The sequence below is a fragment of the Streptomyces mangrovisoli genome, assembly GCF_000974985.2.
GTDB classification, from domain to species: Bacteria; Actinomycetota; Actinomycetes; order Streptomycetales; family Streptomycetaceae; genus Streptomyces; species Streptomyces mangrovisoli.
In genome coordinates this window covers 1-106,440 of record NZ_LAVA02000035.1, presented here as the reverse complement: position 1 = coordinate 106,440, position 106,440 = coordinate 1, and the positions used below count along the sequence as shown (strand labels likewise).

Genomic DNA, 106,440 nt, shown 5'->3' with positions numbered 1-106,440 from the left:
CCGCCGCCGCCCACCCCGGCACCGCCCTGGTGGAGATCTACCAGAACTGCAACATCTTCAACGACGGCGCCTTCGACGCCCTCAAGGACCGCCACCAGGCCGAGAACACCCTCATCCGCCTGCACCACGGCGAACCCATCCGCTTCGGCACCGACAAAAACCGCGGCGTGGTCCGCGACCATGCCACCGGCGACCTGCGCGTGGTCACCGTCACCGACGACAACGAAGCCGACCTCGTCGTCCACGACGCCCACGCCGCATCCCCGACCACCGCGTTCGCACTCTCCCGGCTCGCCGACCCCGACACCCTGCACCACACCCCCATCGGCGTCTTCCGCGCCGTCGAACGCCCCGTCTACGACACCCAGATGTCCGACCAACTGGACGCGGCCATCGAGCAGAACGGCAAGGGCGACCTGGCCACACTCCTCGCGGGCGCAGACACCTGGACGGTCGTCGGCTAGGACGTACGAGGCCCCGGGCGCGTCCCGCCCGGGGCCTTTCCCGTGAGTGCCGCCGCGCTCCCCAGGGCCCGTCGTCGCGTGGCGGACGGGAAGGGGACGACAGGCCCTAGGCCCGGCCGCGGGCGGTGTCGTAGACCTCCCGCGCCTTCTCCACGTCGGCCATGCGCTCCTTCGTCCACAGCGCGAGCCCGCGCACCTGCTCCGCCGCCTCGCGGCCGAGGTCGGTGAGGGAGTAGTCGACGCGGGGCGGGATGACCGGCTTGGCGTCGCGGTGGACCAGGCCGTCGCGCTCCAGCGTCTGGAGGGTCTGGGTGAGCATCTTCTCGCTGACCCTGCCGATCGCGCGGCGCAGCTCGCTGAAGCGGTAGGGGCGGTCGAGCAGCTCGATGAGCACGAGCACGCCCCAGCGGCTGGTGACGTGCTCCAGCACCAGCCGGTACGGGCACATCGCCTCGCGGGTGTCGTACAGCGCGCTCCCGGTGGAGGGAGCGGCGGAGCGGGCGGCGCTCTCGGCGGCGGGCTGGGGGGCACTCTCGGTGGCGGACTCGGTGGCGGACTCCGTTGCGCTTACGGCCATGGTGGTACCTTACCTCAGGACCAGTACCTTACTTCAAAGTGGGTACTTTCGTTTGGTTAGTGCAACTCCTAGGGTAAGTGTCATCGCCACCCCACAAGGAGATTCCGAATCATGAGCATCGTCGTCACCGGAGCCACCGGCCACCTGGGCCGCCACGTCGTGGAGCAGCTGCTGGAGAAGGTGCCCGCGGAGCAGATCACCGCGGTCGTACGCACCCCGGAGAAGGCCGCCGGCCTCGCCGCGCGCGGCGTGCGCGTCGCGGTCGCCGACTACAACGCGCCCGAGACCCTCGACGGGCTGTTCGCGGCCGGGGACAAGGTGCTGCTGATCTCCGGCAACGAGTTCGACAAGGGCAGGGTCGGGCAGCACACGGCCGTCCTCGAAGCCGCGAAGGCGGCCGGGGTCGCCCTGTTCGCCTACACCAGCGCGCCCGGCAGCCTCACCGCCGCGCTCGCCGACGACCACCGCGGCACCGAGGCGGCGATCCTCGCCTCCGGCGTGCCGTACTCGCTGCTGCGCAACGGCTGGTACCACGAGAACTACACCGAGAACCTGGCCCCGGTGCTGGCGCACGGCGCGGTCGTCCAGGCGGCCGGCGAGGGCCGGATCTCCTCCGCGGCCCGCGCGGACTACGCGGCCGCCGCGGTCGCCGTGCTCACCGGCGAGGGCCACGAGAACACGACGTACGAGCTCGGCGGCGACGAGGCGTGGAGCTTCGCCGAGTACGCGGCCGAGCTGAGCCGGCAGACCGGCCGGGAGATCGCCTACAACTCCGTCTCCGTCGAGGCGCTCCAGGGCATCCTGGCCGGGGCCGGACTGCCCGCGCCGCTCGCGGCGATCCTCGCGGGCGTGGACGCGTCCATCGAGCAGGGCGAGCTGGTGGTGGAGAGCGGCGACCTCTCCCGGCTGGCGGGCCGCCCGACGACCCCGCTCTCGGAGGCCGTCGCCGCGGCGCTCAAGGGCTGACACGCCCCCGCCCCCGTCTGTCATGACCGTATGGCGATACGGACATGACAGGCGGGGGCCTCCGGCGCTACCTTCATGCTGCAGACACAGGTGTGCGCACGAGGGTGTGCGGGGTGAAGGGGAGGGACCGGGTGGCCGGGAAGTCGAGGGGTGAGCGGCAGACAGGACTGCTGAACGGCTTCGCGGCGTACGGGATGTGGGGCCTCGTGCCCCTGTTCTGGCCCCTGCTGAAGCCGGCCGGGGCGGTGGAGATCCTGGCCCACCGGATGGCGTGGTCGGCCGTCTTCGTCGCGGCCGCGCTGCTCTTCGTACGGCGCTGGGCCTGGGCCGGTGAGCTGCTGCGGCAGCCGCGCAGGCTCGCCCTGGTCGCGGTCGCCGCGGCCGTGATCACCGTCAACTGGGGCGTCTACATCTGGTCCGTGAACAGCGGCCATGTCGTCGAGGCGTCGCTCGGCTACTTCATCAACCCGCTGGTCACCATAGCCATGGGCGTGCTGCTGCTGAAGGAGCGGCTGCGGCCCGTGCAGTGGCTGGCGGTCGGCGTCGGCTTCGCCGCGGTCGTCGTGCTCACCATCGGCTACGGCCGCCCGCCGTGGATCTCGCTCTGCCTCGCCTTCTCCTTCGCCACGTACGGGCTGGTGAAGAAGAAGGTCAACCTGGGCGGCATCGAATCGCTGGCCGCCGAGACCGCGATCCAGTTCGTGCCCGCGGTCGCCTACCTGATCTGGCTCACCGCGCACGGCGACTCGACCTTCACCACCGGTACGCCGGGGCACGCGGCCCTGCTCGCCTCGACCGGTGTCGTCACCGCGCTGCCGCTGGTGTGCTTCGGCGCGGCGGCGATCCGGGTGCCGCTGTCGACGCTGGGCCTGCTCCAGTACCTCGCGCCGGTCTTCCAGTTCCTGCTCGGCATCCTCTACTTCCACGAGGCGATGCCGGCGGAGCGCTGGGCGGGCTTCGCGCTGGTGTGGCTCGCGCTGACGCTGCTCACCGCGGACGCGTGGCGGACGGCGCACCGGGCGCGCGCCGCGGCCGTGCCGACGGCCGTCGCGCCGCAGCCCGCTCCGGCCGCGACCACCGCCGCCGTCGCGACCGCCCATGCGGCCGACGCCGCCGAGGCCGCCGCGAACACCGAGGCCGCCGAGGCTGTCTGAGACATCCCGGCGTTTCGCCTTCCCGCCCGTCGCCGCGGCGCATATGAGTGGTCGTATGAGCGACTCTCCCCTGCCGCGGCCCGTGCACTGGAAGCTCGTCGTGGACGCCGCCGATCCGCACACCCAGGCCGACTTCTGGGCCGCCGCGCTGCACTACGAGACCGAGGACAACAGCGCCTTCGTCGAACGGCTGCTGGCGGCGGGCGCGCTGCCCGGGGCGGCCACCGTCGAGTACCACGGCCGCCCGGCCTTCCGGGACCTGATCGCCGTACGGCACCCCGACGACCCCTACGACCAGGAGCGCGGCACCGGGCTGGGGCGGCGGGTGCTGTTCCAGCGGGTGCCGGAACCCAAGACCGGCAAGAACCGGCTCCACCTCGACCTGCACCCGGGTGAGGGGCGGCGGGACGACGAGGTGGCGCGGCTGGTGGCGCTGGGCGCGAGCGTGCTGCGGCGGGTGGACGAGCCGGCCGGGCAGTGGGTGGTCATGGCGGACCCGGAGGGCAACGAGTTCTGCGTCAGCTGACGCCCGCCCGGTCCGCCCTCCCTGGCCTCTCTCCCCCGCCGGTCGCCCCCGTCAGCCGCGACGGCCGCGGGCGCGTTCGGTGAGGCGGCCCATGCGGGCGCGGGCGGACTCCAGCTGCTCGATGTCGTCGGCGGCCGGTCCGTCCTCGGCGGTCAGCTCCGTCCACAGCCCGATCAGTTCGCGGCCGAGCGCGAGGCCCTGCTCGGGGTCGCGCACCGCGCGCCAGGCGGCCGCGGCGCTCTGGATGTTGCCGTACGCCGCCTCCCCGTCCCCGGCGCGGCGGCGCAGGCCGGCGAGGTCGAGGGAGAGCCGGAAGGAGCGGACCGGGTCACCGGCGAGGTAGGCGATGTAGGCGGTGAGCTCGCGCAGCCGCAGCACCTCGGGGTGCCCGGCGCCCAGCGCCCGCGACGCCTCGGTGACCGTGCGCGCGGCCAGTTCCGCCGCCGCGTCGATACGGCCGCCCTTGACGGCCTCGTTGATCTGCTCCAGCGGCCCGTTCAGCAGGGCGGCGCCCTCGACGGTGATGGTCGGCGGGGTGTCCCCGAGCACCGCCTCGGCGACGGCGTCGAACCCGCGGGCCGGGGTCGGCTTGGGATCCGGCTCGGGCTCACGCGCGGCGATGTCGACGGGGGGCGCCAGGGACACGCCCTTCGATCGGCGCGGCGCGTCCTCGGGCCGGGGCGGGGCGTCCGCCGCCGGGGAGGGCGTGGCGGGCACCGGGGAGGACGTTCCGGGCGCCCGGGAAGGCGAGCCGAAGGCCTGGGAGGGAGTGGCGGGCGCCCGGGAGGGCGTGGCGGTCGCCGGGGACGGTTCGGCCCGTACCGGGGACGGTTCGGGCAGGGCCGGGGACGGTTCGGCCGGAGCCGGGGACGCCGTCCGTGCGGGGGACGGTTCCGTCCGTGCGGGGGCGGGCGCGTCCATCGCCGGAGGCGGTCCGAACGCCCCGGTCGGGGCGGCGACCGTGCCGGGCGGGGGCGCGTCTGCGGGCTCCGGTACGGCGCGCAGCGGGAAGGTGGGCGCGGTCTCGTGGTGCGGTACGGCCCCGCCGAGCGGCGTGGGCTCGGGGACGGACCGCAGCGGGAACGTCGGGGTGGCGTCCCGGACGGGCTCGCCGACCTGGCGGAGGTGATGGGTGGGCTTGTCGCGCCGGGGCGCGGGGGCGGCCTCGCCCGGACCTGCCACGCCGTCGTCGCCGCTCGCGCCGCTGCCGCCGTCCACGGGCCGGCCGTTCCCGGCCGACCCCGCGTGCGGGTCACGGACCTGGCCCGGCTGCGCGCCCGGAGCACCGCTTCGAGCCTGAGCCGACGGGACCGGCCCGTCCGCCGACACGGGCGCAGCCCCCTGCTCCGGCGCGGACGGCACCGCCGCCGACGGGACCGGCCCCGCCGGACCCTGGCCGGACGAGACCTGACCGGGCGAGACCTGACCGGACGAAACCTGGCCGGCCGAGACCTGACCAGGCGAAACCTGACCGGACGAGGCCTGACCGGACTGGCCCTGGGTCGGCAGGAGCTGAGGGGGCGCCACGTGAGCGGGCGCGGGCGCGGGCGGGAGCAGCGGACCCTGCGCGGGCGCGACCGGCGTCGACGGACCCTGCGAACCCGGCGGAGCCGTGGGTACCGGGTCTGCCGTGAAGCGGCTCGCGCCGTCCGGGTCGACCTGGAGCGGGACGACGTAGCCGATGCGGTCGTCGCGGACCGTCGCGAACACCGGGCGGCCGGTGGAGAGCGCGATCCGGTGCAGATGGTCCAGGATCGTGTGCTGGATCTCCTCGCCCGGCGCCGCCGCGACCGGGACCCCGCCGACGGTGGCGACGCCCGCGCCGGGCCGCCCCACCCCCGGCTCCGCGGGCACCCGGATGTCGATCGGCGGACCGGCCGGAGCGACGGCGTGCCGGGTGTCCCGCTTCTTCTCACGGCTGAGTCGGGTCATCGGTTCCCTCACTCGGATACGTCGGGAAGTCGGCGGGCGGCGCGTGCGGGTTCCATGGTGCTCCTCCGGCCGTCGTGCAGGTGCTCCCCCGCCGTCACGATCGCATCCTCCGGGCGCAGTTGGCTCGTACGCTTACTGTTGAGTCTCTCCGCTCGCACCCCGTACTCAGGTCACCGTGGCGTCACAGGCTCGTCCCAGGAGCCCGGCACCCTGCCGTGACGAGGCGTGGAACGGTGGCGGGCGGCGCGGGAGGAGGGGGCAATGCAGACAGGTGTGCGACCGGGTCCCGAGATATGGCTGCGTGGACCGGCCGGCGGCGCGCGACCGGTTCCGCCCGGCGGAGGGCCGTCGAGCCCGCCGGTGCCGTCCCCCGGGTCCGGGCGGCCGGCCGCCGGGCCGCCGGGCGCGGTGACCCCCCGGCGGTTCTCGTGGCTGGCCACGCACGGCGGGGCGGGCGCCACCACGCTCGCGGCCGTCTACGGCGGTCAGGACTGCGGCCGGGAGTGGCCGCGCCCCGCCGACCCCTCCTCGGTGCTGCTGGTCGCCCGTACCCATGCGTCCGGGCTGGACGCCACCGTCCAGGTCCTCGAGCTGTTCCGGCGGGGCGAGACGCCGGGCGGCCTCGACCTCGACGCGGTCGTGCTGGTCGCCGACGCGCCGGGCCGTCTGCCCCGCCCACTGGACCGGCGCATCCGCCTGATCGAGTCCGTGATCGACGTGTACCGGGTGCCGTGGGTGCCCGCCTGGCGCCTCGGCGACCTCGCCGGCGGGCCGCCGCGCGAGGCGGAGGCGCTGGCGCGGCTGACGGGCGCCGCGGGGCGGATCCGCTGACCCCGCCGCCTCCCGGTGCACAGGCCGGCGGCCCGTGGTCCGCGCGGCGGACGGCCGCCGCCGTGCGCGCCGGTGAGCTGCGCGCCGTCGACGTCGTGGCCGCCGCGCTGGACCGGATCGAGCGGGCCGAGCCCGTGCTGTGCGCGTTCGCCGAGGTGTGGGGCGAGGCGGCGCTGCGCCGGGCCGGGGAGGTGGACGCGCGGATCGCGGACGGCGAGCGGCCGCCGCTGGCCGGGGTGCCGATCGGGGTGAAGGGGCGGCACGGTCTGCGGTCGGCGGGGGCGCTGCTCGCGGCCGGCTGCGTCCCGGTCGGCGCGACCTCCGTGCCCGGACCCGGCACCCCGTGGCAGACCTGGGGGCTCGGCGCGGGCGGCCGTACGGTCAACCCGTGGCGGGCCGACCGGACGCCGGGCGGTTCCTCGGCGGGCTCCGCGGCGGCGGTCGCCGCGGGTCTGGTCCCGTTGGCGACCGGCAGCGACGGCGCCGGTTCGGTGCGGATCCCCGCCGCGTGGTGCGGGGTGCTCGGCCTGAAGACCACGAACGGGCTCCTGCCCGCGCGGGACCGGACGGGGCTGGCCGCCGCGGGGTTCGTGGCCCGGTACGCGGCGGACGCCGAGCTGTGCCTGCGGGCGCTCGGCGCCGGACGGCCGGGCGCTCGTGGCCCTTCGGCCGCGGCGCCGCCCGTACCCGCCGTCTGGTCGGCCGACCTCGGTTTCGCGGACTGCGACGCCGGGACGGTCGCGGTCGCCCGGGACGCGGTACGGCGGCTCGTGGACGCCGGTGTCGTACGGCTGGTGCATCCCGCCGCGCCGCTCCGGCTGCGCGACCCGGCCCCCGCGTGGTGCGCCCTCCGCTCCCCCGCCGCCGGGGCGCCCGACCGTGCCGCGCTGCGCGTCCGCGCCGTGAACGACCGCGTCCTGGCCGCCCTGTTCGGCCGCGCCGCGCTCCTGCTCACCCCCGCGACCCCGCGGCAGCCGCACGGCCACGACGGACCAGGGGAGCGCTACTCCACGGCGCTGACCTGGGCGTTCAACCTGAGCGGCCATCCGGCGCTCAGCCTGCCGGCCGGGTTCGGCGCGGACGGCTGCCCGGTCGGGCTCCAGGTGGTGGCCGCGCATGGACAGGAGGCGCTGCTGCTGCGGACGGCCCGCGCCGGCGAGGAGCGGGCGGGACTGGGGGCGGGGGTGTGGACGGGGCTGAGAGCCGGCCCGGGGGCGGGGGTTCCGGGTGACGCCCTGGACAGATAATTGCGTACGCATATAATGCAAGCGCATGTTATTGTCGTGCGCCTACTACGTTGGCCACGTCGATCACGCCGACTCCCTGGGGGAACCGATGACCCGCCGTTTCCTGTTCGTGCTGGGCAGCAGCCGCGCCGAGGGCAACACCGAGCTGCTGGCCCGCCGGGCGGCCGAGCAGCTGCCCGCGGACGTCGAGCAGCAGTGGATCAGCCTGGCCGAGCATCCGCTGCCCGACTTCGTGGACCTGCGCCGCGACTCCGACCACGTGCGCCCGCCCGCCGGCGGCGCGGTCGGGCTGCTGCTGGACGCCACGCTCGCCGCGACCGACATCGTGATCGCCTCGCCGGTGTACTGGTACTCGGTGTCCGGGCTCACCAAGCGCTACCTGGACCACTGGTCGGGCTGGCTGCGCACCGACGGCCTCGACTTCAAGGCCGCCATGGCCGGGCGGACGCTGTGGGGCGTCAGCGCGCTCGCCGACGACGAGCCCAGCGTCGCCGACCCGCTGGTGGGCACGCTCAACAACTCGGCGGCGTATCTGAAGATGCGCTTCGGCGGGGTGCTGACGGGCAACGGGAGCCGGCGGGGGGACGTGCTGAGCGACGCGGGGGCGCTGGCGCGGGCCAAGACGTTCTTCGCGCGCGAGGCGCCACCGGCCCGCTTCCCCCACGAGCGGCCTGCGGCCGAGCGCTCGGCATAGTCACCCCGCGCGGCCCCGTCGTGGCTTGTCGCGCAGTTCCCCGCGCCCCTGACGGGGCTGGCGCCCGCGCTCCCCAGGGGCGCGGGGAACTGCGCGAGCAACCCCCACCGGCCCGCGGCCGCGTCTCGGCACCGTGCCGCGCGCACAGGCGCGTCGTCGTCCGGCCCCGGCGGAGCCGCTACGTGGTGATGTCCTTCGATGTGAAGCGGGCCCAGGCCGCCGAGCCGAAGACCGCCGCGTACAGGGCCTGGAGCTCCAGGTTCTTCAGGAGGTCGGGCCAGTACACGGGGTCGCGCATCAGGTCCGCGAAGGACAGCCAGTAGTGGGAGAAGAAGTACGGGCGGATCGCGTGCAGCTGCGGGATCTGGTCGAGGATCTGGACCGTGATCAGCAGACCCACCGTCGTGGCCATCGCCGCGATGCCACTGCCGGTCAGCGTGGAGACGAACAGGCCGAGCGCCGCCAGCCCGATCAGTGACGCGGCCACCACGAGGGCGATCAGCAGAGCCCGGCCCAGGCCGTCGCCGAAGCTGATCCGGGTGCCGGAGATGGTCGTCAGGTCGCCGACCGGGAACAGCAGCGCCCCGACGGCCAGCGCGGTGACCGCGACGACGAGCGTGGCCACCAGGCAGAAGGCCATCGTGGTCGCGTACTTGACGCACAGCAGCCGCGTGCGGCCCGCCGGGGCGACCAGCAGATAGCGCAGTGTGCCCGCGTCCGCCTCCCCGGCCAGCGCGTCGCCCGCGACCACCCCCACCGTCATCGGCAGGAAGAACGGCAGCGTCGCGGCGAGCGCCGTGAACACCAGGAACAGCCCGTTGTTGGTCACCTGCGCGATGAAGGCGGGCCCCGCCCCGGCGTCGCCGCCGGCCGAGCCGCCGCCCCGGGTCTCGATCTTCACCGCGATGCCCACCAGGACCGGCACGGCGGCCAGCACGCCGAGCAGCGCGAGGGTCCGCCAGCGCCGGAAGGTGGTCAGCAGCTCGTTGCGCAGCAGGCCGAGGGTCCACAGGGGGCTCGGCGCGCGCACGGTCACGGCGTGCGCCGCAGCGCCCTCCGCCATGGCCGCCCCCGGTGCCCCCGGCGCGTCCGCCTCAGCCCGCGACATCGAACCCCTCCCCCGTCAGCGCCACGAACGCGTCCTCCAGGGACGCCCGTTCCACCCCGAAGCCGCGCACACGGACCCCCGCCGCGACCAACGCCGCGTTCAGCTCGGCCGGTTCACCGTCCGGCGGCTCGCCGGTGACCCGGTCGCCGGCCACCACCACGTCGGCGACGCCGTGTTCCTTCAGGACGCGGGCCGCGTCCGCCGTGTCCGGGGTGGTGACGGCGAGCCGTCCCCGGGTGGCCGCCGCCAGTTCGGCGACCGTGCCCTGGGTGACCAGCCGGCCCCGGGCCATCACGGCGGCGTGGGTGCAGACCTGCTCGATCTCGTCGAGGAGGTGGGAGGAGAGGAAGACGGTCGTGCCGTCGGAGGCCAGCTCCCGCACCAGGGAGCGGATCTCCCGCATCCCCTGCGGGTCGAGGCCGTTGGTCGGCTCGTCCAGGACCAGCAGCCGGCGCGGCCGGAGCAGCGCGGCGGCGAGGCCGAGCCGCTGTTTCATGCCCAGGGAGTACGCCTTCGCCCGCTTGCCCGCCGCGGCAGTCAGGCCCACCCGGTCCAGGGCGGCGGCGACGCGCGCGGCCCGGGTGCGCGGGTCGGCGGTCGGGTCGGCGGCGTCGTAGCGCAGGAGGTTGTCCCGGCCGTTCAGGAAGCCGTACAGGGCCGGGCCCTCGATGAGCGCGCCGACCTGCGGGAGGACGGTGGGAGCGGAGCGGGGCATGGGACGGCCGAGGACCCGGGCGGTGCCGGAGGTGGGTTCGATCAGGCCCATCAGCATGCGGATGGTGGTGGTCTTGCCGGAGCCGTTCGGGCCGAGGAAGCCGAAGACGCTGCCCGCCGGAACGGTCAGGTCGAGACCGTCCACGGCGAGCTGTCCGCCGCGGTACCGCTTGGTCAGCCCGCGGGTGCGGATGACACCGCCGTCCACACCGTCCCCACCGTCCGCGGCGGGCGGTTCGTGCATCGGCTCCCCCGTTTCGTCATGCCCGTACGGCGCCAGCCCGGGTACCCCGTGGGTGGCTACCGATGCGTCTCGGCGGCCTTGACGAGGGCGTCCTTCGTGACGGCGCCGACGTAGATCTTGCCGTCGTCGGTGACCAGCGCGTTGACCAGGCGGGTCGAGAAGACCGTGCCCTTGCCGAACGTCCCCGACACCTGGTCGCCGTAGGAGCCGATCAGACCGCCGAGGTCGCCGCCGGTGTCGCCGCCCGACGTGAGGGCGCCGCCGCTGCCGGAGTCGAAGGTGGCCACGGAGTTCCAGCCCTTGCCCAGCACGGTCAGCCCGTCGAGCCCCTCGGCCAGGTCGCCGGAGCCCGGGGCGCCGTCGGTGCCCTTCGTCCCCTTGCCGTCCTTGCCGTCCTTGTCGCTCTTGCCGGACCCGGACGCGCTGTCGTCGCCCTCGGTGACCTTCGCGCCCTTGGGCGGGGTGAAGGAGAACGTGGAGGCGGCCGGCTCGGCGTAGGAGATCTTCACGAAGCCCGCGTCGACGACGGCCGCGCCGCCGCTCGCCGGGGTCAGCGTGAACTTCAGCGGCTGGCCCGTCTTCGCGTCCACCGCGACGCTGATCGCGCCGACCGTGGTGCCGGACTGCTTGGGCTTGATCACCAGTTTGTACGCGTCCCGGCCCGCGACCCGCTCGGTGCCGTCGACGGTGACGGAGGTGGTGTCGTCGACCGACTTCAGGGCCTCGTCCGTGAGGTCCTTCGGGGTCGCGGGCACCTCGTCCTTCGCGCCGCCGGAACCGTCGGCCGCCGTCGAGTGGTACACCTCGTCGGACTTGCTGTCGTAGGCCCAGACGTCCTTGCCGTGGTGGATGACGCTGTACTCGGCGGCGTTCTCCAGCAGCGACACCTTCTGCTTGTCGGGCCCGTCGGCGGCCACGCGCAGGGTGTGCGTGCCGGAGGCCAGTTCGGTCAGCCTGGACGAGGGGTCGGCGGACGCGCCGCCGCCGGAGGCCGCGCCCGAGGTGAGGGAGTCCGCCAGGCCGCCGAGGTCCGGCAGGCCGAGGTCGGTGCTGATCCTGACGGTGCCGGACAGCTGCTGCACGTCCGACGCCGCGATCTTGTCGATGAGCTGCTGGGCGGTGATCTTCGGCAGGTCGGGGTCGCCGGAGTCGGCGAGCGCGGGGACCAGTCCGATGGTCGCCGCGGCCACCCCCACCACCGCGACCGGGACGACGTACCGGGCGGCCTTGCGGCGGCCGGCGCGCAGGTCGTCGGTCTCCTCGGCGTCCCTGCTGTCGTCGGATGCGTACGGTGCCATGTGTGCCCTACCTCCGTCGTCGGCGGCGGCTTCCGGCCATGTGGACCTGTCCACGCTGAGCCGCCATTCTCACCCGAATCGGTGAGGAGTGGTGATTTCCGTGATGTCCATCTGACCAAATACGCCGTGAAGAAGCGTCAGACCGCGGAATCAACTCCGCGTACGCCTGCGGTATGACACCCCGTAAGGGTTCCCCGGCCCCGGTGGGGGCTGAACGCGCAGTTCCCCGCGCCCCTCAGGGGCGCGGGGAACTGCGCGAAGAACCACGACGCGCCCGCAGGGAGCCGGTACCCGCGAGGTGAGGCCCCCCGCAGGGAGCCCGCGGTCAGCCGGCCCGGTGCACGACCGCGTCGCACAACTCCAGCAGCGCGGCCTTCGCGTAGCACTCGCGCAGCGGCGCCAGCGCCGACCGGGCGTCCTCCGCGTAGCGCACGGTGTCGCGGCGGGCCTGCTCCAGCGCGGGGTGGGCGCGCAGCGCGGTGAGGGCCTCTTCGAGGCGGGCGTCGTCGCCGAGGTCGGAGTCGAGCAGCTCGCACAGGGCGACGTCCTCCGCGAGGCCGAGCCGCGCGGCGCGCTCGCGCAGCCGCAGCACGGGCAGCGTGGGGATGCCCTCCCGCAGGTCCGTGCCGGGGGTCTTGCCGGACTCGTGCGAGTCGGAGGCGATGTCGAGCACGTCGTCGGCGAGCTGGAACGCCACGCCGAGCCGCTCGCCGTACTGGGTGAGGACGTCGACGATCGTCTCGTCGGCGCCGGACATCATCGCGCCGAACCGGCACGAGACCGCCACCAGCGAGCCGGTCTTGCCGGCCAGCACGTCGAGGTAGTGCTCCACCGGGTCGCGGCCGTCGGCCGGCCCCGCCGTCTCCAGGATCTGGCCGGTGACCAGGCGCTCGAACGCCTCGGCCTGCACCCGCACCGCCTCCGGGCCGAGGTCGGCCAGGATGTGCGAGGCGCGGGCGAACAGGAAGTCGCCGGTCAGCACGGCGACGGCGTTGCCCCAGCGGGTGTTCGCGCTGGCCACGCCGCGGCGCACCGCGGCCTCGTCCATGACGTCGTCGTGATAGAGCGTGGCCAGGTGGGTCAGCTCGACGACCACGGCGGACGGCACGACACCCGGCGCGTAGGGGTCGCCGAACTGCGCCGCCAGCATCACGAGCAGCGGACGGAACCGCTTCCCGCCCGCGCGCACCAGGTGCTGGGCGGCCTCCGTGATGAAGGGGACCTCACTCTTGGTGGCCTCGAGCAAGCCCGCTTCGACAGCCGTCAATCCGGCCTGGACATCGGCTTCCAGAGCCTGGTCCCGCACGCTCAGCCCGAACGGCCCGACGACGGTCACGGGGGATCTCCTGTCTGCTGGTGTCTGCTGGCGATTACACGGTTTGTCGATAGGTCGTTGCCATCACTCAAGTCAGCGTATCCGGTCAGCTTTCGATCACCGAGAGCGCCCACCGTTACAGGACAGGCGCTATTGGATCACGACCGCTATGTTTTTGATCAGCTGATAAGGATGGATATTCATCGACTTAACGGCATGTAGCCCTCCGCATCCGGAATGGAACCACCGGGGAGGCGGCGCGGGACCGACACGGGACCGACGCCGGACCGACGCCGGACCGACGCCGGACCGACTCGACCCCGGCGCGACCCCGGCGCGATACCGGGACGAAACCGGCGCGAGACCGACGCGAGACCGGCCGGGGCCGACATGGGGCCGACACGGGACCGACCCGCATCCGGCGCCGACTCCGGCCGGCAGGGAGAGCGGACCGAGGCGGGGCTCACCGGTCGAGCATCCCGCCCACGGATCGGCCATCTCCAGGAGGCGCGCCCTCCGTCAGCCCTCCGAGCGCCCACGCGGGGTCAGTTGACTACGACTTGGGTCTAATGCCCGATTCGCCGGTCTTGCTCCCACCCGTGAGTTGACTCACCCGCGGCCCCCGGCGCACCCCGACACCCCCCGGCCCCCCTCCGGCCGATCCCCCGTGCGACACAAGCCAGTTGATGCTTTCCAGACGCAAAGGATCAAGCACACCATATCGGCGTGATCATGGTCAACCAGCGCGATACGTGATCCACCGGCTTGTTCCGGACATGTGCTCTCGCATACGTTCCTGACCCGTCGAGCGGACGCCTAATCCTGCCGCCGCCTCGACACCCACTCAACGAACAAACACCCAGCGGCAGGAGCGGGGGACCCAGGTAAGTCGCCGGGCCCGGACACCACGTCCGGACCGGCTTGGGGTGAAGTCGTGCCGCATCCGTGCGGGACGGCCGGGCAGCTTCGGCCCGAACCCGACAGCTCACCTCGTAGGCGACGGAGAGGAACGCTTCATGTCTGCTCAGGGTCAGCTCGGTCGTACCCGCACCCGTCTCTTCCGCACGATCACCGTCGCCGGCGCCGGCGCCGCGGTGCTCGCGCTCCCGCTGATCGGTGCCACCACCGCATCCGCGGCCACCACCACGTCGACGTCGTCCAGCACCGTCGCCGGCTACTCCAACAACCTGGACGGCTGGATCCGCGAGTCCCTCGCGATCATGGCCGAGAAGGGCATTCCGGGCACGTACAACGGCATCTACCGCAACGTGATCCGCGAGTCCTCCGGCAACCCGAACGCCATCAACAACTGGGACTCCAACGCGGCCAAGGGCACCCCGTCCAAGGGCCTGCTCCAGGTCATCGACCCGACCTTCCAGGCGTACCACGTGGCCGGCACCTCGTTCGACATCTACGACCCGGTCGCCAACATCACCGCCGCGTGCAACTACGCGTACCACGTGTACGGCTCGATCGACAACGTGAACGGCGCGTACTGACAGACGCCTCCGCCGCAGGCGGTCCGGTCCCTCGAGTGCGGCGGCGCTCGGGACCGGACGCCGTACGGCGGCAGCTCTCCCGCCAGGCTCTAGGCCGCGGACCGGATCCGGTCCGCGGCCAGCAGTCGTTCCAGGACCACCGCGATGCCGTCGTCCTCGTTCGACAGGGTGACCTCGTCGGCCACCGCCTTCAGCTCGGGGTGGGCGTTGGCCATCGCCACGCCGTACGCCGCCCAGTCGAACATCGGGATGTCGTTGGGCATGTCGCCGAACGCGAGGGTCCCGGCCGGGCTCAGCCCGAGATGCTCGGCGGCGAGCGCGAGGCCGGTGGCCTTGGTGATCCCGCATGGCTGAAGTTCGACGGTGCCGGGTCCCGACATGGTGACGGTGGCCAGGGAGCCGACGACTCCGCGCGCGGTCGCGGCCAACTCGTCGTCGGACAGCGTGCAGTGGCGCAGCAGCACCTTGCTGATCGGCTCGCACCACAGGTCGTCCCGCCGCTCCACCCGCACCGCGGGCAGGGTCGGGTGGGGCATGAGATACCCCGGCTCGATGAGCGTCAGCCCGTCGACGCCGTCCTGGTCCACGGCCGCGTAGACCTGGCCCACCTCGGCCTCGATCTTGCCGAGGGCGGTTTCGGCCAGCTCCCGGTCCAGGGTGACCGACCAGAGCAGGCGGTCCGCGGCGGCGTCGTAGAGCTGCGCGCCCTGCCCGCAGACCGCGAGCCCGGTGCCGCCGAGGTCGTCCAGGAGCGGCCGCACTCTCGGCGCCGGGCGCCCTGTCACCACCAGATGCCGGGCCCCCGCCCGCCCCGCGCGCGCGAGCGCGTCGAGCGAGCGGTCGGACAGGGTGTCGTCGCCGCGCAGCAGCGTCCCGTCCAGATCGGTGGCGATGAGGGAGTAGCTGGTTCGAGCGGCATATGCGGTGGGTGCGGCCATGATCAGAGAATACGGATACCCCGGCCCTCGCGACTCGACCGGAACCGGACTACCCAGACGTCCCTCAACTCCCTTCCCGCGCGGGCCCGGTGGGGCTGTTCGCGCAGTTCCCCGCGCCCCTTGAAGGGGCGCCTGCGCAACCGTGCCCCGACAGCGGCGCGGGGAACTGCGCGACCGGCCACGACGAGACCCGCGGCCGAACGCGCCGCCGACGCCCGGGCCGCAGGACCTACCGCCCCGGGGCCCGCCCGACCCGCTCTCCGCCGAGAGGCAGCTGCCTACTTCGTCGACGTGCTGCTGCCCCGGCGGTTGGTCCGCCAGAGTTGGTACAGGTGCTTCGCCCCAGGCCGCACGAACCGCGCCAGCATCGTGACGAACGGACGCAGGTCGTCACCCGCGAGCCAGGCCAGCTCGGTGCCGCTCGGCCGGGCCGGGGCGTGCGGCGTGGTGTAGCCGCTGCGCCGGTAGGCGAGCAGGGCGGGCAGGTCGATGTTCTCCACGATGTAGCGGTGCCCGGCCCGCTGTTCCCCCTCCGGCACGCTCCGGCCGGTGAGGTCGAGGTGCATGGCGCGGACGACGTCCACCCCCGACTCGTTCTCGAAGAGCCGGAACTGGGCGCCCATGCGGGGGTTGAAGTCGAGCAGCTTGTACTGCCCGTCGCGCCGGTCGAAGCGCAGGTCCAGGTCGACGATCCCGGTGAAGCCGATCTCCTTGATGAAACGCGCGGCGAGATCGGCGAGTTCCGGGTTGTCGACGACGTACGCGTTGGCCGTCATCCCCGCGTGCGGCGGCCACGAGCGCACCTTGACGCCCGTGAACATCGCGAGCGGCGTCGAGTCCTGGTCGAAGTACGCGTGCACGATCCAGTCCTCGGCCTCCTCCCGCGGCAGGTACTCCTGGAGGATCACCCCCGGCTGCTCGCCCCAGTCGCGGGCGAGCGTGAGCAGGCCCTCGCGCGTGGCGATCTTCGTGGTCCCGTTCACCGCGGGCGTCTTGCGCCGGACGAACGCCTCCCTGTTCTTCGCCACCAGCGGGAAGCGGGCCTTCTCGGCGAAGGCCACGATGTCGTCGTACGACTGCGGGAAGGCGGCCGCCGGACTCGGTATGCCGTGCTCCACGCAGAGTTCGTGCAGGCCCTGCTTGCTGGCCAGGCGGCGCGGCAGCGACGGCTCGACGCGCGGGAAGAGGAAGTGGTCGGCGAGCGGCTCCTGATGCTCGGCGATCAGGACGGCCGCCTCCTCGTCGGTCGGCACGAGGACGGTGGGCCGGCCGATCCGCCGGCCGATCCGCACCAACCCCTCGACCAGGCGCTCCGGTTCCTCGGTGCCCGTCGTCGGCCAGACGATCGGGCGCTCCAGATACCGGGACGCGGCGGCCGGCGTCCAGCGGTCCTCGGTGATCGCGTACATGGGCACGCCGAGGCGGCCCAGACTTCTGATCGCTCCCACTCCTCCGTGATGTAACGGATAGTCGCCGAACTTGACGATCAGACCTGGCACGTCGCGATCCGCGTCGAACGGCACGCCGACGGCATTCCTGGCCACGGGTCCCCCCACGTGTCCCCCCTACGGAGCGGACCCACCCCGTCCGCGTCCCCCAAAGGACGCTAAGCCGGAATTGCCCCCTCCGACAAGACCAATTCGGACATTGCAAACTCTTTAGACACTGCCCAAGACACTGACCTCGGCCGTAACGTGTGGCGCGACCACACGGATCGATCACAGGTATCGAGCGCATCCGAGCGATCACGACGGAACGACCACAAAGGAACGTACGGCACCCGCGTGCCCGGCGTGTACGAAAGCGAGGCAGAAACCCCATGCCCCCCTTCGAGGTCCCCGAGGGCGACCCCTTCGGCCCGCACAACCTTCCCTACGGCGTCTTCTCCCTCCCCTCCGGCGGTGCGGGCGCCCCCGGCGACGACGGCTCCGACAGCGACGGCTCCGGCTCCGGCTCCGGCGGGAGTGAGCGCAGGATCGGCGTCCGGCTCGGCGACCACGTCCTCGACGCCGGCGCGGCCGCCCGCGCCCTCGGCTCCCCCTACGCCGCCCTGCTCGCGCAGCCGACGCTCAACCCGCTGCTGGCCGCGGGCCGCACCGCGTGGTCCGACGTGCGCCGGGCGCTGACCGCGTGGGTGACCGTGCCGAGCCACCGCGAGACGATCGAGCCGCTGTTCCACCCGCTGTCCGCGGTCACCCTGCACCTGCCCTTCGAGGTCGCGGACTACGTCGACTTCTACGCCTCGGAGAACCACGCGCGGAACGTCGGCAAGATCTTCCGCCCCGACGCCGCCGACTCGCTGACCCCCAACTGGAAGCATCTGCCGATCGGTTACCACGGCCGCTCCGGCACCGTCGTGGTCTCCGGCACGGACGTCGTACGGCCCTCGGGGCAGCGCAAGGGCCCCGCAGACCCCGCGCCGGTCTTCGGCCCGTCGGTCCGCCTCGACATCGAGGCCGAGGTCGGCTTCGTCGTCGGCGTGCCCTCCGCGCTCGGCACGCCCGTCGCGCTCGCCGACTTCCGCGAGCACGTCTTCGGCCTGTGCCTGCTCAACGACTGGTCCGCGCGGGACATCCAGGCCTGGGAGTACGTCCCCCTCGGCCCGTTCCTCGGCAAGTCCTTCGCCACCTCGGTGTCGGCGTGGATCACCCCGCTGGAGGCCCTGGACGCGGCCCGGGTGGCCCCGCCGGAGCGCACCCACCCGCTGCTGCCGTACCTGGACGACGCCACGGGCGCCGACGGTCCGGGCGGCTACGACCTGCGGATCTCCGTCGCCGTCAACGGCCACGTCGTCTCCGAGCCGCCCTTCTCCACCATGTACTGGACCGCGGCCCAGCAGCTCGCCCAGATGACCGTCAACGGCGCCTCCCTGCGCACCGGCGACCTCTACGGCTCCGGCACCGTCAGCGGCGCCGAGCCCGGTCAGCGCGGGTCCCTGCTGGAACTCACCTGGAACGGCCAGGAGCCGCTGGAACTCCCCGACGGCAAGCGGGCGTTCCTGGAGGACGGCGACGTGGTCACCCTCTCCGCCTGGGCCCCGGGACCGGACGGCACCCGGGTGGGCCTCGGGGACGTCACGGGCCGCGTGGTGACGGGCTGAGCCCTGCCCGATCCCGGCCGGCTCCCTGCCGATCCGATCCCTGTCGATCCCTGCTCGGCTCGGCGGGAGCCGGGCCGCACGGCTGGGCGCTTCCGGCGCCCGGCGCGCCCCGCCGCGCGCCGGGACGCGGGAACCCGCGACCGGTCGCGACCGGTCCCGTCGGCCACCGCCGCGCGCCGGTGAGCGGGATCGCGCGACGGGGCGCTCCCGGGACCCACGCGCCTCTCCACGCGCCTCTCCACGCCCCTCGCCGCACGCCTCCCCGCACGCCTCGCCAACGCGCCGAGCGCGGAACAGCACGACGGGCCGCCTCCCCTCCCCCTCTCCTGCTCGCCCGGTCCGGAGTGACGGAACCGGTCGGTTCCAGATCCTGACGCCCGCCCCCGCCCGCCGTCATACTGGCGGCGGGCGGCGCGCGTTGGTCCGTGGGATCCGGTCGCGCCCGGCGCCCCTCGCAGTCGTATCCGCGTCCGCACCCCGATCCGACCAGGAACCGGAGCCATCGGCATGACCGTCTGCCTGCTCCTGCTGAGCGTCGTCGCCTTCACCGCGGCGGTACCGGCTCCGCGCGCGCTGACCCGGGCCGCCTGGACCGAGCGGGAGCCCGTGGTCGCGCTGTGGGTGTGGCAGTGCCTGGTGGCCGCCGTCCTGCTGTGCTGCCTCGCGGCGCTCGTCCTCGGCGCGGCGGCCGTCTTCCACACCGTGCGCGACCAGGTGTTCGCCCCGGCGCCGCCCGCCGTCGCCGCCGCGTACGACCTGTCCGCCGCCCCGCCCTGGGCGGCCGCGCTGACCCTGCTGCTGGCCTGCGGGGCCGGCTGGACGACCGCGATGCTCGCGCGCGAGCTGGTCGAGGCGCGGCGGCGGCGCGGCGTGACGCGGGCGCACCTGCGCGAGCGCGCCCCCGACCTGCCCGCCGGGCTCCCGGCCGCGCGGGGGCCCGTGCTGGTCCTGGAGGACGAGTACCCCGACGCCTGGTGGATGCCGGGCCACCCGTCCCAGCTGGTCGTCACCACCGGCGCCCTGCACCGCCTGACCGACCACCAGCTGGACGCCGTCCTCACCCATGAGCGCGACCACGCCCGCGCCCACCACGACTGGCTGCTCCACCTCTCCGGCGCCCTGGCCACCGGCTTCCCGCGGGTGCCGCTGTTCGCCCACTTCCGCGACCAGACGCACCGGCTGGTCGAGCTGGCCGCCGACGACGCGGCCTCCCGCCGCTGCGGGCACCTCACCACCGCGCTGGCCCTCATCGAGCTGAACCAGCACCGCGGCGTCCTGTCCTGCGCCTCCAGCCAGCGGCTGCTCGGCGAACGCGTCGACCGCCTGCTCCAGCCGCCGCCCCGGCTGGGCCGCCGGGACCGCGCCCTGACCACCACGGTGGCCGCGCTGGTCCCCCTGATCCCCCTCCTGATCACCTTCGCGCCGGGGCTGACGGCGCTCAGCTGAGGACCAGGGCGCTGCAACCAGTCGTTACATCCAGCCGCTACATCCAGTCCTCCGGCTCCGGCTCGGGTTCGTCGTCCGGCCAGTCGTGCGGGTTGTCCTGACCGCCCGGACCGTCCGCCGCCCGGGCCGGTCCACCGCCACCCGGTGCCGCCCCCTCCCCCAGGGCCGCGAGCGCCGCGATCACACCCTCCCCGTAGGTCGCGAGCTTCTTCTCGCCGACGCCGCTGATGCCGCCCAGGTCGGCCACGGACGTCGGGCGGACCGTCACGATCTCGCGGAGTGTCGCGTCGTGGAAGATGACGTACGCCGGGACGCCCTGTTCGCGGGCCTGCTCGGCGCGCCAGGCGCGCAGCGCCTCGAAGGCGGGCTGCAGGTCCGCGGGCAGCTCGGCGGCCGTCGTCCTCGCCTTGCGTTCGCCGCGCCCGGAGGAGGACCCGCGGGCGGCGGCCGGCTTCTTCGGCTCCTTGCGCAGCGGCACCTCCCGCTCGCGCCGCAGCACCGAGCCGCTCTCCTCGGTCAGCACCAGCGTGCCGTACTCGCCCTCGACCGCGAGCAGCCCCTGGGCCAGCAGCTGCCGGACGACGCCCCGCCACTCGCCCTCGGACACGTCCTCCCCGATGCCGAACACGGACAGCTGGTCGTGGTCGAACTGGATCACCTTGGCGGTGCGCTTGCCCGTGAGGATGTCGATGATCTGGACCGCGCCGAACTTCTGCCCGCGCTCACGCTGGAGCCGGACCACCGTCGAGAGGACCTTCTGCGCGGCGACCGTGCCGTCCCAGGTCTCCGGCGGGGTCAGGCAGGTGTCGCAGTTGCCGCAGCCCGCCGGGGCGGGTTCCTGGCCGAAGTAGGCGAGCAGCTGGCCGCGGCGGCAGCGGGCCGTCTCGCACAGGGCCAGCATCGAGTCCAGGTGGGCGGCGGCGCGGCGGCGGAACGCCTCGTCGCCCTCGCCGGTCTGGATCAGCTTGCGCTGCTGCACCACGTCGTTGAGGCCGTACGCCATCCACGCCGTGGAGGGCAGCCCGTCACGGCCGGCGCGGCCGGTCTCCTGGTAGTAGCCCTCGACGGACTTGGGCAGGTCGAGGTGGGCGACGAAGCGGACGTCCGGCTTGTCGATGCCCATGCCGAAGGCGATGGTCGCCACCACGACGAGGCCGTCCTCGCGCAGGAACCGGGACTGGTGCGCGGCACGGGTCCCCGCGTCCAGGCCCGCGTGGTACGGCACCGCCTCGACGCCGTTCTTGCAGAGGAACTCGGCGGTCCTCTCCACCGAGTTGCGCGAGAGGCAGTAGACGATGCCCGCGTCCCCGGCGTGCTCCTCGCGCAGGAACGACAGCAGCTGCTTCTTGGGGTCGGCCTTGGGGATGATCCGGTACTGGATGTTGGGCCGGTCGAAGCTCGCCTCGAAGTGGCGGGCGGCCGGCATGTGCAGCCGCTCGGTGATCTCCCGGTGGGTCGCGCGGGTGGCGGTGGCGGTGAGCGCGATCCGGGGGACGTCGGGCCAGCGCTCGCCGAGCACCGCCAGGGAGAGGTAGTCGGGGCGGAAGTCGTGGCCCCACTGGGAGACGCAGTGCGCCTCGTCGATGGCGAAGACGGAGATCTTGCCGCGTGAGAGGAGCTCGCGGGTGGTCTCCAGGCGCAGCCGCTCCGGTGCCAGGTAGAGCAGGTCCAGCTCGCCCGCGAGGAACTCCGCCTCCACCGTGCGGCGCTCGTCGAAATCCTGCGTGGAGTTGACGAACCCGGCGCGCACGCCGAGCGCGCGCAGCGCGTCGACCTGGTCCTGCATGAGGGCGATCAGCGGGGAGACCACGACGCCGGTGCCGGGTCTGACCAGGGCCGGGATCTGGTAGCAGAGCGACTTGCCGCCGCCGGTGGGCATGAGCACGACCGCGTCGCCGCCCGCGACGACGTGCTCGATGATCGCTCCCTGCTCGCCGCGGAAGCTGTCGTACCCGAAGACCCGGTGCAGCGTGGCGAGCGCCTCGCTCTCCGTCGCTCCGTGCGCCCCGGCGGCTCCCGGCACCTCCGACACCCCTGTCATCTCCTCGATACCGCCTGTCGCGCCCATCACCGTGCCCCCGTACGTCGTCCCTCGACCACTGCCTCCACCATAGGGGCCCGCACCGACAGCCTCGGAGTTATCCACAGGTCCGCTCCGGATACCTGGGTCAACACACGACACCCGTTCACACGTGCGATGGAGACCCGCCCGTTTCCCGCCGATACGCTGAAAGCACCGGCGAGACTCCGTCCCATGGGAGCACTGATGAGCGTCGCACCGAAGGCGTCCGCGTCCAGCTGGCCGATCCCGCCCGAGGGCGGCTGGACCGCCGACGACCTCGACCGGCTTCCGGATCTTCCCCCTCACACGGAACTGATCGACGGGAGTCTTGTCTTCGTGAGTCCGCAGACTCTTTTCCACTCACGTGCTGTGAGCTTCTTCGAATGGCAGCTCCAGTCGCTGGCGCCCGAGGAATTCGAGGTCGTCCGGGAATTCACCATCGACATCGACCGGCAGAACCGGCCCGAGCCGGACGTGATCGTCGTACGGGCGGACGTGGTGGACGATCCGGAGCAGACGCGTTACCCGGCCACCGCGGTCACCCTGGCCATCGAGGTCGTCTCGGTGGAGTCCGTCTCGCGCGACCGTGAGACCAAGCACGTCAAGTACGCGCGCGCGGGCATCGCGCACTACTGGCGGGTGGAGAACGAGAAGGGACGGGCCGTGGTCCACGCCTTCGAACTGGAACCGGCCACCGGCGCCTACGTGAGTGTGGGCATCTTCCGTGAGCGGATGAAGGTGGGCGCGCCCTTCCCCGTGGATCTCGACCTGACGGGCATCAAGTCACGCCGCGGCCGCGACTGACCCCCGACGCGCGGCGGCCCGGCACCCTCCGAGGGTGCCGGGCCGCCGTCCTGCCGACGCGGATCGCGTCAGCGCACGAAGACTCCCGCCTGGCTCGCCAGGTTCAGGAAGTACTGCGGTGCCACACCGAGGACCAGCGTGACCACGACGCCCATGGCGATCGCCGTCGTCGTCAGCGGGGACGGCACGGCGACCGTCGGGCCCTCGGGCCGGGGCTCGCTGAAGAACATGAGCACGATCACGCGGATGTAGAAGAACGCGGCGATCGCCGAGGAGATCACACCGATCACCACCAGCGGGACCGCGCCGCCCTCGGCCGCCGCCTTGAACACGGCGAACTTCCCCGCGAAACCGGAGGTCAGCGGGATGCCGGCGAAGGCCAGCAGGAACACCGCGAACACCGCCGCCACCAGCGGCGAGCGGCGTCCGAGCCCCGCCCACTTCGACAGGTGCGTCGCCTCGCCGCCCGCGTCGCGCACCAGCGTGACGACGGCGAAGGCGCCGAGCGTCACGAAGGAGTACGCGGCCAGGTAGAACAGGACCGACGAGACGCCGTCCTTCGACGTGGCGATGACACCCGCGAGGATGAAGCCCGCGTGCGCGATCGACGAGTACGCCAGCAGGCGCTTGATGTCGGTCTGGGTGATCGCGACGATCGCGCCGCCCAGCATGGTGATGATCGCCACGCCCCACATCACCGGCCGCCAGTCCCAGCGCAGGCCCGGCAGGACGACGTACAGCAGGCGCAGCAGGGCGCCGAACGCCGCGACCTTCGTGGCGGCCGCCATGAAGCCGGTCACGGGCGTCGGGGCGCCCTGGTAGACGTCCGGCGTCCACATGTGGAACGGGACGGCGCCGACCTTGAACAGCAGGCCCATGACGAGCATCGCGGTGCCGATGAGCAGCAGCGCGTCGTTGCCCATCGTGTCGGCGAGGGCCGGGTCGACGCTGGTGACCGTGCCGTCGACGACCTGCGAGATCGTCGCGTACGACACCGAGCCCGCGTAGCCGTACAGCAGCGCGATGCCGAACAGGGTGAACGCGGAGGCGAAGGCTCCCAGCAGGAAGTACTTGACCGCGGCCTCCTGCGACATGAGCCGCTTGCGGCGGGCCAGGGCGCACAGCAGGTACAGCGGCAGGGAGAAGACCTCCAGGGCCACGAACAGCGTCAGCAGGTCGTTGGCCGAGGGGAAGATCAGCATGCCCGCGACGGCGAACAGCAGCAGCGGGAAGACCTCGGTGGTGGTGAACCCGGCCTTGACGGCGGCCTGTTCGCTCTCGCTGCCGGGCACGGCGGCGGCCTGGGCGGCGAAGGAGTCGACCCGGTTGCCGTGGGCCTCGGGGTCGAGGCGGCGCTCGCCGAAGGTGAACAGGGCGATCAGGCCGACCAGGAGAATGGTTCCCTGGAGGAACAGCGACGGGCCGTCGACCGCGATGGCGCCCATCGCCGCGATGTGCGCCTTGGTGGTGCCGTAGCCGTCCGCCGCGAGCGCGACGACCGCGGCGAAGGCGGCGGCGAGCGCGACGGCGGACAGCAGCATCTGGGCGTAGTACCGCGACCTGCGCGGGACGAACGCCTCGATCAGTACCCCGACGAGCGCCGCTCCCACGACGATCAGGCTCGGGGAGAGCTGGCCGTACTCGATCTTCGGCGCGTCGATCTTGGCGATCGGCGCCGCGGTTGCCGCGGTTGTCCACAGGCTGTGGACGGCTGCTGCGCTCACTTGACCGCCTCCACGTCGGGCTTCGGGTCGGACTTGTGTACGTCGGAGAGGGTCTGCTTGACCGCCGGGTTGACGATGTCCGCGATCGGCTTCGGATAGACGCCGAGGAAGATCAGCAGGACGATCAGCGGGGCCACGACCGCCACCTCACGCACCCTCAGGTCGGGCATCGCGGAGACCTCGGGCTTCACCGGGCCGGTCATCGTGCGCTGGTAGAGCACCAGCGTGTAGAGCGCGGCGAGGACGATGCCGAAGGTGGCGATGATGCCGATCACCGGGTGGCTGGTGAACGTGCCGACCAGGACCAGGAATTCGCTCACGAAGGGCGCGAGGCCCGGCAGCGACAGCGTCGCGAGGCCGCCGATCAGGAAGGTGCCGGCGAGCACCGGGGCGACCTTCTGCACACCACCGTAGTCGGAGATGAGCCGCGAGCCGCGCCGGGAGATCAGGAAGCCGGCCACCAGCATCAGCGCGGCCGTGGAGATGCCGTGGTTGACCATGTAGAGCGTCGCCCCGGACTGACCCTGGCTGGTCATCGCGAAGATGCCCATGATGATGAAGCCGAAGTGCGAGATCGACGCGTACGCCACCAGGCGCTTGATGTCGCGCTGGCCGACCGCGAGCAACGCCCCGTAGACGATGCTGACGAGGGCCAGCACCAGGATCACCGGGGTCGCCCACTTGCTGGCCTCCGGGAACAGCTGGAGGCAGTAGCGCAGCATCGCGAACGTGCCGACCTTGTCGACGACGGCCGTGATGAGCACGGCGACCGGGGCGGTGGACTCCCCCATCGCGTTGGGCAGCCAGGTGTGCAGCGGCCACAGCGGCGCCTTCACCGCGAAGGCGAAGAAGAAGCCGAGGAACAGCCAGCGTTCGGTGCTGGTGGCCATGTGCAGCGAGCCGTTGGCACGGGCGGCCACGATGTCCTGGAGGGAGAAGCTCCCGGCGACGACGTAGAGGCCGATCACCGCGGCCAGCATGATCAGACCGCCGACCAGGTTGTAGAGCAGGAACTTCACCGCCGCGTACGACCGCTGGGTCGACGCCGCCTCCTCGCCCTGCTGGTGGGCCCGGTCCCCGAAGCCGCCGATGAGGAAGTACATCGGGATGAGCATGGCTTCGAAGAAGATGTAGAAGAGGAAGACGTCGGTGGCCTCGAAGGAGATGATCACCATCGCCTCGACGGCCAGGATCAGCGCGAAGAAGCCCTGGGTCGGCCGCCAGCGGCGGCTCCCGGTCTCCAGCGGGTCGGCGTCGTGCCAGCCCGCGAGGACGATGAACGGGATCAGCAGGGCGGTCAGCGCGACGAGCGCGACGCCGATGCCGTCCACGCCCAGCTCGTAGCGGACCCCGAAGTCACTGATCCAGGCGTGGGATTCGGTGAGCTGGTAGCGCGCGCCGCCCGGGTCGAAACGGACCAGGACGACGATCGCCAGGGCCAGCGTGGCGAGCGAGACCAGCAGCGCCAGCCACTTGGCGGCGGTGCGCCGCGCGGCGGGGACGGCGGCCGTGGCGACCGCTCCCACCGCCGGGAGCACCGCCGTCGCTGTCAGCAGAGGAAAGGACATCGGTATCAGACCGCCCTCATCAGCAGGGTCGCGGCGACGAGGAGCGCCGCACCGCCGAACATCGAGACCGCGTAGGAGCGCGCGTATCCGTTCTGGAGCCGGCGCAGCCGCCCGGACAGGCCGCCGACCGAGGCCGCCGTGCCGTTGACGACACCGTCGACCAGGGTGTGGTCGACGTAGACCAGGGAGCGCGTGAGGTGCTCGCCGCCGCGGACCAGGACCACGTGGTTGAAGTCGTCCTGGAGCAGGTCGCGCCGGGCGGCGCGGGTGACGAGCGAGCCGCGCGGGGCGACGGCCGGCACCGGACGGCGTCCGTACTGCGCGTAGGCGGCGCCGACACCGATCAGCATCAGCACGAAGGTCGCCGAGGTGATCGTCCAGGTGGAGAGCGGGGAGTCGCCCTCCTGGTGGCCGGTGACGGGCTCCAGCCAGTGCAGGAAGCTGCTGCCCCAGGTGAACAGGGCGCCCGCGAAGACCGATCCGAAGGCCAGCACGATCATCGGGATCGTCATGGTCTTCGGCGACTCGTGCGGGTGCGGCTCGGCGTGCGCCGCGTGCTCGGCCGGCGCCGCGTGCCCGTCGACGGACTCGCCCGCGGTGGCGCGGTGCTTCCAGCGCTCCTCGCCGAAGAACGTCATCAGCATCACGCGCGTCATGTAGTACGCCGTGACGGCCGCGCCGATCAGGGTGACCGCGCCGAGGATCCAGCCCTCGGTGCCGCCCTTGGCGAACGCCGACTCGATGATCTTGTCCTTGGAGAAGAAGCCGGACAGGCCCGGGAAGCCGATGATGGCGAGGTAGCCGAGGCCGAACGTCCAGTAGGTGATGGGCATGTACTTGCGCAGGCCGCCGAACTTCCGCATGTCGACCTCGTCGTTCATGCCGTGCATGACCGAACCGGCGCCGAGGAAGAGACCGGCCTTGAAGAAGCCGTGCGTCACCAGGTGCATGATCGCGTAGACGTAGCCGATCGGGCCGAGGCCCGCGGCCAGCACCATGTAGCCGATCTGCGACATCGTCGAGCCGGCCAGCGCCTTCTTGATGTCGTCCTTCGCGCAACCGACGATCGCACCGAAGAGCAGCGTGACCGCGCCGACCACGGTGACGACCAGCTGCGCGTCGGGCGCCGCGTTGAAGATCGCGCCGGAGCGGACCACCAGGTAGACGCCCGCGGTCACCATCGTCGCGGCGTGGATGAGGGCCGAGACCGGGGTCGGGCCCTCCATCGCGTCCCCGAGCCAGGACTGGAGCGGCACCTGGGCGGACTTGCCGCAGGCCGCCAGCAGCAGCATCAGGGCGATGGCGGTCAGCTTGCCCTGGGAGGCGTCCGTGACGTGCCCGAACACCGGGCCGAAGGCGAACGTGCCGAACGTCGTGAACATCAGCATGATCGCGATGGACAGGCCCATGTCGCCGACGCGGTTGACCAGGAACGCCTTCTTGGCCGCGGTCGCCGCGCTCGGCTTGTGCTGCCAGAAGCCGATCAGCAGGTACGACGCCAGGCCGACGCCCTCCCAGCCGACGTACAGCAGCAGGTAGTTGTCGGCGAGGACGAGCAGCAGCATCGCCGCGAGGAACAGGTTCAGATAGCCGAAGAAGCGCCGGCGGCGCTCGTCGTGCTCCATGTACCCGACCGAGTACAGGTGGATCAGCGAGCCGACGCCGGTGATCAGCAGCACGAACGTCATCGACAGCTGGTCCAGGCGGAACGTGACGTCCGCCTGGAAGCTCTCCACCGGCACCCAGGTGAACAGGTGCTGGATCAGCGTGCGGTCGTCGCCGCTGCGGCCGAGCAGACCGGCGAAGAGGACCACGGCGATCACGAAGGAGGCGGCCGCGAGCAGGGTGCCGATCCAGTGGCCGACGGCGTCGAGCCGCCGGCCGCCGACCAGCAGGACGGCCGCTCCGAGCAGGGGCGCCGCGATCAGCAGCGCAATCAGGTTCTCCACGATTCAGCGACCCCTCAGAGCTTCATCAGGCTGGCGTCGTCGACCGAGGCCGAGTGGCGGGAACGGAACAGCGACACGATGATCGCGAGCCCGACGACGACCTCCGCGGCGGCGACGACCATCGTGAAGAAGGCGATGACCTGCCCGTCGAGATTGCCGTGCATCCGGGAGAAGGTCACGAACGCGAGGTTGCAGGCGTTGAGCATCAGCTCGATGCACATGAACACGACGATCGCGTTCCGCCGGATCAGCACGCCGGTGGCGCCGATCGTGAACAGCAGGGCGGCGAGATACAGGTAGTTGACCGGGTTCACTTCGACGCCTCCTCGGTCCGCTTGAAGGGGGCGCTGTCGATCTCGGTCCGCTCCAGGCGCTCCTCGGCCCGCTGCTCCAGGGCCCGCAGGTCGCTCAGCGCCTCCGCCGACACGTCACGGACCTGACCCCGGTCGCGCAGCGTCTTGCTGACGGTGAGCTCGGAGGGGGTGCCGTCGGGCAGCAGGCCCGCGACGTCGACCGCGTTGTGCCGCGCGTACACGCCCGGCGCCGGCAGCGGGGGTACGTGCTTGCCCGCGCGGACCCGCTCCTCGGACAGCTCACGCTGGGTCTTCGCCCGCTCGGTGCGCTCGCGGTGGGTGAGCACCATCGCGCCGACGGCCGCCGTGATGAGCAGCGCGCCGGTGATCTCGAAGGCGAAGACGTACTTGGTGAAGATGAGGGCGGCGAGGCCCTCCACATTGCCGTTGGCGTTCGCCTGGCCGATGCCCTCGAAGTCCTTCAGGGAGGCGTTGGCGATGCCCGCGAGGAGCAGGACGCCGAAGCCGACCCCGCACAGCAGGGCCAGCCAGCGCTGTCCCTTGATGGTCTCCTTCAGGGAGTCCGCCGCGGTCACGCCGACGAGCATCACCACGAAGAGGAACAGCATCATGATCGCGCCGGTGTAGACGACGATCTGCACGATGCCCAGGAAGTAGGCGCCGTTGGCGAGGTAGAACACCGCCAGGACGATCATGGTGCCGGCCAGGCTCAGCGCGCTGTGCACGGCCCGCTTCATGAAGACCGTGCTCAGGGCGCCGAGGACCGCGACGGTGCCGAGGACCCAGAACTGGAACGCCTCACCGGTGGAGGTGGAGTAGGCGGCGAGCTGCGCGCTCATGCGTCCGCCCCCTCTTCCTCGGGCCGCTCGCCCTTGGAGACGGCGACCTGGCGCACCGTGCCGGGCGCGGCCTCCGTCACCAGGCCCCGGTAGTAGTCCTGTTCGTCCATCCCGGGGAAGATCGCGTGCGGGGTGTCGACCATCTGCTCGTCGAGCCCCGCGAGCAGCTGCTCCTTGGTGTAGATCAGGTTGGCGCGGCTGCTGTCGGCGAGCTCGAACTCGTTGGTCATCGTCAGCGCGCGCGTGGGACACGCCTCGATGCACAGGCCGCACAGGATGCAGCGGGCGTAGTTGATCTGGTAGACGCGGCCGTACCGCTCGCCCGGGGAGTAGCGCTCCTCGGGGGTGTTGTCGGCGCCCTCCACGTAGATGGCGTCGGCGGGGCAGGCCCAGGCGCACAGTTCGCAGCCGACGCACTTCTCCAGGCCGTCCGGATGGCGGTTGAGCTGGTGCCGTCCGTGGAACCGCGGGGCCGTGGTCTTCTTCTGCTCCGGGTACTGCTCGGTCAGCCGCTTCTTGAACATGGCCTTGAAGGTCACGCCGAACCCGGCGACGGGGTTCATGAAGCCGGGCTTCAGCTGCTCGGTCTCCTTGGGCTCCTCAGCCATCGGACGCCTCCTTTCCATCCGAAGATCCGTCACTGACAGTGTCCGGTCCACCACTGACAATCAGTTCGCGGTCGCGGCGCGGACGGCGTCGCGGCACCGGCGCGGACTCCTGTCCGGGCAGCGGCGGCACGGGGAATCCGCCGGCCATCGGGTCGAAGCCCGGCTGCGGCGCGGGCTCCGCTTCCGTCCTCGCCTTCTCGCGGAAGATGTCGGCGACGAAGGACAGCAGCAGCAGCGCGAGGACGCCGCCGCCGATGTAGAGGGCGATGTCGGCGAAGTCGTAGTTCTCGTTCCTGAGGGCCCGCACGGTGGCGACGAGCATCAGCCAGACCACCGAGACCGGGATGAGGACCTTCCAGCCGAGCTTCATCAGCTGGTCGTAGCGGACCCGCGGGAGCGTGCCGCGCAGCCAGATGAAGAAGAACAGCAGCAGCTGCACCTTGATGACGAACCACAGCATCGGCCACCAGCCGTGGTTGGCGCCCTCCCAGAAGGAGCTGATCGGCCAGGGGGCGCGCCAGCCGCCGAGGAAGAGCGTGGTCGACACGGCCGAGACCGTCACCATGTTGACGTACTCGGCGAGCATGAACATCGCGAACTTGATCGACGAGTACTCGGTGTTGAAGCCGCCGACCAGGTCGCCCTCGGACTCCGGCATGTCGAAGGGGGCGCGGTTGGTCTCGCCGACCATCGTGACGATGTAGATGATGAACGACACCGGCAGCAGCAGGATGTACCAGCGGTCGTGCTGCTGCTCGACGATCGTCGACGTCGACATCGAGCCGGAGTAGAGGAACACGGAGGCGAACGCGGCGCCCATGGCGATCTCGTAGGAGATCATCTGTGCGCAGGAGCGCAGGCCGCCGAGGAGCGGGTAGGTCGAGCCGGAGCTCCATCCCGCGAGCACGATGCCGTAGATGCCGACCGAGGCGACCGCGAGGATGTAGAGCATCGCGATCGGCAGGTCGGTCAGCTGCATCGTGGTGCGCGTGCCGAAGATGGAGACCTCGTTGTCGGCGGGGCCGAAGGGGATCACCGCGATCGCCATGAACGCCGGGATGGCGGCGACGATCGGCGCGAGGACGTAGACCACCTTGTCCGCGCGCTTGACGATGAGGTCTTCCTTGAGCATCAGCTTCACGCCGTCGGCGAGTGACTGGAGCATGCCCCAGGGGCCGTGCCGGTTGGGGCCGATGCGCAGCTGCATCCAGGCGACGACCTTGCGCTCCCACACGATGGAGAACAGCACGGTCACCATCAGGAAGGCGAAGCAGAACACCGCCTTGACGACGACGAGCCACCACGGGTCGCGGCCGAACATCGAGAGGTCTTCAACGGCGAGGTACGGCCTCATGCCTCCACCTCCTTGAGGGCTTCCTCGGCGGCGGCCGTCGCCGGGCCGATGCGGACGAGGGAACCGGGCAGCGCGCCGGTGTCGGAGGCGACGCCGCGGCCGGCCGAGTTCAGCGGCAGCCACACCACCCGGTCGGGCATCTCGGTGATCGCCAGCGGGAGTTCGACGGACCCGACCGGGCCCGAGACGGCGAGGACGTCGCCGTCCTTGACGCCCGCCTCGGCGGCGGTCGCGGCCGACACGCGCACGCGCGCGGCGTGCCGGGTGCCGGCGAGCGCCTCGTCGCCCTCCTGGAGCGAGCCGAGGTCGAGCAGCAGCCGGTGCCCGGCGAGCACGGCCTCCCCGGCGGCGGGTCGCGGCAGCACGCCGGAGCCCTCCATCGGGTCGGACGCCCGGGGGCCGTCCCAGGGGCCGAGCCGGTCGAACTCCGCGCGCGCGGTGCGCAGATCCGGCAGGCCGAGGTGGACGTCCATCGCGTCGGCCAGCATCTGGAGCACGCGCGCGTCGGACGGGGCGAGGCGGCGCGTCATCTGGTCGGGCTTGAGGGCGGCCTCGAAGAAGCGCACCCTGCCCTCCCAGTTGAGGAACGTGCCGGCCTTCTCCGGTACGGCGGCCACCGGCAGGACGACGTCGGCGCGCTCGGTGACCTCGCTGGGCCGCAGTTCGAGCGAGACCACGAAGCCGGCCTCGGCGATGGCTTCACGCGCGCGTGCCGGGTCGGGCAGGTCGGCGACGTCGACGCCCGCCACCAGCAGCGCCTGGAGCTCGCCGGAGAGGGCGGCCTCGACGATCTGGCCGGTGTCGCGGCCGTAGCGGTGCGGGAGTTCGGCGACGCCCCAGGCGGCCGCCACCTCCTCCCGCGCGCGCGGGTCGGTCGCGGGCCGGCCGCCCGGCAGCAGCGAGGGCAGCGCACCGGTCTCGATCGCGCCGCGCTCACCGGCCCGGCGCGGGATCCACACCAGAGCGGCACCGGTCGCGGCGGAGGCCCGTACGGCGGCGGTCAGGCCGCCCGCGACCGCGGCGATCCGCTCGCCGACGACGATCACCGCGCCCTCGGCGCGCAGCGCCTCGGCGGCCTGGGAGCCCGCTTCCTCCAGGCCGACGCCGCCGGACAGCGCGTCCAGCCACTCGGTCTCGGTGCCCGGGGCGGCGGGGAGCAGGGTGCCACCCGCCTTCTCCAGGCCACGGGTGGCGTGCGTGGCGAGCGAGAACACCCGCTGCCCGTGCTTCCGCCAGGCCTTGCGCAGCCGCAGGAAGACGCCGGGAGCCTCCTCCTCGGACTCGAAGCCGACGAGCAGCACCGCGGGCGCGTTCTCCAGCGCGCCGTAGGTGACGCCGCTGCCGTCGAGGTCCCGGCCGCGGCCGGCGATCCGGGCGGCCAGGAAGTCGGCCTCCTCGCTGCTGTGCACGCGCGCGCGGAAGTCGATGTCGTTGGTGTCGAGGGCCACGCGCGCGAACTTGCTGTAGGCGTAGGCGTCCTCGACGGTGAGCCGGCCGCCGGTCAGCACACCGGTGCGGCCCCGCGAGGCCAGCAGCCCCTGCGCGGCGATCTCCAGCGCCTCCGGCCAGGAGGCCGGCACCAGCTCGCCCTCGGGGTTGCGGACCAGCGGGGTCTGGAGGCGGTCGCGCTGCTGGGCGTAGCGGAACGCGAACCGCCCCTTGTCGCAGATCCACTCCTCGTTGACCTCGGGGTCGTTGGCCGCGAGCTTGCGCATGACCTTGCCGCGCCGGTGGTCGGTGCGGGTGGCGCAGCCGCCGGAGCAGTGCTCGCACACCGACGGCGAGGAGACGAGGTCGAAGGGGCGGGAGCGGAAGCGGTACGCCGCCGACGTGAGCGCGCCCACCGGGCAGATCTGGATGGTGTTGCCGGAGAAGTACGACTCGAAGGGGTCGCCCTCGCCGGTGCCGACCTGCTGGAGCGCGCCCCGCTCGATCAGCTCGATCATCGGGTCGCCGGCGACCTGGTTGGAGAAGCGGGTGCAGCGGGCGCACAGCACGCACCGCTCGCGGTCGAGCAGCACCTGCGTGGAGATCGGCACGGGCTTCTCGTAGGTCCGCTTGCGGCCCTCGAAGCGGGACTCGGCGTTGCCGTGCGACATGGCCTGGTTCTGCAGCGGGCACTCGCCGCCCTTGTCGCAGACCGGGCAGTCCAGCGGGTGGTTGATCAGGAGCAGCTCCATCACACCGTGCTGGGCCTTCTCCGCGGCGGCCGAGGTGAGATGGGTCTTGACCACCATGCCGTCCGTGCACGTGATGGTGCAGGACGCCATCGGCTTGCGCTGTCCCTCGACCTCGACGATGCACTGGCGGCAGGCGCCCGCCGGGTCGAGGAGGGGGTGGTCGCAGAACCGCGGGATCTCGATGCCGAGCTGCTCGGCGGCCCGGATGACCAGGGTGCCCTTGGGCACGCTGATCTCGGCGCCGTCGATCGTCAGCGAGACGAGATCCTCCGGCGGGACCGCCGCCTCACCGCCCCCGGCGGGAGCGTTGGTCGTCACGGTCATGCGTTCACCTCCGCGGGCTTGTCCGCCCAAACCGTGGACTTGGCGGGGTCGAAGGGGCAGCCCCGGCCGTTGATGTGCTGCTCGTACTCCTCACGGAAGTACTTCAGCGAGGAGAAGATCGGTGAGGCGGCGCCGTCGCCGAGGGCGCAGAACGACTTGCCGTTGATGTTGTCGGCGATGTCGTTCAGCTTGTCGAGGTCGGACAGGGTGCCCTTGCCGGCCTCGATGTCGCGCAGCAACTGGACCAGCCAGTAGGTGCCTTCGCGGCACGGCGTGCACTTGCCGCAGGACTCGTGGGCGTAGAACTCGGTCCAGCGGGTGACGGCGCGGACCACGCAGGTCGTCTCGTCGAAGCACTGGAGGGCCTTGGTGCCGAGCATGGATCCGGCGGCGCCGACGCCCTCGTAGTCGAGGGGCACGTCGAGGTGTTCCTCGGTGAACATCGGGGTCGAGGAGCCGCCGGGCGTCCAGAACTTCAGCCGGTGGCCCGGCCGCATCCCGCCGCTCATGTCGAGGAGCTGGCGCAGCGTGATGCCGAGCGGGGCCTCGTACTGGCCGGGGCTCGCGACATGGCCGCTGAGCGAGTAGAGCGTGAAGCCCGGGGACTTCTCGCTGCCCATCGACCGGAACCACTCCTTGCCCCGTTGCAGGATCGCGGGAACCGAGGCGATGGACTCGACGTTGTTCACGACAGTGGGGCACGCGTAGAGGCCCGCGACCGCAGGGAAGGGGGGACGCAGCCGCGGCTGGCCACGACGGCCTTCGAGCGAGTCGAGCAGCGCGGTCTCCTCACCGCAGATGTACGCGCCGGCGCCGGCGTGCACGGTGAGCTGGAGGTCGAGTCCGCTGCCGAGGATGTTCTCGCCGAGGAAGCCGGCGTCGTACGCCTCGCGTACGGCCTCGTGCAACCGCCGCAGGACGGGGACGACTTCGCCCCGCAGGTAGATGAAGGCATGTGACGACCTGATCGCGTAGCACGCGATGACGATGCCCTCGATGAGGCTGTGCGGATTGGCGAACAGGAGCGGGATGTCCTTGCAGGTCCCGGGCTCCGATTCGTCGGCGTTGACAACTAGATAGTGCGGTTTTCCGTCTCCCTGGGGAATGAACTGCCACTTCATCCCCGTCGGGAAGCCCGCGCCGCCGCGGCCGCGCAGACCGGATTCCTTGACGTACGCGATCACTTCGTCGGGGGACATGGCGAGCGCCTTGCGGAGCCCCTCGTACCCCTCGTGCCTCCGGTAGACGTCGAGCGTCCAGGATGCGTCCTCGTCCCAGAAGGCCGACAGCACGGGTGCGAGCAGCTTCTCCGGGCTGGTGTCCTTCACCTCGGGTGCCAACGTCATCACTCCCCCTCCTCGGCGGCGGGCCCGGCCGGGTGGGCCGGGTCGGAGGCCGATGTGTCCTGCGGCGCGTCGTGCGAGCTCAGGTGCTCGCTCGGTGACGGCTCGTGCACCGCGCGTTCCTGCGGGTCGTGCGGTCCGCCGTCGCGCGGGTGGACCACGCGCGCTGGTGCGGCCTCTCCCTTGGCCAGGCGGAGGCCCACCAGCGAGGCCGCTCCCGCGCTGCCGCTCTCCTCGACGGCCCCTGGCCGCTCGTCGGGGAAGCCGGCCAGGATGCGGGCGGTGTCCTTGAAGGTGCACAGGCGCGCCCCGCGGGTGGGGGCGACGGGCCGGCCGGCCCGCAGGTCGTCGACGAGGCGGGTGGCGCTGCCCGGGGTCTGGTTGTCGAAGAACTCCCAGTTGACCATCACGACCGGCGCGAAGTCGCAGGCCGCGTTGCACTCGATGTGCTCCAGGGTGACCTTGCCGTCGTCGGTGGTCTCGCCGTTGCCGACGCCGAGGTGCTCCTGGAGCGTCTCGAAGATGGCGTCGCCGCCCATCACCGCGCACAGCGTGTTGGTGCAGACGCCGACCTGGTAGTCGCCGGAGGGCCTGCGCCGGTACATGCTGTAGAAGGTGGCGACCGCGGTGACCTCGGCCGTGGTCAGCCCGAGCACGTCGGCGCAGAACCGCATGCCGGTGCGGGTGACGTGGCCCTCCTCCGCCTGCACGAGGTGCAGCAGCGGCAGCAGGGCGGACCGGGAGTCCGGGTAGCGGGCGATGATCTCGCGCGCGTCCCCCTCGAGCCGGGCCCGTACATCGTCCGGGTAGTCGGGCGCGGGCAGCTGGGGCATGCCCAGCCCGACGCCCTCGGAGGGAGTGGTGGTCACCGGTCGACGCCTCCCATCACGGGGTCGATGGACGCGACGGCGACGATGACGTCGGCCACCTGACCGCCCTCGCACATCGCCGCCATGGCTTGCAGATTGGTGAACGAGGGGTCCCGGAAGTGGACCCGGAACGGGCGGGTGCCGCCGTCGGAGACGGCATGCACCCCGAGTTCGCCCTTGGGCGACTCGACCGCCGCGTACGCCTGTCCCGGCGGGACGCGGAAGCCTTCGGTGACCAGCTTGAAGTGGTGGATCAGGGCCTCCATGGAGGTGCCCATGATCTTCTTGATGTGGTCGAGGGAGTTGCCGAGTCCGTCGGGCCCGAGAGCCAGCTGGGCGGGCCAGGCGATCTTCTTGTCGGCGACCATGACCGGGCCCGGCTGGAGCCGGTCCAGGCACTGCTCGACGATCCGGAGCGACTGGCGCATCTCCTCCAGGCGGACGAGGAAGCGGCCGTAGGAGTCGCAGGTGTCGGCGGTCGGGACGTCGAAGTCGTAGGTCTCGTAGTCGCAGTACGGCTTCGCCTTGCGCAGGTCGTGCGGCAGACCGGTGGAGCGCAGGATCGGGCCGGTGGCGCCTAGGGCCATGCAGCCGGCCAGGTCGAGATAGCCGACGTCCTGCATACGGGCCTTGAAGATGGGGTTCCCGGTGGCGAGCTTGTCGTACTCCGGGAGGTTCTTCTTCATCTTCTTCACGAACTCGCGGATCTGGTCCACCGCGCCGGGCGGCAGGTCCTGGGCGAGTCCGCCGGGCCGGATGTACGCGTGGTTCATGCGCAGGCCGGTGACCAGCTCGTAGATGTCGAGAATCATTTCACGATCACGGAATCCGTAGATCATGATCGTGGTCGCGCCGAGTTCCATGCCGCCGGTGGCGATGCACACCAGGTGCGACGACATCCGGTTCAGCTCCATCAGGAGCACTCGGATGATCTTGGCGCGCTCGGTGATCTGGTCCTCGATACCGAGGAGCTTCTCGACGGCGAGACAGTAGGCGGTCTCGTTGAAGAAGGACGTCAGGTAGTCCATGCGCGTCACGAACGTGGTGCCCTGCGTCCACGTGCGGAACTCGAGGTTCTTCTCGATACCGGTGTGGAGGTAGCCGATGCCGCAGCGGGCCTCGGTGACGGTCTCGCCGTCGATCTCCAGGATCAGGCGGAGCACGCCGTGGGTGGACGGGTGCTGGGGGCCCATGTTGACGACGATGCGCTCGTCGTCGGCGCGGGCCGCGGTCTGGACGACCTCGTCCCAGTCGCCGCCGGTGACCGTGTAGACGGTCCCTTCCGTGGTCTCGCGAGGAGAGGCGTGGGAAGTGCTCACGAGTACGACCTCCGCTGGTCCGGAGCCGGGATCTGGGCGCCCTTGTACTCGACGGGGATGCCGCCGAGGGGGTAGTCCTTGCGCTGCGGGTGGCCCTGCCAGTCGTCCGGCATCATGATCCGGGTCAGGGCCGGGTGACCGTCGAAGACGATCCCGAAGAAGTCGTAGGTCTCGCGCTCGTGCCAGTCGTTCGTCGGATAGACGGAGACCAGCGACGGGATGTGCGGGTCGCCGTCGGGGGCGCTGACCTCCAGCCGGACCAGCCGGTTGTGGGTGATCGAGCGCAGGTGGTAGACGGCGTGCAGTTCGCGGCCCTTGTCCTGCGGGTAGTGCACGCCGCTGACGCCGGTGCACAGCTCGAAGCGCAGGGCCGGGTCGTCGCGCAGGGTGCGGGCGACGCGGACCAGGTGCTCGCGCTCGACGTGGAAGGTGAGCTCGTCGCGGTCGACGACCGTCTTCTCGATGGCGTTGTCGGGAAGCAGTCCCTGCTCCTCCAGCGCGCCCTCGAGTTCGTCGGCGATCTCGTCGAACTCGCCGTATCCGGATCCGCCGCGCGGGCCCCCGTAGGGGCGGGCCGCCGGGCCCGGGAGGCGGACCGAGCGGACCAGGCCGCCGTAGCCCGAGGTGTCGCCGCCCTTGTCGGCGCCGAACATGCCGCGCTGGACGCGGATCTCCTCACCGCCCTGGCCGCGCTGGCCGGGGAGGTTGGAGGAGGCCAGGTCCTTCTCGGGGTTGACGCCGTTCGCGCCGTTGTTCGCGTCGGTCACCGCAGCAGCCCCTTCATCTCGATCGTGGGCAGGGCCTTGAGCGCCGCTTCCTCCGCCTCGCGGGCCGCCTCTGCGGCGTTCACGCCGAGCTTGGTGCCCTGGATCTTCTGATGGAGCTTGAGAATCGCGTCCATCAGCATCTCGGGGCGCGGCGGGCAGCCGGGCAGATAGATGTCGACCGGAACGATGTGGTCGACGCCCTGGACGATCGCGTAGTTGTTGAACATGCCGCCCGAGGACGCGCACACGCCCATGGAGATGACCCACTTGGGGTTGGGCATCTGGTCGTAGACCTGCCGGAGCACCGGCGCCATCTTCTGGCTCACGCGCCCGGCGACGATCATCAGGTCGGCCTGGCGCGGCGAGCCGCGGAAGACCTCCATGCCGAAGCGCGCCAGGTCGTAACGGCCGGCGCCGGTGGTCATCATCTCGATGGCACAGCAGGCGAGGCCGAAGGTGGCCGGGAAGACGGACGCCTTGCGCACCCAGCCCGCGGCCTGTTCGACGGTGGTCAGCAGGAAGCCGCTCGGCAGTTTTTCTTCGAGTCCCATGTCTTAAAGGCCCCTCAGTCCCATTCCAGGCCGCCGCGCCGCCATACGTACGCGTACGCGACGAAGACGGTGAGCACGAAGAGCAGCATCTCCACGAGCCCGAAGATCCCCAGGGCGTCGAAGGTGACGGCCCAGGGGTAGAGGAAGACGATCTCGATGTCGAAGACGATGAAGAGCATCGCCGTCAGGTAGTACTTGATGGGAAAGCGCCCGCCGCCGGCCGGCGTGGGGGTCGGCTCGATGCCGCACTCGTATGCCTCGAGCTTGGCGCGGTTGTACCGCTTCGGACCGATCAGCGTGGCCATGACCACGGAGAAGATCGCAAAGCCTGCCCCGAGGGCTCCCAGTACGAGGATGGGCGCATACGCGTTCACCGCTCCTCGCTCCTCTCAGTCGGCACTGACTGGTGGCGGTTCGGCCGGGCCCGCTCCCCTCCCCCCAGCCCCGCGAACCCCGCCTGTCCCGGCGAAGATCGAGAACATGTGAAGCAGGTCACAAGCCCAACCGCCTCGCATCTTATGCCTGCCGCTCTGTGATCTGCGACACGGGGTATTACACAAGCTTTGTGATCTCCACCACCTGACGAACGATCATGAAGTCATATCAGCAGTGATCTTCACACGCGAAGCGTCAGAGTGATCACAAGAAGTGACATTTCCGCTCGTCACCGCAGGTTGGAGGGGGCGTCTCACTATCAAGAGACTTCCCGTGCATGCAAATTGGCGCTGGACCCGCACGGTTGATAGAGGACCGCGTTCACACGTCAGAGTGAGGAGAGAGGGCGATGTGGACACGTGCACGCGTTCACGAAGTCCGGCGAACGGCCGCCGCGCGCGAGACGCCTTCACATAGGTGACCGTTCCGTGACCTCCGCCACATCCATGAGAGACGGATAAGAACCGGGCTTGGCCAACCGTCCCCACCGATGGTAAGTCGCGGGCAATTCGGGCGTATCGATGAAAGCCCATGATCACAGGCATGATCACCTGCGTCCGCAATGTCCGTTACGGCGTCAATAAGGAGCGACACGCGCGGGATTCGCGGGGCCCGTTGAACAACTGTGGCGCACCACACGTTTCTTGTAGGTATGGAGACGCCCCTGGTACCGCTTGTACCCATGTCCCACACCGCTCACATACGAAGCCACCGGAAGCCCCGCCGCAGCGGCTCGAAAATCGCCGTGCGGGCCGGAGTTGCCGGTGGCGTCCTCGGCACCCTGGCAGTCGCCGGCGCCTCGGCTTCCGCGAACGCCGCGGAGCCGGTGACGCAGACGCTCGAACTGCCCACCCTGACGGCCGACGTGGCCTCTCAGGTGGCCCAGTCCGCGGATGCCACGCAGCAGGCCGCCGCGAACTACCAGCTGCAGGCCGAGCGCGACGCTGCCGCCGCAAAGGCCGCGAAGCAGGCCAAGGCGGACCTCGCGGACGCGAAGGCGGAGAAGAAGAAGGCCGACGAGGCCGCGCGGAAGGCCGCCGCGGAGCGCGCCTCCCGCAGCGCCGAGCGTACGGTCCTGACGTCCACGGCGAGCACCTCCACGAGCTCGTCCACGGCGACCGGTTCGGCCGCGGCGATCGTGTCCTTCGTGAAGGCGCAGATCGGCAAGTCCTACGTCCTCGGCGCCTCCGGCCCCAGCGCGTACGACTGCTCGGGCCTGGTGCAGGCGGCCTTCAAGCAGGTCGGCATCAGCCTGCCGCGGGTCTCCCAGGACCAGTCGACGGCCGGCACCCAGGTCTCGCTGAGCAACCTTCAGCCGGGCGACATCCTCTACTGGGGCAGCGCGGGCAGCGCCTACCACGTCGCGGTGTACGTGGGCGACGGCATGTTCGTCGGCGCGCAGAACCCCTCGACGGGCATCGTGGAGAAGCCGCTCTCCTACGACCCGCCGACCGGCGCGGTGCGCGTGCTCTGAGCACCCTCCACACCCGCTGAAGGGCCGCAGCCGCTCGGGGGCAGCGGCCCTTCGCGTTTCCCTGTCGTGCCCGCCTTCCCTGGCGCGCCCGCTCTCCCCGGCGCACCCGCTCTCCCCGGCGTGCTCATGTTTCCCTGGCGCGCCCGCGTTTCCCTGGCATGCTCGGGCCGGGCCGTACGAGACCGTCGGCCCGGCCCTGTCACGAGACGGGCCACGAGACGGGCCGTGCGCCGCGACCGGCCACGCGCCCCAAGGCACAGGGAGACAACGTCATGCCGAGCGTGTTCCTTCAGGGTCGCCCCGTCGACTCCTGCCCCCGACCGGTGCCCGAGGCCCGGCGCGGTGCGCTGCGCCGCATCACCGAGGTCGGCGAAGAGGTGCTGCACAAGCCGTGCCGGGACGTGACCGAGTTCGGCCCCGACCTCGCGGCGCTCGTCGACGACCTGTTCCGCACGATGTACGTCGCCGAGGGAGCCGGCCTCGCGGCGAACCAAGTCGGGGTCGATCTGCGGTTGTTCGTGTACGACTGCCCCGATGACTCCGGTGTCCGACATGTCGGACACATCGTCAACCCGGTGCTGGACCCGCTGCCCGCGCGGGGCCGCCGGCTGCTCGACGAGGGCGAGGGCTGCCTGTCGGTGCCGGGCGCGGTCATGGACGTACCGCGTCCGGACCGCGCGGTGGTGCGCGGGCAGGACAGGGACGGCGCCCCGCTCGTGATCGAGGGCACCGGGTACTTCGCGCGCTGCCTCGCCCACGAGACCGACCACGTGAACGGGCACGTGTATCTGGACCGCCTCTCCAGGCGCGACCGCAAGGAGGCGCTGCGGCAGATGGCGTCGCGCCGGGAGGAGGTCTTCGCCCGGCGGGCGACGACGGCGGACACCCTGGACGCTCTGGACGCCCAGGACACCCTGGACGCCTAGGAGGCCCAGGGCCGCCCTGGGGCTGTTCCGGCGCCGTTCCGGAGCAGCCCCGGGTCCCGGCTCCCCGGGGGCGGCCGTCAGGCCTTCGGGGCGACCTTGCTCAGGCCGTTGATGATGCGGTCCATCGCGTCGCCGCCCGTGGGGTCGGTGAGGTTGGCGAGGAGCTTCAGGGTGAACTTCATCAGCATCGGGTGGGTCAGACCGCGCTGGGCGGCGATCTTCATGACCTTCGGGTTGCCGATGAGCTTCACGAAGCCGCGGCCCAGCGTGTAGTAGCCGCCGTAGGTGTCCTTGAGGACGCGCGGGTAGCCCTGGAGGGCGAGTTCGCGGCCGCCCGGGGTCGGGCGGGCGTGGGCCTGGACGATGACGTCGGCGGCGAGCTGGCCGGACTCCATGGCGTAGGCGATGCCCTCGCCGTTGAACGGGTTCACCAGGCCGCCCGCGTCGCCGACGAGCAGCAGGCCCTTGGTGTAGTGCGGCTGGCGGTTGAAGGCCATCGGCAGGGCGGCGCCGCGGATCGGGCCGGTCATGTTGTCCGGGGTGTAGCCCCAGTCCTCCGGCATGGACGCGCACCACGCCTTGAGGATCTCGCGCCAGTCCAGCTCCTTGAAGGAGGCGGAGGTGTTGAGGACGCCGAGGCCGACGTTGGAGGTGCCGTCGCCCATGCCGAAGATCCAGCCGTAGCCGGGCAGCAGGCGGTCCTGGGCGCCCCGGCGGTCCCACAGCTCCAGCCAGGACTCCAGGTAGTCGTCCTCGTGGCGCGGGGAGTTGAAGTACGTGCGGACGGCCACGCCCATCGGGCGGTCCTCGCGCCGGTGCAGGCCCATCGCGAGGGAGAGCCGCGTGGAGTTGCCGTCGGCGGCGACGACGAGCGGCGCGCGGAAGGTGACCTCGCGCTTCTCCTCGCCGAGCTTGGCGGTCACGCCGGTGATGCGCCCGGTCCGCTCGTCGACGATCGGGCCGCTGACGTTGCAGCGCTCGAAGAGGCGCGCGCCCGCCTTCTGGGCCTGGCGGGCCAGCTGCTCGTCGAAGTCGTCCCGCTTGCGGACGAGGCCGTAGTCCGGGAAGGACGCGAGATCGGGCCAGTCCAGCTCCAGCCGGACGCCGCCGCCGATGATGCGCAGGCCCTTGTTGCGCAGCCAGCCCGCCTCTTCCGAGATGTCGATGCCCATCGCCACGAGCTGCTTGACCGCGCGCGGGGTGAGACCGTCGCCGCAGACCTTCTCGCGCGGGAACTCGGTCTTCTCCAGCAGGAGTACGTCGAGTCCGGCGCGGGCGAGGTGGTACGCGGTGGTGGAGCCGGCCGGCCCCGCGCCGACGACGATCACATCGGCGGTGTTCTCGGAGAGGGGCTCAGTCACGACGGTCACGGCGGGATCTCCCCAAGTTGCAAATCTGCGTGCCGACCGGCACCGGACATGGGCAGTCTATGCAGCAGACGTGATCACCCGGCTGAAGGGCTGCCCCCGTGAACCGAGCTCTCCCTGTCGTGCGCCTGCGGGTACCCACTCATGAGGACGCGTTCGCCTGGCACCGGGCCTTCGCCGACCCCGAGGTGATGGAGTTCCACGGCGGCTCCGCCGCGGAGTTGTCGGTCTACGAGGAACTCACCGCCCGCCAGCGGCGGCACGACGCCGAACACGGCTTCTGTCTGTGGACCATGGTCGACGAGCAGGACGGCGTCCTCGGCTTCACCGGCGCCCAGCCGTGGCCGTGGGACTGGGGCCCGGCCGGCGAGACGGAGATCGGCTGGCGGCTCGCCCGCCCGTCCTGGGGCAAGGGGTATGTGACCGCGGCGGCCGAGGAGACGCTGGAGCGGCTGCGCGCGCGGGGCGTGCCGCGCGTGGTGGCGATGGTCGACGCGCGCAACGAACGGTCGATCGCGGTCACCCGGCGGCTGGGGATGCGGCTCGCCGAGACCTTCGTGACCCCGGTGTCGCAGCGGACGGGACACTGCTACCGCCTTGATCTGTGACGCAGAGTAACTGATTGTCACAGTAAGCCACTTGACGCTTCCGGATGACACCCCTGGCCGGTTACCCTGCGAGTACCGCTGGGGGTGACATCCATGCGCATAACGCAGAAAACACCTGAAGTGCGGGTGCCCAGGCTGGTCGGTCTGATGGCCGTCGACGCACGCGAGACGGCGCAGGCCCAGGGCCTGTTCCTCAACGCGCCGGACCGGCCCGACTTCCATCTCGCCGTCGTCGACTACGTCGTCCGGCAGTTCCCGCAGCCCGGCGCCGAGGTGCCGCGCGACTCGATGGTCTACGTGTGGTTCACCTTCGGCGAGGGCGACGGCGGAGGCGGCATCCGCGAGCCGCGCGTCCCCCGCCCGCCCCGGGGCGGTCTCCAGCGCGAACTGGACGAGCCGGGCGACACGTTCGAGATGCTCAACCGCTGATCAAGCGCTGATCGACCACTGATCTACCACTGATCGGTCGCCGACCGGCCACGGACCGGCCGCCGATCGACCGCTGCCGGAAGCCCCGCGAGACAGCCCGGCCCCTCAGCCCGCGCGAACCCTCAGCCCGCGCGAACCCTCAGCCCGCGCGAACCCTCAGCCCGCGCGGGCCGGGCGCCCCGCTCAGCTGTCCTTGAAGCCCCGGTGCAGCGCCACGATCCCCCCGGAGAGGTTGCGCCACGCGGTCCGGGACCAGCCCGCCTTGCGCAGCCGCTCGGCCAGCGCGGGCTGGTCGGGCCAGGCGCGGATGGACTCGGCGAGATAGACGTAGGCGTCGGGGTTGGAGGAGACCGCGCGGGCCACCGGCGGCAGCGCGCGCATCAGGTACTCGGTGTAGACGGTGCGGAACGGGGCCCACGTGGGGTGGGAGAACTCGCAGATCACCACGCGCCCGCCGGGCCGGGTCACCCGGTACATCTCGCGCAGCGCGGCGTCCGTGTCCTGCACGTTGCGCAGGCCGAAGGAGATGGTCACCGCGTCGAAGGTGTCGTCCTTGAACGGCAGCCTGGTCGCGTCGCCCGCGGTGAACGGCAGCCACGCGTTGCGCTTCTTGCCGACCTGGAGCATCCCCAGCGAGAAGTCGCAGGGGACGACGTAGGCGCCGGTCTGCGCGAAGGGCAGCGACGAGGTGGCCGTGCCCGCCGCGAGGTCCAGGACCTTCTGCGCCGGGCGCGCGTCGACCGCCTTCGCGACCTCCTTGCGCCAGCGCCGGTCCTGCCCCAGGGACAGCACGTCGTTGGTGAGGTCGTACCGTTCCGCCACGTTGTCGAACATCGAAGCGACTTCGTGCGGCTGCTTGTCCAGGGATGCGCGGGTCACCCGCCCATTGTGTCAGGACGGGGTACGGCGTCCGCGTCAGGAGGGGGTACGGCGTCACGGAAGCAGCCTCGGCTTCTTCCGCGCCGCCACGTCCTCCACCCATCCACAGGCCACCACGAACATCCCGATCAGGATCCAGCCGATGCCGAACATGAACCACTGGCTGTCGAGCGGCAGGTACTTCTCGAACGCGGGCACGTTCCAGAACTGGTCGATCAGCGGCACGGCGAGCACCAGCGCGATCTCGTGCCAGAGGTAGATCGTCACGGCGCGGGCGTTGAAGACGGCCACCACCCGGTCGAGGCGGCGGAACCTGGTCAGCCACGCGAAGTCGACCCGGAACCACGCCTTGGCCCAGAACAGCAGCAGCACGGTCCCGGCCGACCAGAACGCCTGGGCGAGCGGGTTCTCGTCCAGGTCGTAGGTGCCGAAGTCGGCCTGGTGGGAGAAGGCGTACCAGCCGCCGTAGCCGATCGCGGCGAGGGAGAGCACGACGACGGCGAACGGCTTGAGCCGCTGGAGCACCCCGTCGCGGTGCGCGAAGCCGGCCAGCCAGCAGAAGAGGTACGTCGACAGGTCCCACAGGGCGCTGCCGAAGCGGTTGTCGGGGCCGGACCAGAGGAAGTTCAGCACCAGGATCGGGGCGAGCGAGAGCAGCAGGACCGGGACGGGCGCCAGCCGGAAGACCCGCAGCAGCAGCGGGGAGAGCAGCACGAACCAGAGGTAGGTGCGCAGGTACCAGAGGATCTCCCAGGCCTGCTCGCCCCAGGCGTTGCCGGGCGGGTCGCCCAGCGGCACGACCCAGTAGACGATCTGCCAGCCCGGCATCCAGTCGTGGACCAGCATCGCCAGCACGACGAAGAAGCCCCAGAACCAGAACGGGGGCAGCAGTCGCCGCAGCCGGCCGCGGACCACCTTCAGGGCGGGGCGCTCCAGCGACTTGGCCATGAGGGTGCCGGCCAGCCCGAACATGATCCCCATGGAGGGGAAGACCATGCCCGCCCAGGCCCACCCGAAGGTGTGATAGGCGACGACGCGCACGAGGGCCACCGCGCGGAGGGTGTCGAAGTAGCGGTCCCGGCCCGCCGGGGCGGCCGCGCGCCGGGAGGCCCGGCCGCGCCGCCGCGACACGGGGGCGGCCTCCCCCGCGTGCCGCGGCGCGCGGGGGACCTCCACGGCGCCGGCCGGCGGACCGCCGTACGCCTGCCGCTCCCGGCTCACCGGCCCGCCCCCGCCGGGGTGCCGACCTCGCCCGTGCGCTTGAGCTTCTGCCAGCGCAGGCGGCCGCCGGTGAGGGCGGTGACGCAGGAGTGGATGAGGACGAGGTACATCATCTGCCGGTAGGCCAGTTGCTGGAGCGGCATCATCAGCAGATAGCGGTACTTCTCCCGGTCCAGCCGGAACGCGTAGGCGGCGCAGGTGAGTTGGAGCGCGAGGACCGCGAGCCAGGCGAGCAGGGCGGCCCGGAAGTCGATGAAGATCATCGAGTAGAGGGTGAACACGTCGATGAGCGGGGCGAAGACCGGCGTGACCACCTGGAAGATCACCACCAGCGGCATCCCGACCCGGCCGAACCGCCCCGAAGGCCCCTTGTCCGTCAGGGACTTGCGGTGCTTCCACAGCGCCTGCATGGTGCCGTAGGACCAGCGGTAGCGCTGCGACCACAGCTGAGCCAGCGAACCCGGGGCCTCGGTCCAGGCCTTGGCGTGCTCCTCGTAGACGACCCGCCAGCCCGCGCGGTGCATCGCGATGGTGATGTCGGTGTCCTCGGCGAGCGTGTCGTGGCTCATCCCGCCGACCTCCAGCACCGCGTCCCGGCGGAACGCGCCGATGGCGCCGGGGATGGTCGGCATGCAGCGCAGCAGGTCGTACATGCGGCGGTCGAGGTTGAAGCCCATGACGTACTCGATGTGCTGCCAGGCGCCGATGATCGTGTCGCGGTTGCCGACCTTGGCGTTGCCCGCGACCGCGCCGACCCCGGGGTCGGCGAACGGCTGCACCAGCCGGTGCACGGTGTCCGGCTCGAAGACCGTGTCGCCGTCCATCATCACGACGATGGGGTACCGGGCGTTGCGGACGCCGTTGTTGAGCGCGGCGGGCTTGCCCGCGTTGTCCTGGCGGATGACGCGGACGTTGGGGTAGCCGAGGGACTCGGCGATCTCGGCGGTGTCGTCGGTCGAGCCGTCGTCCACGACGATGATCTCGATCGGATGGGTGCTCTGCGCCAGCGACTTGAGGGTGTTGGCGATGCACTCCTTCTCGTTGTACGCCGGGACGATCACGCTCACCGGTTCGGTGACGGCCGGCCCCCAGGTGAACCGGCGTCTGTTGCGCTGCCGGTAGTGGCGGCGGGCGAGGATCAGCATCATGCCGAAGCGGCCGATCACCGCGACGCCGACGATCATCAGGCCCACGGACAGCGCGGGCACGGCCCATTCGGCGATCGCCACCGCCGCGAGGAGCGCCTTGCCCTCGTAGAGGATCGTGCCGGTGGCCTTGTGGTGGGCGGCCTGGAGGGCGGAGCCGGTGGACCCCGCGCCGCCGGACGCGCCGGGCGCGGTGCCCTGGCCGCCCGCCGTCGCCGCCGCACCGCTGCCGGAAGCGCCCGACGCACCAGACGCACCCGCGGTCTGCGTGCCGGAGGCGCCCGCCGAACCCGCCGCGCCGGTCCCGGCCGCCTGCCGGGACGCGGCGCCCTGCTTCTCCATGACGCCGCTGATGGTGGTGAAGGTGTAGCCCTTCGCCTTCATCTTCTTGATGTACTCGGGCAGCGCCTTGATGGTCTGCGAGCGCTCGCCGCCCGCGTCGTGGAAGAGGACCGACGCCCCCTTGCTGCCCTTGGGCGTGGCCCACTTGACGATGTCGGAGACGCCCGGCCGCTTCCAGTCGTCGCTGTCGGTGTCGACGAACACGCTGGTGTAGCCCTCTTCGCCGAGCTTCTGGTAGACGGGCCAGCTGTAGTTGTCGATCGCGTCCGTCTCCGAGGAGTACGGCGCCCGGAAGAGCGTGGTGGTGATACCGGCCGCGCCCGCGAGGGCCAGCTCGGTCTGCTCCATCTCGCGGTCGATCCGGGCGTCGCTCTGGTAGGAGAGGTCGACGTGGGTGAAGGTGTGGACGCCGACCTCGTTGCCGTCCTCGACCATCGTCTTCACGATGTCGGGGTAGCGCGAGATCATCGAGCCGACCAGGAAGAACGTGCCCGGGACGTCGTTCTCCTCGAGGATCTTGAGAACCTGCGGGGTCCAGGTGGGGTTGGGCCCGTCGTCGAAGGTGAGCGCGATGGTCTTGTCCGGGACGGAGACGGTGCGGGCCTGCCCGCCCCGGAAGGTCAGGATCGGGCCGCCGTTCAGGATCTTGTCGGGGACCTTGCTGGAACTGGCCCCGCTGCGCACCCGTTCGTCGCCGCCGACCTCGGCCCGCAGATAGCCGTCGAGCAGCATCACGCAGGTGAGCGCGAGCAGGAGCAGCAGGGCGAGGATGACACGGGGCTTCTGGAGGGCGGCGGCCCTGCCCGCCGCGCGCTCGATACGGGTGGGGGCGCGGCGACGGCCGCGCGAGGGCGTCGATGTGGTCATGTGCGGTCGCGTCCCGTCAGCCGGCGGTCGCCGCGGCGGACGAGCCGGAGGCGGCCGTCGAGGACGAGCCGGTGACCGACGTGGACGACGAGCCGGAGGTGGCCGAGGGCGTGGCCGTGGGCCGGCCGGCCTGGCGGCCGAGGCCGCCCTGCTGCCCGAAGCCGGGGCGCTGGGCGCTCTGACCGCTGTCGAAGGGCAGCAGCGAGGACGGGTCGAGCGAGGTGCCCCAGCCCATGAAGGCCATGGCCAGAACCGCCGTGTAGCCGAGGCAGACGGTTCCGACGAGCAGGCCGATACGACGCAGCACCTTGGACCGGCGTCCGGAGGTGTCGACGAACACAGGGCCTCCGGAGGGGGAGGACCCGTTGCCGCGTTTGCGTCGGCGACGATTCCCGGCGGCGCGGCTTTCGATGACGGTCTCGGAATGCATTCCCCGGATGTTAGAGAGGCTTTATATGGCCAAAACCGACCTTCTTGTGAGATACCCCTGAGGAACGGCCTAACCTGTCACCTTCCTGAGAGGTTCCGGGAACGCCTGCGCGATCCAGGGAGGGAAGAAACAGGGTGATTGCCCGATATGCCCGACTCGATTTGCCTGCTTCGCCCCCCTCTACTGCAGAGTTAGCTGTGAATTCCCGATTCTCCTGAACGCCGGGCGTGTATGAGAGATTTTTGAGGCGGAACGGAGTTTGTTTCGATGCTGGGACACAAATCACGAGAGCGGGTGCGTGTGCGATGAGGAATCACCTGAGGCCGGCCGGCGGGCTCACCTTGCTGTTGGCCCTGGTGGCGGTCGCGGGGTGCTCCTCGGGGTCCGGCGGCGGCACGTCGGACGCGGCGGCGGGGGCCCCCGAGGGCGGCGGCACACCGTCCGCGGCGGCGTCGGGCACGTCGTACGCGCCGTACGTCAGCGCCACGACGGCCTCCGGCAACGACGCGGCGGGCTCCCCGACGACGTACAACCTGGCCTTCGTGATCTCCGACGGCAGCAGTTGCACGCCGGAGTGGAACGGCGAGTACGGCATCGGGAACGCGGCCGTGAAATCCCGGATCGATCAACTGAAGACCGACGGCGCGACGGTGCGGGTGTCCTTCGGCGGCGCGTCCGGCAAGGAACTCGCGTCGGCCTGCGGGAACGTCACGCAGCTCGCGGCGGCGTACGGGAAGGCGCTGGACGCGGCGGGCGCCACGCAGGCCGACTTCGACGTCGAGGGGGACCAGCTCGCCGATTCCGGTTCGGTCGCGATGCGGTCCGCGGCGATCGCCGTACTGCAGAAGGAACGGCCCGCTCTGAAGGTGTCGTTCACGCTCCCCGTCATGCCCGAAGGGCTCGACGCGGACAGCCTCGCCCTGCTGAAGTCGGCGAACAAGTTCGACGTCCAGGTCTCGACGGTCAATCTGATGACGATGAACTACGGCGAGTCGTACGGCGGCGACATGGGCGACTACGCCGTCACCTCGGCGACGGCCGCCCACGCCCAGCTGCGGAAGGTCTTCGGCACCTCCGACGCGGGCGCCTGGAAGGGCATGGCGCTCACCTCGATGATCGGGGTCAACGACGTCCACGGCGAGACGTTCACGCTGTCCGACGCCGCGCAGGTGCGGAAGTTCGCGGAGACCAAGAAGATCGCCTGGGTGTCCATGTGGTCGTCCTTCCGCGATCAGCAGTGCACGGGCGGCGACGCGGCCTCGGACGACGCGGCGACGGACTGCAGCGGCGTGCAGCAGAGCGCGGGGGCGTTCGGGAAGGCGCTGGCGGGCTGAGCGGAACGCGGGCGGCGCATCCCGCCGGAACGGGCGACGGACCCCGCCGGAACGGGCGACGCAACCCGCCGGAGCGAGCCGAGTGGAGCGTCGTCAGCGGGCCCGGTACACCAGCCGTCCGCCGATCACGGTCGCCACGCAGGTGCCCGCGCCGCGCCGGACCAGGTCGGCGCGGTCCGCGACGTCGAACACGGCGAACCGGGCGGGGCCGCCCGCCACCAGCCCCGGCAGCAGGATCAGCGGGGTCGGGGAGAGCGCCGCGGGGCCCGGCAGCCGGTCGGGCCGCTGCCCCACCGCGAGCCCGGCCCGGCGCACCGCGTCCACCACGGCCCGCGCCCGCAGCTCCCCGGCGAGCGCCACCGTGCCGTGCGCCAGCATCCGCTGGATCCCGCGCCGCGCGCTCGCGCCGAGACGCGCCGGATCGGCGCGGAAGATCTCCCGGGCCCGCGCCCCGCCGAACGGCTCGGTGCCGAGGGCGTCGGCCTCGCGCGGGTCGGGGTGGTACATGCCCTCCAGCAACTCCGGGCCGTACGGGTTCAGCAGACCCGGCGTCAGGATGCCGGGCCAGCGCCGCACCCGCGCCGACGGATGGGCGGCGGCCAGGTCCGCGAAGGGACCGACGGCGGCGACGGACGCGCCGTCGGCCAGCACCGCCGCCTCGGGCGACTGTTCGGCGACGTGAAGAGTGAGCACAGGGCCTCTGGTGGGCTCTAGTTGGACGCGAGGATCTTCAGCTCGGGGTGGGCCGTGCCGCCCTCGATCGCGGTGGACGAGATGTGCGACATCACCCGCTCGTCGACCGGGTCGTTCGCCGGGTCGTCGTGCACCACGAGGTGTTCGTACGTCGTCGCGCGCTGCGCCGGCACCCGGCCCGCCCGGCGGATCAGCTCGATGATCTCCATGCGGTTGGAGCGGTGCTTGGCACCGGCGGAGGAGACGACGTTCTCCTCCAGCATGATCGAGCCGAGGTCGTCGGCGCCGTAGTGCAGGGTGAGCTGGCCGACGTCCTTGCCGGTGGTCAGCCAGGAGCCCTGGATGTGCTGGACGTTGTCGAGGAACAGGCGGGCGATCGCGATCATCCGCAGGTACTCGAAGATCGTGGCCTGGGTGCGGCCCTTCAGGTGGTTGTTCTCCGGCTGGTAGGTGTACGGGATGAAGGCCCGGAAGCCGCCCGTACGGTCCTGCACGTCACGGATCATCCGCAGGTGCTCGATGCGCTCGGCGTTGGTCTCGCCGGTGCCCATCAGCATCGTGGACGTGGACTCCACGCCGAGGCCGTGCGCGGCCTCCATGATCTCCAGCCAGCGCTCGCCGCTCTCCTTGAGCGGGGCGATGGCCTTGCGCGGACGGGCCGGCAGCAGCTCGGCGCCGGCGCCCGCGAAGGAGTCGAGACCGGCCTCGTGGATCCGGGTGATGGCCTCCTCGACCGACACGCCGGAGATCCGGGCCATGTGCTCGACCTCGGACGCGCCCAGCGAGTGGATCACCAGCTGCGGGAAGGCGTCCTTGATGGCGCGGAAGTGCTTCTCGTAGTACTCCACGCCGAAGTCCGGGTGGTGGCCGCCCTGGAACATGATCTGGGTGCCGCCGAGTTCGACGGTCTCGGCGCAGCGCCGCAGGATGTCGTCCAGGTCCCGCGTCCAGCCCTTGGCGGTGTCCTTGGGGGCGGCGTAGAAGGCGCAGAACTTGCACGCCGTGACGCACACGTTCGTGTAGTTGATGTTGCGCTCGATGATGTACGTCGCGATGTGCTCGGTCCCGGCGTACTTGCGGCGGCGTACGGCGTCGGCGGCGGCGCCCAGCGCGTGCAGCGGGGCGTCGCGGTAGAGGACGAGCGCCTCCTCGGGCGTGATCCGCCCACCCGCCGCGGCGCGGTCGAGCACGGCGGTGATGTCGACAGACGGGAGGTCGGCCTTCTCGGTCACCGGGGGCGTCCCTTTCGTCACGGGGTGGACTGACCGAACCAGCCTACGCCAGCGCTTTCCCGGCACCGGCGACGGGCCGGGGCCGGGCGGGCCGAGGCACCGGGTGGCGGCCGATGCGGTCACCGGCCGGCCGGACGGCCGGTCAGTCGCCCGGCCGGACGATCAGTCCGTCCTGGCCAACGTGGCCTCGGGCTCGCCGGAGTCCGTGCTGTCGGACCGGTATGTCAGGCCGTCGCCGGACGGGGTCAGATAGACCGTGCTCGCGGCCTGCGAACAGGTCGCCGGGTTGGAGTCGGCGCCCTTCGCGCGGGCGACCAGCCGGCCGCCGCTCACCTTCTCCAGGGTCAGCACGTCCACGCAGACGCTGGTGCCGAGCGGGTCGGTGTTGCGCACCTGGCCCAACTCCGCGCCGGTGGCGGCCTGGTGGACGGTGACCCGGAAGGTGCCCATGGGCACGGTGCCGCCGAGCCCGGTGCCCTGGCCCTCCCAGGTGCCGAGATAGCGGGCGGGCACGGCGCCGGGACCGCCGCTCGCGGAGGGGCTCGCGGTCGTGGTCGGGGCGGGCTCGTCGGAGGAACCGACGGTGGGCTCGTCGCCGGTGGTCGGCTCGGCGCCGGTGGCACCAGGGGCCGAGGAGTACGTACGGCCGGGCGGGCTCCCGGCGCTGTCCTTGTCGCTGCCGTGGCCCGGCAGCAGGTCGAACACGAAGACCGAGCCGACGGTCACCGCGGCCAGCGCCCCGGCGACGGCCAGCGCCACCGTGCAGCTCATCCGCCGCCCGCGCCCGTCGGTCCCGGGCACGGAGTCGGCCGCAACGGAGACGGACAGGCGGCCCGGTCCACGGCCGGACCTGGAGCCGGTACCGGGCCGCGTCTCGCCTCCGGACGCGGCCGCCGTGCCGGGCGCGGTGCCGGTGCCCGGCGCGGCACCGATGCCGGGCGCCATGCCGGTGCCCGGCGCGGTGTTCGCGCCGAACGGGGTGTCGGCGCCGAGCGGGGTCTCCTTGCCGAACCCGGCGAAACGGTCCTGCCCGGACCCGGCGTGGTGCGGTCCGGGGACGGCCGGGTGCGGCCCGGGGCCGGCCTGATGGGGTCCGGGTACGGCGGTCCGGTGCGGTCCCGGTGCGGCGGCCTGGTTCGGCCCTGACGCCGCGGCCCGACCCGGTCCCGGTGCGGCGGCCTGCCCCTGTCCCGGTACGGCGTCGCGCGGCTCCGGCACGTACGGCCCGGTCGCGGGCGGGTGAGGCGGACGGGGCGGGCCGGTGTCCGGCATCAGGGGCGGCGGCCCGAACGCGCCCGCCGCCTCCCCCACCGACGGACTGGCGAAGGCCACCGGGCCCGACGGCGGGGTCTCGGGCGTCCCCGCCGCCTCCAGGTTCAGCAGTTGTACGGCGCTGCGGCTGACCTGCTCGACCAGGGCGCCGGGCAGCCAGCCGCCGGCGACCAGGCGGGCCGCGCCCTCGGGCGCCAGCCGGGCGGCCACCCGCGCGGGCGTCGGCCGGGTGCCGGGGTCCTTGGCCAGGCAGGAAGCCACCAGCTCCCGCAGCTCGCCGCCGACCGCGCCCAGCTCCGGCTCCTCGTGGACGACCTTGTAGAGCAGCGCGGCCGAGGAGTCCCCGCGGAAGGGCGGTTCGCCGGTCGCCGCGTGGACCAGCACCGCGCCCAGCGAGAAGACGTCGGCCTGGCCGGTGACGCCCTTGCCGAGGATCTGCTCGGGCGACATGTAGCCGGGCGAGCCGATGGAGACGCCGGTGGAGGTGATCGAGGCGGTGCCGTCGGTGGCGCGGGCGATGCCGAAGTCGATGAGCAGCGGGCCGTCCAGGGTGAGCAGCACGTTGGACGGCTTCACGTCCCGGTGCACCAGGCCCAGTTCGTGCACCGCGGCGAGCGCCTCCGCGAGCCCCGCGCCGAGCGCGCGCACGGAGTGCGCGGGCAGCGGGCCGCCGTCGGTGACCGCGGCGGCGAGCGAGGGACCGGCCGCGTACGCCGTGGCGACCCAGGGGACGGCCGCGTCCGGGTCGGCGTCCAGGACCGGCGCCGTCCAGGCCCCGCCGACCCGGCGGGCGGCCTCGACCTCCCGCCGGAAGCGGGCCCGGAACTCCTCGTCCAGCGCGAAGTGCGGATGCACGATCTTCACGGCGACCGTACGGCCGCCCGCGCTGCGGCCCAGATAGACCCGGCCCATCCCGCCCGAGCCGAGCCGGCCGAGCAGCCGGTAGGGCCCCACGACGGTGGGTTCGTCCGCACCGAGCGGCTGCATGGCGCCCACCCCTCCCCCGATCCACCCGTACGGGATCCATGACCGCGGTCGTGGCCGCGACGGCGTGGCCGTGACGGCGCGACCGGGCCGTGGAACCCGTATGTATCGGATGCAGGTTACGGCTGAAGCAGTTCCACCTTCACGTCCGCTGGAAAGCCCGTCGTCGGGCCGACCCGGCGGGCGAACTCGGTGACCGCCTCCAACTGGGCCGCGCCGAAGCGGAAGTCGAGCGTCGTGAAGTACCGCTCCAGGACCTGCTCGTCGAACTCCTCCCAGCGGGCGGCCTGCTCGGCGACCTTGCCGACCTCCTCCAGGGAGAGGTTGCGGGAGGCGAGGAAGGCCTCGTGGACCTTGCGGGTGATCTGCGGCGCGCGCTCCAGGTAGTCCCGGCGCGCCGCCCAGACCGCGAAGACGAACGGCAGCCCCGTCCACTCCTTCCAGAGCGTGCCGAGGTCGTGCACGGCGAGGCCGTAGCGCGGGCCGTCGATGAGGTTGGCGCGCAGGGCGGCGTCGCCGATCAGCACGGCCGCGTCCGCCTCCTGCATCATCAGGCTGAGGTCGGGCGGGCAGGTGTAGTACTCCGGCTGCACGCCGAACCGTTCCGCCAGGAGCAGCTGGGCGAGGCGGACCGAGGTGCGGGAGGTCGAGCCGAGGGCGACCCGGGCGCCGTCGAGGCGGTCCAGCGGGACCTGGGAGACGATCACGCACGACATCACCGGGCCGTCGCAGCCGACGGCGATGTCGGGGAAGGCGACGAGGTCGTCGGCGTTCTTCAGGAACTCGACCAGGGTGACGGGGCCGATGTCGAGGTCGCCTCGGACCAGCTGCTCGCTGAGCTTCTCGGGGGTGTCCTTGGTGAGCTCGAAGTCGAGGAGGGTGCCCGTTCTCGCGAGCCCCCAGTACAGGGGCAGGCAGTTCAGGAACTGGATGTGGCCGACGCGCGGCCGGATGCGAGAATTGTCCACATCGCGAGACTAGACCCCGTCCGGTACGGTGCCGCCCTCGCCCCCTCGTCCGGCGACGTCACTCCGAGTCCGTGACGTTCAAACGTCCGAGTGACGTGATCTTGACCTCTATTGCATTCCGCGGCCCGCGTGCTAGGCTCGCCGCAAGTTGCAGTTTGGTTTCCCTTGCAGTACAGAGCCTGCGGAGCATGTGACCGCGGGCTCTCGTCGTTTTCAGACATATGCAGTTGTGCGGCACTGTTTCACACTTGCAGGTTCTGGAGCAGGGCAACCCTTTGGGCCCAAGGAGGGCTTATGGCTACCGGAACCGTGAAGTGGTTCAACGCCGAAAAGGGCTTTGGCTTCATCGCCCAGGAAGGCGGCGGTCCCGACGTCTTCGTTCACTACTCCGCGATCAACGCGACCGGCTTCCGGTCCCTCGAGGAGAACCAGCAGGTGAGCTTCGACGTCACGCAGGGTCCGAAGGGCCCGCAGGCGGAGAACGTCACCCCGGTCTGAGCCTGATCGCAGGAACAGTCCTCTACGCAGTACCCAAGGAGCTCCGCGCCTTTCGGCGACGGGGCTCCTGCCTTTTCCCCGTGAATTTCCGGCGAACTCTTCTCCCACGGGCATTCACATAATCCGATCGGACGGCTCCGCCGCTCCGGCCCCCGTTGTCAGTGGGCGCCGCTAGGGTCCCCGCCCATGACGGACACCGACTTCATCGCGTCCACCCGCCTCTTCTACGACGCCGTCGCCGAGGACTACGCCGAGCGTTTCCGCGACGAACTCGCCCGCAGGCCGCTGGAGCGGGCCCTGCTCGGGATGTTCGCGGAGCTCGTGGGGAAAGCGGGCCCGGTGGCGGATCTGGGCTGCGGTCCCGGGCGGACCACCGGCCTGCTGGCCTCCCTCGGCCTCGACGTCTTCGGGCTCGACCTGTCCGAGTCGATGCTGGCGATCGCCCGGCGCGAGAACCCCTCCCTGCGGTTCGAGCGGGGGTCCATGCTGGAGCTCGGCCTCGCGGACGGGTCGCTGGCGGGGGTGGTGTCCTGGTACTCCAGCATCCACACGCCCGTGGAGCGGCTGCCGGAACTCTTCGCCGGCTTCCACCGCGTGCTCGCGCCCGGCGGGCGGCTGCTGGTGGGGTTCCAGGCGGGGGACGTGGCGCGGCGGCACGAGCGGCCGTGGGGGCACGCGGTGACGCTGGACTTCCAGCGGCGGCGGCCGGCGGACATGGCGGGGTGGCTGGAGGGGGCGGGGTTCGTCCTCCACTCGACGACGGTGCGGGAGCCCGCGGACGACGAGACAAGCCCCCAGGCATTCCTCCTGGCCCAGAAACCCCGGGCCTAGCCCCGGCCCCTTTCGCGCAGTTCCCCGCGCCCCTGAACAGTCCGTGCCGCACCGTCGTGCGTGCTCGCGCAGTTCCCCGCGCCCCTTTCAGGGGCCCTCGCAGAGGCGCACCGAAGGGGCGCGGGGAACTGCGCGAGCGGCCACGACGCACCCGCGGGGAGCGGAGGACCCGAAAGGGGCACGGGGCGGAGCCCCGGTGGGTCAGTCCGGGTAGAGGGACGCCACCTCGTCCGCGAAGGTGGCCAGGACCGCCTCGCGGCGGAGTTTCATCGACGGAGTCAGATGCCCCGCCTCCTCCGTGAAGTCGCACGGCAGAATCGCGAAGCGACGGATCGACTCCGGCCGCGACACCAGCCGGTTCGCGTCGTCCACCGCCCGCTGCACCACGGCCCACAGCTCCGGATCGTCCAGCAGCAGCTCCGCCGGCACCGGATGCAGCCCGTTCATCTGCCGCCAGTGGGCCAGCCCCAGCTCGTCCAGGGTGATCAGCGCGCTGATGTAGGGCCGCCGGTCGCCGAGAACGAGCACCTGCGAGATCAGCGGATGCGCCCGCAGCCAGTTCTCCAGCGGCGCGGGCGCCACGGACTTGCCCCCCGAGGTGATCAGCAGCTCCTTCTTCCGCCCGGTGATCGTCAGATAGCCGTCGTCGTCGAGCTCGCCGATGTCGCCCGTGGCGAGCCAGCCGTCCCGTGTCGCCGGGACGACCCCGCCCGCCTGCGGGTCCCAGTAGCCGCGCAGGACGTGGTCGCCCGCGACCAGGATCTCCCCGTCCGCGGCGATACGGACCTTCGTGCCCGGCATCGGCCACCCCACCGTCCCGAGCCGCGGCTTCAGCGGAGGCGTCACCGTGGAGGCGCCCGTCGTCTCCGTCAGGCCGTACCCCTCGAAGATCTCGATGCCCGCACCGGCGTAGAACGCGGCGAGCCGGCGTCCGAGCGGCGCGCCGCCGCAGATGGCGTACCGCACCCGGCCGCCCATCGCGGCGCGGATGCGCCGGTAGACCAGCGGGTCGTAGAAGCCGCGGGCGGTGCGCAGGCCCCGGCCGGGCCCGTTGCCGGTGCCCGTCTGCCGGGCCTCCAGCGCCTCGCCGTAGCGCCGCGCCACCGCGGCCGCGCGGTCGAAGGCGGCCACCCGCCCCCCGGCCTCCGCCTTGGCGCGGGCGCTGTTGAACACCTTCTCCAGCATGTACGGAATGGTCAGCAGGCAGGTCGGCCGGAAGGCGGCCAGGTCGGGCAGCAGGTCCTCGGCCTTCAGGCTGGGCGCGTGCCCGAGCCGTACCCGCGCCCGTACGCACGCGATCGCCACCATCCGCCCGAAGACGTGGGACATCGGCAGGAAGAGGAGGACCGACGGCTCGTCGCCCGTGGTCGCCTTGAAGACGGGGTGCAGCAGCTCGATGGCGTTGTCGACCTCGGCGAAGAAGTTGCCGTGGGACAGCGCGCAGCCCTTGGGCCGGCCCGTGGTGCCGGAGGTGTAGATGACGGTGGCGAGGGTGTCGGGGCCGAGCATCCCGCGGCGCACCGCGATCTCCGCCTCCGGCACCGGCCCGCCCTGCTCGGCGAGCCGCTCCACGTGCCCCTTCTCCATCACCCACAGATGCCGCAGGTCGGGGATGTGCCCCAGCTCGGGGCCGAGGGCCGCGGCCTGTGCGGCGGTCTCGGTGACGAGGGCGACGGCGCCGGAGTCCTGGAGGATCCAGCGGGTCTGGAAGACGGAGGAGGTCGGGTAGACGGGGACGGTCACCAGGCCGGCCGCCCACGCGGCGAAGTCCAGGAGCGTCCACTCGTACGTCGTACGGGCCATGACGGCGATCCGGTCGCCGGGCACCAGCCCTTCCGCGATCAGGCCTTTGGCCACCGCGAGGACCTGCTCGGCGAAGAGCTGCGCGGTCACGTCGCTCCAGGAGCCGTCCGCGGCGCGCCGGCTGAGCACGATCGCGCCGGCGTCCGTCTGCGCGTTCTCGAACGGCAGGTCGGCCAGCGACCCGTGGGTGACGGGCGGGGCGAACGGGGGCATGGACGCCTCGCGTACGGCACCGTCGAGCCGGATGGTCCTGGGCTCGTTGAGGACCGGCACGCCGTCGTAGTCGGTGGCCGGGACCGTGGTGGCGGAGGAGGCGGGAACATTCGGATGGGACGTGGACACGGGCGACTCCTCGGGCGTGCAGCAGCTCACTGCTTGCTGCATCTCGTACGTGCCTCGTATGCCGAGGCGTTCACCGGTGCTGGGCCACGGGTCGGGTGTTACCGGCGGTCAGGCGGAAGATCGTACGGGTCCCTTGTGAGGGGTTTGTGCGGTTCCGGGGCGGGACCGGAGCCGGGGCTGTGCAGTGTCGGGGACGGAGATGAGGCCCCCTCAACTCCGCTCTGAGCAGCGGGATTCCTCCCGGACCGCCCTCGCGGCCGCCGTCTGCCGGATCGCCGTCACGCCCGTTCCTGGATCGTCGTCAGGACCGCTCCAGGATCGCCGTCACGCCCTGGCCGCCGGCCGCGCACACCGAGATCAGGCCGCGGCCCGGACCGCCGCGCTCGGCGAGCAGTCCGGCGAGCGTCGCCACGATCCGGGCGCCGGTCGCGGCGAAGGGGTGGCCGGTGGCGAGGGAGGACCCGGCGACGTTGAGCCGGGCGCGGTCCACGGGGGCGAGGCCCCGCTTCTCCCAGGCCGCCAGGGTCGCCAGCACCTGGGAGGCGAACGCCTCGTGCACCTCGACGAGATCGAAGTCGTCGAGGCCGAGCCCGGCCCGCTCCAGCATCCGCGGGACGGCGTACGCGGGCGCCATCAGCAGGCCGTCCTCGCCGCCCGCCGCGTCGCCGCGCACGAAGTCGACGGCCGCCGTCTCACAGGCGGTGAGATGGGCGAGCGGCTCGATCCCGCGCCGCTCGGCCCACTCCTCGGACGCGAGCAGCACGACCGCGGCCCCGTCGGTCAGCGGCGTCGAATTGCCTGCGGTCATGGTCGGTTCGGGCCCGTCGAGGCCGAACACCGGCTTCAGAGCGGCGAGTTTCTCCACCGTGGAGTCGGGCCGCAGGTTCTGGTCGCGGGCGAGACCGCGGAAGGGGACCACGAGGCCGTCGAACAAGCCCCGTTCGTACGCCGCCGCCAGCCGCCGGTGGCTGGCCGCGGCCAGTTCGTCCTGGGCCGCGCGCGAGACACCCCAGGCGCGTGCGGTGACCGCCGCGTGCTCCCCCATCGAGAGCCCGGTGCGCGGCTCGGCGTTGCGCGGGATGTCGGGCACCAGGTGGCGCGGCCGCACCTTGGCCAGGGCCCGCAGCCGCGCGCCCGCGGACCGGGCACGGCGGGCCTCCAGCAGTACCCGGCGCAGGTCGTCGTCGACGCCGAGCGGCGCGTCGCTCGCGGTGTCGGCGCCGCCCGCGATCGCCGATTCGGTCTGCCCGAGCGCGATCTTGTTGGCGGCCGCGACGATCGCCTGGAGCCCGGTGCCGCACGCCTGCTGGATGTCGTAGGCGGGGGTGCGCGGATCGAGGGCGGAGCCGAGGACCGTCTCGCGGGCGAGATTGAAGTCGCGGCTGTGCTTGAGGACGGCTCCCGCGACGAACTCGTCCACGGCGCCCGGCCCGTGCAGGCCGTGGCGCTCGACCAGGCCGTCCACCGCGGCCGTGAGCATCTCCTGGTTCGAGGCGGTGGCGTACGGGCCGTCCGAGCGGGCGAACGGGATGCGGGTACCGCCGAGGACGGCCACGCGGCGCACGCCGGTCGCCGTCCGTCCGGGGGGCTGCACGGGACTCATCGACCTGCTCCTCACCCTTCACCTAGACTTACCTCCGGTAACCTTACTTCAGAGTAAGTTATTGGTGAACTGGGAGTGGGACAATGGCGGACCGATATCTGCGTTTCACCGGCACCGCGCCCGGCCGGTTCCTCACCGGGCGGCTGGGGCTGCCCCAGCCGGCGGCACTGCACCGCTGGTCACGCGCGCGGCCCACGCTCGACGGCCCGTTGCTCCAGCTCACGGCCGGGAAGTCGGACCTCGACCTGGCGCCGGTCCTCGCGGGCACCGGCCTGCCGGCCGGGACGGGCTCGTCGGCCGCGTCCGGCTCACTCGCCGCGCCCGGCTCCTCGGCCGCGTCCGGCCTTTCCGCGGACGCCGGGAGCCCCGCCGCCGTGGTGCTCGACGCCACCGGCGTGCGTGACCTCGACACGCTGGCCGAGGTGCACGCGGCCCTGCATCCGGTGGTGCGGTCGATCGCGGTGAGCGGCCGGGTCGTCGTCCTCGGCTCGCCCGCCGACCCCGCGGACCACCACCAGGCCGCCGCGCAGCAGGCGTTGGAGGGCTTCGTGCGCTCACTCGGCAAGGAGATCGGGCGGGGCAGGACGGTGAACCTGGTGCGGCTCACCGACGCGGCCGCCGCCGGGTCCACCCTCCGCTTCCTGCTCTCGCCCCGGTCGGCGTACGTCAGCGGCCAGGTGATCGAGGTCGGCGCGGGCGACGCTCCCGGCGGCCCGGCCGCCCCGCCCGAGGACCCGGACCACCCGCTGCACGGCCGTACCGCCCTCGTCACGGGCGGCGCCCGCGGTATCGGCGAGGCGGTCGCGGCCACCCTCGCCGAGCAGGGCGCCCGGGTCGTCGTCCTGGACGTCCCGGCCGCCGAGAGCGACGCCCGCGCGGTCGCCGAACGGCTCGGCGGCAGCGCCCTCGCCCTCGACATCACGGCGCCCGACGCCGGGGCCCGGATCGCCGCGGCGCTGCCCGACGGGCTGGACGTGCTGATCCACAACGCGGGCATCACCCGGGACCGCCGCCTGGTCAACATGCCCGCCGAACGCTGGAGTTCGGTGCTGGACGTCAACCTGGGCAGCGTGCTGCGCACCACCGACGCGCTGCTCGCGGCGGGCACCCTGCGCCCCGGCGGCCGGATCGTGGCGACCGCGTCCATCGCGGGGATCGCGGGCAACGCCGGGCAGACCAACTACGGCGCGAGCAAGGCGGGCGTCGTCGGCCTGGTCCGCTCGCTCGCGCCGCGCGCCCTGGCCGAGCACGGGGTCACCGTGAACGCGGTCGCGCCCGGGTTCGTCGAGACGCGGATGACCGCCGCGATCCCGCTGTTCCTCCGCGAGGCCGGCCGCCGGATGAACTCGCTCGGGCAGGGCGGGCTGCCGCAGGACGTCGCCGAGACCACCGCCTGGCTCGCGCACCCCGCCTCCGGCGCGGTCAACGGCCAGGTCGTGCGGGTCTGCGGCCAGAGCCTGCTGGGGGCCTGATGCCCGCCGCCGTCGTGCTCACCGGCTCCCCCGCGCTCGGCCCCGCGCTCGCGGCGGGCGCCCTGCGGTCCCCCTTCAAACGGCCCGCGCCCGACGCCGCCTTCCCGCGCACCCGCCTGGTGCTGCCCGGGGTGCGCGCCGACCCGGCCCGGCTGGCCGCCTACGAGCGGGTGTGCGGCTTTGCCGGGTCGACGACGCTGCCGGTCACCTATCCGCACGTACTGGGCTTCCCGCTGGCCATGCGGCTGATGAGCGGCCGGGACTTTCCGCTGCCGCTGCTCGGTCTGGTGCACACGTCCATCACCGTCACCCGGCACCGGGCCCTTCCGGCGGAGGGGACGTACGAACTCGCGGTGCGGGTGGCGGGGCTGGCACCGCACCGGCGGGGCACCGAGGCCACCGTCGTCACGGAGGCGCGGGACGGCGGGGGTGTCGTATGGGAGTCGACGAGCACCTATCTGGCGCGGCACCGGAGCGCGGGTGAACGGCCGGAGGCGGAGCCACGGGCCGCCGATCCTTGGGCGTCCGGGCCGCCGTTGCCGGTCCTCGACGAGTGGCGGCCGGGCGGGGACGTCGGGCGGCGCTACGGTGCCGCGTCCGGGGATCTCAACCCGATCCATCTGCATCCACTCACCGCCCGGCTCTTCGGCTTTCCGCGGACCGTCGCGCACGGCATGTGGACGCTGGCGCGCTGCCTGGCGGCGCACGGTACGGGGGAACGGGTGTGTGTGCGGGCGGAGTTCCGGGCGCCGGTGCTGTTGCCGGGGGTGGTGGCGTATACGGCGGTGCCGGGGCGGTTCGAACTGCGCGGCCCCGAGGACCGCGTCCACCTCCGCGCGACGATCACCCCCTGACCCCTTTCGCACAGTTCCCCGCGCCCCTGTAGATCTGCGGCCGAGTGGGGCTGATCGCGCAGTTCCCCGCGCCCCTTTCGGGGGCACGGCTGCGAGCGGCCCCCGAAAGGGGCGCGGGGAACTGCGCGAAAGGCCCCCACGGCTCGCAGGCGAGTATGAGCAGCAGCCCCGCTTGGGGTTTCGATGCGAGCGGCGCAGCCTCTGAGCATGCCCGGTCCGGGCCGCCATCAACATGAACTCCTATGGAACTTCTCATGACTTGACCGTTCGAGAACGGCCGGAATTACCCCGTTCGTCCCGGACCGCCCACCCCACCCCACAGCCCGCACCCAGAATTTCCGCGCAAGGACCAGCCGTCGCTCATCCGGCTCTCAGATGCGGTTTCTAACGTCCCGCCATGCCTCCCAGACCCCGACGCATCGCCGTGCTCGCCGACTCGGACACCCGCTGGAAGTGGGGTGCCTCAGTGGCCCGCAGGCTCGCCCCCGCCCACGCCCTGGACGCGGTCTTCGTAGTCGGCCGCTCCACCCCCACCGAGCGGCAGCTCGAAGAGATCGGCATCGTGCCGGACACCCGCCGGGAGCTGCGCGCCGCCGACCTCGTCGACGACCAGCAGCTCGCGGACGCGGACGTCGTGGTGTTCGCCCTCTCCGGCGGCACCGTCCTCGCCCTCACGCACAGTCTCGGCCTCGCCTGGGAGGGGCGGGCCGTGCGGCCGATCACCGTCACCGGATACGTCGGCGTGGTCTACGAGAAGATGGTCGACGGCCTCATGACCCGCGCGGGCAGCGACCTCGTCCTCGCCAACTCGGCCTACGACGCCGCCCGGTTCGGCGCCGCCTTCGAGAGCATCGGCGTGGACCCGCGGTCGGTGGTGGAATGCGCGCTGCCGTTCCTCGACGGCGACCCCTACCAGCCGTCCACCGACCGTCCGTTCACCCTCACCTTCGCCATCCAGCCCTCCGTGCCCAAGGGCAAGGCCGCCCGGCTGAAGCTGCTGGAGCGGGCCGCGCGCCACGCCCGGCTGCACCCGGACCGGCAGGTGCTCATCAAGCTGCGCAGCCTGCCCGGCGAGCACACCACCCATGTCGAGGCCGACCCCTACCAGTTGCTGGTCGAGGAGCTCGCCGAGCCCGCCCCGCCCAACCTGGAGCTGGTCTACGGCAACATGGGCGAGGTGCTCGACCGTACCGACCTGCTGGTGACGGTCAGCTCCACGGCCGCCCTGGAGTCCATGCACCGGGGCATCCCGACCGCCATCCTCACCGACTTCGGGGTCCGCGAGGCACACGGCAACCACTACTTCATCCACTCCGGCTGCCTGGCGTCCTGGGACGACCTCGACGCGGGCGCGCTGCCCCGGCCCCGCCCCGAGTGGACGGCCGCGCAGGGCCTCGGCAAGACCGACCCGTACGCCGCGGCCCGCGCCCGGATCGCCGCGCTGCGCGCCGCGGGCCCGCTGCCGCCGCTGCGGCCGTACTACACGCCGGGGCGCGCCGGGATCTATCTGGGCGGGCTGCTGGAGCGCCACGGGCTGGACGAGCGGGGCCGCCCGCTGCCGGTCCCGCTGGAGTCCGGCGACCCCGGCCGGGTCAGGACCGCGGTGCGCCGGGTGGCCCGTCGGGGTGCCGCGTCGCTGTACAAGGTGGGCTACCAGCGGGTGGCCCCGGCGCTGCGGAAGTGGGGCGCCGCGTAGGGCGGGTGGGGCGCCGCGTAGAGCCGGTGGGGCGCCGCGTGGAGGGCGGGTGGGGCGCCGCATTGGGGGCAGGTCCGGCGGACAAGGCCCCGGGGAGCGACCCTTCAGTCCCCATCCGCCGAGGACACCGGCGGCACCGGCCAGGGGCGGTTCTCCATCAGGTCGCCGAGGCCCGCCCAGGCGAAGTTCATGAGGGTCGCCGCCGCCTGCCGCGCCGTGACGCCCGGAGTGGCGTTGGCCCAGGCGGCGAGCGACTCGGCGGCGCCGACCAGCGCCTCGGCGAGCCCGGCGACCTCACGCTCGGGCAGATGCGGGTCGCGGTGCGCGTCACGGGCCGCGACCGCGATCAGCTCGGTGACGAACGCGACGATCTCCTCGCGCATCGCGGTCACCTCGGCGGCGAACGGCTCGCCGTGCGTGCGGGCCTGGAGGTGCAGCACGGACCAGCCGTCCGGGTGCCGCGCCGTGTGCGTGAAGAAGGCCAGCAGCCCGTCCCACAGCTGCCGGTCGGCGGAAGGCCCCTGCCGCACCCCGCGCCGGACCGCCTCGGTCAGCGCCGACGCCTCACGGCGGATGCAGGCGGTGAAGAGGTCTTCCTTGGAGTTCAGGTACAGATAGACCAGCGGCTTCGAGACGCCCGCCAGTTCGGCGATCTCGTCCATCGAGGCCGCCATGTACCCCCGTTGGCCGAAGATCCGCACGGCGGCGTCGAGCATCTGCTGCTCCCGCACCGCGCGCGGCATCCGCTTGGTCTTCACGGCACCCATGGGGGCAAGCCTAGTTGGGCCCGGGAGCGCCCCGGCCCGGAAACCGACCGGCCCGGTTCACGGAGGACCACCCGGGGCCGGAGGCGGCGGGCACGGCGGGGCCGGAGCGGCCGGATCAGCCGGCCGGGTGCTCCGCGGGGGCGGACTGCTCCGCGGGGGCGGCGGTGTCGGCCCGGGCGGCGTCCACGGCGTCGTCCTCCTGGCTGCGGCTGGCCTCGATGTTGGCCTTCATCCGGTCGACCCGCTGCACGATCTGCACGGAGGCCCGGTCCCGCTCGCCGCGCAGCGCCACGAAGCTGATCGGGGCGGAGATGACGAGGGACAACAGGATGATCCACAGGCCGTTGGAGTCGCCGAGGCCGCGCGGCGCGATCCCGAGGTAGACGAGGCCCCAGACGACCACGAGGCAGCCCACCAGGATCCCCAGGCGCTTCAGCGTGTAGCGGAGCATCTCAATCCACTCTTCCGGTCCATGGGTACGAACATTGCCAAATGGCACCGTCCAGTGAAGCACGGAGGAAAGCCGATCTTGGCAGGGGGGCTCAGTCCAGCGGCAGCAGCATGAACACGTCGTCGCGGTCGTCGCCGGGCGCGACCCGGATGGCACCGGGGACGCGGCCGACCTCCTTGTAGCCGCAGGAGCCGTAGAACCGCTCAAGACCGCCGCCGCCGCGGCAGGTCAGCCGTATCGCCTCGATGCCGTCGATGCCGCGGGCGGCCCGCTCGGCCGCGGCGAGCAGGTCGCGGCCGTAGCCCTTGCCCTGGTGACGCGGGTGGACCATCACCGTGTAGAGCCACAGCCAGTGGCCCATCAGGCGGTGGGTGTTGAGGGTGAGGAACGCCGTCGCGGCGACCCGTCCGTCCCCGTCCTGCCCGACCAGCAGCCGGGTGCGGCCCTCGGCCATGGCGACCAGGTGTTTCACCAGCTCGGGGCGGACGTCCTCGCGGTGCACCGGCGGCACGAAGCCGACCGAGCCGCCGGCGTTGGACACGTCCGTCCACAGGTCGAGGACGCCGTCGCGCAGGTCGGGGGTCACGGCGGGATCGAGGGTGAAGGTAAGAGGCACAAGGGAAGTGTACCTATTACCTCTTACCCCGACCCGGGGGCCGCCCGCAGGTCACACCCGCATCGGCTGCGGCGACTCCCGGCGCAGCGGGTCCGCGCCGTCGTACTCGCGGATGATCTCGTACCGCGTGTTGCGCTCCACCGGGCGGAAGCCGGCGTCGCGGATGAGGTCGAGCAGGTCGTCGCGGGTCAGCTTGTTCGGCGTGCCGAAGTTGTCCGCGTCGTGGGTGATCTTGTACTCGACCACCGAGCCGTCCATGTCGTCCGCGCCGTGCTGGAGGGCGAGCTGCGCGGTCTGGATGCCGTGCATCACCCAGAACACCTTGACGTGGGGCACGTTGTCGAACAGCAGCCGGGAGACCGCGAAGGTCTTCAGCGACTCGGCGCCCGTCGCCATGGTGGTGCGGGCCTGGAGCCGGTTGCGGACCTTGCCGTCCTTCATGTCCACGAAGTCGTGCTGGTAGCGCAGCGGGATGAAGACCTGGAAGCCGCCGGTCTCGTCCTGGAGCTCACGCAGCCGCAGCACGTGGTCCACGCGGTGGCGCGGCTCCTCGATGTGGCCGTAGAGCATGGTGGCCGGGGTCTTCAGACCCTTCTCGTGGGCCAGCCGGTGGATGCGCGACCAGTCCTCCCAGTGGGTGCGGTGGTCCACGATGTGCTGGCGGACCTCCCAGTCGAAGATCTCCGCGCCGCCGCCGGTCAGCGACTCCAGACCGGCGTCGATCAGCTCGTCGAGGATCTCCGACGCGGTGAGGCCGGAGATCGTCTCGAAGTGGTGGATCTCGGTCGCGGTGAACGCCTTCAGGGAGACGCCCGGCAGGGCGGCCTTCAGCTCCCGCAGCGAGCGCGGGTAGTAGCGCCACGGCAGGTTCGGGTGCAGCCCGTTGACGATGTGCAATTCGGTCAGGTTGTCCGACTCCATCGCCTTGGCGAGCTTCACCGCCTCCTCGATGCGCATCGTGTACGCGTCCTTCTCCCCGGGCTTGCGCTGGAAGGAGCAGTAGGCGCAGGACGCCGTGCACACGTTGGTCATGTTGAGGTGCCGGTTGACGTTGAAGTGGACCACGTCACCGTTCTTGCGGGTGCGCACCTCGTGCGCGAGCCCGCCGAGCCAGGCCAGGTCGTCCGACTCGTACAGCGCGATGCCGTCCTCACGGGACAGCCGCTCACCGGAGCGGACCTTCTCCTCCAGCTCGCGCTTGAGCCCGACGTCCATGCCAACACCTTTCAACGGAATGTGACCCAACCGTACCCCCCGGCCCAGGTCGTCCCGCGGGGCGACCGGGGCCGGGCCGGACTCACTCCTCCTCGGGCAGCCCGCCCACGCGGTTCTCCCACTTGGTGGAGAGCACGATGGTGGTACGGGTCCGGGAGACGCCCTTGGTCCCCGAGAGGCGCCGGATGATCTTCTCCAGGCCGTCCACGTCCGCGGCCCGCACCTTGAGCATGAACGAGTCGTCGCCGGCGATGAACCAGCAGTCCTCGATCTCGGACAGGTCCTTGAGCCGGCGCGCCACGTCCTCGTGGTCGGCGGCGTCGGAGAGCGAGATGCCGATCAGCGCGGTCACCCCGAGACCGAGCGAGGCGGCGTCCACGGTGGCCCGGTAGCCGGTGATGACACCGGCCGCCTCCAGCCGGTTGATGCGGTCGGTGACGCTGGGTCCCGACAGGCCGACGAGGCGCCCCAGCTCCGCGTACGAGGCCCGGCCGTTCTCCCTCAGGGCCTGGATGAGCTGCCTGTCCACCGCGTCCATGCGATCGAAGCCTTCCGCTGAAGAGTTCTCGAGAAGATGAGGTGATGCGTGCTGCGTGGTACTGCTGCCGGGGTGCGCGGATCCGCCCGCCGCTCAGCCGGTACGGCCCCCGCCGCCCAGCTCGCCCGCCCAGCGCCGGTACAGCCCGTGCGCGACGCCCGCCGCGTCCAGCACCCGGCCGGCGACGAAGTCCACGAGGTCCTGGATGTGGGTGGCCCCGGCGTAGAAGCCCGGCGAGGCGGGCACCACGGCGGCGCCCGCGTCGTCCAGCGTGACCAGGTGACGCAGCGTCTGCCCGTTCAGCGGGGTCTCCCGGACGGCCACGACCAGCGGGCGGCGCTCCTTGAGGGTCACGCTCGCCGTCCGCTGGAGCAGGTCCTTGGACAGCCCGAGCGCCACCCCGGCCACACAGGCGGTGGAGGCGGGCACGATGATCATGCCCTTGCTCGGGTACGACCCCGAGGACGGCCCCGCGGCCAGGTCGCCCGCGCTCCAGTGCCGTACGTCCGCGAGGTCCACCGCGAACGTGCCGGGCTTGCCGTCGGCGCCCCGCGACAGCCACTCGCCGAGGTCGTCCCGCCAGTGCGCGTCGCGGTAGGAGATGCCGGTCTCGTCGAGCAGGGTGAGCCGCGAGGCCCGGCTGACCACCAGGTCGACACTCTCACCGGCGGCGATCAGCGCACGCAGCACCGAGGCCGCATACGGAGTGCCGGAGGCGCCGGACACCCCTACGATCCAAGGCGTACGCGCCGCGTCTCCTGGCTTGGCTGGGTTCACGACACCGAGCCTATCCGGCGCCGCGCGACGGGAACGGGTCGAGGGGCCCGGCCGTTGCCAGGACGGGACGGGTCAGGAATCGGGGGATGCCATGGGCACGGATCTGGAGTGGTCCACCGGAGCGCGCGCGAAGGCCGCGGCCAAGCTGATGACCGGCTGGGTGGCGCTGCTGTGGCTGCTGGAGGTCGTCGACTCGGTCAGCGGGCACGCGCTGGACTCGTTGGGCATCGTGCCGCGCGAACCGTCCGAGCTGATCGACGTCGTACCGGCCGCGTTCATCCACTTCGGCTTCGGTCATGTGGCCGCCAACTCCGTGCCGCTGCTGGTCATGGGCTTCCTCGCGGCGCTCGGCGGGCTGCGCCGGTTCGCCGCGGTCTGCGCGCTGGTCATCGTCGCGGACGGACTGGGTGTGTGGCTGATATCCCCGGCGCACACCAACACCGCGGGCGCCTCCGGTCTGATCTTCGGACTGTTCGGCTTCCTGCTCGTCTCCGGCTTCGTGGAGCGACGGCCGCTCGGCGTGCTGGTCGGCCTGCTCGTCGGCGCGGTCTGGGGCGGCTCCATGCTGCTCGGGCTGGCGCCCACCCAGACCCACGTCAGCTGGCAGGCCCATCTGGTCGGCCTGGTCGCGGGCGTCGCCGCCGCCTTCCTCTTCCGGCGGCCCCCGGCGGGCGCGCCCGCCGTCAGAGCGTGAGGGCGGGGGCGCCCGCCGTCAGAGCGTGAGCCCGCGGACCAGCAGATCCAGCAGGGCGCACCCGAACAGGGCGATCCCGATGAAGCCGTTGACCTGGAAGAAGGCCCGGTTGAGCCGGGACAGGTCGTGCGGCCGCACGATGGAGTGCTCGTAGAGGAAGGCGCCCGCGACGATCAGCACGCCGAGCCAGAAGAAGGCACCCGCGTCGGTCGCCAGGCCGTACCAGACGAACAGGGCCGTGGTCACGGCGTGGCAGACGCGCGCCCCCCGGATCGCGGCGGGGATGCCGAACCGGGCCGGCACCGAGCGCACACCGATCTCCCGGTCGGTCGTCACGTCCTGGCACGCGTAGATCAGGTCGAAGCCGCCGATCCAGATGCCGACGGCGAGACCGAGGATCACCGCGTCCCAGGACCAGGTGCCGGTGATCGCGATCCAGGCGCCGATCGGGCCCATCGCCTGGGCGAGACCCAGGATGGCCTGCGGGAAGTTCGTGAACCGCTTGCCGTAGGGGTAGACCACCATCGGGATCACCGCGACCGGCGCCAGCGCAAGGCACAGCGGGTTCAGCAGGGCGGCGGAGCCGAGGAAGACCACGACGGCGATCAGGGCGCCGGTCCAGGCGTGCTTCACCGACATCGCGCCGGTGACCAGCTCGCGGTGGGCGGTCCTCGGGTTCCGCGCGTCGATCTCCCGGTCGATGATCCGGTTGACCGCCATGGCGAAGGTGCGCAGGCCGACCATGCAGATCGTCACCAGCAGCAGCTTGCCCCAGTGGATGTTGTGGTCCCACTCGTACATCGCGGTCAGCGCGGCGATGTAGGCGAAGGGCAGCGCGAAGACCGAGTGCTCGATCATCACCAGGCGCAGGAAGGCCTTGGTGCGTCCCGGCTGCGGGATCGCGGCGGAGGCGCTGCTCACAGGCCGTACTCCTTCCACCGGCGGTCGACCTTCGCCGCCGTATCGGGGTCGGACAGCACCATCTCGGGCCATCCGCCGTCCCGCGTGTAGCCCTCCTCGGGCCACTTGCGGGTCGCGTCGATTCCCGCCTTGCCGCCCCAGAACTGCTGGTAGGAGGCGTGGTCGAGGTGGTCGACGGGCCCCTCGACGATGCTCAGGTCACGTGCGTAGTCGGTGTTGCCGAGCGCCCGCCACGCGACCTCGTGGAGATCGTGCACGTCGCAGTCGGAGTCCACCACCACGATCAGCTTCGTCAGCGACATCATGTGTGCCCCCCAGACCGCGTGCATCACCTTCTGCGCGTGCTTGGGGTACTTCTTGTCGATCGAGACGATCGCACAGTTGTGGAAGCCGCCGGCCTCGGGCAGGTGGTAGTCCACGATGTCCGGGACGATGATCTTCAGCAGCGGCAGGAAGAAACGCTCCGTCGCGCGGCCCAGCGGGCCGTCCTCCGTCGGGGGCCGGCCGACCACGATCGACTGGAGCAGCGGGCGCCTGCGCATGGTCACGCAGTCGATGGTCAGCGCCGGGAACGGCTCCTGCGGGGTGTAGAAACCGGTGTGGTCGCCGAAGGGTCCCTCGGGGAGCATCTCGCCGGGCTCCAGCCAGCCCTCCAGGACCACCTCGGCGTTGGCCGGGACCTGGAGCGGGACCGTCTTGCAGTCGACCATCTCGATCCGCTTGCCCGCGATGAACCCCGCGAACAGGTACTCGTCGATGTCGCCGGGCAGCGGCGCGGTGGAGGCGTAGGTCACCGCGGGCGGGCAGCCGAAGGCGATCGCCACCGGCAGCCGCTCGCCGCGCCGCGCCGCGACCTGGTAGTGGTTGCGGCTGTCCTTGTGGATCTGCCAGTGCATGCCGATGGTGCGCCGGTCGTGGCGCTGGAGCCGGTACAGACCGAGGTTGCGGATGCCGCTCTCGGGGTCCTTGGTGTGGGTCAGGCCCAGGTTGAAGAAGGAGCCGCCGTCCTGCGGCCAGGTGAACAGGGCGGGCAGCGCGTCGAGGTCGACGTCGTCGCCCTGCAGGACGACCTCGTGCACGGGTGCGTCCTTCACCTTCTTCGGCGGCACATGGGCCATCGCGCCGAGCTTGCCGAACGCCTCGCGCACGCCGACGAAGCCGTGCGGCAGCTCGGGGCGCAGCAGCCCGCCGATCTTGTCCGAGATGTCGGCGTACGACTTCAGGCCGAGCGCCTTCAGGAGCCGGCGGTCGGTGCCGAAGACGTTCATCGCGAGGGGCATCGCCGAGCCCTTGACGTTCTCGAAGAGCAGCGCGGGACCGCCCGCCTTCTGCACCCGGTCGACGATCTCACCGACCTCCAGGTACGGGTCGACCTCGGCCTTGATGCGCTTGAGGTCGCCCTCGCGCTCCAGTGCCCTGAGCAGGGAGCGAAGATCGTCGTAAGCCATGTGTCCCAGTATCTGACAGCCGCTACCCTGGCCCGGTCACCGGGGCCGTGCAACGCCCCGTCGCTCTCTTCTGGGGGATCGCCCGGCCGTGCTCAGCTATCTGCCGTATCTGCTGGTCCTGGCGCTGTGGATCTATGCCTTCGTGGACTGTCTGAACACCCCCGAGGAAGAGGTGCGCGGGCTGCCCAAGGTGATCTGGGTGATCGTCATCCTGCTCTTCGGCGAGGTGCTGGTCGGGCCGGTGGCCTGGCTGCTGGCCGGCAAGGTGCGCCGCGCGCCCGCGGACGGCACCACGCCCGGCCCCGCCTCCCCCGGTACCGCGTCCTTCGGTGCCGCCGCCCCGGGCCGCCGCGAGCCGGCCGCCGTCTGGGTGGCGCCCGACGACAACCCCGAGTTCCTGAAGTCGCTCGGCGGGCCGAAGCCCGCGGCCGACGACAAGCCCGCGGGCGACGCCCTTCCCCCGGGCGACGCCGGGGACGAGACGCGGCTGCGCCAGTGGGAGGCGGACCTGCGCCGCCGCGAGGAGGAGCTGCGGCGGCGGGAGAGCGGCGAGGACTCCGACGGCTGACCCCGCCCCACCTGGGGGGAAGTGAGCCCGGGTGCAGGCGTGTTGACCCTCCGTCATGCTGTTGCGGCGGGAAGGTGGCGCCATGCGCGCGGTCGAGTTCCAGGAGTACGGCGGTCCCGAGGTCCTGAAGGTGGTGGAGGCTCCGGTGCCCGCGCCGGGACCCGGCCAGGTGAGCGTCGACGTCGCCTGGACGGGGGTCAACTTCGCCGACCTCAAGGCGCGTGCGGAGGGCTACCGGGTGCCGGAGCTGCCGTTCGTGCCCGGCCTGGAGGTCTCCGGCCGGGTGCGGGCGCTCGGCGCGGGCGTGACCGGTCCGGCCGTCGGCCAGGAGGTGGCCGCGCTCGTGCAGAGCGGGGCGTACGCGGACGTGGTGGTGGCCGACGCGGCGACCGTCTTCCCGCTGCCGGACGGCGTGGACCTGCGCACCGGGGCGACCCTGCCGTCCGTGCTGCCGACGGCGTACGCGCTCGTGCACACCGTGGGCCGCCTCCAGCCCGGCGAGACGGTGCTGGTGCAGAGCGCGGCGGGCGGGGTGGGCACGGCCGTCGGCCAGTTGGCGCGGGCGGCGGGCGCCTCGGCGGTGTACGGCGTGGTGTCGAGCGCGGCCAAGGCGGCCCACGCCCGCGCGCACGGCTACGACGAGGTGTTCACCGGCGACTTCGGGCAGGCGGTGCGCGAGGCGACCGGCGGCCGGGGCGTCGATCTGGCGCTGGACCCGGTGGGCGGCGCCACGCTCCGCGCGAGCCTCGCGTCGCTGGCCCGCTGGGGCCGTCTGGTGTCGTACGGCAACGCGAGCGGCGAGGCGGCGTGGACGGTGGGCCAGCCCGAGCTGTATCCGCTCGCCCTGTCCGTCGCCGGTTTCTCGATCCTCAACCTGGCCCAGAGCGACCCGACCGCGCTGCGCGAGCTCACCGACCGGGCCTTCGCGAAGGCGCTCGACGGTACGGTGACCCTCCCGGTGACCGCCGAGTTCCCCCTGGAGGAGGCCTCGGAGGCGCACCGCCTGATGGACACCCGCACCACCACGGGCAAGCTCCTCCTGCGAGTGAACACCCCGACGGGCTGACCCGCGGCAGCGGCAGGAAGGGGCAGGACACGTGGAACCACTGGATGTGCGCCGGGCAGGCGCCTGGCTCGCGACCGCCGTCGAGGAGGCCCGCGCCGGGCTGGCCGAGGGCGGCATCCCGATCGGCGCCGCGCTCTACGGCGCCGACGGCACCCTCCTCGGCCGCGGTCACAACCGGCGGGTGCAGGACGGCGACCCGACGATGCACGCGGAGACGGCGGCGTTCCGGGCGGCGGGCCGGCGGCCCGGCTACCGCGGCACGACGATGGTGACGACCCTCTCCCCCTGCTGGTACTGCTCGGGGCTGGTCCGCCAGTTCGGCATCTCCCGGGTGGTGGTCGGCGAGGCGGTCACCTTCCACGGCGGCCACGACTGGCTCGCCGCGCACGGCGTCGAGGTCGTGCTGCTGGAGGACGCCGAATGCACCGCCCTGATGCGCGACTTCATCGAAGCGAACCCGGCACTGTGGAACGAGGACATCGGTGAGTGAGACCCCTGTCCCGACGATCGACCTGGGCCCCTGGCTGCACGGCGGGCCCGAGGACCGCGCCGGGATCGCGCGGACCGTCGACGAGGCCCTGCGGCGCGCCGGGTTCCTGCTGGTCACCGGGCACGGGGTCGACCCGGGGCTGCGCGCGGGCATCCGGCGGGCGGCGCGGGAGTTCTTCCTGCTGCCCGCCGGGGTGAAGCGGGCGTACGAGGCGAAGGTCGGCGGCCGCGGCTGGCTCGGGCCGGGCGCGGAGGCCAACGGCTACGCCGAGGGCACCGAGACCCCGCCCGACCTGAAGGAGTCGCTGACCTTCGCGACGGACGAGCCGTTCGCGGACCCGGTGGTCAACGCCGAGTGGTACGCGCCCAACGTGTGGCCGGCCGAGACGCCCGCGCTGCGCACCCTGTGCGAGGAGTACCTCGCGGCGATGGCGGCCCTGGAGCGGCAACTCCTCGGGCTGCTCGGTGAGGCCCTCGGGCTGGAACCGGACTTCTTCAGCCGGCACATGGAGCATCCGACGTACGGCTTCAACATCAACTGGTATCCGGGCACCGAGACCATCGGGCAGCCGCTGCCGGGCCAGTTCCGGATCGGCCCGCACACCGACTTCGGCACGGTGACGATCCTGGACCGGCAGGCCGGCAAGGGCGGCCTCCAGGTCTTCACGGACGACGGCGGATGGCAGGACGCGCCGTTCGCGGCGGACGCGTTCACCGTCAACATCGGCGATCTGATGGCCCGCTGGACCGGCGACCGCTGGCGCTCGGGCCGGCACCGGGTGCTGCCGCCGCCCGCCGACGCGCCCGCCGAGGAGCTGATGTCGCTGGTGTACTTCGGCGAGTGCACCCCCGGCACCCGCGTGGAGTCGGTGCCCGCGCCGGTCGGCCGGGTGGCGTACGAGCCGGTCGACTCGCACGTCTATCTGCGGCAGAAGCTGGACTCGATCACGGTCGGATGATGCGGGCCCGGCGGTCCCGGAGATCGTGCCCCCGTTCGCAGGGCCACCCGATCCGTTGACGGGCGGGCACTCGATCCGATGAATCGGCCGGTGCACCCGTGTGGTCGGGGGCGCGGGGGCTGTTGCCTGGATCGGGCCTTTTTCCTCCGCGGCCTTCTCCCCCTGTGAACGGAGTCGCCTCGTGCGCGTGACCGACATCCAGCACTGCGAGGTCCGGCCGGGCAGGCTCGTGGAGTGGTCGCTCAGTCCGGCCGCCGTCGCCGCCGCCGCGCGGCTGCCCGAGGACTCCCGGCCCCCCGCCTACATCCAGGAGTCGCACATCAGGACCGCCCGGTCGGTGCGCGAGGACGGCCTGTTCGTGCCGACCTGGCTGGGCACGTCGTTCGACATCCCCGGCCCGGTCGACCTGGACGCGCTGGAGGGGGCGCTCGTCGGCTGGACGCTGCGCCACGAGACGCTGCGCAGCGGCTTCCGCTGGTCGGGCGACGAGATGCGGCGCTTCACGCTCGGCCCGGACGCGGTGTCGCTGCGCCGCGAGGTGGTGGGCGACTTCACCGACCCGGCGGAGCTGGTGCGCCACCTCCAGGGCCGCTTCGACGTGGCGGCGGACGCGCTGGGCTGGCCCAACTTCCTCTACGCGGCGGTGGTGCGGGACGACTGCACCAGCGTGTATCTCGCCTTCGACCACAGCAACGTCGACTCCTACTCGATCTTCCGGCTGCCCGCCGAGATCCACGAGCTGTACACGGCGTACGCGGCGGGCGGTCCCGCCGAGCTGCCGCCGGTCGCCAGTTACGTCGACTTCTGCGAGCTGGAGCGGGCGGACGCGGACAAGGTCGACGACGGGCACGCGGTGGTGGACCGCTGGCGGGAGTTCATCCGGCGCTGCGACGGGCGGCTGCCGGGCTTCCCGCTGGATCTGGGCCTGGCGCCGGACGGCCCGCTGCCGGAGCAGCGGCTGATGGGCGAGATGCTGGTGGACGCGGACGCGGCGGCCGCGTTCGAGGCGTACTGCCGTCCCTACGGCGGCAGCCTGGTGGGCGTGCTGGCCGCCACCAGCCTGGTGCTGCACGGGATCGGCGGCGATCCGGTGTACCGCACGGTGGTGCCGTTCCACACCCGGGTGAAGTCGCGCTGGTCGGAGTCGGTGGGCTGGTACGTGGGCGGGGCGCCGATCGAGGTGCCGGCCGCGCCCGATCTGCCGGCGGCGCTCGCGGCGGTGCGGGCCCAGCTCCAGGCGAACCGGACGATGGCGCGGATGCCGCTGGCCCGGGTGCTGCGGCTGCTCGGCACGGACTTCCGTCCGACCTCGCCGGACCTGTACTCGATCGTGTCGTACGTCGACGCCCGCGCGCTGCCCGCGTCCGCGCGGTGGGCCGAGCTGAAGGTGTACGGCCTGGTCCGGGTGTCGTACGGCGACCAGGTGTGCGCGTGGGTGAACCGGCTGCACGAGGGGCTGTGGTTCGCGAGCCGCTACCCGGACACGGACACCGCCCGGAAGAACATGCGGCTGTACGTGGAGCGGCTGCGGGACGTGATCCTGTCGGTGGCGGCGGGGCGGTTCGGCGACGTGCCCGCGCTGCCCGGTCCTAGGACTCCGGTCTCGCCAGCAGGTCGATCAGTTGCTCGAAGCGGGTCCGCCAGCCCTGTTCCGACTCCCCCTCGCCCTGGAACTCGTGGGTGAAGCGCAGGGCGGTGCCGCCGTCGCCGTCGCGCTCCAGATGGAAGCGGATGCGGCCGCCGTCGTCGAGCGTGTACTCGGCGATCCGGTCCACGTCCCACGCGGTGATCTCGCCGCTGCCGAGGCCGCGCAGGGCGACCGCGCCGCCGAGCCGGGGCTCCAGCACCTCGGCGGGGGTGAACCAGGCGGCGAGCCCGGCGGGGGTGGAGACCGCGGACCAGACCGTCTCCATGGAGCGGGGCAGCCGGACGAGGAAGTGCAGGATGCGGGTGTTGCCGTGGGTCTGGCTGGTGTCCTGCTCGATCGATCCGGTCATGACACCAGCGTGACCCGTGCCGGGGCGGTCCGCACGTGTGGGACGCCCCGGGCGGCGGCGCGGGCCCGGCGCCCGCGCCCTGGGTGGACAGCGTGGATCAGACGCCCGCGTAGGAGTGCTTGCCGGTGACGAAGATGTTGACGCCGTAGTAGTTGAACAGCCAGCAGGCGAACGCGATCATCGCGAGGTAGGCGGCCTTGCGGCCCTTCCAGCCGGCCGTGGCGCGGGCGTGCAGGTAGCAGGCGTAGGCCACCCAGGTGATGAAGGACCAGGTCTCCTTGGGGTCCCAGTTCCAGTAGCGGCCCCAGGCGTCGCCCGCCCAGATCGCGCCCGCGATGATCGTGAACGTCCACAGCGGGAAAACGGCCGCGTTGATCCGGTAGGCGAACTTGTCGAGCGAGGCGGAGGCGGGCAGCCGCTCCAGCACCGAGGTGGCGAAGGCGCCGGGCTTGCCGCCGCTGACCAGCTTGTTCTCGTACGCGTCCTTGAACAGGTAGAGGATCGTGGCGACCGCGCCCACGTAGAAGACGGCACCGCAGAAGATCGCGGTGGAGACGTGGATGTACAGCCAGTACGAGTGCAGCGCGGGCACCAGCTGGTCGCTCGCGGTGTACAGCACGGTGACCGCGAGGCCGAGGTCGAGCAGCACGGTCGTGATCAGGAACAGGCCGAGCCAGCGGATGTTCTTCTTCAGCGCGAGCAGCACGAGGTACACCGCGACGGCGACCGTGGAGAAGGTGATGTTGAACTCGTACATGTTGCCCCACGGCGCCCGCTCCACGGAGGCCGCGCGGGCAACGACGCCGGCCAGCTCCACGAGGAAGGCGAGCACGGTGAGGGAGACCGCGATCCGGCCGTAGAGGTCGCCCTGCTCGTCACCGCCGTGGGCGCCGGGGCCGTCCGGCACGTCCCGCGCGCCGGACGTGGACCGGACGACGACCTGGGGCCGTTCCAGGACAGTGGTGCCGCCCTTCTTCTTCACGGTGACCGCGGGCGCCTGGGCCTTCTTCGCACCGTCGGCGGTGAGCGCGGCGGCCGTGCGGGCGACCTTGGAGCGGCTGCCGAGGAGCCATTCCGCGATGTAGGCGAAGAAGGCCAGGGTGTAGACGGCCATCGAGGAGTAGATCAGCGTGTTGCTGATGCTCGCGAGGTGTTCGTTGGTCGCGGCGGCCAGTTCGGTTGCGGCGGCGAGAGTCACTGCTCAGTCCCTTCGGCAGAGACGACTTCGGGGTCGGGGGATGGTGAAGGGTCGTCGGCGGGGTCACTGGCCCCGGGCGCCTGGTCGTAGAGGATGTTCGCGAGGTCGCCCAGCTCCTCGGGGACCGTGGCGGACTCGCTGCGGCCGAGCCCGGCCATCTCGACGACCGTGACGCCGTCGGCACCGCGCACGGCGCGCACCCAGACCCGGCGGCGCTGGATGAACAGCGAACCGGCGAGGCCGAGGATCGCGGCGATCGCCCCGCCCAGCGCCCAGCCGCTGCCGGGCTCCTGGACGACCTCGAAGCCGGCCCACTCCTTGACGCTGTCGAAGGTGACCGAGCCGGCCCCGTTCGGCAGCTGCATGGTCTGCCCGGGCTTGAGGTTCTTGCGCAGCTGCTGGCCCTTGGCGTCCTTGTAGGCCGTCATGTGGGTCTTGTCGAGCTGGTACACGCTCTGCGGGATGCCCGAGTCGACCCCGAGGTCGCCGTGGTACGGCGCCAGGTTGAGGACCGGGTTCAGCAGCGCGGGGAACGTCGACATCACATTGGCGCCGCCGCCGTAGGTCGGCAGGAAGAACGCGCTGATGCCGAGCTGCTCGAGCTTGCCCTGGGCGTCCTTGTAGCCGTCCATCACCTTGACGACGCCGTTGGAGGTGACGTTGCCGTCGAGCGGCAGCAGCGGCACGGCGTCGTGGTAGACGACCTTGCCCTTGCCGTCGCGGACGGTGACGACGGGCGCGTAGCCGTGGCTGACCAGGTAGACCTTCGAGTCGCCGATGTGCAGGGGCTCGTTGACCTTGATGGTGGTCGACTTGTTCTTGCCGTAGGCGCCCACGCTGTAGGTGATCTTCGCCTGGAAGGTGCGCGCGGTGCCGCGGTTGGGGCCGGTCAGCTCGTAGGTGCCCTTGAAGTCCTTCAGGTCGAAGCTGAAGGGCTGGAGGTCGTCGGTGGTGAAGAGGCTGCCGGACTTGAAGTCGTCGTACTGCGTGATGGTGTTGGCGAAGCCGTCGCCCTCCACCACGAGCTTGTTGCCGTCCGACTTGTACAGCTGGCCCCAGGCGAAGGCGGTCAGCAGCACGATCAGCGCCAGGTGGAAGGCCAGGTTGCCGAACTCGCGCAGATAGCCCTTCTCGCCCGCCACCGCGTCGCCCACCTCATGGGCGCGGAAGCGGCGCCGCCGCAGCAGGGCGAGGGCCGCCGCGCGGACCTCCTCGGGGGCGGCGTCGGTGCGCCAGGTGGTGTAGGCGGGCAGCCGGGTCAGCCGCCCGGGGGCGCCCGGCGGGCGGCCGCGGAGCTGGCCGACGAACTGCCAGCTGCGGGGCACGATGCAGCCGATGAGGGAGACGAACAGCAGGATGTAGATGGCCGAGAACCACACCGACGTGTAGACGTGGAACAGGCCGAGCTTGTCGTAGACCGGCGCGAGGGTGTGGTGCGCCTTGGTGAAGGCGGCGACCTTGGCGTCGTCGTTGCCGTTCTGCGGGATCAGCGATCCGGGGATCGCGCCCAGCGAGAGCAGCAGGAGCAGGATCAGCGCGACGCGCATCGAGGTGAGCTGCCGCCAGAACCAGCGCGCCCAGCCGATGACGCCGATGCCGACCGGCTGGGAGAACTCCTCCTGCGGGGCGGTGGAGAGCTGGGACCCGGCGGCGCCGAGGTCCTGGTCCTCGGACCCGGCCGGGGAGTTGTCGGTAGTGGTCTCGCTCATCGATCAGATCCCCACAGTGAAGCCGTTGGACCAGGTCTGCATCTCCTGCACCAGGCGGTCCCAGGCGCCCGTCAGCAGGAGCACACCGGTCACGATCATCATCGTGCCGCCGATGCGCATGACCCAGACGTAGTGGCGCTTGACCCAGCCGAACGCGCCGAGCGCCTTGCGGAAGGCGACGGCGGCGAGCACGAACGGAACGCCCAGTCCCACACAGTAGGCGACGGTCAGCAGGGCGCCGCGACCGGCGCTCGACTGGTTCATCGCGAGGGCGTTGACGGAGGCGAGGGTCGGGCCGATGCAGGGCGTCCAGCCGATCCCGAACAGCGCCCCGAGCAGCGGTGCTCCGGCGAGCCCCGCGACCGGGCGGCGGTGGAAGCGGAACTCACGCTGGGTCAGCCAGGGCATCATGCCCATGAAGAAGACGCCCAGCAGGATCATCAGCACGCCGAGCACCTTGGACAGCGTCGACTGCTGCTCCTGGAGCGTGGCGCCGAAGTAGCCGAACAGGGCGCCGCCGGAGACGAACACGGCGGTGAAGCCCAGCACGAACAGGGAGGCGCCGGCCACCATGCGGCCGCGCCGGGCGTCCGCGAGGTCGGTGCCGGTGACTCCGGTCACATAGGACAGGTAGCCGGGGACCAGGGGCAGCACGCACGGGGAGAAGAACGAGACCAGGCCGCCGAGCACGGCGACCGGCAGGGCGAGCAGCAGGGCGCCGCTGAAGACCGTCTCGTTGCGGCCCGTCTCCGCGGCGAGCGTGAGAAGCGCGCTCACGTCACTTCTCCGCGAGGACCGGCTTGATCATCTTGACCAGGTTCTCCTCGCTGAGCGCCTGGAGCGCCCGCGCGGCGATCTTCCCGTCCCGGTCGATGACGAGCGTGGAGGGGATCAGCTGCGGGTTCAGCGTGCCCTTCTGGAAGCGGAGCATCAGCTTGCCCGTCGGGTCGTACAGGCTCGGGTACGTGATGCCCTGCTGCTTCTCGAAGTTGCGGGCCGGGGTGGTGCTGGTGTCGCGGGTGTTGATGCCGACGAACTGCACGCCCTGGTCGGCGTACTCCTTGGAGACCTTCGCGAAGTTGGGTCCCTCGGCGCGGCACGGGCTGCACCAGGAGCCCCAGACGTTGACCACGACGACCTTGCCCTTGTAGGAGGCGACGTCGAGGGTGCCGCCGTCGATCGTCCTGCCCGAGAGGTCGGGGGCGGCCGTGCGCTTGCCCTGGGCGACCGTGTCGATGCCGTTGTTGCCGGTGACGAAGCCGGTGTCGCCGCCCCCGCCCGAGGTGCCGCCCGAGCCGCACGCGGACAGGGTCAGCGCGGCGGCCGCGGCACCTGCGGCGAGCAGGGCGGCGCGGCGGACGGGACGGTTCGAGCGCAGGGGGGCGCGGGTGGCGGCACTCATGTGAAAAGTTTCGCATGCCCGTTCTGGGGATCTTGCGCACCCCCCTCGCCGGGCGTACGCCGCATCTCAGGCGGCGTGGGCGGTGCCGGTCGGGGTGTCCGTGGCGCCCTTGGTGAAGGCCCGCCAGCCGCCGGGCGGCCGCTGCCCCACGTCCAGCGTGCGCAGCCGCGCCAGCACCTCCGGCCGCTGCACGTCGAGCCAGTCGACGAACTGCCGGAAGGAGACCAGCCGTACGTCCCCGCCCTTGTCACGCTCACGGGCGATGTGCGTGAACGCCTGCTCCACGGCGTCCATGTAGATGCCGCCGTTCCACTGCTCGAAGTGGTTGCCGACGAAGAAGGGTGCCCGGTTCGTCTCGTATGCCCGCTGGAATCCCGCTATGTACGCCTGGGTGGACTGGGTGCGCCAGCCCGGGTAGTTGTGGGCGGGCGCCCGGGTGGTGGAGACCGACTGGTTGGCGAGCATGTTGTAGTCCATCGACAGCACCTCGAAGGAACGGCCGGGGAACGGTATCTGCTGGAGCGGCAGATCCCACACGCCCTGCCGCCGGTCCGGCCAGACCTGGCGGCCGCCCGGCGAGGAGGCGTCGTAGCGCCAGCCGAGCGAGCGGGCGGTGGGCAGCAGGTTGTCCTGGCCGAGCAGGCAGGGCGTACGGCCGCCGACGAGTTCCTTGTCGTAGTCGAAGGGCAGCGCGGGCAGGTCGCTCCAGCCGGTGTGGGTGCGCCACTCCTTCACGAAGGACTTGGCCTGGTCTATCTCGCTGCGCCACTGGCGGGGCGTCCAGTTCGCGACCGAGCCGTAGCCGCCGCAGAAGTGCCCGTTGAAGTGGGTGCCTATCTCGTGGCCCTCCAGCCAGGCCCGGCGGACGTTGCCCAGGGTCGCCCTGACGTGCTCGTCGGTGAGGTAGCCGATGTCGGAGGCGCCGCGCGGGTTGTTCGGGGGGTCGTAGAGCCGCTTCTTCGACTCGGGCAGCAGATACAGCCCGGAGAGGAAGAACGTCATGTGCGCCTCGTGCCGCTTGGCGAGGTCGAGGAAGCGGGGGAAGAGGCCGGTGCCGACCTCGCCCGCGCCGTCCCAGGAGAAGACGACGAACTGCGGCGGCATCTGGCCCGGCTCCAGCGGTTCGGGCCGGTCCGGCTGGAACGGCTGGGCGCCGGTGTACGAGGTCGAGCCGTCACCGAGCGGGCGGGCGAGATGCTCCGCGGGGCGCGGCGCCTTGCCGGACGCGGTGGCGCCCGGCGGGCGGCGCCGGGGGTCCGAGGTGCCGGAGGCGGGCTGGGTGCCGCATCCGGCGAGTCCGGCGGCGGCCGCGGCGCCCGCGCCGAGCCCGAGCATTCCCCTTCGCGTCAGCCTGCGCATGGCTCCCCCGATCGTCACGTCCTTGGGTGTTCACCCACTGAGAGGTCGCGACGACGGGGGAGGTTCCGCACACGGGTACGTATTTCCAGGTCAGCCTTTTGTTGTCGGGCTCCGGGCGCCGTGCCGTCAGGCCCCGAACGCCTTGCCGCCGCCCTTGGCCGGCTTGGCGCCGGCGAGGAGGTGGGCCGGGACGAGGTCGCGGGCGGGCTCCGTGTAGCCGACCGAGACGATCCGGTCGCCCCGGTAGGTGAACGTGGTCAGCGAGGCGAGGGTGCACTCCCGCTTGCGCGGGTCGTGCCACAGCCGCCGCCGCTCGACGTACGACCGCACGATCCAGATCGGCAGCTGATGGCTGACCAGCACCGCCTCGTGCCCGCGGGCCTTGTCGCGGGCCGCGTCCAGCGCGCCCTTCATGCGGACCACGATGTCGACGTAGGGCTCGCCCCACGACGGCTTGAACGGGTTGACGAGGTGCTTCCAGTTGGCCGGCTTGCGCAGGGCGCCGTCGCCCACGCCGAACGTCTTGCCCTGGAAGATGTTGTCCGCCTCGATCAGCCGCTCGTCGGAGTCGAGGTCGAGCCCGTGCGCCTTGGCGATGGGCGTGGCGGTCTCCTGCGCCCGCTCCAGCGGGGAGGCGACCGCGTACGTCACATCGCGGGAGGCGAGGTGCTCGGCGACCCGGTCGGCCATCTGCCGGCCGAGCTCGGACAGGTGGTAGCCGGGCAGCCGGCCGTAGAGCACCCCGCCCGGGTTGTCGACCTCGCCGTGCCGCATCAGGTGGACGACGGTGATGTCCTGGCCCGCGCTGCTGCTGTTGCTGCTCATGCTGCCGTGGCCTCCGCGGCGGCTCGGGCCGCCGCCGGGAGGGCGTCGGCGATCTTCTGGAGGGCGCGCTCGTCGTGGGCCGTGGAGACGAACCACGACTCGAACGACGACGGCGGCAGGTAGACGCCGTTCGCGAGGAGCGAGTGGAAGAACGCGGTGAAGCGGAAGGACTCCTGCGCCTTGGCGTCCTCGTAGGTGCGCACCGGGCGGTCGGTGAAGAACACCGAGAACATGTTGGAGGCGCTCTGCACGGTGTGCGCGACGCCCTCCTTCGACAGCGCCTCGCCGACCAGCGTGCGGATCTGCTCGGACACCGCGTCGATCGTGACGTAGGCGGCGTCGTCGAGCAGCCGCAGCTGGGCCAGGCCCGCGGCGGTGGCGACCGGGTTCCCGGAGAGCGTGCCCGCCTGGTAGACGGGGCCCGCGGGGGCGAGGTGCCCCATCACGTCGGCGCGGCCGCCGAAGGCCGCGGCGGGGAAGCCGCCGCCCATGACCTTGCCGAAGGTCATCAGGTCGGGCCGCACGCCGTCCACGCCGTACCAGCCGGCCCTGCTGGTGCGGAAGCCGGTCATCACCTCGTCGGAGATGTAGAGCGCGCCGTTCTGCGCGCAGGCGTCCTTCAGGCCCTGGTTGAAACCGGGCAGCGGCGGTACGACGCCCATGTTGCCCGGCGACGCCTCGGTGATCACGCAGGCGATCTCCCCCGGGTGCCGGTGGAACGCCTCGTGCACCGCCTCCAGGTCGTTGTACGGCAGCACGATGGTGTCGCCGGCCTGGGCGCCGGTGACGCCGGGGGTGTCGGGCAGCGCGAAGGTGGCGACGCCGGAGCCGGCCGCGGCGAGCAGCGAGTCGACGTGCCCGTGGTAGCAGCCGGCGAACTTGACGACCTTGGTGCGGCGGGTGAAGCCGCGGGCCAGCCGGATGGCCGACATGGTGGCCTCGGTGCCGCTGCTGACCAGGCGCACCTGCTCCACGGGCTCGACCCGGGCGACGATCTCCTCGGCGAGCGCGACCTCGCCCTCGCCTGGCGTGCCGAAGGAGGTGCCGCGCGCGACGGCCTCCTGGACGGCGGCGATGACCTCGGGGTGGGAGTGCCCGAGGATCATGGGTCCCCAGGAGCAGACGAGGTCGACGTACTCGCGTCCGTCGGCGTCCGTCAGGTAGGGGCCACTGCCCGACACCATGAAGCGGGGCGTGCCGCCCACCGCGCGGAAGGCGCGCACCGGGGAGTTCACACCACCCGGTGTGACGGCGGCCGCGCGGTCGAACAGGGCCTGCGAGACAGGCGCGTCGTATGAATAGGGCATTTCGCTCATGACCTGCGGCTTCTCCGACTGCTCGGGGGTTGATCGGGCTCCGGTTGCTGGGTGTCCACCTCAGGGTAGGCCAGGTGCCCGGCCCACCACGGGCCCACCGCCCCGGCGGCAAACCGGTGGAGAGCCCCCCGCCATCTGCGAAACTGGGAGGTGATACACAGAGTCCGGCCGGGAGCTGATACGGAAAGCCCCCGCGGGCCGTAGTGATCCGTGAAGGGAAGAAGCCTCCGGCTGTTATGGCCCGCACGTTTCGGCGAGCGGCCGTGGGGGAGGTCACTGACACGATGATCGGGTTGCGCGGCCGGGGCCTTGCGTCCTAGAAAAGCAGTCGGGTGGAGATATGCATCGCGGTGGCGGACTGGGCGAGGGCACCGACGACCTGGGCCCTCGACGTGCCCAGCGGGGGAAGCACCGACGCGGCGCCGAAGAGGCGGCCGAAGCACATCAGGCACAGACGGAGTCCGAGCGGATCGACCGGCTGAGCCGGACCGAGCGCCTCCGGGCGGGGAGCAGGAATGGTGGTCGGGTGGGGGTGACATACAAATACTTCGGCGCGCCGGACGGTGCGACCGCGGCCCGCGTGCCGATCTCGATGCGCCCCGAGGAACTCGGCGGCGACGAGCTCGGCATGAACGGCATGTTCACCAAGATCAAGCCGGAGACGATGGCCGCGATGGTCCTCACCGGCATCGAAGGCGTCCCCCTGCACAAGGTCCCGCCGCTGGAACTGGTCGTCCTGCACCCCGACTACGCGGTCGTGAAGCTCCCGATGACGGTCGTCGACCCGCTGCGCGGCATAGGCGAGGAGGCCGTCGGCGCGGCGGCGTTCATCTGGTCCACGGTCCCCGACCGCGGCGGCCCGCGCGACGCGTTCGACGTGTACCAGTTGCTGCACGAATGGCAGGACTTCAGCCACCGCCTGCACGAGGCGGGACACCAGCCGTACTGCCTGGTGTGGCCGTAACATCGACCACCTCGACCGCAAAAGGACACTTCCACCCCGAAGTGTCCTTTTTTGTGACGCATTTCGAGATGCGCAATTCGGGCGACCCGCATTTACTGGACGCCACCGACACCTGACCGGCTACCACCGGAGGACGACGTGGCCACTTTGACCGTATGGAAGTTCGACACCCCTCATGCCGCCGAAGGGGTGGAGAACGGCTTGCTGGAGCTGCAGAAGCAGCAGCTGATCCAGGTTCAGGACGCGGCGGTCGTCAGCTGGCCCGAGGGCGCCAAGAAGCCCAAGACCAGGCAGCTGCGCAACCTCACCGGCGTGGGCGCGCTGTCCGGCACCTTCTGGGGGATGCTCTTCGGGCTGATCTTCTTCGTGCCGCTGCTCGGCGCCGCGATCGGCGCGGCGGCCGGCGCGCTCGGCGGCAAGCTCTCCGACGTCGGCATCGACGACACCTTCATCGACTCGGTCAAGAAGGAGATCACCCCCGGCACCTCGGCCCTGTTCCTGCTGACGGACGCGGCCGTCGTCGAGCGGGTCAAGGAGTCCTTCCCGGGCGAGCACGCCGAGCTGATCCGCTCCAACCTCAGCAGCGAGCAGGAGGCGAAGCTGCGGGAGATCTTCGAGGACTGACCCCCCGCCGCCGGCCGCGCACCCGCCCGAGCGGGGACGATCAGCTCAGCTCAGCGCCCAGCTCAGCTCAGCCCAGCTCAGCGCCGCGCCCCGCTCACCGTGAAGCCGATCACCGAGCCGCCGCCCGCGCGCAGGTGGGCGAAGGGGGCCCCGCCGTGCGCCAGGGCGACCTCGCGGACGATGGACAGGCCGAGCCCGGAGCCGGGCAGGGAGCGGGCGTCGGCGGCGCGGTAGAAGCGGTCGAAGATGCGGATGAGGTCCTCGTCGGCGACGCCCGGCCCCCGGTCGAGGACCTCCACCCGCACCAGGCCGGGCCGGGCGGGCCCGGACACGCTCACCTCGATGGGCTCGTGCCCGCCGCGGTCGAACTTCGCCGCGTTCTCCACCAGGTTGGACACCGCCCGCTGGAGCATCCCCGGCCGGCCCTCCGTGGTGGTGTCACCGCTCGCCCGCAGCACGATCTCCCGCCCGGTACGGCGCCGGGCCAGACCCACCACGTCCTCCGCGATGTCGGCGAGGTCCACGCGCTGCGGCGGCTCGGTGTCGGACTGCCCCGCCGCGAGGTCGACCAGCTCGTTGACCAGATCGGTGAGTTCGCGGGCCTCCTGGCCCAGATCGGCCACCAGTTCCTCGCGCGCGGTGGGCGGCAGCTCGTCGATCCGCCGCAGCAGCGAGATGTTGGTGCGCAGCGAGGTCAGCGGGGTGCGCAGCTCGTGGCCCGCGTCCTGCACCAGGCGGCGCTGGTCCTCCTCGGACTGCGCGAGCCGCCCCAGCATCCGGTCGAAGGAGCGCCCGAGGCGGCCCACCTCGTCGTAGCCGGTGACCGGGACCTGGATGCCCAGCTGCCGGGTGCGGGCCACGTTCTCGGCGGCCGAGGTGAGGACGACCAGGCGCCGGGTGATGCGGCGCGCCAGCCACCAGCCGAACAGGCCCGCGGCGACCACCACCGCGCTCATCATGATCAGCGTGCGCTGCTGGAGCGCCCGCAGCAGGTCCTCGGTGTCGCTGAACTCCTGCGCCACCTGCACCGCGCCGCGCCCGTCGCCGAGTGCCACGGTGGCGATCCGGTAGACGTCGTCGGCGACGACGACGTCCTTGTGCTCGACCATCTTCCCGGCCGTGCCGGACGCGGCGATCCGCCGGTCGTCGGCCGTGACCGGCAGCGGGGGGCTGCCGCTGTCGCCGACCCTGCCGTCCGGGTCCAGCACCTGTACGTCGGTGCGGGCGGGCCGCACGATGTCGTGGCCCGGCGCGGAGGAGGAGAAGTCGTCCGGGGTCATCTCGTGCTGGCGCACCTCGTCCCGCAGGTCCTGCACGACCTCGTCGAACACGGACTGCTGGTCGACCCGGACCAGCCGGGCCGCGGCGCTGTAGGACAGGATGCCGGTGACGATGGTGACCGCCGCGGTGACCGCGGCGAAGGACACCGCGAAGGTGGTGCGCAGCGACAGCAGCCGCGGCCGCCGGCCGGCCAGCAGCCGCCGCAGACGGCCCACTCAGTCCTCCCGCAGCACGTAACCCACGCCACGGACGGTGTGGATCAGCTGCGGCGCGCCGGGCTCGTCGAGCTTGCGGCGCAGATAGCCGACGTACACGGCGAGGTTCTTGGAGCCGGGCCCGAAGTCGTAGCCCCAGATGCGGTCGTAGATGGTGGAGTGGTCGAGGACGATGCCGGCGTTGCGCACCAACAGTTCGAGCAGCTCGAACTCGGTGCGGGTCAGCTCCAGCTCACGGCCTCCGCGCCAGGCCCGGCGCGCCTGGAGGTCCATGCGCAGCCCCGCCGCCTCGACCTGCCGGTCCGAGGTCTGCGGTTCGCGGGCGCGGTCCGCCACGGGGCCCGCGGCGGCGCCGCCGCCCGCCGCGCCGTTCACCGCGCCGGGCCCGGTACGGCGCAGCAGCGCGCGCAGCCGGGCGAAGACCTCCTCGACGTCGAACGGCTTGACCACGTAGTCGTCGGCGCCCGCGTCGAGACCGGCGATCCGGTCGGCGGTCTCCACCAGCGCGGTCAGCATCAGGATCGGGGTGCGGTCGCCCTCGGCGCGCAGCACCCGGCAGACCTGGAGCCCGTCGATCCCGGGCATCATCACGTCCAGCACGAGGACGTCCGGCGGGGTCTTGTGGGCCTGCGCCAGCGCCTCCACGCCGTCGGCGACCGCGGTCACCTGATAGCCCTCCAGCGCCAGCGCGCGTTCCAGGGCGTTGCGGATGGCACGGTCGTCTTCGGCGAGCAGCACAGTCTGGGGCACCCGACCAGTCTGCCAAGATCCGGCAGGCGTACGAGCTGATGAGCTGCGCCCCGGCCACCCTTCTTACTGCTATCTCACCAGTAGGGGCGCAACCCGGGCCGCGCCCCTACCGTCTTCTCACCCTGCGGGCCGCGGCGCGGGCGGGCGCCGGTTCACCCGGCCGGCCGCAGGGCCGCGAGCTGTTCCTCGAAGGGCACGACGGTGACCGCCGGCCGCTCGGGCCGGGCGGAGGCGAGCCCCCGCATCAGGGCGGACAGCTCCCCGGCGGCGCGCTCGACACGCTCCGGCAGCCCCTCGGCGCCCCAGTCCTCCGAGGCGGCGTAGACCCCGGTGGGCACGACGACCGCGCGCAGGTACGCGAAGAGCGGGCGCAGGGCGTGGTCCAGCACGAGGGAGTGCCGGGCGGTGCCGCCGGTCGCCGCGATCAGCACCGGCTTGCCCGCCAGCGCGTCCGGCTCCAGGACGTCGAAGAACGACTTGAACAGTCCGCTGTACGACGCCGAGAACACGGGCGTGACCACGATCAGGCCGTCGGCCTCGGTCACCGCCGCGAGCGCGGCGGCGAGCGCCTTGCCGGGAAAGCCGTTGGTGAAGTGGTGGGCGATCTCCACGGCGAGGTCGCGCAACTCGACGACCTGGACCTCGGCGGGCGCCCGGCCCACCACCGCGGCGGCCAGCCGGTCGGCCAGCAGCCGGGTGGAGGAGGGCACGCTCAGCCCCGCGGAGACGACGACGAGCTTCATGCGACGGTCACTTCCTCGGCGGACCCGGAGGTCTCCGCGGACCCGGCGATCCCGGCGTCCGCGGCGATCCCGGCGTCCGCGGCGGGCCCGGCCGTGGTCAGGGACGGGTGGACGGGGGCGTCCGGCACGTTCGCCGGGCGGTTCTTCGCGAACTCCGCGCGCAGCACCGGGACGACCTCCTCGCCGAGCAGGTCGAGCTGCTCCAGCACGGTCTTCAGGGGCAGGCCCGCGTGGTCCATCAGGAACAGCTGGCGCTGGTAGTCACCGGCGTACTCGCGGAAGGCCAGCGTCTTCTCGACGACCTGCTGCGGGGAGCCGACGGTCAGCGGGGTCTGGTCGGTGAAGTCCTCCAGGGAGGGCCCGTGGCCGTAGACCGGCGCGTTGTCGAAGTAGGGGCGGAACTCGCGCACCGCGTCCTGGGAGTTCCGCCGCATGAACACCTGGCCGCCGAGCCCGACGATCGCCTGCTCGGGGGTGCCGTGGCCGTAGTGGGCGTACCGGGTCCGGTACAGCTCGACCATCCGCTTGGTGTGGTCGGCCGGCCAGAAGATGTTGTTGTGGAAGAAGCCGTCGCCGTAGTACGCGGCCTGCTCGGCGATCTCCGGGGAGCGGATCGAGCCGTGCCAGACGAACGGCGGTACGCCGTCCAGCGGGCGGGGCGTCGAGGTGAAGCCCTGGAGCGGGGTGCGGAACGTGCCCTCCCAGTCCACGACGTCCTCGCGCCACAGCCGGTGCAGCAGGGCGTAGTTCTCGATGGCGAGGTTGATGCCCTGGCGGATGTCCTGGCCGAACCAGGGGTAGACCGGGCCGGTGTTGCCGCGCCCCATCATCAGGTCGACCCGCCCGTCGGCCAGGTGCTGGAGCATGGCGAAGTCCTCGGCGATCTTCACCGGGTCGTTGGTGGTGATGAGCGTGGTGGAGGTCGAGAGCACGAGCTTCTCGGTCTTCGCGGCGATGTAGCCGAGCATCGTGGTCGGGGACGACGGGACGAACGGCGGGTTGTGGTGCTCGCCGGTCGCGAAGACGTCGAGGCCGACCTCCTCGGCCTTCAGCGCGATGGCGACCATGGCCTTGATGCGCTCACGCTCGGTCGGCGTGCGGCCCGTGGTGGGGTCCGGGGTGACGTCCCCGACGCTGAAGATCCCGAACTGCATGGTCGTTCACCCTCCAGGTTGTTGATTGTTCAACTATACCTCTGAACGGGTGACACCCCCGAGCTATTCCGCACCTGCGGGCCGGTGGGGCTTGTTCGCGCAGTTCCCCGCGCCCCTGAGGGGCACGGTGATGCCACGAGGCCCCCACCGGGCCCCAACAGGAGCGGGCGGATGACACAGGGGGCCCCACCGGCCCCTGACAGGGGCGCGGGGATGGCGCAAGACCTCCCACCGGCTCCCGACAGGGGCGCGGGGATGGCGCAAGACCTCCCACCGGCTCCCGACAAGGGCGCGGGGATGGCGCAAGACCTCCCACCGTGCCCCTCAGGGGCGCGGGGAACTGCGCGAAGGGCCCCCGGCCCTGAAGGGGCGCGGGGAACTGCGCGAACAAGCCCCACCGGCCCGCGGGGGCGATCCCACCGCCCTCGCCCGGGCGAGACACACCCCGGCCGACCAAGGCCACGCCCCGCGGAAGCGCGCTAGGGGACGAGGACCAGAGCCCCCCGCACCCCACCCTCCCCCCGCCGCGCATGCGCCTTCGCGGAGTCGGCCAGCGGGAAGGACTCCGCCACCCGCAGCCGCAGCGCGCCCTCGTCCACCAGACGGACCAGGCCGGCCAGCCGCGCGCCGTCGGCCGTGACACCGACCGCCGCGGTCCGTATCCCCCGCACGCCCGCCGGATGCGCCCCCGGCCGGACACCGACGTAGACGCCCCCGTCGCGCACCCACTCCAGCGCGGCCCCGCCGAGAACCGCCGCGTCCAGCACGCCGTCCACGCTCGCGGGCCGCACGGCCCCCGCGGTGAAGTGCGCCGCGCCCAGCGACCGTACGAGCTCCTCGTCGGCCTCCCGGGCCAGCCCGGTCACCTCCAGGCCCCGCCCCGCGGCCAGCTGGACGGCGAACCCTCCGACCGCTCCCGCGGCACCCGTGACCAGCACGGACCGCCCGCGCTCCAAGCCGAGCAGGTCCAGGGCCTGGTCGGCGGTGAGCGCGTTCAGCGGGAGGGCCGCCGCGGCCGCCGCGTCCACGGACGCCGGCGCCGCGGCGACCGCGCTCGCGTCCACGACCGCGTACTCGGCGTGCGCCCCCAGCGCCTTCACCGCGCCGTGGTGCAGCGCGACCACCCGGTCGCCCACCCCCCACACGGCCCCGGCCCCGGCCCCGACGGCGTCCACCGTCCCGGCGATGTCCCAGCCGAGCCCCGCCCCGTCGCCGACGGGCCCGAAGAAACCGGCCCGCACGGCCTCGTCCACCGGGTTCAGCGCGGTCGCCGCCACCTTGATCCGCACCTGGCCCGCGGCCGGCTCCGGCCGCGCGGTCTCCACGATCTGCACGGCCTCCGGGCCACCGGCCGCCTTCACCACGACAGCACGCATGTCGACTCCCCGTCATCACTTGTGGGTTGTTCGCCTCGGTTGGTCACTTTTCAAGGCGCTTTCCTCTGGACAGCGACAACCCTAGGAGAGCTACTATCCACCGGTAAGTAGTTACCTGAAGGTGCGTACCTCACCCCGGAGGAAGCCCATGCCGACCATGACCGCGGCCCAGCGGCGCGAGCAGGCACGCGTCGAGTACGACGCCTTTCTCCGCAGCTGCCCCACCAACCAGCTGCTCGGCAGGCTCAGCGACAAGTGGGTGGGGCTGGCCGTCGCGGCGCTGTCGACCGGCTCCCTGCGCTACAGCGACCTCGCCCGCAAGCTCGCCGGCATCAGCCCGAAGATGCTCACCCAGACGCTGCGCGCGCTGGAGCGCGACGGCCTGGTCACCCGCACGGTCACCCCGTCCGTGCCGGTCCGCGTCGACTACGCGCTGACCCCGCTCGGCACGGGCCTCGCCGACCTGCTGAAAGCCGTGAAGCGATGGGCGGAGACCCACTTCGACGAGGTCCGCGAGGCCCGCGAGCGGTACGACGCGGACAGCGACACGGACGGCACCGCCGCCGTCCCCGCGGACCGCTAGGTCCAGCCGGGCCCCAGGCCCTGTCCCCCCGCGGACCGCTGCCAAGGCGGGCCCTGGGCCCTGCCCCCCCCCCGCAGACCGCCAGGTCCGGACAGACCCTGGGCCGGCCCTGGAACTAGGCCCCGTCCCCCGACTCCCGCAGCCGGGCCACCTGCGCCGCGCTGAACTCCACCGTGCGCCGCATGTGCCCGATGATCAGCGCGAGTTCGCCGTCGTCGAGATCGTCGAAGAGGCCGTACCAGTCGCCGCCCAGCCGCTCCCACACGCGGCCGAGCTCGGCGACGCGCTCCGGCACGGTCGCCACCCACACCCGCCGCCGGTCCGCCGCGTCCCGCTGCCGCACCACGTACCCGGCCCGCTCCAGCCGGTCCACCAACCGGGTCGCCGACCCGGTGGTCAGCCCGGTCAGCTCGGCGACCCGGCCCGTCGTCGCCGGGCCGCCCTCCAGGGTCAGCAGGTTCAGGCACTGCAGGTCGGTGGGGTGCAGCCCGAGATGGTCGGCCACGGCCTGGTTGAACAGGGCGTACGCCGCCATGTAGCGGCGCGAGACGGTGGACAGCTCGTCGAGCAGCCGCGCCCGCGCGTCCCCGCCCCGCGCGCCGCCCGAGCCGCCGTCGCCGTCGCCGTCGCCCCGGTCCGCTCCGGACATAGCCGCTCCCTCTCGTCGCCCATCGCCGTCCGCCGCGCGGCCGTCAGGAGTGGTATGCCACCGATACGGCCCGGCAGGCGCCCTCCAACAGGTGACGCGGGCCGCCGTGCCAAGCTGCGACCATGCTGCTCGTACGCTCCGCCGCCCTGTTCGTCCTCGCCGCCCTCCTGGAGATCGGGGGCGCCTGGCTGATCTGGCAGGGGTTCCGGGAGCACCGCGGCTGGCTGTGGATCTGCGGCGGTGTCCTCTCCCTCGGCGCGTACGGCTTCGTCGCCACCTTCCAGCCGGACGCCCACTTCGGCCGCATCCTCGCCGCGTACGGCGGCATCTTCGTCGCGGGCTCGCTGGCCTGGGGCATGGTCGCCGACGGCTACCGCCCGGACCGCTGGGACGTGACGGGCGCGCTGATCTGCCTGGCCGGCATGGCCGTGATCATGTGGGCGCCCCGGGGCGGCGGCTGACCGGACCGAGCACGGGACGCCCGGCCGGACACCCCGCCCCGCCTGCGCACGCGTCACCTACCCTGGGCGGGAACCGACCCTTGCCGTCCGAGGTCCCGAGGAGCAGCCCCATGGCCACCGCCGCACCGTCCGCCGCCTCCCGCATCGCCGTCGTCACCGGTGCGAGCAGCGGGATCGGCGCCGCCACGGCCCGGCAGCTGGCCGCGGCCGGTTACCGCGTCGTCCTCACCGCCCGCCGCAAGGACCGGATCGAGGCGCTGGCCGAGGAACTCGTCGCGGCGGGCCACTCGGCGACGGCGTACCCGCTGGACGTCACGGACCGGGCCGCGGTCGACGAGTTCGCCTCCGCCTTCAAGACCATCGGCGTGCTGGTGAACAACGCGGGCGGCGCGCTCGGCGCGGACCCGGTGGCCACCGGCGACCCGGCCGACTGGCGCACCATGTACGAGACGAACGTCCTCGGCACCCTCAACCTCACCCAGGCGCTGCTGCCCAAGCTCGACGCGAGCGGCGACGGCACGGTGGTCGTGGTGTCCTCGACGGCCGGCCACGGCACCTACGAGGGCGGCGGGGGCTACGTCGCCGCCAAGCACGGCGCCCACGTGCTCGCCGAGACCCTCCGGCTGGAGATCGTCGGACGGCCGGTGCGGGTCATCGAGGTCGCGCCCGGCATGGTCCGCACCGAGGAGTTCGCGCTGACCCGCTTCGGCGGCGACACGGAGAAGGCCGCGAAGGTCTACGCGGGCGTCGCCGAGCCGCTCACCGCGGACGACGTGGCCGAGACGATCACCTGGGCGGTCACCCGCCCCAGCCACGTCAACATCGACCTGCTGGTGGTCCGGCCGCGCGCCCAGGCCTCCAACACCAAGGTGCACCGGGAGCAGTGATGGCGGACGCGGAACCCGGTCCGCCGCCCCCGGCCGAGGAGCACCACGACGAACGCCAGATGTGGTGGTGGCTCGGCTACTTCCTGTTCGGCATCCACATCGTGGCCTTCGTGATGATCTACGCCGTCCGGCACGCGCCCCGGTGACACCGGATCGCGGCACGCCCCCCTGAACCCCGAACCGCCCCCGCCGTGGCCGGAGTTCGACGCTCGTGACACGGCGCCCGATCGCCTCACCCCATAGAGTCACCCACCGTGAACAGACACATACGCTTCGAGAGCCTGCACAACTTCCGCGACCTGGGCGGCTACCGGACGGCCGACGGCCGCCGGGTCCGCTCCGGGCTGCTGTACCGCGCCGACTCCCTGGGCAGGCTGCGCGAGGGCGGCGAGGACTGGGACCGCTTCCTCGCGCTCGGCGTGCGCACGGTCATCGACCTGCGCCACGCCTGGGAGATCGAGGCCCGCGGCCGCGTCCCCGAGCACCCGTCCTTCACGTACCACAACCTCGGCATCGAGCACCGGCCCTACGACCAGGCCGCGCTCGCCCCCGACGTGGACCCCGGCCCCTATCTGGCCGAGCGCTACATGGAGGTCGCCGAGGACGGCACCAAGGAGATCCGCCGGGCCCTCGAACTCGTCGCGCACGCGGCGCAGTCCGGCGCGCCGCTGGCGTTCCACTGCGCCTCCGGCAAGGACCGCACCGGCCAGCTCGCCGCGCTGATCCTCGGCCTGCTCGGGGTCGACGAGCCCACGATCGTCGAGGACTTCAGCCTCACCGAGCTCACGACGGCGTCCATCGTCGGCATCTGGAGCACCCGCCACGACGGCCGCGCCCCCACCTGGCCCGGCTTCGGACGGGCGCCCGCGGAGGTGATGCGCCGGTTCCTCGACGCGTTCACCGCGCGCTACGGCTCCGTCGAGGGCTATGTCGCCGACGCCCTGGAGCTGGACGCGGGGCATCTCGCGGACACCCTGCGCACCCACCTCCTGGAGGAACCCCCGACCTCCTGGCCCGAGTTGACCTACCGCCCCGCCACCGACGCGGACGCCGGCCGCCTGGTCCGACTGCGCGACACCGCGGCCCTGTGGCAACTGGCCCGCGGCATCGACCAGTGGAAGCCCGGCGAGAAGGACGAGGCCCACTTCCGCACCCGGCTGCGCGAGGGCGAGGTGTGGCTGGCCCACGCGGGCGAACACCTCGCCGGCGCCTACGAGTTGTGGTGGGAGGACCTGGCGGCCTGGGGCCCCCGCCCGCCGGAGGCCGGCTACATCCACCGCCTGATGACGACCCCGCACACGGCCCCGCCCGGCACCGGCCGCGCCCTGCTCGCCCACGCCGAGTCCCGCATCAAGGCCGCGGCCCGCCCGTACGCCCGCCTCGACTGCCTGTCCACCAACCCCCGCCTGCGCGCCTACTACGAATCGGCGGGCTACACGGTGACCGGCGAACAACCCGCCAAGACCGACGGCACGGGCAGCCCGTACGCGGTGACCCTGCTGGAGAAGCGCCTGTAGGACGTCCGTTCAGCCCTTCACGCACACCACCTGCTTGAGCTTCGCCACCACCTGGACGAGGTCCCGCTGCTGGTCGATGACCTGCTCGATCGGCTTGTAGGCACCCGGGATCTCGTCCACGACACCGGAGTCCTTACGGCACTCCACGCCCCGCGTCTGCTCCTCCAGGTCCTTCGTGGAGAACCGCCGCTTGGCCGCGTTGCGGCTCATGCGCCGCCCGGCGCCGTGCGACGCCGAGTTGAAGGACTTGTCGTTCCCGAGGCCCTTGACGATGTACGAACCCGTGCCCATGGAGCCGGGGATGATCCCGAAGTCACCGGAGCCCGCACGGATCGCGCCCTTGCGGGTGACCAGCAGCTCCATGCCGTCGTACCGCTCCTCCGCCACGTAGTTGTGGTGGCAGGAGATCTCCGGCTCGAAGGTCGGCTTCGCCTTCTTGAACTCCTTGCGGACGACGTCCTTCAGCAGCGCCATCATCAGCGTGCGGTTGTACTTCGCGTACTCCTGCGCCCAGAACAGGTCGTTGCGGTACGCCGCCATCTGCGGGGTGTCCGCGACGAAGACGGCGAGGTCGCGGTCGACCAGGCCCTGGTTGTGCGGGAGTCCCTGCGCCACGCCGATGTGGAACTCGGCGAGCTCCTTGCCGATGTTCCGGGAACCGGAGTGCAGCATCAGCCAGACGGCACCGGTGGTGTCCGTGCAGATCTCGACAAAGTGGTTGCCACTTCCGAGCGTTCCCATCTGCTTCTGGGCCCGTTCCTGACGGAATTTGACCGCCTCGGCCACGCCGTCGAACCGCCCCCAGAAGCCGTCCCACCCGGAGGTCGCGAGGCCGTGGAAGCCGGAGGGGTCCACCGGGTCGTCGTGCATCCCCCGGCCGACCGGGATGGCCTGCTCGATCTTCGAGCGCAGCCGGGAGAGGTCGCCCGGCAGGTCGCCCGCGGTCAGCGAGGTGCGCACCGCCGACATCCCGCACCCGATGTCCACCCCCACCGCCGCCGGGCAGACCGCCCCGCGCATCGCGATGACCGAGCCGACCGTCGCGCCCTTGCCGTAGTGCACGTCCGGCATGACGGCCAGGCCCTCGATCCACGGGAGGGTGGAGACGTTGTGCAGCTGCTGCATCGCGGCGGCCTCGACCGTGGCCGGGTCCGCCCACATGCGGATGGGTACCTTCGCACCCGGCATCTCGACATACGACATGACGTCCTCATTCCCCCAGAAACAAATGAAAGCCTCACAACGCAAAAGCGGGGCCAAGGTCGTTGAAATGGGACAGCGGACCGGCATCCACGGCAGTGCGTGCGATACACATTGTCTCCAGCAGGCGCCCCCGTGCGGCAAGCGAATAACCAGCGGGGACACTGATGTCCCCGCACTACGGCCACAGTCGAGAGGAGCCCGACCGTGCAGCGGAAGGCGTACGTATCTGGCACCGCCGCCCTCCTCATGGCGCTGCTGGCCGGCTGCTCCGGCAGTTCCGGGAGCGGGAGTACGGTCGACGACTCCAATCCGGGTGACGCCGGCACGGCCACCGCGGTGGCCCAGCCGGGCAAGTACCGCACCCTGCCCGAGGCGTGCGGCGCGGCCTCCCGCTCCACCCTGGACGCGCTGCTGCCCGGCATCAAGCAGATCACCGACGCCGACCAGCGCGACGAGGCGTACCAGGGCGACGCGACGCTGACCTACGACACCGACCGCAAGGACGGCTGCCGTTGGAAGGTGGACTCCGCCGACGCCACCGACCATCTGCTGGTCGACTTCGAGCGGGTGGTGTCGTACGACAGCTCGGTCAGCGACGACGACCAGGCGCAGAAGGTGTTCGCCACCAAGGAGACGGCCGCCGACCTGCCCGCGCCGGCGCCCTCCGAGACCCCGGCCGCGGACGCGAGCACGAGCGGCACGGACGCGGCGGACAACACGGGCAAGGGGGACGACTCGGCGGCGGCGGACGGCGCGAACGGCGCGAGCTCCGGTTCCTCCGCCGACCCGCAGGCCTCCGCCTCCCCCACCGCGACCCCGGCCGACCTCCAGCCCCGCGTGCTGGACGACCTGGGCGACGAGGCGTACCTCGACGACGCCGTCGCGAGCTCCGGTTCGACGGCCAAACAGCGCACGGTGACTGTGGTGTTCCGCACGTCCAACGTGATCGTCACGATCGAGTACGCGGAGCAGCCGGCCACCGCCGGAGTGGTCCCGGACAGCGCGGAAATGCAGGACAGCGCGCGGAAACTGGCCGCCGAGCTGGCGGACTCGCTCAGCGGCTGACGGGGTGTCGGGCGCCTTCCGGTCCGGTCCGCGACCCCCGCGAACCCCGACCGCGCTCCTTGCTCACCGCGTACCGTGGCCCCTCGGACCCGATCCGACCGCAGGAACCACGAGCGTCATGAGCGAAGGAACCATGCAGCGAGCAGCCCAGCGAGACGACCGAGACGACCAGCGTGGCCGGCAGGGAGCAAGGCGCCTGAGGGGCGCCCTCGTCTGCGCGGCCGCCGTTCCGGCGATGCTGATGGCCGCCGGATGCTCCTCCGGCTCCGACTCGGGCTCCGACGCGGGCGCCAAGTCCGGCGGTGACAGCACCCAGGCGGCCGGGAGCGACGGCGGCGCGACCGCGAGCGCCTCGCCCACCGTGCAGGCGACCCGGTACACGAAGCTGCCCGAGCCCTGTGCCGTCCTGTCGAAGTCGACGCTGGGCGATCTCGTCCCGAAGGGGCTGAAGTCGGCCAAGGCGGGCAAGACGGACGACGCCTCCGCGCGCTCCAGCTGCTCCTGGAGCAGCCTGGACAACAACGGCGTGAAGGGGTCGCAGTTCCGCTGGCTGAACGTGTCGCTGCTGCGCTTCGAGTCGGACACCGCCCGCGGCTCCGGCAACGACCAGGCCGAGACGTACTACGCCAAGCAGGTCAAGGACGCCCAGGCGGTGGAGGGTGCGAAGAGCACCAAGTCGGCGCCGGTGGCGGGGGCGGGCGACGAGGCGACCGCGGTGCGCTACGACCTGAAGAAGAAGGAAGGCGCCTTCAAGCAGCAGACGGTCGTCGCGCGCGTCGAGAACGTCGTCGTGACCGTGGACTACAACGGCGCGGGTCTGGCGGGCGACAAGACGCCGGACGCCGGGAAGCTGACGAAGGCGGCGGAGAAGGCCGTCAAGGAGATCGTCGCGAAGGTCTCCTCGGCCAACGGCGTCGGCGGCACGGGCACCTCGGGCGGCGGCTCCGGCACGAGCAGCAGCCCCTCCCCGAGCAAGTCGACCGCGAAGTCGGGCTCGAAGTCGGCGTCCCCGTCGGCCTCGTCGTCGAAGTCGGCGTCGAAGTCGGCGTCCCCCTCGGCGTCGGCGGCGGCCGCCGGAAAGAACTGATCAGGGCTCTCCTGACGTACCGGCAACACGGACGCCGCACACATGTGCCACCCTGTTGCGCGCAACAACACGTAAGGGGAGGGGTGTAAGGGTGGCCGCGCCACTGAAGCTCACTCGGATGCACCACGTTCTCATCGGCGTGGTCGTGACCGGCGCCGTGATCATCGCCGGTATCGGCTTCACCGGGTCGTACGCGGCCGTGAGGGCACTGGCCCTGAAGAAGGGCTTCGGGGACTTCGCGTACGTGTTCCCGATCGGCATCGACGCGGGCATCTGTGTGCTGCTCGCGCTCGACCTGCTGCTGACCTGGATCCGCATCCCCTTCCCGCTGCTGCGGCAGACCGCCTGGGTGCTCACGGCGGCGACGATCGCCTTCAACGGCGCCGCCGCCTGGCCCGACCCGCTCGGCGTCGGCATGCACGCGGTGATCCCCATGCTGTTCGTCGTCGCCGTCGAGGCCGCCCGGCACGCCATCGGGCGGATCGCGGACATCACCGCCGACAAGCACATGGAGGGCGTGCGGATCACCCGCTGGCTGCTCTCCCCGATCCCCACCTTCCTGCTCTGGCGCCGGATGAAGCTGTGGGAGCTGCGCTCCTACGAGCAGGTCATCAAGCTGGAGCAGGAACGTCTCGTCTACCAGGCGCGCCTGCACTCCCGCTTCGGCCGCGCCTGGCGCCGCAAAGCACCTGTCGAGTCCCTGATGCCGCTCCGGCTCGCCCGCTACGGCGTCCCGCTCGCGGACACCGCCCCCGCCGGCCTCGCCGCCGCGGGCATCGAGCCGACGCTGCTGCCGCCGCAGCCGCAGGTGACCGCCGCGCCGCAGGCGCAGGCGCTGCCCGCGGCGACGTCCGTGCCCATCCCGCGGCAGGCGTCGGCCCCCGCGGCCGAGCAGGCCCCGCTCCCGCAGCAGGAGACGGCCCAGCAGCAGGCGATGGCCCAGCAGGGCGCCTTCCCGCAGCAGGGCTTCCCCGAACAGAACGGTCCGCAGCAGGGCTTCCCGCAGCAGGGCTTCCCGCAGCAGGGCGCCTTCCCGCAGCAGGCCGGCCCGCAGGGCCCGGAGGAGAACCCCTGGTTCCAGGAGCCGGCCCCGCCGATCCAGTACCAGGGCGGCTACGACCCCAGCTACGAGCCGGCGTACGACCTCCAGTACCTCCCGGAGGAGCAGTACGGGGGCTGGTACGAGGAGCAGCCCCCGGAGCAGTTCTCCCCGGAGGAGACCGGCAGCTTCCAGATCCCCGTCGCCCCGGGCCGCACCCGTGATCTGGGCGAGGGCGGCGGCACGCCGGAGCCCACGGAGGAGGACTTCTACCAGGTCTTCAAGAAGTCGATCGACGGCAGCTACCCCACCGCGGGCCAGCTGCAGAACGACGTGGAGGCGACCTACGGCGTCCGGCTCGCCCAGCGTGACGCGGACCGTATGGTCAACCGCTTCACGAACCGCCACACGGCGGAGCTGGAGGAGGACCACATCGCCTGATCCGCTCCCCGCGGGCAGCGGACACGCCGAAGGGGCGCCCGGAGATCCGGGCGCCCCTTCGGCGTGCTGTGCGGCCGTCAGCCGCCGAGCAGGGTCCGCACCCGCTCCTGGCCCACCGCGAGCAGCAGCGTGGGCAGCCGCGGGCCGGTGTCGCGGCCGACGAGCAGGTGGTAGAGCAGCGCGAAGAACGTCCGCTGGGCGGTCTTGATCTCCGGCGGCAGCTCCTTGGGCGTGGCGTCCGCGGAGAACCCGGCCTGGACCTTGGGCACGCCGTAGACCAGGTGGGTCAGCCCGTCGAGCGACCAGTGCTCCGCGAGGCCGTCGAGGAGGAGCCGCACCGACTGCTGGGAGGCGTCGTCGAGCGACTTCAGCAGCTCGGCGTCGGGCTCCTCGCGCACGATGGTCCGCTGGTCGGCGGGGACCTGCGTGTTGATCCACTCCTCGGCCCGGTCGAACCGCGGCCGGGCCTCGTCGAGGGAGCCGATCGGGTTCGCCGGGTCCAGCTCGGACAGGATGCGCAGCGCCTGGTCCTGGTGTCCGGCGGTGATGTCGGCGACCGAGGCGAGCGTGCGGTACGGGAGCGGGCGCGCGGTGCGGGGCAGCTCGCCGGCGGCCGTGCCGACCGCGCGGGTGTGCGCGGCGACGTCGGCCGGCAGGGCCGAGCCGTCGGCCACCTTGGCGTCGAGCTTGTCCCACTCGTCGTAGAGCCGCTGGATCTCCTGGTCGAAGGCGATCTTGAAGGACTGGTTGGGCCGCCGGCGGGCGTACAGCCAGCGCAGCAGCTGCGGCTCCATGATCTTCAGGGCGTCCGCGGCGGTGGGCACGCCACCGCGCGAGGACGACATCTTCGCCATGCCGCTGATGCCGACGAAGGCGTACATCGGGCCGATCGGCTGCGCGCCGCCGAAGATCCCGACGATCTGCCCGCCGACCTGGAACGACGACCCGGGCGAGGAGTGGTCCACGCCGGACGGCTCGAAGATCACGCCCTCGTACGCCCACCGCATCGGCCAGTCGACCTTCCAGACCAGCTTGCCGCGGTTGAACTCGCTGAGCCGGACCGTCTCGGCGAAGCCGCAGGCGGTGCAGGTGTAGGTGAGCTCGGTGGTGTCGTCGTCGTACGCCGTGACGGTCGTCAGGTCCTTGCCGCAGCCGCCGCAGTACGGCTTGTACGGGAAGTACCCGGCGGAGCCGGAGCTGCCGTCGTCCTCCTCGGCCGCGCCGGACCCCTCGGCGGCCTCCAGCTCGGCCTCGTCGAGGGGCTTCTGCTGCTTCTTGGCCGGGGCCTTCTTGGTGCGGTACTGCGCGAGGATCGCGTCGATGTCGCCGCGGTGCTTCATCGCGTGCAGGATCTGCTCGCGGTAGACGCCCGAGGTGTACTGCTCCGTCTGGCTGATCCCGTCGAACTCCACGCCCAGCTCGGCGAGCGAGGCGACCATGGCGGCCTTGAAGTGCTCGGACCAGTTCGGGAACGCGGAACCCCTGGGCGCCGGGACGGAGGTCAGCGGCTTGCCGATGTGCTCGGCCCAGCTCTCGTCGACGCCCGCGATGCCGGCGGGCACCTTGCGGTAGCGGTCGTAGTCGTCCCACGAGATGAGGTGGCGGACCTCGTGGCCGCGGCGCCGGATCTCGTCGGCGACCAGGTGCGGGGTCATGACCTCGCGCAGGTTGCCGAGGTGGATCGGGCCGGACGGGGACAGACCGGAGGCGACGACGACCGGTTTGCCCGGGGCCCGACGCTCCGACTCCTCGATGACCTCATCCGCGAAACGGGAGACCCAGTCGGTGGTCTCGGTGCTCAGAGCCACGATCGGCACGTCCTTCTTTCTGCTCCGGGCAGCCGGCACGGTCGCACGGCTGGCCGCTCCATTCTCCCAGACGGGACCGCACGGGCGAAAACCGCTTTACCCACCGTGGGATACTGGCCGGGTCTATCCATCCCCACGAGGAGAACGGCACCCCTACCTATGGCCTCGGTCACGTCCCTCAGCGACTCCGTCCAGCAGCATCTCGCGTCCGCGCTCACGGCCACCCTGCCGGAGTCGGCCGGCGCGGACCCGCTGCTGCGACGAAGCGACCGGGCCGACTACCAGGCCAACGGCATCCTCGCGCTGGCCAAGAAGGCGAAGGCGAACCCCCGGGAGCTCGCCACGCAGGTGGTCTCCCAGGTGGTCACCGGTGACGTGATCAAGGACATCGAGGTCTCCGGGCCCGGCTTCCTCAACATCACCATCACCGACCGCGCGATCGTCGAGAACCTCGCCGCGCGGTACACGGACGTCACCGGCCGCCTCGGCGTGCCCTTCGCCGCGCACCCGGGCACCACGGTCATCGACTACGCCCAGCCGAACGTGGCGAAGGAGATGCACGTCGGGCACCTGCGCTCCGCCGTCATCGGCGACGCGCTGGTGCAGCTGCTGGAGTTCGCGGGCGAGACGGTGGTGCGCCGCCATCACATCGGCGACTGGGGCACGCAGTTCGGCATGCTCATCCAGTTCCTGGACGAGCACCCGCACGAACTCGACCACAAGGCCGGCGAGGTCAGCGGCGAGGAGGCGATGTCCAACCTGGACCGCCTCTACAAGGCCGCCCGCAGGCTGTTCGACTCGGACGAGGAGTTCAAGACGCGGGCCCGCCGCCGGGTCGTCGACCTCCAGGCCGGGGAGCCGCACACGCTCGCCACGTGGCAGAAGTTCGTCGACGAGTCGAAGATCTACTTCTTCTCCGTCTTCGAGAAGCTGGACATGGAGGTCCGCGACCCGGACATCGTCGGCGAGTCCGGTTACAACGACATGCTCGCGGAGACCTGCCGGCTCCTTGAGGAGTCGGGCGTCGCCGTCCGCTCCGAGGGCGCGCTGTGCGTGTTCTTCGACGACATCAAGGGCCCGGACGGCAACCGGGTCCCGCTGATCGTGCAGAAGTCCGACGGCGGCTACGGCTACGCGGCGACCGACCTGTCCGCGATCCGCGACCGCGTCTTCAACCTCAAGGCGAACAACCTGCTGTACGTCGTCGACGCCCGCCAGGCGCTGCACTTCCGGATGGTCTTCGAGACCGCCCGGCGCGCGGGCTGGCTCAACGACGACGTGACCGCGTTCCAGCTGGCGTTCGGCACGGTCCTCGGCAAGGACGGCAAGCCGTTCAAGACCCGTGAGGGCGAGACGGTCAAGCTGGAGGACCTGCTCGACGAGGCCGTCGACCGGGCGACCGCGGTGGTCCGGGAGAAGGCCGAGAAGGTGGGCCTGAGCGAGCAGGAGATCGTCGAGAACGGCCGCTGGGTCGGCATCGGCGCGGTGAAGTACGCCGATCTGTCGACCTCGGCGGTGCGGGACTACAAGTTCGACCTGGACCAGATGGTCTCGCTCAACGGCGACACCTCCGTGTACCTCCAGTACGCCTACGCCCGGATCCAGTCCATCCTGCGCAAGGCGGGCGAGGCCCGTCCGGCGGCCCACCCGGAGCTCGAACTCGCCCCGGCGGAGCGGGCGCTGGGCCTGCACCTGGACCAGTTCGCGGAGACCGTCCTGGAGGTCGCCGCCGGCTACGAGCCGCACAAGCTGGCCGCGTACCTCTACCAGCTGGCCTCGCTGCTGACGACCTTCTACGACCAGTGCCCGGTGCTGAAGGCCGAGACGGCCGAGCAGGTGGAGAACCGTCTGTTCCTGGTCGACCTGACGGCCCGCACGCTGCACCGGGGCATGGCCCTGCTGGGCATCAGGACGCCCGAGCGCCTCTGACCGCTCCCCCACGGGGACGGCGTTCCGCCCGGACGGCTCGGTGAGCCGTCCGGGCGGTGCCATGTCCGGCCCCGGGGAGGGCGGGGGCCGCCGGGCGGTAGGTCAGCAGGGGTAGAAGACGCTGTCCTCGTTGGCCAGGCGCGCGAAGGCGGCCTTGGTGCCCGAGCCGGCGATCCCGTCGATGGAGCCGGTGTAGCCCCAGCCGAACGCCAGCATCCGCTGGAGCGCCTTGATGGTGTTGGGGCCGGGGTCGCCGTCGATGGAGTCGTTGTAGCTCCAGTACTCCTTCAGCCAACGCTGGAACGCCTTCCAGCTGTTGGTGCCGAGCTGCCCGTCGATGGCACCCGTGTAGCTGGCCGGCGAGGTCCGCAGGAAGCACTGGATGTTCTTCGCCTGCTGGCTGCTCAGGCCGAAGTTGTTGGTCGCCAGGACGGACAGGTCCTGGGCGCTCACGGCCGTCTTGGCGGTGGGTGCGGACGCGGCGAAGCTGGTACCGGCGGTCGCGAGGCCGCCGGCGGCGAGCCCCAGGACGGCGGTGGCACCGACGAGGGTCCGGGCCAGGACATTGGTTCGCATGTGACTCCCTTTCGGGTCGCTGGCTGTTCTGCCGGGGACGACACTGCTCGGTCGGCCGGGGCGGCGGCCACAGTCGCCGCGAAAGTGACGGCAGGCCGGGACGTCCCACGCGCTGACCTGCGGGGACGCGGTCCGCGGTGGCGGCGCGGCGGGACGGCGGGGGCGCGTGGTGGCCGAATCCGTACGGCCGCGGGAACCTCCGCCCGCTGCCGCTCGTGCTCGCTGATGCAGAATGCGGCGGGGCACGCCGGTCACTGACCATGACCGGCGCACAGGGAACGCGAGTGGGGGAAACATGTCGCGTTGGAAACCGCTGCCCGCGGAACTCGACCCTCGCGTCCGGCAGTTGGTGGTGCAGTTGCGCCGGCTGAAGGACCACGGCGGGCTGAGCACGCGGCAGCTGGCGGCGCGCACGGGCTACGGCGCGAAGTCGTGGGAGCGCTATCTGGGCGGCCGTTCGCTGCCGCCCGCTGAGGCGGTGTCCGCGCTGGCGCGGCTCGTCGGACAGGACCCGGTGCGGCTGCTCGCACTGCACGAGGTGGCGGCCGCGGCCCACCGCGACGGGCGGTCGACCGGCACGACGGAACCGGCTCCGCGGGAGGGCGAACCCGAGGAGAGGTCCGCCAAGGGACACGACGGGCACGGCGAACACGGCGGACCGGACGAACACTTGGAGGACGGCGGGTCCGTCGAGGACGGCGGGTACGTCGAAGACGGCGGGTACGGCCGGCGGTTCGGGCGGGGGACGCGCGCCGCGCTGGTGGCGGGGTCCGTCGCGCTCGTCCTCGCCGTGTGCGCCGCCGCGCTCGTGGCGGTACGACTGCTCGGCGACGGCGGTTACGGCGTCCGCTCCGTGCGGACCGCCACCCCGCTCGCCGTACCGAGCGCGACGGCGTCGGCCCGCGGGTACGCGTGCAGGCTCAGCCGCACCGGCAGCCGTTGGTACGCGGGCAACAGCCGCACCCGCGACACGCTCGTGGGGTACGGCCAGGCCGGGCCCGAAGTCGCCGAGGCGCAGTGCCTGTTGCGCCGGGCGGGCTTCTCCCCCGGCGGCATCGACGGGATGTTCGGGCCGCTGACCCGGGGCGCGGTCCTCGGGTTCCAGCGGCACGCGGGGCTCGTCGCGGACGGCCTCGTGGGACCGGCGACCTGGAAGGCGCTGCGGGAATGACCGGGCGTCCGCCGCTGGCGGCGGCGCTGTACGAGCTCAAGGGGCGCACCGGCCTGAGCCTCGCGGGTCTCGCGGCGAAGACGGCGTTCAGCAAGTCGTCGTGGGAGCGCTACCTCAACGGCCGTACGGTGCCGCCGCGCACGGCGGTCGAGGAGTTGTGCCGGCTCGCCGGGGAGCCGGAGGCCCGCTGCCTGGCCCTGTGGGACCTCGCGGACACGGACGCGAGCGGCCGCGCGGCGCCGCCTGCGGCGGGCTCGGCTGTCTCACCC

The 106,440-nt window shown here is 72.1% G+C and carries 98 protein-coding genes, 1 pseudogene and 1 riboswitch; of the genes and pseudogenes, 40 read left to right on the top strand and 59 right to left on the bottom strand.

Annotated features, from left to right (window positions below; translation table 11 throughout):
• Positions 1 to 464 (top strand): annotated as a pseudogene (locus WN71_RS16825) (2-oxoacid:ferredoxin oxidoreductase subunit beta); the annotation flags it as partial.
• Positions 465 to 570: 106 nt separating this feature from the next.
• Here WN71_RS16825 and WN71_RS16820 read toward each other — a convergent pair.
• The gene (locus WN71_RS16820; protein WP_046586081.1) at positions 571 to 912 is read right to left on the bottom strand and encodes a winged helix-turn-helix transcriptional regulator; all 342 of its coding nucleotides are present in this window, start codon (positions 910 to 912) and stop codon (positions 571 to 573) included.
• Positions 913 to 1,152: 240 nt separating this feature from the next.
• On the opposite strand from WN71_RS16820, the gene WN71_RS16815 reads away from it, so the two are divergent.
• From WN71_RS16815 to WN71_RS16805, 3 genes are all read left to right on the top strand, one after another.
• Positions 1,153 to 2,007: an SDR family oxidoreductase gene (locus WN71_RS16815; protein WP_046585897.1), complete on the top strand. Its 855-nt coding sequence runs from the start codon at positions 1,153 to 1,155 to the stop codon at positions 2,005 to 2,007.
• Between the two features lie 131 nt (positions 2,008 to 2,138).
• On the top strand, positions 2,139 to 3,161 hold the full coding sequence (gene rarD / locus WN71_RS16810; protein WP_046585899.1) for an EamA family transporter RarD: 1,023 nt from the start codon (positions 2,139 to 2,141) through the stop codon (positions 3,159 to 3,161).
• Positions 3,162 to 3,216: 55 nt separating this feature from the next.
• On the top strand, positions 3,217 to 3,687 hold the full coding sequence (locus tag WN71_RS16805) for a VOC family protein (protein WP_046585901.1): 471 nt from the start codon (positions 3,217 to 3,219) through the stop codon (positions 3,685 to 3,687).
• A 51-nt stretch (positions 3,688 to 3,738) separates the two neighbouring features.
• Here the strand turns inward: WN71_RS16805 and WN71_RS16800 are convergent, their stop codons facing one another.
• The gene (locus WN71_RS16800) at positions 3,739 to 5,619 is read right to left on the bottom strand and encodes a hypothetical protein (RefSeq protein WP_046585903.1); all 1,881 of its coding nucleotides are present in this window, start codon (positions 5,617 to 5,619) and stop codon (positions 3,739 to 3,741) included.
• 261 nt (positions 5,620 to 5,880) lie between these two features.
• Here WN71_RS16800 and WN71_RS42730 point away from each other — a divergent pair, with 261 nt between their 5' ends.
• From WN71_RS42730 to WN71_RS16785, 3 genes are all read left to right on the top strand, one after another.
• The gene (locus WN71_RS42730; protein WP_063777709.1) at positions 5,881 to 6,450 is read left to right on the top strand and encodes a DUF6668 family protein; all 570 of its coding nucleotides are present in this window, start codon (positions 5,881 to 5,883) and stop codon (positions 6,448 to 6,450) included.
• Positions 6,451 to 6,512: 62 nt separating this feature from the next.
• Positions 6,513 to 7,697 (top strand): amidase, encoded by a 1,185-nt coding sequence (locus WN71_RS16790; protein WP_240529679.1) that lies wholly within the window; start codon positions 6,513 to 6,515, stop codon positions 7,695 to 7,697.
• Between the two features lie 88 nt (positions 7,698 to 7,785).
• Positions 7,786 to 8,391, top strand: coding sequence for a flavodoxin family protein (locus WN71_RS16785; RefSeq protein WP_046585908.1), 606 nt, complete (start codon positions 7,786 to 7,788; stop codon positions 8,389 to 8,391).
• Between the two features lie 178 nt (positions 8,392 to 8,569).
• On the opposite strand, the gene WN71_RS16780 is transcribed toward WN71_RS16785, so the two are convergent.
• From WN71_RS16780 to WN71_RS16765, 4 genes are all read right to left on the bottom strand, one after another.
• The gene (locus tag WN71_RS16780; protein WP_079177908.1) at positions 8,570 to 9,499 is read right to left on the bottom strand and encodes an ABC transporter permease; all 930 of its coding nucleotides are present in this window, start codon (positions 9,497 to 9,499) and stop codon (positions 8,570 to 8,572) included.
• On the bottom strand, positions 9,486 to 10,457 hold the full coding sequence (locus WN71_RS16775; protein WP_046585913.1) for an ABC transporter ATP-binding protein: 972 nt from the start codon (positions 10,455 to 10,457) through the stop codon (positions 9,486 to 9,488). The genes WN71_RS16780 and WN71_RS16775 overlap by 14 nt, the downstream gene beginning before the upstream one ends.
• A gap of 56 nt (positions 10,458 to 10,513) precedes the next feature.
• Complete coding sequence (locus WN71_RS16770; RefSeq protein ID WP_046585915.1) at positions 10,514 to 11,755, bottom strand: LolA family protein; 1,242 nt, start codon at positions 11,753 to 11,755, stop codon at positions 10,514 to 10,516.
• A 325-nt stretch (positions 11,756 to 12,080) separates the two neighbouring features.
• Complete coding sequence (locus WN71_RS16765) at positions 12,081 to 13,091, bottom strand: polyprenyl synthetase family protein (RefSeq protein WP_046585917.1); 1,011 nt, start codon at positions 13,089 to 13,091, stop codon at positions 12,081 to 12,083.
• A gap of 825 nt (positions 13,092 to 13,916) precedes the next feature.
• A riboswitch (cyclic di-AMP (ydaO/yuaA leader) is annotated at positions 13,917 to 14,084 on the top strand.
• 2 nt (positions 14,085 to 14,086) lie between these two features.
• Here WN71_RS16765 and WN71_RS16760 point away from each other — a divergent pair.
• The gene (locus WN71_RS16760; RefSeq protein WP_046585918.1) at positions 14,087 to 14,569 is read left to right on the top strand and encodes a transglycosylase SLT domain-containing protein; all 483 of its coding nucleotides are present in this window, start codon (positions 14,087 to 14,089) and stop codon (positions 14,567 to 14,569) included.
• 89 nt (positions 14,570 to 14,658) lie between these two features.
• On the opposite strand, the gene WN71_RS16755 is transcribed toward WN71_RS16760, so the two are convergent.
• Complete coding sequence (locus WN71_RS16755) at positions 14,659 to 15,507, bottom strand: Cof-type HAD-IIB family hydrolase (RefSeq protein WP_046585920.1); 849 nt, start codon at positions 15,505 to 15,507, stop codon at positions 14,659 to 14,661.
• A 278-nt stretch (positions 15,508 to 15,785) separates the two neighbouring features.
• Positions 15,786 to 17,030, bottom strand: a complete 1,245-nt coding sequence (locus tag WN71_RS16750) for a carboxylate--amine ligase (protein ID WP_046585922.1) — start codon at positions 17,028 to 17,030, stop codon at positions 15,786 to 15,788.
• Between the two features lie 296 nt (positions 17,031 to 17,326).
• On the opposite strand from WN71_RS16750, the gene fahA reads away from it, so the two are divergent.
• The gene (fahA, locus tag WN71_RS16745) at positions 17,327 to 18,607 is read left to right on the top strand and encodes a fumarylacetoacetase (RefSeq protein WP_046585925.1); all 1,281 of its coding nucleotides are present in this window, start codon (positions 17,327 to 17,329) and stop codon (positions 18,605 to 18,607) included.
• A gap of 507 nt (positions 18,608 to 19,114) precedes the next feature.
• Complete coding sequence (locus WN71_RS16740; RefSeq protein WP_046585927.1) at positions 19,115 to 20,053, top strand: M56 family metallopeptidase; 939 nt, start codon at positions 19,115 to 19,117, stop codon at positions 20,051 to 20,053.
• A 37-nt stretch (positions 20,054 to 20,090) separates the two neighbouring features.
• Here WN71_RS16740 and recQ read toward each other — a convergent pair whose 3' ends face one another.
• Complete coding sequence (recQ, locus tag WN71_RS16735; protein ID WP_046585929.1) at positions 20,091 to 22,121, bottom strand: DNA helicase RecQ; 2,031 nt, start codon at positions 22,119 to 22,121, stop codon at positions 20,091 to 20,093.
• 198 nt (positions 22,122 to 22,319) lie between these two features.
• Here recQ and WN71_RS16730 point away from each other — a divergent pair, with 198 nt between their 5' ends.
• Positions 22,320 to 22,919, top strand: coding sequence for a Uma2 family endonuclease (locus tag WN71_RS16730; protein ID WP_046585930.1), 600 nt, complete (start codon positions 22,320 to 22,322; stop codon positions 22,917 to 22,919).
• A gap of 68 nt (positions 22,920 to 22,987) precedes the next feature.
• On the opposite strand, the gene nuoN is transcribed toward WN71_RS16730, so the two are convergent.
• The 14 genes from nuoN to WN71_RS16660 are packed head-to-tail and all read right to left on the bottom strand — an operon-like array spanning position 22,988 to position 39,002.
• Positions 22,988 to 24,643 (bottom strand): NADH-quinone oxidoreductase subunit NuoN, encoded by a 1,656-nt coding sequence (gene nuoN / locus WN71_RS16725; RefSeq protein ID WP_046585933.1) that lies wholly within the window; start codon positions 24,641 to 24,643, stop codon positions 22,988 to 22,990.
• Positions 24,640 to 26,211: an NADH-quinone oxidoreductase subunit M gene (locus WN71_RS16720; RefSeq protein ID WP_046585934.1), complete on the bottom strand. Its 1,572-nt coding sequence runs from the start codon at positions 26,209 to 26,211 to the stop codon at positions 24,640 to 24,642. Before WN71_RS16720 ends, nuoN begins: the two co-directional genes overlap by 4 nt.
• A 5-nt stretch (positions 26,212 to 26,216) precedes the next feature.
• Positions 26,217 to 28,160 (bottom strand): NADH-quinone oxidoreductase subunit L, encoded by a 1,944-nt coding sequence (gene nuoL / locus WN71_RS16715; protein WP_046585935.1) that lies wholly within the window; start codon positions 28,158 to 28,160, stop codon positions 26,217 to 26,219.
• A 14-nt stretch (positions 28,161 to 28,174) separates the two neighbouring features.
• A complete protein-coding gene (gene nuoK, locus WN71_RS16710; RefSeq protein WP_046585936.1) occupies positions 28,175 to 28,474 on the bottom strand; it encodes an NADH-quinone oxidoreductase subunit NuoK in 300 nt (99 codons plus the stop codon).
• Positions 28,471 to 29,313 carry an NADH-quinone oxidoreductase subunit J gene (locus tag WN71_RS16705; RefSeq protein ID WP_046585938.1) on the bottom strand — a complete coding sequence of 281 codons (843 nt, stop codon included), beginning with the start codon at positions 29,311 to 29,313 and terminating at the stop codon, positions 28,471 to 28,473. Before WN71_RS16705 ends, nuoK begins: the two co-directional genes overlap by 4 nt.
• Positions 29,310 to 29,921 (bottom strand): NADH-quinone oxidoreductase subunit NuoI, encoded by a 612-nt coding sequence (nuoI, locus tag WN71_RS16700; protein ID WP_046585939.1) that lies wholly within the window; start codon positions 29,919 to 29,921, stop codon positions 29,310 to 29,312. Before nuoI ends, WN71_RS16705 begins: the two co-directional genes overlap by 4 nt.
• On the bottom strand, positions 29,914 to 31,275 hold the full coding sequence (gene nuoH, locus WN71_RS16695) for an NADH-quinone oxidoreductase subunit NuoH (RefSeq protein WP_046585941.1): 1,362 nt from the start codon (positions 31,273 to 31,275) through the stop codon (positions 29,914 to 29,916). Before nuoH ends, nuoI begins: the two co-directional genes overlap by 8 nt.
• Positions 31,272 to 33,779 carry an NADH-quinone oxidoreductase subunit G gene (locus WN71_RS16690; RefSeq protein ID WP_046585943.1) on the bottom strand — a complete coding sequence of 836 codons (2,508 nt, stop codon included), beginning with the start codon at positions 33,777 to 33,779 and terminating at the stop codon, positions 31,272 to 31,274. Before WN71_RS16690 ends, nuoH begins: the two co-directional genes overlap by 4 nt.
• Complete coding sequence (gene nuoF / locus WN71_RS16685; protein ID WP_046585945.1) at positions 33,776 to 35,125, bottom strand: NADH-quinone oxidoreductase subunit NuoF; 1,350 nt, start codon at positions 35,123 to 35,125, stop codon at positions 33,776 to 33,778. Before nuoF ends, WN71_RS16690 begins: the two co-directional genes overlap by 4 nt.
• Complete coding sequence (gene nuoE, locus WN71_RS16680) at positions 35,125 to 35,991, bottom strand: NADH-quinone oxidoreductase subunit NuoE (protein WP_046585947.1); 867 nt, start codon at positions 35,989 to 35,991, stop codon at positions 35,125 to 35,127. The genes nuoF and nuoE overlap by 1 nt, the downstream gene beginning before the upstream one ends.
• Positions 35,988 to 37,310, bottom strand: coding sequence for an NADH-quinone oxidoreductase subunit D (locus WN71_RS16675; RefSeq protein ID WP_046585950.1), 1,323 nt, complete (start codon positions 37,308 to 37,310; stop codon positions 35,988 to 35,990). Before WN71_RS16675 ends, nuoE begins: the two co-directional genes overlap by 4 nt.
• Complete coding sequence (locus WN71_RS16670; RefSeq protein WP_046585951.1) at positions 37,307 to 38,077, bottom strand: NADH-quinone oxidoreductase subunit C; 771 nt, start codon at positions 38,075 to 38,077, stop codon at positions 37,307 to 37,309. The genes WN71_RS16675 and WN71_RS16670 overlap by 4 nt, the downstream gene beginning before the upstream one ends.
• On the bottom strand, positions 38,074 to 38,628 hold the full coding sequence (locus tag WN71_RS16665) for a NuoB/complex I 20 kDa subunit family protein (protein ID WP_046585953.1): 555 nt from the start codon (positions 38,626 to 38,628) through the stop codon (positions 38,074 to 38,076). The genes WN71_RS16670 and WN71_RS16665 overlap by 4 nt, the downstream gene beginning before the upstream one ends.
• Before the next feature lie 14 nt (positions 38,629 to 38,642).
• Complete coding sequence (locus tag WN71_RS16660; protein WP_003992243.1) at positions 38,643 to 39,002, bottom strand: NADH-quinone oxidoreductase subunit A; 360 nt, start codon at positions 39,000 to 39,002, stop codon at positions 38,643 to 38,645.
• Between the two features lie 743 nt (positions 39,003 to 39,745).
• On the opposite strand from WN71_RS16660, the gene WN71_RS16655 reads away from it, so the two are divergent.
• Positions 39,746 to 40,537 carry a C40 family peptidase gene (locus WN71_RS16655; RefSeq protein WP_079177907.1) on the top strand — a complete coding sequence of 264 codons (792 nt, stop codon included), beginning with the start codon at positions 39,746 to 39,748 and terminating at the stop codon, positions 40,535 to 40,537.
• A gap of 272 nt (positions 40,538 to 40,809) precedes the next feature.
• On the top strand, positions 40,810 to 41,463 hold the full coding sequence (def, locus tag WN71_RS16650; protein ID WP_046585958.1) for a peptide deformylase: 654 nt from the start codon (positions 40,810 to 40,812) through the stop codon (positions 41,461 to 41,463).
• Positions 41,464 to 41,540: 77 nt separating this feature from the next.
• Here def and WN71_RS16645 read toward each other — a convergent pair whose 3' ends face one another.
• A complete protein-coding gene (locus WN71_RS16645) occupies positions 41,541 to 42,833 on the bottom strand; it encodes a geranylgeranyl reductase family protein (RefSeq protein ID WP_046585960.1) in 1,293 nt (430 codons plus the stop codon).
• A gap of 98 nt (positions 42,834 to 42,931) precedes the next feature.
• Between WN71_RS16645 and WN71_RS16640 the strand changes: the two genes are divergently transcribed.
• Both WN71_RS16640 and WN71_RS16635 read left to right on the top strand, forming a co-directional pair.
• Positions 42,932 to 43,438, top strand: a complete 507-nt coding sequence (locus WN71_RS16640; protein ID WP_046585963.1) for a GNAT family N-acetyltransferase — start codon at positions 42,932 to 42,934, stop codon at positions 43,436 to 43,438.
• A 93-nt stretch (positions 43,439 to 43,531) separates the two neighbouring features.
• A complete protein-coding gene (locus WN71_RS16635) occupies positions 43,532 to 43,867 on the top strand; it encodes a PASTA domain-containing protein (protein ID WP_079177906.1) in 336 nt (111 codons plus the stop codon).
• 183 nt (positions 43,868 to 44,050) lie between these two features.
• On the opposite strand, the gene WN71_RS16630 is transcribed toward WN71_RS16635, so the two are convergent.
• From WN71_RS16630 to WN71_RS16615, 4 genes are all read right to left on the bottom strand, one after another.
• Positions 44,051 to 44,746, bottom strand: a complete 696-nt coding sequence (locus WN71_RS16630) for a demethylmenaquinone methyltransferase (RefSeq protein WP_046585965.1) — start codon at positions 44,744 to 44,746, stop codon at positions 44,051 to 44,053.
• A 54-nt stretch (positions 44,747 to 44,800) separates the two neighbouring features.
• The gene (locus WN71_RS16625) at positions 44,801 to 45,877 is read right to left on the bottom strand and encodes an acyltransferase family protein (RefSeq protein WP_046586088.1); all 1,077 of its coding nucleotides are present in this window, start codon (positions 45,875 to 45,877) and stop codon (positions 44,801 to 44,803) included.
• Positions 45,878 to 45,963: 86 nt separating this feature from the next.
• Complete coding sequence (locus WN71_RS16620; protein WP_046585970.1) at positions 45,964 to 48,321, bottom strand: bifunctional polysaccharide deacetylase/glycosyltransferase family 2 protein; 2,358 nt, start codon at positions 48,319 to 48,321, stop codon at positions 45,964 to 45,966.
• A gap of 16 nt (positions 48,322 to 48,337) precedes the next feature.
• On the bottom strand, positions 48,338 to 48,661 hold the full coding sequence (locus tag WN71_RS16615; RefSeq protein WP_046585972.1) for a hypothetical protein: 324 nt from the start codon (positions 48,659 to 48,661) through the stop codon (positions 48,338 to 48,340).
• Positions 48,662 to 49,056: 395 nt separating this feature from the next.
• On the opposite strand from WN71_RS16615, the gene WN71_RS16610 reads away from it, so the two are divergent.
• Complete coding sequence (locus WN71_RS16610) at positions 49,057 to 50,085, top strand: chitinase (RefSeq protein ID WP_046585974.1); 1,029 nt, start codon at positions 49,057 to 49,059, stop codon at positions 50,083 to 50,085.
• Positions 50,086 to 50,178: 93 nt separating this feature from the next.
• Here WN71_RS16610 and WN71_RS16605 read toward each other — a convergent pair whose 3' ends face one another.
• The 4 genes from WN71_RS16605 to WN71_RS16590 form a co-directional block, all read right to left on the bottom strand.
• Entirely contained in the window at positions 50,179 to 50,778 is a 600-nt protein-coding gene (locus tag WN71_RS16605) for a hypothetical protein (protein ID WP_046585976.1), read from the bottom strand.
• A gap of 17 nt (positions 50,779 to 50,795) precedes the next feature.
• Positions 50,796 to 52,010 (bottom strand): cyclic dehypoxanthinyl futalosine synthase, encoded by a 1,215-nt coding sequence (gene mqnC / locus WN71_RS16600; protein ID WP_046585979.1) that lies wholly within the window; start codon positions 52,008 to 52,010, stop codon positions 50,796 to 50,798.
• Between the two features lie 162 nt (positions 52,011 to 52,172).
• Positions 52,173 to 54,269, bottom strand: coding sequence for a serine/threonine-protein kinase (locus WN71_RS16595; protein ID WP_046585981.1), 2,097 nt, complete (start codon positions 54,267 to 54,269; stop codon positions 52,173 to 52,175).
• Positions 54,270 to 54,385: 116 nt separating this feature from the next.
• Entirely contained in the window at positions 54,386 to 55,234 is an 849-nt protein-coding gene (locus tag WN71_RS16590; protein ID WP_046585983.1) for a menaquinone biosynthetic enzyme MqnA/MqnD family protein, read from the bottom strand.
• A gap of 294 nt (positions 55,235 to 55,528) precedes the next feature.
• Between WN71_RS16590 and WN71_RS16585 the strand changes: the two genes are divergently transcribed.
• Together WN71_RS16585 and WN71_RS16580 are read left to right on the top strand one after the other, a co-directional pair.
• On the top strand, positions 55,529 to 55,732 hold the full coding sequence (locus tag WN71_RS16585; protein WP_004984723.1) for a cold-shock protein: 204 nt from the start codon (positions 55,529 to 55,531) through the stop codon (positions 55,730 to 55,732).
• A gap of 186 nt (positions 55,733 to 55,918) precedes the next feature.
• Positions 55,919 to 56,563 (top strand): class I SAM-dependent methyltransferase, encoded by a 645-nt coding sequence (locus tag WN71_RS16580; protein WP_046585988.1) that lies wholly within the window; start codon positions 55,919 to 55,921, stop codon positions 56,561 to 56,563.
• A 201-nt stretch (positions 56,564 to 56,764) separates the two neighbouring features.
• On the opposite strand, the gene WN71_RS16575 is transcribed toward WN71_RS16580, so the two are convergent.
• Together WN71_RS16575 and WN71_RS16570 are read right to left on the bottom strand one after the other, a co-directional pair.
• Positions 56,765 to 58,708, bottom strand: a complete 1,944-nt coding sequence (locus WN71_RS16575) for an AMP-dependent synthetase/ligase (protein WP_046585990.1) — start codon at positions 58,706 to 58,708, stop codon at positions 56,765 to 56,767.
• Positions 58,709 to 59,009: 301 nt separating this feature from the next.
• Complete coding sequence (locus WN71_RS16570) at positions 59,010 to 60,311, bottom strand: acetyl-CoA C-acetyltransferase (RefSeq protein WP_046585992.1); 1,302 nt, start codon at positions 60,309 to 60,311, stop codon at positions 59,010 to 59,012.
• Between the two features lie 83 nt (positions 60,312 to 60,394).
• On the opposite strand from WN71_RS16570, the gene WN71_RS16565 reads away from it, so the two are divergent.
• The 3 genes from WN71_RS16565 (at position 60,395) to WN71_RS16555 (ending at position 64,333) form a co-directional block, all read left to right on the top strand.
• A complete protein-coding gene (locus WN71_RS16565) occupies positions 60,395 to 61,783 on the top strand; it encodes a 3-oxoacyl-ACP reductase (RefSeq protein ID WP_046585993.1) in 1,389 nt (462 codons plus the stop codon).
• Positions 61,783 to 62,637, top strand: coding sequence for a MaoC family dehydratase (locus WN71_RS16560; protein ID WP_046585995.1), 855 nt, complete (start codon positions 61,783 to 61,785; stop codon positions 62,635 to 62,637). The genes WN71_RS16565 and WN71_RS16560 overlap by 1 nt, the downstream gene beginning before the upstream one ends.
• A 397-nt stretch (positions 62,638 to 63,034) precedes the next feature.
• On the top strand, positions 63,035 to 64,333 hold the full coding sequence (locus WN71_RS16555) for a DUF6716 putative glycosyltransferase (RefSeq protein ID WP_079177905.1): 1,299 nt from the start codon (positions 63,035 to 63,037) through the stop codon (positions 64,331 to 64,333).
• A 104-nt stretch (positions 64,334 to 64,437) separates the two neighbouring features.
• On the opposite strand, the gene WN71_RS16550 is transcribed toward WN71_RS16555, so the two are convergent.
• The 6 genes from WN71_RS16550 to WN71_RS16525 all read right to left on the bottom strand — a co-directional run bounded on the left by WN71_RS16550 (position 64,438) and on the right by WN71_RS16525 (position 68,697).
• Positions 64,438 to 65,100, bottom strand: coding sequence for a TetR/AcrR family transcriptional regulator (locus WN71_RS16550; protein WP_046586000.1), 663 nt, complete (start codon positions 65,098 to 65,100; stop codon positions 64,438 to 64,440).
• Positions 65,101 to 65,215: 115 nt separating this feature from the next.
• Positions 65,216 to 65,551, bottom strand: a complete 336-nt coding sequence (locus WN71_RS16545) for a DUF4229 domain-containing protein (protein WP_046586003.1) — start codon at positions 65,549 to 65,551, stop codon at positions 65,216 to 65,218.
• A gap of 91 nt (positions 65,552 to 65,642) precedes the next feature.
• Entirely contained in the window at positions 65,643 to 66,167 is a 525-nt protein-coding gene (locus WN71_RS16540) for a GNAT family N-acetyltransferase (protein ID WP_046586005.1), read from the bottom strand.
• A 51-nt stretch (positions 66,168 to 66,218) separates the two neighbouring features.
• Positions 66,219 to 67,382, bottom strand: a complete 1,164-nt coding sequence (mqnE, locus tag WN71_RS16535; RefSeq protein WP_046586007.1) for an aminofutalosine synthase MqnE — start codon at positions 67,380 to 67,382, stop codon at positions 66,219 to 66,221.
• An 82-nt stretch (positions 67,383 to 67,464) separates the two neighbouring features.
• On the bottom strand, positions 67,465 to 67,920 hold the full coding sequence (locus tag WN71_RS16530; protein ID WP_046586009.1) for an Lrp/AsnC family transcriptional regulator: 456 nt from the start codon (positions 67,918 to 67,920) through the stop codon (positions 67,465 to 67,467).
• A 93-nt stretch (positions 67,921 to 68,013) separates the two neighbouring features.
• Positions 68,014 to 68,697, bottom strand: coding sequence for a UbiX family flavin prenyltransferase (locus WN71_RS16525; RefSeq protein ID WP_079177904.1), 684 nt, complete (start codon positions 68,695 to 68,697; stop codon positions 68,014 to 68,016).
• Positions 68,698 to 68,788: 91 nt separating this feature from the next.
• On the opposite strand from WN71_RS16525, the gene WN71_RS16520 reads away from it, so the two are divergent.
• Positions 68,789 to 69,391 (top strand): rhomboid family intramembrane serine protease, encoded by a 603-nt coding sequence (locus tag WN71_RS16520; RefSeq protein ID WP_046586013.1) that lies wholly within the window; start codon positions 68,789 to 68,791, stop codon positions 69,389 to 69,391.
• An 18-nt stretch (positions 69,392 to 69,409) separates the two neighbouring features.
• Here the strand turns inward: WN71_RS16520 and mqnP are convergent, their stop codons facing one another.
• Entirely contained in the window at positions 69,410 to 70,312 is a 903-nt protein-coding gene (gene mqnP, locus WN71_RS16515; protein ID WP_046586015.1) for a menaquinone biosynthesis prenyltransferase MqnP, read from the bottom strand.
• A complete protein-coding gene (locus WN71_RS16510; protein WP_046586017.1) occupies positions 70,309 to 71,760 on the bottom strand; it encodes a menaquinone biosynthesis decarboxylase in 1,452 nt (483 codons plus the stop codon). Before WN71_RS16510 ends, mqnP begins: the two co-directional genes overlap by 4 nt.
• Positions 71,761 to 71,848: 88 nt before the next feature.
• Here WN71_RS16510 and WN71_RS16505 point away from each other — a divergent pair, with 88 nt between their 5' ends.
• The 5 genes from WN71_RS16505 to WN71_RS16485 all read left to right on the top strand — a co-directional run bounded on the left by WN71_RS16505 (position 71,849) and on the right by WN71_RS16485 (position 76,526).
• A complete protein-coding gene (locus WN71_RS16505; protein WP_046586019.1) occupies positions 71,849 to 72,328 on the top strand; it encodes a PLD nuclease N-terminal domain-containing protein in 480 nt (159 codons plus the stop codon).
• An 82-nt stretch (positions 72,329 to 72,410) separates the two neighbouring features.
• Positions 72,411 to 73,394 carry a quinone oxidoreductase family protein gene (locus WN71_RS16500; RefSeq protein WP_046586021.1) on the top strand — a complete coding sequence of 328 codons (984 nt, stop codon included), beginning with the start codon at positions 72,411 to 72,413 and terminating at the stop codon, positions 73,392 to 73,394.
• Between the two features lie 31 nt (positions 73,395 to 73,425).
• Positions 73,426 to 73,884 carry a nucleoside deaminase gene (locus WN71_RS16495; RefSeq protein WP_046586023.1) on the top strand — a complete coding sequence of 153 codons (459 nt, stop codon included), beginning with the start codon at positions 73,426 to 73,428 and terminating at the stop codon, positions 73,882 to 73,884.
• The gene (locus tag WN71_RS16490) at positions 73,877 to 74,842 is read left to right on the top strand and encodes an isopenicillin N synthase family dioxygenase (RefSeq protein WP_046586025.1); all 966 of its coding nucleotides are present in this window, start codon (positions 73,877 to 73,879) and stop codon (positions 74,840 to 74,842) included. The genes WN71_RS16495 and WN71_RS16490 overlap by 8 nt, the downstream gene beginning before the upstream one ends.
• 181 nt (positions 74,843 to 75,023) lie before the next feature.
• Positions 75,024 to 76,526, top strand: a complete 1,503-nt coding sequence (locus tag WN71_RS16485; RefSeq protein ID WP_079177903.1) for a condensation domain-containing protein — start codon at positions 75,024 to 75,026, stop codon at positions 76,524 to 76,526.
• On the opposite strand, the gene WN71_RS16480 is transcribed toward WN71_RS16485, so the two are convergent.
• The 8 genes from WN71_RS16480 to hemL all read right to left on the bottom strand — a co-directional run bounded on the left by WN71_RS16480 (position 76,432) and on the right by hemL (position 84,648).
• Positions 76,432 to 76,839, bottom strand: a complete 408-nt coding sequence (locus WN71_RS16480) for an SRPBCC domain-containing protein (RefSeq protein WP_046586028.1) — start codon at positions 76,837 to 76,839, stop codon at positions 76,432 to 76,434. The two genes, WN71_RS16485 and WN71_RS16480, sit on opposite strands and share 95 nt — an antisense overlap.
• Before the next feature lie 97 nt (positions 76,840 to 76,936).
• The gene (gene ccsB, locus WN71_RS16475) at positions 76,937 to 78,037 is read right to left on the bottom strand and encodes a c-type cytochrome biogenesis protein CcsB (protein WP_046586030.1); all 1,101 of its coding nucleotides are present in this window, start codon (positions 78,035 to 78,037) and stop codon (positions 76,937 to 76,939) included.
• Positions 78,034 to 79,746: a cytochrome c biogenesis protein ResB gene (resB, locus tag WN71_RS16470; protein ID WP_046586032.1), complete on the bottom strand. Its 1,713-nt coding sequence runs from the start codon at positions 79,744 to 79,746 to the stop codon at positions 78,034 to 78,036. Before resB ends, ccsB begins: the two co-directional genes overlap by 4 nt.
• Positions 79,747 to 79,749: 3 nt before the next feature.
• The gene (locus WN71_RS16465) at positions 79,750 to 80,523 is read right to left on the bottom strand and encodes a cytochrome c biogenesis CcdA family protein (RefSeq protein ID WP_046586034.1); all 774 of its coding nucleotides are present in this window, start codon (positions 80,521 to 80,523) and stop codon (positions 79,750 to 79,752) included.
• 1 nt (position 80,524) lies between these two features.
• A complete protein-coding gene (locus tag WN71_RS16460; protein ID WP_046586036.1) occupies positions 80,525 to 81,148 on the bottom strand; it encodes a TlpA family protein disulfide reductase in 624 nt (207 codons plus the stop codon).
• 66 nt (positions 81,149 to 81,214) lie between these two features.
• Positions 81,215 to 82,507, bottom strand: coding sequence for a polysaccharide deacetylase family protein (locus WN71_RS16455; protein WP_079177902.1), 1,293 nt, complete (start codon positions 82,505 to 82,507; stop codon positions 81,215 to 81,217).
• Positions 82,508 to 82,633: 126 nt separating this feature from the next.
• Positions 82,634 to 83,332 carry a histidine phosphatase family protein gene (locus WN71_RS16450; RefSeq protein ID WP_046586042.1) on the bottom strand — a complete coding sequence of 233 codons (699 nt, stop codon included), beginning with the start codon at positions 83,330 to 83,332 and terminating at the stop codon, positions 82,634 to 82,636.
• Positions 83,329 to 84,648 carry a glutamate-1-semialdehyde 2,1-aminomutase gene (gene hemL / locus WN71_RS16445; RefSeq protein WP_046586044.1) on the bottom strand — a complete coding sequence of 440 codons (1,320 nt, stop codon included), beginning with the start codon at positions 84,646 to 84,648 and terminating at the stop codon, positions 83,329 to 83,331. The genes WN71_RS16450 and hemL overlap by 4 nt, the downstream gene beginning before the upstream one ends.
• Positions 84,649 to 85,174: 526 nt before the next feature.
• On the opposite strand from hemL, the gene WN71_RS16440 reads away from it, so the two are divergent.
• Together WN71_RS16440 and WN71_RS16435 are read left to right on the top strand one after the other, a co-directional pair.
• Complete coding sequence (locus tag WN71_RS16440) at positions 85,175 to 85,612, top strand: hypothetical protein (RefSeq protein WP_046586046.1); 438 nt, start codon at positions 85,175 to 85,177, stop codon at positions 85,610 to 85,612.
• A gap of 138 nt (positions 85,613 to 85,750) precedes the next feature.
• Entirely contained in the window at positions 85,751 to 86,236 is a 486-nt protein-coding gene (locus WN71_RS16435; RefSeq protein WP_046586049.1) for a DUF1269 domain-containing protein, read from the top strand.
• Between the two features lie 77 nt (positions 86,237 to 86,313).
• Here the strand turns inward: WN71_RS16435 and WN71_RS16430 are convergent, their stop codons facing one another.
• The 5 genes from WN71_RS16430 to WN71_RS16410 form a co-directional block, all read right to left on the bottom strand.
• A complete protein-coding gene (locus WN71_RS16430) occupies positions 86,314 to 87,732 on the bottom strand; it encodes a sensor histidine kinase (protein WP_046586051.1) in 1,419 nt (472 codons plus the stop codon).
• Entirely contained in the window at positions 87,733 to 88,482 is a 750-nt protein-coding gene (locus tag WN71_RS16425; RefSeq protein WP_079177901.1) for a response regulator transcription factor, read from the bottom strand. It lies immediately after the preceding gene.
• Positions 88,483 to 88,634: 152 nt separating this feature from the next.
• Entirely contained in the window at positions 88,635 to 89,225 is a 591-nt protein-coding gene (locus WN71_RS16420) for an FMN reductase (RefSeq protein ID WP_046586056.1), read from the bottom strand.
• On the bottom strand, positions 89,222 to 90,379 hold the full coding sequence (locus WN71_RS16415; RefSeq protein ID WP_046586058.1) for an LLM class flavin-dependent oxidoreductase: 1,158 nt from the start codon (positions 90,377 to 90,379) through the stop codon (positions 89,222 to 89,224). The genes WN71_RS16420 and WN71_RS16415 overlap by 4 nt, the downstream gene beginning before the upstream one ends.
• Positions 90,380 to 90,858: 479 nt before the next feature.
• Positions 90,859 to 91,755 carry a zinc-binding dehydrogenase gene (locus WN71_RS16410; RefSeq protein WP_046586060.1) on the bottom strand — a complete coding sequence of 299 codons (897 nt, stop codon included), beginning with the start codon at positions 91,753 to 91,755 and terminating at the stop codon, positions 90,859 to 90,861.
• Positions 91,756 to 91,903: 148 nt separating this feature from the next.
• Here WN71_RS16410 and WN71_RS16405 point away from each other — a divergent pair, with 148 nt between their 5' ends.
• A complete protein-coding gene (locus WN71_RS16405) occupies positions 91,904 to 92,338 on the top strand; it encodes a winged helix-turn-helix transcriptional regulator (protein ID WP_046586062.1) in 435 nt (144 codons plus the stop codon).
• A 115-nt stretch (positions 92,339 to 92,453) separates the two neighbouring features.
• On the opposite strand, the gene WN71_RS16400 is transcribed toward WN71_RS16405, so the two are convergent.
• Positions 92,454 to 92,873, bottom strand: a complete 420-nt coding sequence (locus WN71_RS16400) for a MarR family winged helix-turn-helix transcriptional regulator (protein WP_046586092.1) — start codon at positions 92,871 to 92,873, stop codon at positions 92,454 to 92,456.
• A gap of 236 nt (positions 92,874 to 93,109) precedes the next feature.
• Between WN71_RS16400 and WN71_RS16395 the strand changes: the two genes are divergently transcribed.
• The 4 genes from WN71_RS16395 (at position 93,110) to WN71_RS16385 (ending at position 95,852) form a co-directional block, all read left to right on the top strand.
• Positions 93,110 to 93,448 carry a YnfA family protein gene (locus tag WN71_RS16395; protein WP_046586064.1) on the top strand — a complete coding sequence of 113 codons (339 nt, stop codon included), beginning with the start codon at positions 93,110 to 93,112 and terminating at the stop codon, positions 93,446 to 93,448.
• A 110-nt stretch (positions 93,449 to 93,558) separates the two neighbouring features.
• Positions 93,559 to 94,335, top strand: coding sequence for an SDR family NAD(P)-dependent oxidoreductase (locus WN71_RS16390; RefSeq protein ID WP_046586066.1), 777 nt, complete (start codon positions 93,559 to 93,561; stop codon positions 94,333 to 94,335).
• Positions 94,335 to 94,481 carry a hypothetical protein gene (locus WN71_RS41935; protein ID WP_167382931.1) on the top strand — a complete coding sequence of 49 codons (147 nt, stop codon included), beginning with the start codon at positions 94,335 to 94,337 and terminating at the stop codon, positions 94,479 to 94,481. The genes WN71_RS16390 and WN71_RS41935 overlap by 1 nt, the downstream gene beginning before the upstream one ends.
• 108 nt (positions 94,482 to 94,589) lie before the next feature.
• A complete protein-coding gene (locus WN71_RS16385) occupies positions 94,590 to 95,852 on the top strand; it encodes a tyrosine-protein phosphatase (RefSeq protein ID WP_046586069.1) in 1,263 nt (420 codons plus the stop codon).
• A gap of 9 nt (positions 95,853 to 95,861) precedes the next feature.
• Here WN71_RS16385 and WN71_RS16380 read toward each other — a convergent pair whose 3' ends face one another.
• The gene (locus tag WN71_RS16380; protein ID WP_046586071.1) at positions 95,862 to 97,055 is read right to left on the bottom strand and encodes an RtcB family protein; all 1,194 of its coding nucleotides are present in this window, start codon (positions 97,053 to 97,055) and stop codon (positions 95,862 to 95,864) included.
• A 204-nt stretch (positions 97,056 to 97,259) separates the two neighbouring features.
• Here WN71_RS16380 and WN71_RS16375 point away from each other — a divergent pair, with 204 nt between their 5' ends.
• The 3 genes from WN71_RS16375 (at position 97,260) to WN71_RS16365 (ending at position 100,687) form a co-directional block, all read left to right on the top strand.
• A complete protein-coding gene (locus tag WN71_RS16375; protein WP_046586074.1) occupies positions 97,260 to 98,120 on the top strand; it encodes a hypothetical protein in 861 nt (286 codons plus the stop codon).
• A 118-nt stretch (positions 98,121 to 98,238) separates the two neighbouring features.
• On the top strand, positions 98,239 to 99,207 hold the full coding sequence (locus WN71_RS16370; RefSeq protein ID WP_206300090.1) for a DUF3558 domain-containing protein: 969 nt from the start codon (positions 98,239 to 98,241) through the stop codon (positions 99,205 to 99,207).
• A 118-nt stretch (positions 99,208 to 99,325) separates the two neighbouring features.
• Positions 99,326 to 100,687 carry a DUF2637 domain-containing protein gene (locus tag WN71_RS16365; RefSeq protein ID WP_071369855.1) on the top strand — a complete coding sequence of 454 codons (1,362 nt, stop codon included), beginning with the start codon at positions 99,326 to 99,328 and terminating at the stop codon, positions 100,685 to 100,687.
• Between the two features lie 77 nt (positions 100,688 to 100,764).
• Here WN71_RS16365 and lysS read toward each other — a convergent pair whose 3' ends face one another.
• A complete protein-coding gene (gene lysS / locus WN71_RS16360) occupies positions 100,765 to 102,504 on the bottom strand; it encodes a lysine--tRNA ligase (RefSeq protein ID WP_046587122.1) in 1,740 nt (579 codons plus the stop codon).
• Between the two features lie 150 nt (positions 102,505 to 102,654).
• On the opposite strand from lysS, the gene argS reads away from it, so the two are divergent.
• The gene (gene argS, locus WN71_RS16355; protein WP_046587124.1) at positions 102,655 to 104,424 is read left to right on the top strand and encodes an arginine--tRNA ligase; all 1,770 of its coding nucleotides are present in this window, start codon (positions 102,655 to 102,657) and stop codon (positions 104,422 to 104,424) included.
• Positions 104,425 to 104,526: 102 nt separating this feature from the next.
• On the opposite strand, the gene WN71_RS16350 is transcribed toward argS, so the two are convergent.
• Positions 104,527 to 105,000 (bottom strand): peptidoglycan-binding domain-containing protein, encoded by a 474-nt coding sequence (locus WN71_RS16350; RefSeq protein ID WP_046587126.1) that lies wholly within the window; start codon positions 104,998 to 105,000, stop codon positions 104,527 to 104,529.
• A 295-nt stretch (positions 105,001 to 105,295) separates the two neighbouring features.
• On the opposite strand from WN71_RS16350, the gene WN71_RS16345 reads away from it, so the two are divergent.
• Both WN71_RS16345 and WN71_RS16340 read left to right on the top strand, forming a co-directional pair.
• On the top strand, positions 105,296 to 106,171 hold the full coding sequence (locus WN71_RS16345; protein WP_046587128.1) for a peptidoglycan-binding protein: 876 nt from the start codon (positions 105,296 to 105,298) through the stop codon (positions 106,169 to 106,171).
• Positions 106,168 to 106,440 (top strand): helix-turn-helix domain-containing protein (locus WN71_RS16340; protein WP_143074842.1); only part of this gene is annotated, 273 nt, incomplete at its 3' end. The genes WN71_RS16345 and WN71_RS16340, both read left to right, overlap by 4 nt.

Excerpts from the sequence above, each read along its gene's own strand:
- WN71_RS16545 (WP_046586003.1), bottom strand. The coding sequence starts at position 65,551 with ATGCTCCGCTACACGCTGAAGCGCCTGGGGATCCTGGTGGGCTGCCTC.
- WN71_RS16530 (WP_046586009.1), bottom strand. The coding sequence starts at position 67,920 with ATGGACGCGGTGGACAGGCAGCTCATCCAGGCCCTGAGGGAGAACGGC.
- WN71_RS16415 (WP_046586058.1), bottom strand. The coding sequence starts at position 90,379 with ATGCAGTTCGGGATCTTCAGCGTCGGGGACGTCACCCCGGACCCCACC.
- hemL (WP_046586044.1), bottom strand. The coding sequence starts at position 84,648 with ATGAGCGAAATGCCCTATTCATACGACGCGCCTGTCTCGCAGGCCCTG.
- mqnE (WP_046586007.1), bottom strand. The coding sequence starts at position 67,382 with ATGGACGTCGGGCTCAAGCGCGAGCTGGAGGAGAAGGTCCGCTCCGGT.
- WN71_RS16580 (WP_046585988.1), top strand. The coding sequence starts at position 55,919 with ATGACGGACACCGACTTCATCGCGTCCACCCGCCTCTTCTACGACGCC.
- WN71_RS16550 (WP_046586000.1), bottom strand. The coding sequence starts at position 65,100 with ATGGGTGCCGTGAAGACCAAGCGGATGCCGCGCGCGGTGCGGGAGCAG.
- WN71_RS16520 (WP_046586013.1), top strand. The coding sequence starts at position 68,789 with ATGGGCACGGATCTGGAGTGGTCCACCGGAGCGCGCGCGAAGGCCGCG.
- WN71_RS16620 (WP_046585970.1), bottom strand. The coding sequence starts at position 48,321 with ATGACCACATCGACGCCCTCGCGCGGCCGTCGCCGCGCCCCCACCCGT.
- WN71_RS16635 (WP_079177906.1), top strand. The coding sequence starts at position 43,532 with ATGCGCATAACGCAGAAAACACCTGAAGTGCGGGTGCCCAGGCTGGTC.
- WN71_RS16585 (WP_004984723.1), top strand. The coding sequence starts at position 55,529 with ATGGCTACCGGAACCGTGAAGTGGTTCAACGCCGAAAAGGGCTTTGGC.
- WN71_RS16400 (WP_046586092.1), bottom strand. The coding sequence starts at position 92,873 with ATGGCGGCGTACGCCCTGTTCAACCAGGCCGTGGCCGACCATCTCGGG.
- WN71_RS16775 (WP_046585913.1), bottom strand. The coding sequence starts at position 10,457 with ATGCACGAACCGCCCGCCGCGGACGGTGGGGACGGTGTGGACGGCGGT.
- WN71_RS16345 (WP_046587128.1), top strand. The coding sequence starts at position 105,296 with ATGTCGCGTTGGAAACCGCTGCCCGCGGAACTCGACCCTCGCGTCCGG.
- WN71_RS16610 (WP_046585974.1), top strand. The coding sequence starts at position 49,057 with ATGAGGAATCACCTGAGGCCGGCCGGCGGGCTCACCTTGCTGTTGGCC.
- resB (WP_046586032.1), bottom strand. The coding sequence starts at position 79,746 with ATGAGCGAGACCACTACCGACAACTCCCCGGCCGGGTCCGAGGACCAG.
- WN71_RS16705 (WP_046585938.1), bottom strand. The coding sequence starts at position 29,313 with ATGAGCGCGCAGCTCGCCGCCTACTCCACCTCCACCGGTGAGGCGTTC.
- WN71_RS16350 (WP_046587126.1), bottom strand. The coding sequence starts at position 105,000 with ATGCGAACCAATGTCCTGGCCCGGACCCTCGTCGGTGCCACCGCCGTC.
- WN71_RS16480 (WP_046586028.1), bottom strand. The coding sequence starts at position 76,839 with ATGACCGGATCGATCGAGCAGGACACCAGCCAGACCCACGGCAACACC.
- WN71_RS16805 (WP_046585901.1), top strand. The coding sequence starts at position 3,217 with ATGAGCGACTCTCCCCTGCCGCGGCCCGTGCACTGGAAGCTCGTCGTG.
- WN71_RS41935 (WP_167382931.1), top strand. The coding sequence starts at position 94,335 with ATGGCGGACGCGGAACCCGGTCCGCCGCCCCCGGCCGAGGAGCACCAC.
- WN71_RS16690 (WP_046585943.1), bottom strand. The coding sequence starts at position 33,779 with ATGACCGTGACGACCAACGCTCCCGCCGGGGGCGGTGAGGCGGCGGTC.
- nuoF (WP_046585945.1), bottom strand. The coding sequence starts at position 35,125 with ATGACGTTGGCACCCGAGGTGAAGGACACCAGCCCGGAGAAGCTGCTC.
- WN71_RS16655 (WP_079177907.1), top strand. The coding sequence starts at position 39,746 with ATGTCCCACACCGCTCACATACGAAGCCACCGGAAGCCCCGCCGCAGC.
- WN71_RS16595 (WP_046585981.1), bottom strand. The coding sequence starts at position 54,269 with ATGCAGCCGCTCGGTGCGGACGAACCCACCGTCGTGGGGCCCTACCGG.
- WN71_RS16560 (WP_046585995.1), top strand. The coding sequence starts at position 61,783 with ATGCCCGCCGCCGTCGTGCTCACCGGCTCCCCCGCGCTCGGCCCCGCG.
- WN71_RS42730 (WP_063777709.1), top strand. The coding sequence starts at position 5,881 with ATGCAGACAGGTGTGCGACCGGGTCCCGAGATATGGCTGCGTGGACCG.
- WN71_RS16555 (WP_079177905.1), top strand. The coding sequence starts at position 63,035 with ATGCCTCCCAGACCCCGACGCATCGCCGTGCTCGCCGACTCGGACACC.
- WN71_RS16380 (WP_046586071.1), bottom strand. The coding sequence starts at position 97,055 with ATGTCGTATGTCGAGATGCCGGGTGCGAAGGTACCCATCCGCATGTGG.
- fahA (WP_046585925.1), top strand. The coding sequence starts at position 17,327 with ATGCCCCCCTTCGAGGTCCCCGAGGGCGACCCCTTCGGCCCGCACAAC.
- WN71_RS16500 (WP_046586021.1), top strand. The coding sequence starts at position 72,411 with ATGCGCGCGGTCGAGTTCCAGGAGTACGGCGGTCCCGAGGTCCTGAAG.
- WN71_RS16405 (WP_046586062.1), top strand. The coding sequence starts at position 91,904 with ATGCCGACCATGACCGCGGCCCAGCGGCGCGAGCAGGCACGCGTCGAG.
- WN71_RS16740 (WP_046585927.1), top strand. The coding sequence starts at position 19,115 with ATGACCGTCTGCCTGCTCCTGCTGAGCGTCGTCGCCTTCACCGCGGCG.
- WN71_RS16815 (WP_046585897.1), top strand. The coding sequence starts at position 1,153 with ATGAGCATCGTCGTCACCGGAGCCACCGGCCACCTGGGCCGCCACGTC.
- WN71_RS16820 (WP_046586081.1), bottom strand. The coding sequence starts at position 912 with ATGTGCCCGTACCGGCTGGTGCTGGAGCACGTCACCAGCCGCTGGGGC.
- nuoH (WP_046585941.1), bottom strand. The coding sequence starts at position 31,275 with ATGAGGCCGTACCTCGCCGTTGAAGACCTCTCGATGTTCGGCCGCGAC.
- WN71_RS16365 (WP_071369855.1), top strand. The coding sequence starts at position 99,326 with ATGCACCACGTTCTCATCGGCGTGGTCGTGACCGGCGCCGTGATCATC.
- WN71_RS16460 (WP_046586036.1), bottom strand. The coding sequence starts at position 81,148 with ATGAGTGCCGCCACCCGCGCCCCCCTGCGCTCGAACCGTCCCGTCCGC.
- nuoI (WP_046585939.1), bottom strand. The coding sequence starts at position 29,921 with ATGGCTGAGGAGCCCAAGGAGACCGAGCAGCTGAAGCCCGGCTTCATG.
- WN71_RS16410 (WP_046586060.1), bottom strand. The coding sequence starts at position 91,755 with ATGCGTGCTGTCGTGGTGAAGGCGGCCGGTGGCCCGGAGGCCGTGCAG.
- WN71_RS16755 (WP_046585920.1), bottom strand. The coding sequence starts at position 15,507 with ATGGCCGCACCCACCGCATATGCCGCTCGAACCAGCTACTCCCTCATC.
- WN71_RS16510 (WP_046586017.1), bottom strand. The coding sequence starts at position 71,760 with ATGGCTTACGACGATCTTCGCTCCCTGCTCAGGGCACTGGAGCGCGAG.
- WN71_RS16370 (WP_206300090.1), top strand. The coding sequence starts at position 98,239 with ATGAGCGAAGGAACCATGCAGCGAGCAGCCCAGCGAGACGACCGAGAC.
- WN71_RS16455 (WP_079177902.1), bottom strand. The coding sequence starts at position 82,507 with ATGCGCAGGCTGACGCGAAGGGGAATGCTCGGGCTCGGCGCGGGCGCC.
- WN71_RS16730 (WP_046585930.1), top strand. The coding sequence starts at position 22,320 with ATGAGCGTCGCACCGAAGGCGTCCGCGTCCAGCTGGCCGATCCCGCCC.
- WN71_RS16780 (WP_079177908.1), bottom strand. The coding sequence starts at position 9,499 with ATGTCGCGGGCTGAGGCGGACGCGCCGGGGGCACCGGGGGCGGCCATG.
- WN71_RS16720 (WP_046585934.1), bottom strand. The coding sequence starts at position 26,211 with ATGTCCTTTCCTCTGCTGACAGCGACGGCGGTGCTCCCGGCGGTGGGA.
- recQ (WP_046585929.1), bottom strand. The coding sequence starts at position 22,121 with ATGGGCGCGACAGGCGGTATCGAGGAGATGACAGGGGTGTCGGAGGTG.
- WN71_RS16665 (WP_046585953.1), bottom strand. The coding sequence starts at position 38,628 with ATGGGACTCGAAGAAAAACTGCCGAGCGGCTTCCTGCTGACCACCGTC.
- WN71_RS16785 (WP_046585908.1), top strand. The coding sequence starts at position 7,786 with ATGACCCGCCGTTTCCTGTTCGTGCTGGGCAGCAGCCGCGCCGAGGGC.
- WN71_RS16760 (WP_046585918.1), top strand. The coding sequence starts at position 14,087 with ATGTCTGCTCAGGGTCAGCTCGGTCGTACCCGCACCCGTCTCTTCCGC.
- WN71_RS16420 (WP_046586056.1), bottom strand. The coding sequence starts at position 89,225 with ATGAAGCTCGTCGTCGTCTCCGCGGGGCTGAGCGTGCCCTCCTCCACC.
- def (WP_046585958.1), top strand. The coding sequence starts at position 40,810 with ATGCCGAGCGTGTTCCTTCAGGGTCGCCCCGTCGACTCCTGCCCCCGA.
- argS (WP_046587124.1), top strand. The coding sequence starts at position 102,655 with ATGGCCTCGGTCACGTCCCTCAGCGACTCCGTCCAGCAGCATCTCGCG.
- WN71_RS16390 (WP_046586066.1), top strand. The coding sequence starts at position 93,559 with ATGGCCACCGCCGCACCGTCCGCCGCCTCCCGCATCGCCGTCGTCACC.
- WN71_RS16395 (WP_046586064.1), top strand. The coding sequence starts at position 93,110 with ATGCTGCTCGTACGCTCCGCCGCCCTGTTCGTCCTCGCCGCCCTCCTG.
- WN71_RS16770 (WP_046585915.1), bottom strand. The coding sequence starts at position 11,755 with ATGGCACCGTACGCATCCGACGACAGCAGGGACGCCGAGGAGACCGAC.
- WN71_RS16570 (WP_046585992.1), bottom strand. The coding sequence starts at position 60,311 with ATGAGTCCCGTGCAGCCCCCCGGACGGACGGCGACCGGCGTGCGCCGC.
- WN71_RS16565 (WP_046585993.1), top strand. The coding sequence starts at position 60,395 with ATGGCGGACCGATATCTGCGTTTCACCGGCACCGCGCCCGGCCGGTTC.
- WN71_RS16800 (WP_046585903.1), bottom strand. The coding sequence starts at position 5,619 with ATGACCCGACTCAGCCGTGAGAAGAAGCGGGACACCCGGCACGCCGTC.
- WN71_RS16450 (WP_046586042.1), bottom strand. The coding sequence starts at position 83,332 with ATGAGCAGCAACAGCAGCAGCGCGGGCCAGGACATCACCGTCGTCCAC.